This window comes from Janthinobacterium sp. BJB446 (assembly GCF_002735655.1).
Classification (GTDB): Bacteria; Pseudomonadota; Gammaproteobacteria; order Burkholderiales; family Burkholderiaceae_D; genus Janthinobacterium; species Janthinobacterium lividum.
Genome location: NZ_PDZK01000001.1, coordinates 2,168,390 through 2,282,580, shown reverse-complemented (window position 1 = coordinate 2,282,580; position 114,191 = coordinate 2,168,390). Strand labels below are relative to the sequence as shown.

At 62.1% G+C, this 114,191-nt stretch carries 103 protein-coding genes (2 of these 103 running past the window's edge); 51 read left to right on the top strand and 52 right to left on the bottom strand.

The features are described from left to right. The 12 genes from CSQ92_RS10055 to CSQ92_RS28665 all read left to right on the top strand — a co-directional run. A protein-coding gene (locus CSQ92_RS10055) for a type IV secretion system protein (RefSeq protein ID WP_070257639.1) crosses the window boundary here: on the top strand, positions 1-640 show its 3' portion. Its footprint begins 53 nt before the window's first position; only the last 640 of its 693 coding nucleotides appear in the window; the start codon falls outside the window, past its left edge; its stop codon occupies positions 638-640. Then, positions 637-1,473, top strand: coding sequence for a TrbG/VirB9 family P-type conjugative transfer protein (locus tag CSQ92_RS10050; protein ID WP_070257638.1), 837 nt, complete (start codon positions 637-639; stop codon positions 1,471-1,473). Before CSQ92_RS10055 ends, CSQ92_RS10050 begins: the two co-directional genes overlap by 4 nt. 2 nt (positions 1,474-1,475) lie before the next feature. After that, complete coding sequence (locus CSQ92_RS10045; protein ID WP_092605592.1) at positions 1,476-2,870, top strand: TrbI/VirB10 family protein; 1,395 nt, start codon at positions 1,476-1,478, stop codon at positions 2,868-2,870. A gap of 223 nt (positions 2,871-3,093) precedes the next feature. After that, on the top strand, positions 3,094-3,819 hold the full coding sequence (locus tag CSQ92_RS10040; RefSeq protein WP_092605590.1) for a TcpQ domain-containing protein: 726 nt from the start codon (positions 3,094-3,096) through the stop codon (positions 3,817-3,819). Positions 3,820-3,837: 18 nt separating this feature from the next. Then, positions 3,838-5,595 carry a type II secretion system protein GspD gene (locus CSQ92_RS10035; RefSeq protein ID WP_099394034.1) on the top strand — a complete coding sequence of 586 codons (1,758 nt, stop codon included), beginning with the start codon at positions 3,838-3,840 and terminating at the stop codon, positions 5,593-5,595. Next, positions 5,564-6,898, top strand: a complete 1,335-nt coding sequence (locus CSQ92_RS10030) for a type 4b pilus protein PilO2 (RefSeq protein ID WP_143450331.1) — start codon at positions 5,564-5,566, stop codon at positions 6,896-6,898. The genes CSQ92_RS10035 and CSQ92_RS10030 overlap by 32 nt, the downstream gene beginning before the upstream one ends. Further along, entirely contained in the window at positions 6,888-7,562 is a 675-nt protein-coding gene (locus CSQ92_RS28670) for a hypothetical protein (RefSeq protein ID WP_143450330.1), read from the top strand. Before CSQ92_RS10030 ends, CSQ92_RS28670 begins: the two co-directional genes overlap by 11 nt. Positions 7,563-7,571: 9 nt before the next feature. Beyond that, positions 7,572-9,401, top strand: coding sequence for an ATPase, T2SS/T4P/T4SS family (locus CSQ92_RS10020; RefSeq protein ID WP_099394031.1), 1,830 nt, complete (start codon positions 7,572-7,574; stop codon positions 9,399-9,401). A 2-nt stretch (positions 9,402-9,403) separates the two neighbouring features. Next, positions 9,404-10,603: a hypothetical protein gene (locus CSQ92_RS10015; protein ID WP_099394030.1), complete on the top strand. Its 1,200-nt coding sequence runs from the start codon at positions 9,404-9,406 to the stop codon at positions 10,601-10,603. Between the two features lie 9 nt (positions 10,604-10,612). Beyond that, positions 10,613-11,194, top strand: coding sequence for a type 4 pilus major pilin (locus CSQ92_RS10010; protein WP_070257630.1), 582 nt, complete (start codon positions 10,613-10,615; stop codon positions 11,192-11,194). A gap of 57 nt (positions 11,195-11,251) precedes the next feature. Further along, positions 11,252-12,841, top strand: a complete 1,590-nt coding sequence (locus CSQ92_RS10005) for a type IV pilus modification PilV family protein (RefSeq protein WP_143450329.1) — start codon at positions 11,252-11,254, stop codon at positions 12,839-12,841. A gap of 13 nt (positions 12,842-12,854) precedes the next feature. Beyond that, entirely contained in the window at positions 12,855-13,328 is a 474-nt protein-coding gene (locus CSQ92_RS28665) for a hypothetical protein (protein ID WP_143450328.1), read from the top strand. 95 nt (positions 13,329-13,423) lie between these two features. On the opposite strand, the gene CSQ92_RS28660 is transcribed toward CSQ92_RS28665, so the two are convergent. Continuing rightward, the gene (locus CSQ92_RS28660; protein WP_180276984.1) at positions 13,424-14,515 is read right to left on the bottom strand and encodes a CAP domain-containing protein; all 1,092 of its coding nucleotides are present in this window, start codon (positions 14,513-14,515) and stop codon (positions 13,424-13,426) included. 707 nt (positions 14,516-15,222) lie between these two features. Between CSQ92_RS28660 and CSQ92_RS09995 the strand changes: the two genes are divergently transcribed. Next, the gene (locus tag CSQ92_RS09995; protein ID WP_099394028.1) at positions 15,223-15,666 is read left to right on the top strand and encodes a lytic transglycosylase domain-containing protein; all 444 of its coding nucleotides are present in this window, start codon (positions 15,223-15,225) and stop codon (positions 15,664-15,666) included. Between the two features lie 168 nt (positions 15,667-15,834). Here CSQ92_RS09995 and CSQ92_RS09990 read toward each other — a convergent pair whose 3' ends face one another. Next, a complete protein-coding gene (locus CSQ92_RS09990; protein ID WP_099394027.1) occupies positions 15,835-16,536 on the bottom strand; it encodes an EAL domain-containing protein in 702 nt (233 codons plus the stop codon). Positions 16,537-16,617: 81 nt separating this feature from the next. On the opposite strand from CSQ92_RS09990, the gene rnc reads away from it, so the two are divergent. Beyond that, complete coding sequence (gene rnc / locus CSQ92_RS09985) at positions 16,618-17,376, top strand: ribonuclease III (RefSeq protein ID WP_099394026.1); 759 nt, start codon at positions 16,618-16,620, stop codon at positions 17,374-17,376. Beyond that, positions 17,361-17,948 carry a YcbK family protein gene (locus CSQ92_RS09980; RefSeq protein ID WP_099394025.1) on the top strand — a complete coding sequence of 196 codons (588 nt, stop codon included), beginning with the start codon at positions 17,361-17,363 and terminating at the stop codon, positions 17,946-17,948. Before rnc ends, CSQ92_RS09980 begins: the two co-directional genes overlap by 16 nt. A gap of 134 nt (positions 17,949-18,082) precedes the next feature. Here the strand turns inward: CSQ92_RS09980 and CSQ92_RS09975 are convergent, their stop codons facing one another. Then, positions 18,083-18,667 (bottom strand): hypothetical protein, encoded by a 585-nt coding sequence (locus CSQ92_RS09975; RefSeq protein WP_143450326.1) that lies wholly within the window; start codon positions 18,665-18,667, stop codon positions 18,083-18,085. 548 nt (positions 18,668-19,215) lie between these two features. Between CSQ92_RS09975 and CSQ92_RS28655 the strand changes: the two genes are divergently transcribed. Continuing rightward, complete coding sequence (locus tag CSQ92_RS28655; protein ID WP_139144189.1) at positions 19,216-19,431, top strand: hypothetical protein; 216 nt, start codon at positions 19,216-19,218, stop codon at positions 19,429-19,431. 247 nt (positions 19,432-19,678) lie between these two features. Here CSQ92_RS28655 and CSQ92_RS09970 read toward each other — a convergent pair whose 3' ends face one another. The 6 genes from CSQ92_RS09970 to CSQ92_RS09945 form a co-directional block, all read right to left on the bottom strand. Then, entirely contained in the window at positions 19,679-21,982 is a 2,304-nt protein-coding gene (locus tag CSQ92_RS09970; protein WP_034778992.1) for a TonB-dependent receptor, read from the bottom strand. Positions 21,983-22,423: 441 nt separating this feature from the next. After that, positions 22,424-24,148, bottom strand: a complete 1,725-nt coding sequence (locus CSQ92_RS29560; protein ID WP_099394024.1) for a methyl-accepting chemotaxis protein — start codon at positions 24,146-24,148, stop codon at positions 22,424-22,426. Between the two features lie 313 nt (positions 24,149-24,461). Beyond that, positions 24,462-24,857, bottom strand: a complete 396-nt coding sequence (locus CSQ92_RS09960) for a nuclear transport factor 2 family protein (protein ID WP_099394023.1) — start codon at positions 24,855-24,857, stop codon at positions 24,462-24,464. Positions 24,858-24,868: 11 nt separating this feature from the next. Next, complete coding sequence (locus CSQ92_RS09955; RefSeq protein ID WP_092605562.1) at positions 24,869-25,081, bottom strand: hypothetical protein; 213 nt, start codon at positions 25,079-25,081, stop codon at positions 24,869-24,871. Between the two features lie 79 nt (positions 25,082-25,160). Continuing rightward, positions 25,161-25,664: a DUF2939 domain-containing protein gene (locus tag CSQ92_RS09950; protein ID WP_180276983.1), complete on the bottom strand. Its 504-nt coding sequence runs from the start codon at positions 25,662-25,664 to the stop codon at positions 25,161-25,163. A 125-nt stretch (positions 25,665-25,789) separates the two neighbouring features. Further along, the gene (locus tag CSQ92_RS09945; RefSeq protein WP_070281947.1) at positions 25,790-26,236 is read right to left on the bottom strand and encodes a DUF2939 domain-containing protein; all 447 of its coding nucleotides are present in this window, start codon (positions 26,234-26,236) and stop codon (positions 25,790-25,792) included. Between the two features lie 112 nt (positions 26,237-26,348). On the opposite strand from CSQ92_RS09945, the gene CSQ92_RS09940 reads away from it, so the two are divergent. Next, positions 26,349-27,188 carry a hypothetical protein gene (locus CSQ92_RS09940; protein ID WP_099394021.1) on the top strand — a complete coding sequence of 280 codons (840 nt, stop codon included), beginning with the start codon at positions 26,349-26,351 and terminating at the stop codon, positions 27,186-27,188. Between the two features lie 26 nt (positions 27,189-27,214). Then, positions 27,215-29,428: a penicillin acylase family protein gene (locus CSQ92_RS09935; protein WP_099394020.1), complete on the top strand. Its 2,214-nt coding sequence runs from the start codon at positions 27,215-27,217 to the stop codon at positions 29,426-29,428. Between the two features lie 83 nt (positions 29,429-29,511). Here CSQ92_RS09935 and CSQ92_RS09930 read toward each other — a convergent pair whose 3' ends face one another. Then, entirely contained in the window at positions 29,512-30,693 is a 1,182-nt protein-coding gene (locus tag CSQ92_RS09930) for a trans-sulfuration enzyme family protein (protein WP_099394019.1), read from the bottom strand. Next, positions 30,690-32,081 (bottom strand): pyridoxal-phosphate dependent enzyme, encoded by a 1,392-nt coding sequence (locus CSQ92_RS09925; RefSeq protein ID WP_373606025.1) that lies wholly within the window; start codon positions 32,079-32,081, stop codon positions 30,690-30,692. Before CSQ92_RS09925 ends, CSQ92_RS09930 begins: the two co-directional genes overlap by 4 nt. A gap of 304 nt (positions 32,082-32,385) precedes the next feature. Here CSQ92_RS09925 and CSQ92_RS09920 point away from each other — a divergent pair, with 304 nt between their 5' ends. Next, positions 32,386-32,934, top strand: coding sequence for a thymidine kinase (locus tag CSQ92_RS09920; RefSeq protein ID WP_034778598.1), 549 nt, complete (start codon positions 32,386-32,388; stop codon positions 32,932-32,934). 13 nt (positions 32,935-32,947) lie between these two features. Here CSQ92_RS09920 and CSQ92_RS09915 read toward each other — a convergent pair whose 3' ends face one another. Beyond that, positions 32,948-33,220 carry a putative signal transducing protein gene (locus CSQ92_RS09915; protein WP_099394017.1) on the bottom strand — a complete coding sequence of 91 codons (273 nt, stop codon included), beginning with the start codon at positions 33,218-33,220 and terminating at the stop codon, positions 32,948-32,950. A gap of 49 nt (positions 33,221-33,269) precedes the next feature. Further along, positions 33,270-35,240: a methyl-accepting chemotaxis protein gene (locus CSQ92_RS09910; RefSeq protein WP_180276982.1), complete on the bottom strand. Its 1,971-nt coding sequence runs from the start codon at positions 35,238-35,240 to the stop codon at positions 33,270-33,272. A 520-nt stretch (positions 35,241-35,760) separates the two neighbouring features. Between CSQ92_RS09910 and CSQ92_RS09905 the strand changes: the two genes are divergently transcribed. Next, the gene (locus CSQ92_RS09905) at positions 35,761-38,028 is read left to right on the top strand and encodes a carboxy terminal-processing peptidase (RefSeq protein WP_099394016.1); all 2,268 of its coding nucleotides are present in this window, start codon (positions 35,761-35,763) and stop codon (positions 38,026-38,028) included. Between the two features lie 200 nt (positions 38,029-38,228). Here the strand turns inward: CSQ92_RS09905 and CSQ92_RS09900 are convergent, their stop codons facing one another. After that, a complete protein-coding gene (locus CSQ92_RS09900; protein ID WP_099394015.1) occupies positions 38,229-39,155 on the bottom strand; it encodes a LysR family transcriptional regulator in 927 nt (308 codons plus the stop codon). A gap of 114 nt (positions 39,156-39,269) precedes the next feature. Here CSQ92_RS09900 and CSQ92_RS09895 point away from each other — a divergent pair, with 114 nt between their 5' ends. Further along, complete coding sequence (locus tag CSQ92_RS09895) at positions 39,270-40,484, top strand: MFS transporter (RefSeq protein WP_099394014.1); 1,215 nt, start codon at positions 39,270-39,272, stop codon at positions 40,482-40,484. Between the two features lie 164 nt (positions 40,485-40,648). On the opposite strand, the gene CSQ92_RS09890 is transcribed toward CSQ92_RS09895, so the two are convergent. Continuing rightward, positions 40,649-41,332, bottom strand: coding sequence for a pentapeptide repeat-containing protein (locus tag CSQ92_RS09890; RefSeq protein ID WP_373606024.1), 684 nt, complete (start codon positions 41,330-41,332; stop codon positions 40,649-40,651). A gap of 310 nt (positions 41,333-41,642) precedes the next feature. Here CSQ92_RS09890 and alaC point away from each other — a divergent pair, with 310 nt between their 5' ends. Continuing rightward, positions 41,643-42,860: an alanine transaminase gene (gene alaC / locus CSQ92_RS09885; protein WP_034778578.1), complete on the top strand. Its 1,218-nt coding sequence runs from the start codon at positions 41,643-41,645 to the stop codon at positions 42,858-42,860. A gap of 181 nt (positions 42,861-43,041) precedes the next feature. Here alaC and glpK read toward each other — a convergent pair whose 3' ends face one another. The 15 genes from glpK to araD all read right to left on the bottom strand — a co-directional run bounded on the left by glpK (position 43,042) and on the right by araD (position 61,351). Beyond that, entirely contained in the window at positions 43,042-44,532 is a 1,491-nt protein-coding gene (glpK, locus tag CSQ92_RS09880) for a glycerol kinase GlpK (protein ID WP_099394012.1), read from the bottom strand. After that, entirely contained in the window at positions 44,529-46,088 is a 1,560-nt protein-coding gene (gene glpD / locus CSQ92_RS09875; protein ID WP_099394011.1) for a glycerol-3-phosphate dehydrogenase, read from the bottom strand. The genes glpK and glpD overlap by 4 nt, the downstream gene beginning before the upstream one ends. Positions 46,089-46,130: 42 nt before the next feature. Then, entirely contained in the window at positions 46,131-46,892 is a 762-nt protein-coding gene (locus CSQ92_RS09870) for a TSUP family transporter (protein ID WP_099394010.1), read from the bottom strand. 7 nt (positions 46,893-46,899) lie between these two features. Further along, positions 46,900-48,921: an alpha-glucosidase gene (locus tag CSQ92_RS09865; RefSeq protein ID WP_099394009.1), complete on the bottom strand. Its 2,022-nt coding sequence runs from the start codon at positions 48,919-48,921 to the stop codon at positions 46,900-46,902. Between the two features lie 81 nt (positions 48,922-49,002). Beyond that, positions 49,003-50,388 carry a porin gene (locus CSQ92_RS09860; protein WP_099394008.1) on the bottom strand — a complete coding sequence of 462 codons (1,386 nt, stop codon included), beginning with the start codon at positions 50,386-50,388 and terminating at the stop codon, positions 49,003-49,005. Between the two features lie 65 nt (positions 50,389-50,453). Beyond that, positions 50,454-51,908 carry an NAD-dependent succinate-semialdehyde dehydrogenase gene (locus CSQ92_RS09855; protein ID WP_099394007.1) on the bottom strand — a complete coding sequence of 485 codons (1,455 nt, stop codon included), beginning with the start codon at positions 51,906-51,908 and terminating at the stop codon, positions 50,454-50,456. A gap of 23 nt (positions 51,909-51,931) precedes the next feature. Beyond that, on the bottom strand, positions 51,932-52,720 hold the full coding sequence (locus CSQ92_RS09850; protein WP_034778564.1) for an SDR family NAD(P)-dependent oxidoreductase: 789 nt from the start codon (positions 52,718-52,720) through the stop codon (positions 51,932-51,934). Positions 52,721-52,747: 27 nt separating this feature from the next. Next, complete coding sequence (locus tag CSQ92_RS09845; RefSeq protein WP_099394006.1) at positions 52,748-53,656, bottom strand: SMP-30/gluconolactonase/LRE family protein; 909 nt, start codon at positions 53,654-53,656, stop codon at positions 52,748-52,750. Continuing rightward, on the bottom strand, positions 53,649-54,536 hold the full coding sequence (locus CSQ92_RS09840) for an aldose 1-epimerase (RefSeq protein WP_180276981.1): 888 nt from the start codon (positions 54,534-54,536) through the stop codon (positions 53,649-53,651). The genes CSQ92_RS09845 and CSQ92_RS09840 overlap by 8 nt, the downstream gene beginning before the upstream one ends. Before the next feature lie 2 nt (positions 54,537-54,538). Continuing rightward, positions 54,539-55,369 (bottom strand): carbohydrate ABC transporter permease, encoded by an 831-nt coding sequence (locus CSQ92_RS09835; RefSeq protein WP_099394004.1) that lies wholly within the window; start codon positions 55,367-55,369, stop codon positions 54,539-54,541. Further along, entirely contained in the window at positions 55,366-56,280 is a 915-nt protein-coding gene (locus CSQ92_RS09830; RefSeq protein WP_034755235.1) for a carbohydrate ABC transporter permease, read from the bottom strand. Before CSQ92_RS09830 ends, CSQ92_RS09835 begins: the two co-directional genes overlap by 4 nt. 76 nt (positions 56,281-56,356) lie before the next feature. Next, entirely contained in the window at positions 56,357-57,607 is a 1,251-nt protein-coding gene (locus CSQ92_RS09825; RefSeq protein ID WP_099394003.1) for an ABC transporter substrate-binding protein, read from the bottom strand. Positions 57,608-57,653: 46 nt separating this feature from the next. Next, positions 57,654-58,757, bottom strand: a complete 1,104-nt coding sequence (locus tag CSQ92_RS09820; RefSeq protein ID WP_099394002.1) for an ABC transporter ATP-binding protein — start codon at positions 58,755-58,757, stop codon at positions 57,654-57,656. A 75-nt stretch (positions 58,758-58,832) separates the two neighbouring features. Beyond that, a complete protein-coding gene (locus CSQ92_RS09815; RefSeq protein ID WP_034778555.1) occupies positions 58,833-59,645 on the bottom strand; it encodes an HpcH/HpaI aldolase family protein in 813 nt (270 codons plus the stop codon). Positions 59,646-59,683: 38 nt separating this feature from the next. Next, a complete protein-coding gene (gene araD / locus CSQ92_RS09810; RefSeq protein ID WP_373606042.1) occupies positions 59,684-61,351 on the bottom strand; it encodes an L-arabinonate dehydratase in 1,668 nt (555 codons plus the stop codon). 408 nt (positions 61,352-61,759) lie between these two features. Between araD and CSQ92_RS09805 the strand changes: the two genes are divergently transcribed. Beyond that, positions 61,760-62,794: a LacI family DNA-binding transcriptional regulator gene (locus tag CSQ92_RS09805; RefSeq protein ID WP_099394000.1), complete on the top strand. Its 1,035-nt coding sequence runs from the start codon at positions 61,760-61,762 to the stop codon at positions 62,792-62,794. 123 nt (positions 62,795-62,917) lie between these two features. Here the strand turns inward: CSQ92_RS09805 and CSQ92_RS09800 are convergent, their stop codons facing one another. Continuing rightward, a complete protein-coding gene (locus CSQ92_RS09800) occupies positions 62,918-63,241 on the bottom strand; it encodes a hypothetical protein (RefSeq protein WP_143450325.1) in 324 nt (107 codons plus the stop codon). A gap of 120 nt (positions 63,242-63,361) precedes the next feature. Here CSQ92_RS09800 and CSQ92_RS09795 point away from each other — a divergent pair, with 120 nt between their 5' ends. Together CSQ92_RS09795 and CSQ92_RS09790 are read left to right on the top strand one after the other, a co-directional pair. Next, entirely contained in the window at positions 63,362-64,291 is a 930-nt protein-coding gene (locus tag CSQ92_RS09795) for a hypothetical protein (RefSeq protein WP_143450324.1), read from the top strand. Positions 64,292-64,315: 24 nt separating this feature from the next. Continuing rightward, a complete protein-coding gene (locus tag CSQ92_RS09790; protein ID WP_099393997.1) occupies positions 64,316-64,678 on the top strand; it encodes a hypothetical protein in 363 nt (120 codons plus the stop codon). Between the two features lie 52 nt (positions 64,679-64,730). On the opposite strand, the gene CSQ92_RS29025 is transcribed toward CSQ92_RS09790, so the two are convergent. Continuing rightward, entirely contained in the window at positions 64,731-64,871 is a 141-nt protein-coding gene (locus CSQ92_RS29025) for a hypothetical protein (protein WP_176375939.1), read from the bottom strand. 105 nt (positions 64,872-64,976) lie between these two features. Here CSQ92_RS29025 and metE point away from each other — a divergent pair, with 105 nt between their 5' ends. Continuing rightward, positions 64,977-67,265, top strand: a complete 2,289-nt coding sequence (metE, locus tag CSQ92_RS09785; RefSeq protein ID WP_099393996.1) for a 5-methyltetrahydropteroyltriglutamate--homocysteine S-methyltransferase — start codon at positions 64,977-64,979, stop codon at positions 67,263-67,265. Between the two features lie 251 nt (positions 67,266-67,516). Continuing rightward, a complete protein-coding gene (locus CSQ92_RS09780; RefSeq protein WP_099394657.1) occupies positions 67,517-68,017 on the top strand; it encodes a hypothetical protein in 501 nt (166 codons plus the stop codon). Positions 68,018-68,178: 161 nt separating this feature from the next. Here the strand turns inward: CSQ92_RS09780 and CSQ92_RS09775 are convergent, their stop codons facing one another. Then, positions 68,179-68,367, bottom strand: a complete 189-nt coding sequence (locus CSQ92_RS09775) for a hypothetical protein (protein WP_034781057.1) — start codon at positions 68,365-68,367, stop codon at positions 68,179-68,181. A gap of 137 nt (positions 68,368-68,504) precedes the next feature. On the opposite strand from CSQ92_RS09775, the gene CSQ92_RS09770 reads away from it, so the two are divergent. Beyond that, positions 68,505-69,611 carry a transketolase-like TK C-terminal-containing protein gene (locus CSQ92_RS09770; protein ID WP_099393995.1) on the top strand — a complete coding sequence of 369 codons (1,107 nt, stop codon included), beginning with the start codon at positions 68,505-68,507 and terminating at the stop codon, positions 69,609-69,611. On the opposite strand, the gene CSQ92_RS09765 is transcribed toward CSQ92_RS09770, so the two are convergent. Continuing rightward, positions 69,596-70,087 carry a MarR family winged helix-turn-helix transcriptional regulator gene (locus tag CSQ92_RS09765; RefSeq protein ID WP_099393994.1) on the bottom strand — a complete coding sequence of 164 codons (492 nt, stop codon included), beginning with the start codon at positions 70,085-70,087 and terminating at the stop codon, positions 69,596-69,598. The two genes, CSQ92_RS09770 and CSQ92_RS09765, sit on opposite strands and share 16 nt — an antisense overlap. Before the next feature lie 134 nt (positions 70,088-70,221). Between CSQ92_RS09765 and aceE the strand changes: the two genes are divergently transcribed. The 3 genes from aceE to CSQ92_RS09750 all read left to right on the top strand — a co-directional run bounded on the left by aceE (position 70,222) and on the right by CSQ92_RS09750 (position 75,356). After that, positions 70,222-72,897: a pyruvate dehydrogenase (acetyl-transferring), homodimeric type gene (gene aceE / locus CSQ92_RS09760; protein WP_099394656.1), complete on the top strand. Its 2,676-nt coding sequence runs from the start codon at positions 70,222-70,224 to the stop codon at positions 72,895-72,897. 17 nt (positions 72,898-72,914) lie between these two features. Then, complete coding sequence (gstA, locus tag CSQ92_RS09755) at positions 72,915-73,535, top strand: glutathione transferase GstA (protein WP_099393993.1); 621 nt, start codon at positions 72,915-72,917, stop codon at positions 73,533-73,535. 231 nt (positions 73,536-73,766) lie between these two features. Then, a complete protein-coding gene (locus CSQ92_RS09750) occupies positions 73,767-75,356 on the top strand; it encodes an aspartate:alanine exchanger family transporter (RefSeq protein ID WP_099393992.1) in 1,590 nt (529 codons plus the stop codon). A 12-nt stretch (positions 75,357-75,368) separates the two neighbouring features. Here the strand turns inward: CSQ92_RS09750 and CSQ92_RS09745 are convergent, their stop codons facing one another. After that, positions 75,369-76,577: an MFS transporter gene (locus CSQ92_RS09745; protein ID WP_099393991.1), complete on the bottom strand. Its 1,209-nt coding sequence runs from the start codon at positions 76,575-76,577 to the stop codon at positions 75,369-75,371. A 156-nt stretch (positions 76,578-76,733) separates the two neighbouring features. Here CSQ92_RS09745 and CSQ92_RS09740 point away from each other — a divergent pair, with 156 nt between their 5' ends. From CSQ92_RS09740 to CSQ92_RS09715, 6 genes are all read left to right on the top strand, one after another. Beyond that, a complete protein-coding gene (locus CSQ92_RS09740) occupies positions 76,734-77,321 on the top strand; it encodes a TetR/AcrR family transcriptional regulator (protein WP_034781153.1) in 588 nt (195 codons plus the stop codon). Between the two features lie 97 nt (positions 77,322-77,418). Next, entirely contained in the window at positions 77,419-77,769 is a 351-nt protein-coding gene (locus tag CSQ92_RS09735) for a VOC family protein (protein ID WP_034781067.1), read from the top strand. A 182-nt stretch (positions 77,770-77,951) separates the two neighbouring features. Continuing rightward, a complete protein-coding gene (locus tag CSQ92_RS09730; protein WP_099393990.1) occupies positions 77,952-79,142 on the top strand; it encodes an acyl-CoA dehydrogenase family protein in 1,191 nt (396 codons plus the stop codon). Positions 79,143-79,158: 16 nt separating this feature from the next. Beyond that, the gene (locus tag CSQ92_RS09725; protein WP_099393989.1) at positions 79,159-80,304 is read left to right on the top strand and encodes an acyl-CoA dehydrogenase family protein; all 1,146 of its coding nucleotides are present in this window, start codon (positions 79,159-79,161) and stop codon (positions 80,302-80,304) included. Next, the gene (locus CSQ92_RS09720; RefSeq protein WP_034781070.1) at positions 80,301-80,789 is read left to right on the top strand and encodes a MaoC family dehydratase; all 489 of its coding nucleotides are present in this window, start codon (positions 80,301-80,303) and stop codon (positions 80,787-80,789) included. The genes CSQ92_RS09725 and CSQ92_RS09720 overlap by 4 nt, the downstream gene beginning before the upstream one ends. Beyond that, the gene (locus CSQ92_RS09715; protein WP_070256766.1) at positions 80,782-81,237 is read left to right on the top strand and encodes a MaoC family dehydratase; all 456 of its coding nucleotides are present in this window, start codon (positions 80,782-80,784) and stop codon (positions 81,235-81,237) included. The genes CSQ92_RS09720 and CSQ92_RS09715 overlap by 8 nt, the downstream gene beginning before the upstream one ends. Here the strand turns inward: CSQ92_RS09715 and CSQ92_RS09710 are convergent, their stop codons facing one another. From CSQ92_RS09710 to CSQ92_RS09630, 17 genes are all read right to left on the bottom strand, one after another. Continuing rightward, a complete protein-coding gene (locus CSQ92_RS09710) occupies positions 81,238-82,161 on the bottom strand; it encodes a diguanylate cyclase domain-containing protein (RefSeq protein WP_034781074.1) in 924 nt (307 codons plus the stop codon). Continuing rightward, positions 82,158-86,672: a PAS domain-containing protein gene (locus CSQ92_RS09705; protein ID WP_143450323.1), complete on the bottom strand. Its 4,515-nt coding sequence runs from the start codon at positions 86,670-86,672 to the stop codon at positions 82,158-82,160. Before CSQ92_RS09705 ends, CSQ92_RS09710 begins: the two co-directional genes overlap by 4 nt. Before the next feature lie 191 nt (positions 86,673-86,863). Next, positions 86,864-87,229, bottom strand: coding sequence for a YgiW/YdeI family stress tolerance OB fold protein (locus CSQ92_RS09700; protein ID WP_099388089.1), 366 nt, complete (start codon positions 87,227-87,229; stop codon positions 86,864-86,866). A gap of 27 nt (positions 87,230-87,256) precedes the next feature. Continuing rightward, positions 87,257-87,829 carry a prepilin-type N-terminal cleavage/methylation domain-containing protein gene (locus tag CSQ92_RS09695; RefSeq protein WP_034781076.1) on the bottom strand — a complete coding sequence of 191 codons (573 nt, stop codon included), beginning with the start codon at positions 87,827-87,829 and terminating at the stop codon, positions 87,257-87,259. Between the two features lie 87 nt (positions 87,830-87,916). After that, positions 87,917-88,642: a hypothetical protein gene (locus tag CSQ92_RS09690; RefSeq protein WP_099393987.1), complete on the bottom strand. Its 726-nt coding sequence runs from the start codon at positions 88,640-88,642 to the stop codon at positions 87,917-87,919. Beyond that, on the bottom strand, positions 88,642-89,415 hold the full coding sequence (locus CSQ92_RS09685) for an ABC transporter permease (RefSeq protein ID WP_180276980.1): 774 nt from the start codon (positions 89,413-89,415) through the stop codon (positions 88,642-88,644). The genes CSQ92_RS09690 and CSQ92_RS09685 overlap by 1 nt, the downstream gene beginning before the upstream one ends. Beyond that, positions 89,415-90,125 carry a type II secretion system protein gene (locus CSQ92_RS09680; RefSeq protein ID WP_099393986.1) on the bottom strand — a complete coding sequence of 237 codons (711 nt, stop codon included), beginning with the start codon at positions 90,123-90,125 and terminating at the stop codon, positions 89,415-89,417. The genes CSQ92_RS09685 and CSQ92_RS09680 overlap by 1 nt, the downstream gene beginning before the upstream one ends. Next, positions 90,122-90,856, bottom strand: a complete 735-nt coding sequence (locus CSQ92_RS09675; RefSeq protein ID WP_099393985.1) for a hypothetical protein — start codon at positions 90,854-90,856, stop codon at positions 90,122-90,124. The genes CSQ92_RS09680 and CSQ92_RS09675 overlap by 4 nt, the downstream gene beginning before the upstream one ends. After that, positions 90,853-91,266, bottom strand: a complete 414-nt coding sequence (locus tag CSQ92_RS09670; protein ID WP_099393984.1) for a hypothetical protein — start codon at positions 91,264-91,266, stop codon at positions 90,853-90,855. The genes CSQ92_RS09675 and CSQ92_RS09670 overlap by 4 nt, the downstream gene beginning before the upstream one ends. Then, positions 91,263-91,934: a hypothetical protein gene (locus CSQ92_RS09665; RefSeq protein WP_257219182.1), complete on the bottom strand. Its 672-nt coding sequence runs from the start codon at positions 91,932-91,934 to the stop codon at positions 91,263-91,265. The genes CSQ92_RS09670 and CSQ92_RS09665 overlap by 4 nt, the downstream gene beginning before the upstream one ends. Then, on the bottom strand, positions 91,931-93,493 hold the full coding sequence (locus CSQ92_RS09660; RefSeq protein WP_099393983.1) for a hypothetical protein: 1,563 nt from the start codon (positions 93,491-93,493) through the stop codon (positions 91,931-91,933). Before CSQ92_RS09660 ends, CSQ92_RS09665 begins: the two co-directional genes overlap by 4 nt. Positions 93,494-93,514: 21 nt before the next feature. Then, positions 93,515-94,720, bottom strand: coding sequence for a type II secretion system F family protein (locus CSQ92_RS09655; RefSeq protein WP_070256783.1), 1,206 nt, complete (start codon positions 94,718-94,720; stop codon positions 93,515-93,517). Then, positions 94,720-96,423 carry a GspE/PulE family protein gene (locus CSQ92_RS09650; RefSeq protein WP_099393982.1) on the bottom strand — a complete coding sequence of 568 codons (1,704 nt, stop codon included), beginning with the start codon at positions 96,421-96,423 and terminating at the stop codon, positions 94,720-94,722. Before CSQ92_RS09650 ends, CSQ92_RS09655 begins: the two co-directional genes overlap by 1 nt. Before the next feature lie 7 nt (positions 96,424-96,430). Beyond that, a complete protein-coding gene (locus CSQ92_RS09645) occupies positions 96,431-97,837 on the bottom strand; it encodes a tetratricopeptide repeat protein (protein WP_099393981.1) in 1,407 nt (468 codons plus the stop codon). After that, a complete protein-coding gene (locus tag CSQ92_RS09640) occupies positions 97,834-99,798 on the bottom strand; it encodes a secretin N-terminal domain-containing protein (protein ID WP_099394653.1) in 1,965 nt (654 codons plus the stop codon). The genes CSQ92_RS09645 and CSQ92_RS09640 overlap by 4 nt, the downstream gene beginning before the upstream one ends. A 106-nt stretch (positions 99,799-99,904) precedes the next feature. Further along, positions 99,905-101,326 (bottom strand): ExeA family protein, encoded by a 1,422-nt coding sequence (locus tag CSQ92_RS09635; RefSeq protein ID WP_257219181.1) that lies wholly within the window; start codon positions 101,324-101,326, stop codon positions 99,905-99,907. Continuing rightward, positions 101,323-102,051, bottom strand: a complete 729-nt coding sequence (locus CSQ92_RS09630; protein ID WP_099393979.1) for an ABC transporter ATP-binding protein — start codon at positions 102,049-102,051, stop codon at positions 101,323-101,325. Before CSQ92_RS09630 ends, CSQ92_RS09635 begins: the two co-directional genes overlap by 4 nt. A gap of 207 nt (positions 102,052-102,258) precedes the next feature. On the opposite strand from CSQ92_RS09630, the gene CSQ92_RS09625 reads away from it, so the two are divergent. The 14 genes from CSQ92_RS09625 to CSQ92_RS09560 all read left to right on the top strand — a co-directional run. After that, positions 102,259-103,962, top strand: a complete 1,704-nt coding sequence (locus CSQ92_RS09625; RefSeq protein ID WP_034781098.1) for a GspE/PulE family protein — start codon at positions 102,259-102,261, stop codon at positions 103,960-103,962. 1 nt (position 103,963) lies between these two features. Continuing rightward, positions 103,964-105,199 carry a type II secretion system F family protein gene (locus tag CSQ92_RS09620; protein WP_034781100.1) on the top strand — a complete coding sequence of 412 codons (1,236 nt, stop codon included), beginning with the start codon at positions 103,964-103,966 and terminating at the stop codon, positions 105,197-105,199. Then, positions 105,199-105,705, top strand: a complete 507-nt coding sequence (locus CSQ92_RS09615) for a type II secretion system protein (RefSeq protein ID WP_099393978.1) — start codon at positions 105,199-105,201, stop codon at positions 105,703-105,705. Before CSQ92_RS09620 ends, CSQ92_RS09615 begins: the two co-directional genes overlap by 1 nt. Before the next feature lie 32 nt (positions 105,706-105,737). Then, positions 105,738-106,265, top strand: a complete 528-nt coding sequence (locus CSQ92_RS29555; protein ID WP_306532419.1) for a type IV pilin protein — start codon at positions 105,738-105,740, stop codon at positions 106,263-106,265. 166 nt (positions 106,266-106,431) lie between these two features. Continuing rightward, a complete protein-coding gene (locus tag CSQ92_RS09605) occupies positions 106,432-106,971 on the top strand; it encodes a type II secretion system protein (protein WP_099394652.1) in 540 nt (179 codons plus the stop codon). Continuing rightward, positions 106,961-107,518 carry a type IV pilus modification PilV family protein gene (locus tag CSQ92_RS09600; RefSeq protein ID WP_099393976.1) on the top strand — a complete coding sequence of 186 codons (558 nt, stop codon included), beginning with the start codon at positions 106,961-106,963 and terminating at the stop codon, positions 107,516-107,518. The genes CSQ92_RS09605 and CSQ92_RS09600 overlap by 11 nt, the downstream gene beginning before the upstream one ends. Continuing rightward, on the top strand, positions 107,515-108,393 hold the full coding sequence (locus CSQ92_RS09595; protein WP_099393975.1) for a prepilin-type N-terminal cleavage/methylation domain-containing protein: 879 nt from the start codon (positions 107,515-107,517) through the stop codon (positions 108,391-108,393). The genes CSQ92_RS09600 and CSQ92_RS09595 overlap by 4 nt, the downstream gene beginning before the upstream one ends. Continuing rightward, positions 108,390-108,842: an agglutinin biogenesis protein MshP gene (locus CSQ92_RS09590; RefSeq protein WP_099393974.1), complete on the top strand. Its 453-nt coding sequence runs from the start codon at positions 108,390-108,392 to the stop codon at positions 108,840-108,842. Before CSQ92_RS09595 ends, CSQ92_RS09590 begins: the two co-directional genes overlap by 4 nt. A 131-nt stretch (positions 108,843-108,973) precedes the next feature. Next, positions 108,974-109,933 (top strand): agglutinin biogenesis protein MshI, encoded by a 960-nt coding sequence (locus CSQ92_RS09585; protein WP_099393973.1) that lies wholly within the window; start codon positions 108,974-108,976, stop codon positions 109,931-109,933. Next, positions 109,930-110,592 (top strand): MSHA biogenesis protein MshA, encoded by a 663-nt coding sequence (locus CSQ92_RS09580; RefSeq protein WP_099393972.1) that lies wholly within the window; start codon positions 109,930-109,932, stop codon positions 110,590-110,592. The genes CSQ92_RS09585 and CSQ92_RS09580 overlap by 4 nt, the downstream gene beginning before the upstream one ends. Beyond that, positions 110,592-111,275, top strand: a complete 684-nt coding sequence (gene gspM, locus CSQ92_RS09575; RefSeq protein ID WP_099393971.1) for a type II secretion system protein GspM — start codon at positions 110,592-110,594, stop codon at positions 111,273-111,275. The genes CSQ92_RS09580 and gspM overlap by 1 nt, the downstream gene beginning before the upstream one ends. Continuing rightward, positions 111,260-111,649, top strand: a complete 390-nt coding sequence (locus CSQ92_RS09570) for an MSHA biogenesis protein MshK (RefSeq protein WP_099393970.1) — start codon at positions 111,260-111,262, stop codon at positions 111,647-111,649. The genes gspM and CSQ92_RS09570 overlap by 16 nt, the downstream gene beginning before the upstream one ends. Before the next feature lie 38 nt (positions 111,650-111,687). After that, a complete protein-coding gene (gene mshL / locus CSQ92_RS09565; RefSeq protein ID WP_099394651.1) occupies positions 111,688-113,475 on the top strand; it encodes a pilus (MSHA type) biogenesis protein MshL in 1,788 nt (595 codons plus the stop codon). Then, positions 113,476-114,191, top strand: partial view of an ExeA family protein gene (locus tag CSQ92_RS09560; protein ID WP_034781117.1) — the 5' portion only. It continues 190 nt past the right edge of the window; 716 of the gene's 906 nt are visible here — the first part of the coding sequence; it begins with the start codon at positions 113,476-113,478; the stop codon falls past the right edge of the window.

Here is a 114,191-nt window from a genome sequence, read left to right as displayed (position 1 = left end):
CCAGATTGCCGACGACACTGCCCGACAACATTTTGAGTCTGGCGCCCGCGCGACTATTGAGCGAAATCGCTGGTTTCTTGTGTCATGTGGCCTGACCGTCGCATTGGTAGTGCAGGGAGCGCTCTTCAACTATCTATTCCCGATGAAGTCTGTAGAAACCATCCAGGTGACCAAGGAAGCTGGCGGGCGTTTGGTGGCGGATGGTGTGGCAGTCGGCAATTGGACGCCGGACAAGGATTCCATCGGATTCTTCCTCAACCGTTGGGCCAACTCTGTATATGACGTCAATCGCGCCACTATCGATGGCACGACCCGCGAGGCGTCCGAACTGGTCGTTGGTACCGCACAGGCCCAGCTGAAGGAGCTTCGCATCAAGGACAACCCGTTTCTGGCGCTTAAAAACAATGCAAACTACTCTCGCACCTACGAATACAAGTCGATCAATTTCATTGAAAACGATGTTGCTTTCCTGCGGTTTAAGACCATCACGCGCAGCAATGACCAGGTTACTGAAATGACATATGCCATGAGTATTACCTTTACGCGCGTAAAGCCGACCACGCGGGAACAGCTCATGCGCAATCCGGCTGGCCTGTTCATTACCAGTTTTAACATCAGCGAAGAAGCGCTCTCGAAATGAAACTTTCCTCCCACATTGTGAGCGTCGCGCTCCTTTCCGCTATTTTTATGACGCCGCACGTGCAAAGTGCATCGGTTCAAAAATCCATCACAGCCCGAAAACCAGTGCTGATCGACGCCGCGGCAGAGGCCATTCCCGTACCGATGGAAAACCGAATTGTCCGCTATACCTATTCTCCCGATATCATTTTCCGGGTGTTTACGCAGCCCAACCGGCACACCTTTATTGAGCTGGGCGAGGATGAAGGCCTGACGGAGGAGCCAAAGACGGGAGATTCCATCCAGTGGCGCGTTTCGGGTGGGCCTCGGAACATCTATGTCAAGCCGAATCGGGAAGGCATCGAAACCTCGCTCACGATCGTCACGAACAAGCGTTCGTACATATTTCAGCTGATTTCCGGAAAGCGCGAATCAAAACTTTATCAAAAAGTGAGTTTTGACTACCCCGACCGGATTGCCGAAATTCGCCTTCGCCAAGACAACGCCGCAGCGGTGCGCGTCGCGGAAGACGACCGGCTGAGGGAGCAAGTTTTGGCTGCGAATGTAAGCCCAGCTGAACTCAGCTTCGAGTTCGATATCAGCGGCGATGCCACTTTCAAGCCGACCGCTGCCTACACGGATGGAAAGGCCACCTACCTCAGGATGCCGAACAGCCAGGATAGTCCGGCAGTCTTTTTGATTGAGGACGATGGGAGTCCTTCTTTGATCAATTACAAGGTGAAGGGCGAATTGATCGTCGTCGAAAGAGTCGCGCAACATTTGCTTCTGAAATTAGGCAAGGCAGAAGTGAAAATATCCAAGCGCAAACCGAATCACAGCACATTCTGGCGGTAATCATGGCGAAAGACCCATTTAGCAATATCCCCGAACTGGATGAAGGGGATGGTTTTCCACCATCCGGGGCTCCCAATCATGTTCTGGAGAACAATAAGCTCAATCAGGGAAAACCACCGAGGAATATGCTGAGCAGTATCAGCAAGATCCTGATGCCAGTCGCCATCATTGGTATCCTGGTATGGATGTTTGCGCCAGGCGATCATGCGACAGCAAAAAAAGTAGCCGCCCAGCCTGATGTGGTCGTCAATCAGGCGACTCAAGCCAACAATACAAATACTTTGCTCGATAGCCTGAAGGATCAGGCATCCAAGGCGCCTGGGCCACAGATGCCAGCGCAAGCTGCAGCTCAAAACAATCCGTCCGGACAAAGTCGGGGAGCGGCTCAAGCCAGCGTGAACACGCGTGTTTCCCGCGACTATGCCGAACCTGCCAATATGGCATATCCCTTGCCGGCGGCATTTAATTCGACTTCCGGAATGAGTCCACAGGAGGCGGCGCAAGCCGCTGCCCTTGGGCGTCAACAGCGGGAACAGGAGATACGCTCGGCACCAATCGAAGTGTCCGGGCAATTCAAGCTCGCCACTGATGTTGCAAACGCGGGTCAGCCTGTAAGTCAGCTACAGCAACTGGAAGCCGAAATTGCCGCGACCAATAGTAAACGCGACAGCGCCGCTCAGGCGCAAGCCGATGCGACTTTACGCGCATTAGCCGGAAACCCGGCGCCGGTTGCCAGCAGGGCCAAGGGCCGGAATGAGGAGTTTCTATCGGCCGCCGCAGGAACTGGTCCCACGCCACTGCTCCACCAGCAGTCCGCACCGACGCACACGCTGATTCAGGAAGGAACGGCCATTCGTGCCGTTTTATTGACCGGCGTGAATAGCGATTTGCCTGGCAAAATTGTCGCCCGAGTCACATCAGATGTCTACGACAGTATTCATCAACGCTTTGTCCTCATTCCGAAAGGAAGCAAGCTAATTGGCGTCTACAGCAGCGAAGTAGTGATCGGGCAAGAAAGCTTGTTATTCGCCATGACGCGATTAATCTTGCCCAATGGTAGTTACATTTCCCTCGCCGGCGCGCCGGCGACGAACATGATCGGGCAAAGTGGAATTAAGGCCGACGTGAACAATCATTTCATGAAAATGTTTTCGACCAGTTTCATTCTGGGGGCCACCTCGCTCATGCTTCCTAGTAGCCAGAATACCGTGTCGACAACCTCAAACGGCGGGGGCAATGTGACGACTGGCTCCGTAGCAGGGCTGGCTCTGAACGATGCCTTGAATACGATGATGGCGAGAAACAAGAGCCTGTCGCCAACGCTTAGCACTTCTTTCGGCAGCCCATTCATGTTCATGGTCGCGCAAGACATGGCGGTCATGCCTTATCACGATTAAAAATCGCACAGTCTGCCACAAGGCGACTTTCCCTAAGTTGCTGATCAGGCGTGCAATTTGCGCCGGTCAGCACTTCATTCAGCGCTGACTTCCGTTGTGATCAGGCGCGTTCGCTTGGGCCAAAAACTGCCAATAAAGATGGGCATCTCGGCAAGGAAAATGATGCGCTCTGGCTCAAAATCGAATATAGGCATCGACTATCCACCAGGACATTACTACCCCCATGAACTCTTTTAAAACTATTTCCCTCGTTGCGTTAATGCTTGCCGCGAGCTCGGCGGCGGCCATCGACAGTCAATATTACCTGGCGGACGCGATGATGAGCCAACAAGTTCGGACATACAGTGATGGAAAGAATACGTACATCGACGCCATTCCCGGCTTGATTGTGCGTGGCGCAACGGCCGATGGCGATTCCTACGTGATGCCAGGGGTGCCGCGAGAAATCAAAATTCAGCTGAATGGACGGCAGACATCGTTGATCCATGGCCAACGCCAGACCATGCCTGCTGGCCCGTCAGCGCGCAATGCTGCCACTGCTGACATTGTGAACAAGATCGAGCGCCTTGAATTAAAACTTAAGCAAGCTGAAGGTGCCAGAAGCAGCAATGACGGCGTCGCTTATCTCAGCGATGACGAGACGGTTCAAGGGCGAGGCGATCCCGTCCAGCAATGGGATGTTCGACCGGAAGACATTCGTTTGGCAAATACCTTCGAACGGTGGGCCAAAACCGCAGGGTGGCGCATCCAGTGGGATGCGAACAAGCATTTGCTTATCGAGAGTACGTCAACGTTCACTGGTTCTTTTGAGGATGCCGTGAAGGCGGCATTGATGACCCCAGGTATCCGCTATGGGGCGTATCCGCTCGAGGCTTGCGTGTACGCGAATTCTCCGCCACTGGTGCGCATTACGCGCCAAGGCGAGCAGTCGCAAGAGTGCCCCGACTAACTCCTTAAATTTGAAATCATGAAGAAAATTATACCGCTGGGTCTATTCCTGCTTTCCGCCTGCACGTCGCCTCAACTGCAGCGCGCCGCCAGCGATGATGTCAGCAACGCGCTTAACAAAGCCTCGATGGGAACGGGAGGCATTGCGCCCAAAGGCGGCGCCGCCACGCGAGGATCATCCGATTACGCGGACAAGCTGGCCGCAGAGCAGTCAAACATGCCCGTTCTGCGCCGCTCCAAAAAGGCCTGGCTGGGTTCCCAAATGGTTCCTGTTACAAACGATGACAAATTGCCGTCGGTCTTTAAAACCAAGTACTGGCTCGAATTCAATGACAAGAAGGAGAATCGTTTTGTATCGCTGACCACGGTGGCCACACGATTGACCGAGTTGACCGGCGTTGCCGTGCGCGTACAACCGGATGCACTGGAAGGGTGGGCCCGCAACGGCGAGGCGGGCGTGCAACGTGGCACCGCGCCTGCGCCATTTAATCCACAAGCTCTTGGACAGCTGTCGCCAAGCCCTTTGCCGCTCATTCAAAATACCTTTGCACCTCAGTCAGCGGCACCGCAGGTGCTTGTTGATTCGCTGGAGATGAAGTGGAACGGCACCTTGGTGGGCTTTCTGAATCACTTGACTGATCGCCTTGGCCTGGCCTGGGAATTTCGCGACAACACGGTGGTGATCATGAAGTACGTCACTGAATTCCATGAGGTTGCGGCTTTTTCTGGCCAGACCAATTATTCGATGTCAACCGGGGGGGCGTCGAATGGTTCCAGTGGAACTGCTGGCGCTGGCGCATCTCAAACTGCTTCGACACAGCTGGAAGTGAAGGAAAGTGAAAAAGAGGCCGATGCCGTCAATTCAATCATGGTGGCGGTCAAGCAAATGATTTCCTCGGTGCCTGGCTCAACGGTGACCCGCTCTGAAGGTTCTGGACGCATGGTCGTGAAAACGTCGCGTGAAATGCAGAGTCAGGTCCGTGATTTCCTCAAATCGGAAAATACTTCCATGCTCCGGCAGGCGCAGATCCAATTCGATATCTATTCCGTGCGAACGGCAGACAACGACGAGCGTGGCTTGAACTGGTCCGCTGTGTTTAATACCCTCTCCGGTATTTACGGTGCCAATATCACCTCGCCATCCACCCTGACTGGCGCCACAAGCGGCAGCATTGGTCTGAATATCCTGAATACTGGTGATGGAAACAACTCGAACACCAGTGCGCGTTTCGGCAATTCGTCCGTGATCGTGAACCTGCTGAAGCAATACGGCACAAGCGTGCAATATCGCCCGGTTTCTCTATTGGCCCTGAATCGGACCTGGGCGAAGAAATCCCGCTTGTCCACGGAAGGCTACTTGGCTGAGACGACTCCGGGACCGGCAAGCTCGACTGGAGTGGGTGCCCCTGGCTTGAAAACCGACAAGATCACGACAGGCGACCAGTATGTCGCTCTTCCGCAAATTCTGGACAACAACACCGTGCTGTTGAAATTCGGTGTTTCCTTGTCGGATCTGCTCGGCCTGTTTGACGTTACCGTTGGCAGCGGTTTGACTATTCAGAAGGTCCAGACACCCCGGGTCAGCAGTGTCAACGACCAATACACCGTGGCATTGAAACCAGGTGAAGTGATTGCGATTTCCGGCCTGTCGCGCCTGGTTACGACCACGGATCAGCGGTCACTGGCGGAAGGTGCATCGATCGGTTGGGGGGGGAGCCGCAAGATAGAAATGCAGCGGGAGAACTTTGTCATTTTCGTTCGCCCAGTCATTCTTTAAAGTTCAAATTGATATGACTCAGCTTATCTTTAAAGAAAAGAAGCGCGTAATGATTGCTGGCCTGGACTGGAGTGTTCTTCAGCATTACCGGTCCGGCAACACGATCACAAGGGAAGTGCGAACCATTGCGGGCGATCACGGTGCTGACCGTATTATTATCCATGCGGCGAACGTCGCGGGGATGGTGTCAGCCACCATCGGCACGGCCAACCTGGCCGAAATTGAGGGGCCCACCGGGCGGGAACAGCACTCATTGGCCGCCGTGTTTGCGCGCGCGCATCCAGAGAACGCCAATATGGTCCTGGCATGGCGTCTTGACTCGGCCGTGGCAATTGTCGTGGTACAAGACGGCTTACCCGTTGTCGACATGCTCAAGGCCGACACGGACGCGCTGGCCTTTCTTGAGGCGGTCATCAATGGCAGTTTTGGTTGCCTTGGGCATACCATTTATAGCAATGAAACAGAGATACACCCATTCGCCGAGCTGATAAGCGAAAGCCAGCTTTGGACTTGTGCAAGCAAATCCACGCGCTTGACAAAAATTCCGCTTAAAAGGTCGGTTGCCATGCTGGGTACGCTGGCCGCAGTCCTCATGGCAGCCAGCGTTTATTACTATGATCAGGAACAGTCCAGCAGGAGGCTGGCCGCGGCCCAGGCTGCATTGGATGCGGAAAACCCCATGCCTTCCTATCAAGCTGCATTGACTGACAATATCGGTGCGTTGGGCTTTGAGCGTGCCTCGATCAAGGCGACGTTAGCCCAACTGCAAAATTACCCCGTATGGTCTCAGGGCTGGATGCTCCGGAAAATTGAGTGCGACCGTTCGCGCTGCGTCTCATTCTGGGACCGCATGGGCGGAACGACGAATACGCTAATTGCGGCACGTCAGCAGGAAACCTATCTGGCAGAAAGCAACGAAGAGGTCTCGCTGTTTGCCTGGAAGTCGAAGCTCAAATCGTCTGGTCTTTCTTCATTGAGCCAATTTGAAACAGAGTCTCAAGCAACGATAGGCAACATCAATACGTTCCAGCTGTGGCGCAATGCGGGCATTGCGATCGACGAACCGGTGAAAGATTTTGTGACATGGCCCAAGCCCCCAATTGGCGATGGGAGCCGTCTTCCAAGGGGTAGCGCGGTAATCGCTCGGCCGATCTCGGTAACAGCGCCATTCCCATTTGCCGAAGACATCATTAATGGAACTCCCGCATCCGTGTGGTGGCAAAGCATTGCCATTACCTTTTCTCCTGGCGGGAAATCCGAGCAACTCAAAATCACCCTAAAAGGCACCACATATGTTCGCTAAACTGCTACCTACATTGGCGGCTGTTGCTCTGGCAACTTCCGCGATCGCACAACAGATGCCAGTACCAGAGGGCAGTGGCAAAACGAATTCGTCCCTCGTCGCCAGCCCGCCATCAACCGTACGGGCCCCCATATTGCCGGCGAAGGCCGAGCCGTCCAAAACGGATCAGGCAAAGGCGGGCCAGGCGGCGCCATCCGTTTCTGCATCCGCAAAAACTGCGCATGTTCCAGCCGCGCCGGCAATTGCGCAGGCAATACAAACGCCGCCCACTGGCGTACTATCCATCCAGCAGGTGGCCGATGCGCAGCGCCAACAACTCACTGCCGAAGCTTTTCAAAAGTTAGGATTGATGAGCACAGCGCCATCTGCCGCTGCGCCTCCGGCTGAATTTCCTAAACTGTATCGTGCTCCAAAAATCTACCCGAAAATCGAATACGTTGCTGGTGCCGCCGGTGACGAAAAGGCTGGATTCCGCATGCCCGACGGCGAACTTCTGCAACTGGCAGCCGGTGACACCATCAAGCAATGGCAAATCAAGAATATTGCCAATGGCAAGGTATATCTTGAAATGCCGACCAACGCTTCATCGTTGAAAGGTGCACAAAAAAAGAAAGTCAAAGCGCCTGCCTCCAGGTTGATGGCTGTTGGCCAATCGTTGAAGTAGGCGGTAGGCATGCTCACACTTTTCCGAGGAAATAACCATCCCGAGCACCCCATTGGCCCTGGCACGATGGTCACCGTGAGGCCTGCGGGACAGCGCCTTGAACATGCTTCAGGCGGCGCTGATTCAGCGGGCCAGCTGCATACTGGGCGCACCTTAAAGGTTGAGCATCTTGACCAATTGGGTGATGGCAAGATTCTGCTGGTTAGTGGTGGCGATCAACTGGGACAGTACAAGATTCCCAAAGGTCAGGAGTATGCCGTTGCAGCAATCACGCGGAGCAAGGGAAGGGCAACGATAATTGTTGATCCAGAGTATGCCGGCAACCTCAGCGCGACGTTGACCAACCTGCGTACCAAGCTGGTTAGTCATGGCTACCATGTCGAGAGTGGACAGATTCCGTGCTCGCCGGCGGTCATCAAGTCTCTGGTTGATGATTATCAACATCGCATTTCTCAATTCGGTGGCGAGGAAGCCTCGTCTTCCTCAGAGTGGAAGACGCTTTTCGAGTCGATCGGCGACATCGCTGTGCGTGCCGGCGCCTCCGACATTCATTGTGTTTGCGAGAATGAACGCGGAACGGTACAGATCCGTATCGATGGAGAGCTTGAGCCGCTTCCAGGCAAAGATAAAGGTATTTTCACGGCCACCCAATTGCGCGGTGCCGTGAGCTGGGCCTATACCAACAATGTACAAACCGGATCCAATACCGAATCGCAGTTTCAAGACGACGTCAATGCGAGCGCGATGATTAAAAGCCGGGTGATTGACGGTAAAAAAATAGCGATGCGCTATCAATCCTTTCGAAGCCCAACGGGACCGAAGATCGTTTGCCGGCTGCTTAATACGGATAGCGATGCGCCATCACGAACGTTCGAGGAGTTGGGATATGCATCCGAACACATCGATTTGTTCCAGGAGGTTCCCTATGGGCCGCCGAAAATAAATATCCTCGCGGGCATCACCGGCTCGGGAAAGACGACCACCGCGCAATCATTTTGGGAAAGCCATCCGGGTAACGGAAGGCAGGCATTTTTTTCCATTGAAGACCCGATCGAATTGCGGCTGAAGGGTGTGCATCAGATCAGCTTTCAACGCAATCTGCAAGATCGTGCCGGAAGCGAGCGGGAATTCAATGGAATCGTGATGGATCTTCTGCGTGGCGACCTGGATGCCGCATTTATTGGCGAAATACGAGACCGGTCGAGCGGGGCAGCTGCGCAAGAAATTGTCTTTACTGGCCACATGGCAATGGGAACGCTTCACGCCCAGTTTATCTCCGGTATCGTTCCGCGCCTAACCGATCAAAGCATAGGCCTGAACCGGAGCGTCCTGACAGCACCCAACGTACTCGGCCTTCTGTCCTACCAGGCGTTGGTGCCGCTGTTATGTCCGACTTGCAAGATCGCAATACAGGATGTGGGAGAAACCAGATTCGCCCATGGTATCGCGGGAACGCGTTACGGCGCCGACATGGAATTGCATCGGATTCACCATGATATGGCGATTTTCGAAACACGCTTTGATCTCCCGCGAGACAACTTCTTCTTGCGAAGAGATGGCGGCTGCAATTGCTGCCGTGGCCGTGGCATCAAGGGTCAAACGGTTGTGGCCGAAATGATGATTCCAGACGAGCGCTGGCTTCAACTGACACGGGAAGGCCGAGACATTGAAGCGTATTGGCATTTCCGCTCAGATTCGGACAAGCGATTTGATACATCGGACATGCGTGGAAAAACGGTATTTGAACATACGTTGTTCAAGGCGATATGCGGTCTCACGGATCCCCGGAATGTGGCGCCGTTTGGATCATTCGCCCGCTTTGCAATACCTGGGAAATAAATATGCTGCGACGTTTAAAAACAATCAAAAATACATTCCAACTCTTTGACTTCCGTGTCGGACGAAGTGACTTCTACCGTGAGTTGGCAAAATCCGTGGAAAAGACCGAGCCGCTGCGCGACTTCGTGGAAGCGGAGTTGAAACTCGCCAGAAATCCCATAACACGCTCCCGTTCCAAGGCATATGCCATGCGGCATGTACTACGCTTGCTCACCTCCGGCAGCAACCACTCGATCAGGGCGACCATTGGGGAAATCATGCCGGCAGAGGATAGGCTGATGCTGAGCGCAGTTGACCGTTCGAAGGACCAGCCAACAACCCTGAGGGTTTTGGCAAATGCGATCGACGATCAAATGGAGGCCAAGAAAGCCATCGCCATGGCAGCGGTGAAGCCGATGCTGATACTGCCGGGTGCCGCAGCCCTGGGCTACATGATCAGTTCCAAAGCGATTCCCGCTATCGAGAAGACCGCTCCGCAAGAGGTTTGGACGCCATTTAACAATGCTGTTCGCATCACTGCAAACGTCATCAATAACCACGGGCTTTCAATCTGTCTGATTACGCTGGTCCTTGTATTGTTCTTTCTGTCCCGCCTTCCCACATGGCGCGGCCCGCTGCGGCTGAAAATGGAAAAATGCAATCCTACCCTGGCGATGTGGCTGACCCCAGTCGCACCCTGGTTAATACCGTTGTCGATGTATCGGGACTTCCAGGCTGGACTGGTTTTCTCTGCCTTGGCAGTCTGGCTAGGAACCGGTCGCAACTTGAAGGAGTCGCTTGAAGCGATCCATAAAGATGCATCGCCCTGGCTGCGGCTGCACATACGGCGCATTTTGAATCATTTGAACGCCAGGCCGACCGAGTATGTCGAGGCTTTTTCCAAAGGTCTTGTTTCCCAAAAACTGCTGGCCAGACTCGGCAGCTCCATACGAAACACGCCAAGTTTTAGTGACGTCATTATTGAAGTCGGCTCGAAAGGTAATACAGAGGCGAGGGAGCAGGTTACGAAAAATGCTGCCGTCCTGAACTTCACTTACATCGCAATCGTTGTCGGGCTGGTCATGTTCCTATACCTCGGGCTGATGAACATAAGCAACTCCATGGAGCAGGAAATGGATCCGATCCGCCAAATACAAAGGGAGATGGAGAAGAAAGCATCTAAGCAACCAGGCAACACTCTTGCAACTCAAAACCAAAACTGAAAGGTATCTATGCAGTTCGAACATGAAAACAATCTCGTCAAGACTTCCCTCTACAAGCATCGCCAGCAGGCGGGCGACTTTATGCTCACATTGGTGATCGCATTAATCGTGGTTGCCGTCATCGTCGGCAAGGCTTTTCTGAACTATCGCGATACGTCGCGCAAGGAAGAGAATAACGCTGTTGCCAGCGCGATTACCATCATCGCGGGCGACCTTCGCAAGAACTTTGGCATGAACAATGAGTATGGCTCCCTGACGACCGCGATCGCCGTCAAGTCCGGCGCGATCCCGCGCAACTTTCGTGACGGCACAGCCGATACCGCATCGAATATGTGGGGCGGGACGGTGACCGTGGCGCCAGCTACCATCACTGTCGATAATGACGTGGCGAACCTGGCCTTCACGAAGGTGCCGTCCGCTCAATGCTACGACATTGTCAGCGCGACACAATCGCTCGCGCGCCGGATTACCGTGGGCAGCTCGACCGCCAAAGCCGCCGACGCCACGTTGAACGCCGCAACCTTGGCGACCGCATGCGAATCGGCCACCGATGTCACCATCACCTGGGCAATTGGCCGTTCCGGCACCTAACCCGCTGGAGCGCAGGCTATCTGACGAACGCCTGCTCCAGTATCAAATGTTTTTCATATGACACGAACCAATCCCCATCAACGAGAATCGCAGGCTGGTTTCGCCATGATCGAGGTAACGCTTGCGTTGCTCGTATCCGCAGTCGTGGCGCTCGGCGCGATGCAGGCATCCGCGCTGGCGCGCAAGCTGAATTTCGCTTCCGCGCAGGGGGGCGCATTGGCTATTGCGCGCACCGCGGGCGAGACATACGCGCAGGAAAATTATCTGGCCCTTCAGCGAGGCGCGGCGGTCACAAAAAACGGGTTCACGCTCAGTGCGGGTAATGCCGAAGGTCAAACCATGCGGCCGACTATTGGCAACCTGATACAGCTGGGTTACCTGCAAAGCGGTTTCTCGGCCGTATCCTTTTTCAGCAACGGACAGGCACCCGGCAAGTTTCGGTTCGAAGTTGAGCGGACACCTGACCGGTGCTGGGAAACTGGCGCTGGCGAGCAGTGCGATGTTAGCGGCCGGGTCTATATCGATAAGCCGATCCAGAGCGCCGGAACGAACGAAGCGGATGGGCCTGCCATATCCGCAATGGCCGAGAAAGTCGGGGTGAATGCCGGTTTTTCCATCCTGCCCGACCCATCCCGAGTGATGTATCTGGGCGGCGCCGGATCAACGCCAAATCCTGTCGCCGGCAATCCGGCCGGTGTTGTCGTGGCGCGTTTCGGCTATGGGGCTTCGGGCCTGAGCCAGTTTGTCCGCATCAACGATAACCGTGATCCGAGCTTGCGCGGAGACTTCAGCGTGGCCGGAAAAGGGGCGTTCGGCAAGGAAGTTTCTTCAAGCGAGTCGATCAGTGCCTCGGATATCGAGGCCTGCCTCAGGGCAGCGCTGTACAAGAACGGCGAGATCGTATCCCGCGCAACCAACTGCCTGGTGCGGGCCTACCTCGATCCCAATACGGCGAGTATCGGCGTGACAGACAACGGGGGAAGCCCGAGTGCGACACTGGATGGCAACTCGGGACGCGTCTCTGGCGCACTGCTGAATGCCGCAACGCAGGCCTTTCCAGGGGGCGGCTGCGCCAAAGAAAATGACATTGCCAATACCCAGTCATCGAATGCCGCTGCCGGTATCCTGGTTTGCCGAGGCGGAAGCTGGCGGAATCCAGCGCTCGTCACGAGCAGCTCCGGTGCACCTTGTTCCGTGGAGGGGGGGATAGCCGTCAACAGCGGCAATCAAGAAACGCTGGTGTGCCAGTCCGGCGTGTTCGTGCCGCTAAAAAACTTCACAAGAACGTCAATCGCCGGATCTGCATGTAGCCCGGAAACCGCCATCTCCCAAACCTCTGGTGGCTCGTCATTGATTTGCCAGGGAGGCGTGTGGGTTGATCTGGTGGGGCGCATGGGCAAATTCGCTTTTCAAGCGGCGACGATGGTTACGGTCTCTAGCACAACTCAGGGGGCATTCGTTCCTGCGCCAAGCTGTTTGGCCAATGGCGTTCCAAAAATTTATCTGGTGCCGCGCAGCGAAGAGCAAATTGGTTATATCAACCACTTTGCAACGGGGTCCGGGCCTTGGAATGTTTATGTCCAGGATGGCGAAGGTAATCCGGTTAAAGGAATTATGATCGCACAGACTTATTGTTACTACTTATGATTATAAAAGGAGTATGAAATTGAAAAAAATTATTAATTTTTCCTTGATGTCTGCATTGTTGCTTTCATCGTTGGCAGCCTACGCTCAAGCGGTAGATTCCACTGGCCAAGATAAATTAACTGGGATCAGTACACGCGTGGAGAATTTTATTCCTCCCGCGATTCCTGGCCCGGCAGGTGCTACTGGCGCTACTGGCGCAACCGGTGCTACTGGCGCTGCAGGCACATCCGGGGGCGACCGTCAGGGCGCCATGTGCGGCATTGCCACGGGTACTTATAACGCAAACTCAGTCAATGCAAAATTTGCCGTTACTTCCACTTGTCAGGGATATCGAGTGAAATATGTTGTCGGGAAGAATGTTTACGACGAATGCCCGCCCGGTTATATTGTTGGGGAGGTGTCAAATTGGTTGTCGAATAATTCTTCTGGTGAGGGTAATAGCTGGGTTAATTTCACCATTTATACTTATTCGTGTTTTAAAACATAAATTTATAAAGAAAAACACCCAAAGCAAATGCTTTGGGTGAAATTTAATACATAATTGAAAATCTATTTTATGTTATTTTATTCGGCGATTGTGTTTTAGTAATTTCCTGTTGTGAAGGTGATAGAAATTGATATTGAAGCTCCGGAATTTTTGCCTGTTGAGGTGAATGCATATAATGTATTTCGCTCAAGAGGAACTAAAGGCATCAGAATTGCGACCGATGCATCCGTAATAAGTCCGTTCGCATCATTCTCCTTGTTGAGTAATTGAAGTGGAATTTCAGTATTGGTTCCATCTTTTCTTAAAACGTACCCGCTCAACACCAAAGAATTCCCATCGCGTACTTTGACATAGATTGGATGGCCAATTGGATTGTCCAGCAAATCACGGCCAGCGATCGGTGATGGAATTTCATTGGTATATGTCTTCGAAAGAATTCCACTTGTGCCAGCACATGGAAATGTCACTACCTGATCAGCTGCAAGTTGTTGACGTGGACGTTCTGACGTGGATCCCATATTGATAACAACGCGTCTCCAATATGTATCCGTAACGCCATAGCCGACGCCTACATCACGCTCACCTTGCAGCATGCCATTGCCATGATACGGACTTGCAAGCAGATCCATTACCGCGGATTGACCATAGGAAAATCCATAAGACTGGTAATAGGTATCTGCATATGGTGCTGTCAGCACTTCCGCGCCAGAGACTGCGGCATAACTTGCTGCAGAAAAACGATCAGCAAGTGTTTTACCAGTAAAACCATTTGGATAGGCTATTTTGTCTTGGTAGTGGCTCATCAAATGATTTGCCGACAAATAACTTGCGTGACCTTGTGCAACAACATCAAGATTGGCATCCTGCTGCAGTTGTCCAAATCCGCACGCCAGACGCTGCGCGTTCAGATAATTATAGGCATTTCTTTGCTCCGTATTGGCAGCATAGGTAGCGGTGAGTACTTCCTTTTGAATTGTTGATTCCGGGACAGGAGGTGTTATGGGAGGATTGACCGGTGGAAGAATAGGTGGAGTTACAGGCGGCGTTATTGGAGGCGATACTGGCGGAATTACAGGTGGCGTTACACCGATTCCGGTGTTATTGCCACTGTCGCTACCACCGCCACCGCACGCAACCAACAGAGTTGCAAGGGCCGTCACGTACACGCTAGTTTTAATTGATTTCATTTTGTTTCCTATTGGTTTGAAGGTTTATTGAATTGCTGTGGATGCAACTGTTGAAAAATGTCGAAACAAGTTTTTGTGCAGAAAGTTAAGGTCGTGGTGGAAAATTAAGTCATGCGAAGTTCTTTTATGGAGTTTTTAAGGCTTCCATGAAAGATGCGATGACGTCAGAAACAGTTTTTGAAAAGCGGATTGCTGAAGGTGAAAAGAGTAAATGGGTGAAGTGTGTAGAAGGAGATGTGCTATTTCCTTGCCGCGGTGCGGCTGTGAGAAATAGGAGAGACTTGAGGATGCCTCATCAATAATTGAATATTGATGAAATATGGGAGATTGGAGTATGAAAGGGTGGTCTTGCCGTGCCGCAGTTGCGACAGTGAAACTTTAACGCATTTTCTTTATTTTGCCAAGGTGGAATTGCACTAATTTGATTCAATCCATAAATAAGGGGTTTATGCCAGAAAAAGGAGCAGCCATTGGCCATAGAATTGATGTGCCGTGGAAGCCTCCAGGCCCTTTCGGATTGGTGAGATACATGGAAAGCATTCTGATTGGCAGGCCTGGCTTGAAAAGAATTTCATGGCCGGTACGAGATCCATCGAGAACGGCCTATTTTTCTGACGATTTTGATGGCGTTGAGTTAGGCTGGCCATCTTTATTCACTGCCCGTGTGTTTTTCTGTGAAAGATTTAATTTTTTTGGAATTAACTGGAATGCTCAAAAAGTTAGCATTTGCCGTGCTGTTGGCCGGCTCCATTCAAGCTGCAAGAGCGGACTGTTTTGATGACGCGGCTCTTTTTCACCAAGTTAATCCTTGGATACTGCGTGGCATTGCGTCGGTCGAATCTGATTTCAGGCCGAGAACGATTGTGTCGAACAACAATGGATCGGTTGATCGTGGCATGACAGGCATCAATAGCGTTCATTTGCCTGAGCTTGCCAAGTACGGCATCGGCGCCGCTGACATGTTTGACGCGTGCAAGTCAATTTATGTGGCTGCCTGGCTGCTGAAGAAGAAAATGAGCAAGCATGGGAACAACTACACGGCCGTTGGCGCCTATCACAGCGAAACACCGGCTAAGCGCGATCTCTATGCCGCCAAAGTCCGCAGGCGTATAGAAGAGTGGAGCGCTCGCGGCTGGATTCGGGGACAGTGAGCAAGCGGGGAGGTTTTGTATTGCACTTGCCTGTGCTTGCTCACTGGTCTGCAAAGACCGTGCGGCGGCATGCGCAGGAGGGGAGCAATTGAAGTTGTTCAACTCGGAGGCAAGCGTGCGGTAATATCGTTTGTTGCGCCTTGCTTCAGCTAGCAGCCAGAACGCCATCTATGCCCACGATGGTGGCCACAGGCTTGGCAGCTGGATCGGGGGATGCATCGTATCGACATGCCATCCTTGCACCCGTTCAACCCCGATCAAGGTCGCAAACGCCAGCAGTTCAGCCGTTTCCACGCATTCGGCGATGATGGCAATGCCATTCTGCTTCCATTGCGCGATCAACGCGCACAGCACCCGGGCTGCATCCGGCCGCCGGATACTCCGCGCCAGAAATGCGCCGTCGATTTTTACCGATTCGACTCGATCCAATGAGTACAGGCGTAATAAACCATCTTGCCCGCTACCGAAATCATCCACCGAAAAGCGCACACCACGTTGTGCCAGTAAATTCACCTTGTCAGCCACGAGGCCAAAATCAGTGGCGCTGCCAAGAGTTTCGCTCACTTCGAAGACGACTGAATTCAATTGCGTGGCCCGGGAAAAAACCTCGGAGGATACCTCCAGCAGGGTTTCATTTGTCAGGTTGACATAGATGTCGATGGACGTAAAACACTGGCTTGAAAGATGCAGCAGGACGGCTCTGTCCACGTCGACCCACGGCATTTTGCGGTCCCCGCGAAAGAGGAGTTCGTACGCGACGATGCGATTTTCAGCAATACTCACAATCGGCTGAAGTTCGAAGGGGATCTGCGCACCACCGGGAAATGAAGATACTGGAGAAGTTTCGAATGCTTGACGGTGGCTTGACATGAGATTGCGGCATCGGGCATGCCGCCTGGAGGCAGTTAAGGCACACACTGTATCAAGCGCCGTCTGGCTGAACGTACGGAAATGCACGAGGATTTAAAGACGATTCTTAACGGAATTGTACGCCTTTTCTGCTGTGGCCTGGAATTGATCATTGTTATCCTGAGGCAATACTTAGGGGGTGATGTGGTCGAGCTTCAAAACAGATTTGGTCATGTATTCATGAATCAGGATTTACTTCAGCAGGCGCTGAGTCACCGCAGTTGCGGCCCCATGAACAATGAACGCCTGGAGTTTATCGGCGACGCTTTGCTTAATTGCGAAACCGCACTTTGGCTATTCGAACAATTTCCCCGTATGACTGAAGGAAATATGTCGCGCATCCGGGCTGCCCTGGTGCGTCAGGACAGTCTGGCGCAGATCGCCAAGCGCATTGACGTGGCCACCTATCTTCGTGTGGAACATAGCGACAGCCGCACACAAACTGGCCCATCGATGCTTGCTGACGCGGTAGAGGCGCTCATTGGCGCCGCTTATATAGACCAAGGTTTTAATGCGACAAGAAAAGTGATCCGGCACCACCTGCAGGCTCTGCTTGTCAGCGGTGCGATCAATCTTGACAAGGATCCTAAAACCGCGCTGCAGGAACACCTGCAGGGAAATGGGATCGCACTTCCAAAATACGCTATTTTGCGCGAGTCGAAGGACTCCGTTGAGCAAAGAATTGAGGTCACCTGCACAATCCAGAAACTCGGCATTACCACCTCCGGCGTCGGAGCAAGCCGTAAAATGGCTGAAGGTAAAGCCGCCGCGGAAGCGCTGCAAAAATGCCGGATACGATAATCCTTCCACCCCCGGAGGGGATCGATTGCATCGCGCAGCCTGGCCGGCGCAGATTGCTGCTTGCCGCAGCCGGCGCCGTCGCATCGATAGCAACGCCGGCATTAGCCCAGCAGGCTGGCTTTTGGGACCTGCCGCGGGAATTGTGGCTGCGGCGTCCGGATTCCGGGGAAGAAGTGCGCGCTGTGTATTGGGCAGACGGAAAAATTGTGCCTGAAGGGTATATCGCAATATGCCAGCTGTTGCGGGACATCCACGTCAACAGAGCTGTCCAGTTTGATTTGGTCACGCTGGATATTGCGCGGGGCGTCTACGGATGGATTCGTAGTTTCGGTGTGGACCGGCCATTAATTATCACGTCCGGATACCGGGACCCTCGCACCAATGCCTCGGAAGGAGGAGTACGCAATAGCCTGCATACCAGAGCGCAGGCACTCGACTTGCGGATACAGGGAGTCAGTCCCGAAGCGATCGCCCGCTTTGGGCTATATTTGGCGGGCGGAGGAGTTGGCTTTTATCCAGGAAAGCGGTTTACACATCTGGACCGCGGCCGCATAAGATATTGGCGAGGTTAGTTTGTCAGCGCAATATTCGGAACCTGGAAATGTCGGAGAGTGCATTATTCACTAGTAAAATCAACAATGTAGCGTAATTACAGTACACACACGGTGTGCCATGCCTGCGGCCGTTGTCGCTATGTGCCGATCCTTTAGGAGATACCCGCCTGCTCGCCCAAGGCCTGGGCAGTCTCCTTTGAGGTATTAATGCCTAGCAAGAACATTTTCAAGTTACGATAAGCAGCCAGGAAAGGAAAGGCCATGTCATTGGCCGCTATTCTGTCAAGCTTACCTGAACTGGCAGCCAGGTTTAGATAAGCGATTGGCTTGTCGGCATCCTGGAACGCACGTAATAACAAGCCTGCTTCAGGGCAAACGATACGTAATGGGAAGTGCATTGGCTCGGGAAGGGCGCCATCAAAAAATGGCAAGGCATCTGCTTTCAGAAACTCTCCTTCAGTGACCATCTCAAGCAGCAGTTCCCGTACCTGCGCCAGAAAACGCTTATCCTGGCCGCGGGTAAATATTTTGCAGCTTAATAAATTAAAGTCACGCCTGATTTCACGGCTTGCCTGCCAGGAGTACAGGCTCACGGTCATGCGGCTATCCATCCGGGTTCGAATGCATTCAATCTTGTCAACATTTTTCAAGACAAAACCATCTTCCGTGATTGAGGTGTTGACAGGCACAGATACGGATATTTCCAAGGAGTTATCAGCAAAGTCAGGAGAAGTCATGTTGGTATTGGATATAAATTGAACAGTTGGCAGAATACTCACTGTGGCAGGCACAAGGATATTGTGTACACATTCCAGTCTCGGCGCAAGATGAAGGGCATAATGAATAATATTTGCACAGAGAGTTTCTTTTGAGAAACGTTTGATGTCACTTTATGTTATTATCCGAATGCCGTCAAACGGCATTGATCATATTATTTCGACATCAAATCAATTCCTTGAGCTTGCCACTGGCATATTCAAGTGATCAGTTTATTTAATCGCCTACGCGGAAAAAATTTCATTCTTATCGTGACGGAAACCTGGTGCAATGGTTAGTTATCCTTGGATGCTATCTGATTGTCTGTGGCTGAAAAAATTGAAGATTGCTTGCTACGAACGTATTTTCTAAGGCGAGCATGAAATAAAATTGACCGCAAGATTTTTTTGCCGGCAATACCTGTTGTATATTCAAGAATTCTAGATTTGGACAGGGCTGTCTCCCATGCGGATGTTGATAGCGTATTCATGGGGGACAGTCTTGTCCGTTACCTTTTCAGGAGATCTAGATGACCGTAACTGCTCAACCTACAAAATTAAATTCCTTGCAATGGATGAGAAACGTGGGTATTACAGAAAAAGACATCGCATGGCTTGAAAGCGTCAGAGAGAGTGAAGAAATTTACAATCCCACCGTTTTGGAGCAATTCGAAGCCTTGTACCAAAAAGCTGTGACCGGTTTGTTGAACAGCCCATCACCGGTCCAGACCTTTTTGACCCTCTAGCCCTCAGCCACGTAGAGCGGCCAAGCTAAGCCCTTGGCCGCTTTTCTTTATATGCAGAGACCAGATGGCAGCCCGCTTGTACAGGCCATCGAGGAGAGCGCCTGTGGTTCGTCTCATGCGCACAGGCTTTCCACGGACGCATGCGCGTAAATGCAGGCGCACGCGAGAGCGCATAAAAAAACCGCCCGGTTTTCACCGGACGGCTGCTCCCACCGACATGCTTTGGCGTTGCCGCCAGCAATAAAAATCAGAACGTCGCCTTGAACTGCACCCCATATGTGCGTGGTTCGTTGATGATGCCCGTCAGGTTGTCGAAATCGATGGCGCCCAGCGACTGGATCTGGTTGGTGATGTTGCGCCCGTACGCGGACAGTTCATAGCGATCCCATTTGTAGCCGACGCGCAAGCCGCCTTCGAGCAGTTCCTTGGCCTTGTATTCTTTCGCTTCATACAGGAAGAAGTTATAGCTGGTGCGGTAGGCCCAGTCCGTGTAGGCGTAGAACTCGCCATTGGCGAGGGGAATGCTGTATTTCAGGGTGAAGTTGGTTTGCCATTCCGGCGCGCGCGGCAGCGGGTTGCCGTCGATGTAGGCCGTGCCTTTGAACGGGCCCAGCGGGTCGGTGACGGTACAGCCGCTGGCCGGGTTGTTTTGCGCGTTGCCGCAGCTTTGTACGAACAGCTTCTTGTCCTGGATTTCCGTGTGGTTATAGCTGCCGCCCAGGGTCATGCTGAGCGAGTCGCTGAGGTTTGCCTGGAAATCGAGTTCCACGCCACTGCCCGTGGCCTTGTCGGCGTTGATCAGCTGGTTCATGTTGACGGCGCCACTGCCAGCCGTCAGCTGCTTGTCTTTTACACGATACTGGAACACGGCCACGCTCAGGCGCGCGCGCTTGTCGAACAGGTCCTGCTTGATGCCGGCCTCGACGGACAGCGCTTTCTCGGCGCCGGCAAACGAGGGGCGGTCGGCCAGGCCGTTCAGGCGTCCCTGCATCGACGGCGCGCGGTAGCCGGTGGCGATGCGCGCGTAGGCATTGGTTTCCGGCGTCAGCACATAGGTACCGCTCACGTCCCAGCTGATGTTGTGCGAGGTGTCGTTCAGGTTGAAGGGGCCAGCCGTGGTCGCTTCCACCCGCTTGGCGGAGAAATCCTTCTTGTCGGTCGTGTAGCGCAGGCCTGCGCGCAGTTTCAGGGCGTCCGAGACCGTGTAGTTGAGCGAGCCGAAGGCCGCGTACGACTTCGAACTCTGGTTTTGCGTGGCGTAGGCACTGTTTTGCGGATTGCCGGGCGCCAGGCTGTCAAAGCTGATGCTGTCGATCTGGATATCTTCCTTGAAGTAGAACAAGCCGGCTATCCATTGCAGCGGGCCGCGGGCAGACGATTCGGCGCGGAATTCCTGCGAAATCTGCTTGTGGTTGGGGATCACGTCGGCCGTTTCCACGACGAAGGGGATGAAGCCCGGGCCCATCGGCGGGGCATACACGGCGCCATAGCCGCCGTCGACGTCGGCGCGGCTGAAGAAATCGAGTTTTTCGTAGCCGGTGATCGAATGCAGGGTGACGCCGGGCAAGTCCCATTTCAGGCGCATGCTGCCGCCCTTGGTTTTCAGGTGCTGGCGGTTGATGCCGTCGGTCGGGTAGTTATCGTAATCAAAGCCGTCGACCAGGTCGTTGGTGCCTTGCTTGAGGATATTGGCGCGGAATAGCGTGGCCGTGCCGTCGAGGTTGCGCGCGTGCACGTTGAACAGGGCGCTGAAGTCGCGCGTGGGCTTGACCAGTACCTGCAGGCGGCCTGCGCTGTCTTCATAGCCTTCGAAGTCGCGCGTGCCGGTCGGGCGCGGGTTGTGTACGCGGTCGTCGCGGCGCTGTGTCTGGCCGGAAAAGCGCAGGGCCACCGTGTCGCTGACCGGCACGTTGAAGGCGCCTTCCAGGTTCTTCATGCCATCCTTGCCGAAGCCGCCGCTCAGGTAGCCCTCGGTCTTGAAGACGGGCTTGGCGGAATCGAACTTGATCACACCGGCCGGCGAGTTGCGGCCGAACAAGGTGCCTTGCGGGCCGCGCAACACTTCGACCTGGTCGACGTCAAACACGGGAAAACCTTTCAGCATGGCATTTTCCTGCACCACGTCATCCATCACCAGGCCCACAGGCTGCGAGGCATTCAGGTCGAAGTCGGTATTGCCCAGGCCGCGAATGTAGAAGCGGGGAAAGGTGCGGCCGTAATCCGATTCGACGGACACGCTGGGCGATCGGCTGTTGAGGAAGCGGATGTCGGCGCCGCCGGCCGTCAAGGTGTCGAGCTTGTCGCCTTTCAGGGTGGCGATGGACATGGGCACGTCCTTGATGTTTTCCGCGCGCCGCTGCGCCGTCACGATCACCGTTTCCAGCTGGCCAGGGCCGGCCTGTGCCGCCGGAGCCGCAGGCGCGTCGGCGGCTGGCGCCGGGATGCTGTCCTGTGCCTGCGCCATCGCCTGCAGGGGGAAGGCGGCAGTGATTGCCAGGGCAATCAGGGTGTGGCGTATTGTGCTGGCGCGTGTGCTGGCATGCGGTGTCATCATGAAACGGCTCCTGTCGGTGAAGGTTGTTGGGGCGCTGCAAGCTGGCGCTGGCCAGCTGGACGAAAAATCATGCTAGCACGGAAAGTTTTGGTATTCATGCCATTTTCCAGCGACGGCTATTCATATCCGTTTCGACTGAATACACGAATAAAATCGTATTTGTCGTCAATATCTGGCGGGTGCATAGTGGAGTGCCGCCAGGCTTGCGCGAGCGCAAAAGTGGCCTGGCATGGGGATGGGGTTTCCTGCGGGAGCGCAAAAAGAGGGATGGCTTTTGCCGTGCTGCCCATGTCCGGACAGTGGAAATACAACAGCTGCCGCGGATTTTTTCGGCAGGGGCGTGTTGTTGCTGCGCGACAGGGGATGGTGCCGGTGGCGGCTATCTCCTGCGCGCGTCACGGGGGCACGCGTGGCGGCATGCCCATATCGGTTTAACGCTTAAAACTCTTCCCAATCGCCGGCCGTCATGGTTTCCGCTTGCGCCGCACGGTGTTTTGCCGGCGCTGCCTGGCGCTTGACGGTGCTGTTGGCCGGGGCCGGTACCAGGCGCAGCGGCTTGCGGCTGGCGCGCGCTGATGCTGGCGTGGGCGCCGCCACATGGTCGTCGTGCGTCTTGAAGATGCTCACCGTCTGCACCAGGTGGCTGGCCTGGTCGCGCAGGGATTCGGCTGCCGCCGCCGCTTCTTCCACCAGCGACGCGTTTTGTTGCGTGACGCTATCCATCTGGGCCACCGCCTGATTGATCTGCTCGATGCCGGTGGTCTGTTCCTGGCTGGCCATCGTGATGTCAGCGATGATGTTGCTGACGCGGGCGACACTGGCGACCACCTCGGACATCGTCGTACCCGCTTGCGCCGCCAGCCTGGCGCCCGCATCGACGCGGCTCACGGAATCGTCGATCAGCGTCTTGATTTCCTTGGCCGCGCTGGCGCTGCGCTGGGCCAGGCCGCGCACTTCGGTGGCCACGACGGCGAAGCCGCGGCCCTGTTCACCGGCACGCGCCGCCTCCACGGCGGCATTCAGGGCCAGGATATTGGTCTGGAAGGCGATGCCGTCAATGACGCTGATGATGTCGACAATCTTGCGCGACGATTCGCTGATCAGGTCCATGGTGCCCATCACTTGTCCCACCACGGCGCCGCCCTTGCTGGCGACGTCCGATGCGGTCGTGGCCAGCACATTGGCTTCGCGGGCATTTTCCGCATTCTTGCGCACGGTGCTGGTAAGTTCTTCCATCGAGGAAGCGGTTTCTTCCAGTGAACTGGCTTGCTGTTCCGTGCGCAGCGACAGGTCGCTATTGCCGGTGGAAATTTCCGTGGCGGCAAGGGCTACCGTGTCGGAATCCTGGCGGACGGAGGACACAACCGAAGTCAGCGATACCTGCATGCGCTGCAGCGCGGACAGCACGCTGACGCTATCGTTCGGAGCGACGCTGAGTTTTCCTGTCAGGTCGCCGGCGGCAAGCAGGCTGACGGCGTCGCACAGCTGTTTCGGTTCGGCGCCCAGCGCCTTGAGCAGGTGACGCGTGATGAGCCAACCCGCCAGGGCCGCCAGCACGATGGACAGCAAGCTGGCGCCGATCAGGATATTCCTGTTGAGAATGTAGTGTTCGTTGTCTTCCTGCAGGATGAGAGCGGAGCGCTGGTCCGTCAGGGCGAAATATTCATTGCTGGCGGCGACGAGGGCGGCCAGCAGCGGGCGGCATTCCTCGTTCATCTTGACGATGGCTTGTTCGGTTTTCTTTTGCAGCGCCAGGTCCACGATGCCTAGCGCCACGGGAGCATAGCGTTTTTCGATACTGTCGATCTTGTTGATGATGGCGCGCACCTCGTCCGATACCTCCGGCTGCTGTGCCAGCTGCAGCAGCTGCTGCATGTTCTTGACGACATCGGCGTGCGCCTGCAAGACCTGCCTGCGTTCGATTTCCAGGTCTTCCGGCTTGGTGACGAGTACCAGGTTCCTGGCCGCCACGGCACGCATGTCGATCGCGTCACGCACGCGGTGCGCCGTATTGGCGCGGGCCGTGATGCCGTTGACATACTGGTCAAAGCCGGTGTTGAAGGTGGAAAAACTGCGCACGGACAAGATCGAGATGCCGATGAGGAAAAAGACCAGCAGGCCGAAAGCCAGAGTGAGCTGGGTGCGTACGGTGAATTTATCCATGATGTCTCTCCCAAAAATACGTGGTGACGATTAGAAATGGGGCTTGCGCGGGACGAGGGCAGGCGATTGCCTGGCAACGAATCGTGGCCTGCGCAGTGCTTCTCTATCCAGAACACGGATTCGTGGTGTGAGGATCGCGTTACTTGAAAACTGATTTAAATAATTAATTTGTTTTATTTATTAAAATCATTTTTACATAAAAAATTCAGTAAATCAATGAGATTTTACGGACCAAAAAACAACTTTTCGACATGCGCGGCTTGTTCCCGCGCCTGTGGAGCGGGCATAGGAGACGCGTCCGAAGGGAGGCGGATCAGCCGGGAATCGGCGTGCCCTGGTGAAACGCCATTTGCCAGCGGCCATCGCGCCACTTCCACAGCGAACTGCGCAAGCTGGCGCTCGCGGGTAGGGCGCTGCTGGCGTGCCGCTGCGAGCGGTAGGTAACGAAGGCAACATCCTCGGCCAGCAAGCGCGCCTGGAAATCGCTGATGCTGCGCAGGCAAAAATCTTCTGCCGGCAGATCTGCCAAGGTCGCCGCGCGCGTCCAGAGATTGCCCGAGCTGCCGAATTCGAAGAACTCGTCGGCCAGCAGAGCTGCCAGCCTGGTGCTGTCAGCCCGCACCGCCTGGCTTTGCAGCGCCGCTTCCAGCGCCTGCAACTGCGCCGCCAGGCGTGCGCTGTCCTGCGTCTTGTCCTGCGTGTGGTCCATAGCCAGGGTCTTCAGATGGGAAACGCGCCGGCGCCCGATACATTCAGGCAGGCGACCTTGTCGCTGGAAAAATACTTGATTTGTCCCAGGCCGATGGCATAGCAGCCGTCACTGAGCGGGGAAATGGGGCCGGTGAGTTTCTCACCGCTGGTCAGGGTCACCACCCACGGCGTGGTGGCCGGTTTGCCCGCGTGGGTCAGGGCGTGTTGTACGAGGTCTGACATGTTGCCTCCGTTGGAAATCAAAACCCGATGATAGCAGTGTCGCGCCGCCGCTGGTTTGCCGCTACGCGGGCCTGGTGCCTTACGTGTCGGCCAGCAGGTTTTTCGGCAGGGCCACCGACACCAGCTTCCAGTGCCACAGGCCGTCGCGCGCCAGGGTCAGCTCGCCGATATGGCTTTTGCTGTGCGCGCGCTGCACCACGACGCTATCCCAGGAGGTGTAGCGCAGTTTGTAGTCGGGTTTGGTAGTACGCTTGCGGCCGCTGATATCGCTGACCTTGGCGATCGGTTTTTCATAGCGGTCATTGAGCTTCATCAAGGCGACGATGCCCTCGGGCATCAGCATGGTATCGAGCAAAGGGTCGATGACGTCGGGGCTGATATCGTCGGCCACTTCCGGCGCCGAGAACAGGGCATGCAGTTGCTGCCCCAGGCTGCCGCGCAGCTGGGGCAGGTCGATATGCGCGGCCAGGGCCTGCGTATCCTCGTCCATCGTGGCCGCGCGTATCTTGTTCATGGTGAAATACGGGCTGCCATAGAAGACGCCGGCCAGCGCGACCAGTGCCACTACAGCAAGAAGCATCATTCTTTTCATTGTGCAATCTTTTGGATGCCTGGCGACCCGGTGCGCCTGAAGTGTTGGCATTCTACATAATATTTCCCAAAATCAATATGGTAGTTTAGGTAAGTGTTGTTTTAGATCAAGTTTCGTCAGAGTAATTCTGGCGGCAAGGTAATGTCCGTCAGTTTCCAGTCCCAGATGCCATGGCGGCGCAGCAAAAATTGGCTGGCGGCGGGGCCAGCGCCGCTGCGCCGCAGCACCACTTCGTTCCACGAGCGGTATGCCATGCCAAAGTCGTGGCGCTTGCCGTCCGCCCCCTGCTTGCCGTGCAGGATCAATACCGTAATGCCGGGCGGCGAGACGATGGTGTCGAGCATTTCCTTGAAGTCCTCTTCGTTGGCCGTTTCGCCGGCCGCCCGCAACTGGCGCGCCACGCTGGCACGCACGGCGGGCAGGTCGGCCTGCTGCGCCAGGTTTTCCAGGCGCACGGATTTCGCCGCGATGCTGATGCGGTACATGGCGATGTAGGGGCTGACCCAGGTGAAGCCGATGGCGGCAACGGTAAAAATGATCGCGGTGGCGTACTTTCTTTTCATGGTCCGTGTTTTTGTATGAGCTGTGCCGCCGTGATTTTACCCGGCCAGGGGTGGCGGATGGTGTAGCATTCGTGCCGGCGCGGACCATCGCGCCGCAATATTGAGGACAACCATGAATATCACTATCAATCAGGTGCTGCAGTCGTATATCGATCCGCTCACCGCCAGCGAATACGCGGCGCTCGAACGCAGCCTGCTGGCCGAAGGCTGCCGCGACGCGCTGGTGCTGTGGAACGACGTGCTGATCGACGGGCATAACCGCTACGCCATCTGCCGCCAGCACGGCATCGAATTCAAGACCATCCAGAACACCAGCTTTACCTCGCTCGACGACGTCATGCTGTGGATGATCGACAATCACCTGGCGCGCCGCAGCGTGTCGGACTTCCAGCGCGGCGTGCTGGCCCTGCGCAAGAAGGAAATCGTCGCCGCGCGCAGTCCGGCGCCCGTCAGTGCCCAGGATGCGCCGGACGGCGAAAACGCGCCGAAGCCGGCCATGAGCACGCGCGAAGAGGTGGCCAAGGCGGCCCGCTTGAGCAGCAACCAGATCAGCCAGATCGAGAAGATCCAGAAGGCGGCGTCGCCGGAACTGGTGGAAGCCGTCCGCTCGGGCACGATCTCCATCAATGCGGCGGCCACCGTGGCGTCCCTGCCGCCGGAAGAACAGGTCGCGGCCGTCGCCGGCGGCAAGAAATTATTACGCCAGGCGGCCAAGGAAATCCGCGAACAGCGCGCCGCCACGCGCACGCCGCGCGAGCCGAAGGCACCCCACGTGCCGCAGGATACGCCGGAAACGGGCAACGAGCCGTGGGCGGAAAACGCGGCGCAGGCGCCGTCCGAAGCGGAACGCCTGCGCGGCGAGATCGCCAGCCTGAAACAGAAAGTGGCGCAGCTGCAGGCGGAAAATACCGAATTGAACCAGCGCATCGCCGCGCTGATCGATGCATCCTGATTGCCGACTTGATTCTGGAGTAGTGCATGCTGCATAGCCGTACCCTGTTCGCCGCCATCGCCTGCGGCATCGTTGCCGCTACGCCCGCGCTGACCGCCGCTGCCAGTGCCGTTTCTGTCGCGGACATGGCCCGCTGGCAGGCGCAAGCCGCCAATGTCAGCATCGCGCGCGACACGTGGGGCGTGCCCCATGTGACGGGCAAGAGCGATGCGGATGCCGTCTTTGGCCTGATGTATGCGCAGGCCGAAGACGATTTCCCCCGCGTGGAACTCAATTACATCAACGCCATGGGGCGCCTGGCGGAAGTGGAGGGCGAGCGGGAGTTGTACCGCGACCTGCGCATGAAGCTCTTCATCGATCCGGCCGACTTGCAGGCGCAGTACCGCGCCAGCCCGCCGTGGCTGCGCAAGCTGATGGACGCCTTTGCCGATGGCCTGAATTTTTACCTGGCCACGCATCCGCAGGTGAAACCGCGGCTGATCGCGCATTTCGAGCCGTGGATGGCCTTGAGCTTCAGCGAGGGCAGCATCGGCGGCGATATCGAATCGGTCAACCTGGCGCAGCTCGAAGCGTTCTATGGCCAGCAAGCCAGGCCTGCCGCCGTGGCGCTGGCCAGCGTGGAGACCGGGTTGGATCCTGAACCCAGCGGCTCGAACGGCTTCGCCATCGCGCCCGCCATCACGAAAAACGGCCATGCGCTGCTGATGATCAATCCGCACACCTCGTTCTACTTCCGCCCCGAAGTGCAAGTCACCAGCGGCGAAGGCTTGAACGCGTATGGCGCCGTCACCTGGGGCCAGTTCTTTGTCTACCAGGGTTTTAACGACCGTCTCGGCTGGATGCATACCTCGGGCGGCGGCGATGTCATCGACGAATACCTGGAAAGTATCGTCGACCGGGATGGCGCATGGTTCTACCGTTATGACGGCGGGCTGCGTCCCTTGAAGGCCGTGCCCATCACCTTGCCATATAGGCTGGCCGATGGCGGCATGGGCGCCAAAACCATCACCGTCTACTACAGCCACCACGGCCCCATCGTGCGCGCGCTGGACGGTAAATGGGTGGCCGTGCGCCTGATGAACGAGCCGTTGAAGGCGCTCATGCAGTCGTACACGCGCACCAAGGCGCGCGATTACGCGGCGTTCTACAAGACGATGGAGCTGCGCACGAATTCGTCGAACAACACGGTGTATGCGGATGCGGATGGCAATATCGCCTATTTTCACGGCAATTTCATCCCCGTGCGCGACCCGCGCTTCAACTGGAAGCAACCCGTCGATGGCAGCGACCCCGCCACGGAATGGCAAGGGCTGCACACGGTGGCGCAAACCATCACCCTGTTCAATCCGAAGAATGGCTGGATCCAGAACACGAACAACTGGCCGTATTCGGCGGCCGGCGCCAACAGCCCGCGCCAGCACGACTATCCCGCCTACATGTCCGTGTATGGCGAAAACGCGCGCGGCCTGCATGCCGTCAAGGTTTTCCAGAACAGGACGGGTTTTACCCTGGACAGCCTGATCGCCGCCTCCTACGACAGCGAACTGACGGCGTTCGAATCCTTGCTGCCGCCGTTGTTCGCGGCGTACGATGCGCTACCTGAGAATTCGCCGCAAAAGCTGGCGCTGGCCGACAAGGTGGCTTTGCTGCGTGCCTGGGACTGGCGCTATTCGCTGACGTCCACCGCCACCTCGCTGGCCGTGTTCTGGGGCCAGGAGCTGGCCGAGCAGGCAGGCAAGCAGGCGCGCGAGCAGGGCATGCCCGTGGTCGATTTTCTGGCGACGGACAGGGTCCCGGCCGACCAGCGGCTGGCGGCACTGGCCAGTGCCGCCGATAAGCTGCGGCGCGATTTCGGCAACTGGCAAACGCCGTGGGGCGAGATCAACCGCTACCAGCGTCTGACAGGCGACGTGGTGCAGCCGTTCGACGATGCGCAAGCCAGCCTGCCCGTGCCTTACGCGTCGGGCAACTGGGGCGCGCTGGCCGCATATGGGCAGAGCAGCAAGAGCACCACGCGGAGGATCTACGGCGAGCGCGGCAACAGCTTTGTGGCGGCCGTGGAATTCGGCCCCCGCATCAAGGCGAAAAGCATCCTCGCCGGCGGCCAGAGCGGCGACCCGAAGTCGCCCCACTTCCGGGACCAGGCGGCCATGTATGCGCGCGGTGAATTCAAGGACGTGCTGTTTTATCCCGAAGACGTGGCTCGGCACCTGGAGCGCAGGTACCGGCCGGGGGAGTGAACGTTGCTGTTCATGGCAACAATGTGTCGGATTACGCTTCGCTAATCCGACCTACGGTGCTGGTCCTGGGTTGATCTGAAATATCAAATCGCGTCGAGCGCCGTGCGCAGGTCATGCCGCAGGTCTTCGATGTCTTCGATGCCCACCGACAGGCGGATCAAGCCGTCGCCTATGCCCAGTTTTGCCCGCTGTTCGGGAGGGATGCTCGCATGCGTCATCAGGGCGGGGTGTTCGATCAGGCTTTCCACGCCGCCCAGGCTTTCGGCCAGGGCGAAAACCTCGCAGTGTTCGAGGAAGCGCCGCGCGCCGGCCAGATCCGTATTGAGGTCGATCGAGATGATGCCGCCGAAACCATCCATCTGGCGCTGCGCCAGCGCGTGCTGCGGATGCGAGGCCAGTCCCGGATAAAACACCTTGCGCACTTCCTTTTGCTGCTCCAGCCACTGCGCCAGCGCCAGGGCGCTTTCGCAATGGCGCTGCATGCGGATGGCCAGGGTCTTCACGCCGCGCAGGGCGAGGAAGCTGTCGAACGGCCCGGCAATCGCGCCCACCGAGTTTTGCAAAAAGCCCAGCTGCTCGCGCCACTCCGCCTGGCGCTCTTCCGCGCCGACGATGGCGATGCCGCCGATGATGTCCGAATGGCCGTTCAAATACTTGGTGGTCGAGTGCACGACGATGTCGAAGCCATGTTCCAGCGGGCGCTGCACCAGCGGGCTGGCGAAGGTGTTATCCGCCACGGCGATGATGCCCCGTTCACGGCAGATGTCGGCAATCGCCCGCAAATCCGCCAGTTTCAGCATCGGGTTGGTGGGCGTCTCCACCCACACCATCTTCGTTTCCGGGCGCAGCGCGGCCAGCAGGTTTTCCGGATTCGTCAAATCGACATACGTGAACTCATGGCCGGCCGAGCGGCGGCGCACCCGCTCGAACAATCGATACGTGCCGCCGTACATATCGTCGCCGGCGACGATATGGCTGCCCGCATCCAGCAATTCCAGCACGGACGAGATGGCGGCCAGGCCCGAGGCAAACGCGAAGGCGGCGCTGCCGCCTTCCAGGTCGGCCACGCAGCGCTCGAGCGCCCAGCGCGTGGGGTTGTGCGAGCGGCCGTAGTCGAGTCCCTTGTGCACGCCGGGGCTGTCCTGCACGAAGGTGGAGGTGGCGTAAATGGGCGGCATGATGGCGCCCGTCGACGGGTCGGGCGACTGGCCTGCGTGGATGACGCGCGTGGCGAGGCGGCTCTTGCGGGGAATGTGCTGGCTCAAGATAGTGTCCTGCGTAAGTGGTTGAGAAGGTCGAAGCGGGTGATCAGGCCATAGAAGGCAGTATCGTCGGCGACGACGGCCGTCAAGCCCCGGTCCAGGGTGGCGCGCAGGGCGGGCAAGCCGCTTGAGGGCGCGAGGGTTTCGATCTGCGTCGTCATGGTGGCGCCCACCAGACCCGCGAAATGGGCGGCGTCGCCCGAGACGTGCAGCAGCAAGTCCGATTCGTCGATAATGCCGACCAGCTGGCCGCCATCGATGACGGGCAGCTGTGCCAGGTCGCTGGCACGCATGCGGTTGAAGGCCGTCAGCAGGGTGTCGCCCGGCGCCACGCTGACGACGTCGCCCTCGTCGTAGCGGCGCCCGATCAGGTCGCGCAAGTCGCCCGACACGGCCCGCTGCAACAAGCCCTGGTCGCGCATCCAGCCATCGTTATAGACTTTGGATAGATAGCGCGTTCCCGTGTCGCAGACAAAGGTGACGACGCGCTTCGGCGTGGTCTGTTCGCGGCAGTATTTGAGGGCGGCGGCCAGCAGCGTGCCGGTGGACGAGCCGCCGAGGATGCCTTCGGCGCGCAAGAGGGCGCGCGCGGAATCAAAACTTTCCTGGTCGCTGATGGTGTAGGCCTTGGTGACGCTGTCCATGTCGGCGATCGAGGGGATGAAGTCTTCGCCGATGCCTTCGACGGCCCACGAGCCGCTCGTGTCCGATACCTTGCCCGTGTCGATGTATTCGGTGAGGATGGAGCCTTGCGGGTCGGCCAGCACGAATTCCAGCTTCGGCTGCGCCATGCGGAAGTAGCGCGTCAGGCCCGTCAGGGTGCCGGATGAGCCGACGCCGACGACGATGGCGTCCACGTCATGGCCGCTTTGCTCCCAGATTTCGGGCGCCGTCGTCGTTTCGTGGGCCAGCGGATTGGCGGGATTGTTGAACTGGTCGGCGAAGAAGGCGCCCGGCAGTTCGCGCGCCAGGCGCGCCGCGTAATCCTGGTAGTACTCGGGATGACCCTTGCCCACGTCCGAGCGCGTGGTGTGCACTTCAGCGCCCAGGGCTTTCAGGTGCAGCACTTTTTCCGTCGACATCTTGTCGGGCACGACGAGAATCACGCGGTAGCCCTTGATGCGGCCGACCAGCGCCAGGCCGATGCCCGTGTTGCCGGCCGTTGCCTCGACGATGGTGCCGCCCGGCTGCAGGCGGCCGTCGGCTTCGGCCGCTTCGATGATGGACAGGCCGATGCGGTCCTTGATGGAACCGCCGGGATTTTGCGATTCCAGTTTCAGGAACAGCTGGCACAGGCCCGTGTCGAGCCTGGTCACTTCGACCAGCGGGGTATTGCCGATCAGCTTGTATAGCGCTGGCGGCTGGGGTGGGGATGGCATTCGATCATTCATGGTGGCTCCTGTCAGAGAAACAGCCGCCCGGGATTGTGTCCCGAGCCGCCTTCCGTGCCGCGCAGTGTAGGCGGGTGGACGAGTGCGGCGAACGAATGTTTGCATGCTTGCATATGCGCTTTGCGCATATCGGCTGCAGCGCGGCAACAGCGTGCGCGCTTCGAGTATGCGCCGTTTTTTTCCCGCTTGCCGCACCAATGACACGACTATTAAGCTGCCGCAAGCCCGCCATTGCGATTTATAATCACGCCTCGAAAAGGAACTAAACAGTATCCTGAAAACCAGACAAACAGGGCAGGCGGCAGTGGCAAAACTTTATTTCCGGTATTCCGCAATGAACGCGGGCAAGTCGACGGCCTTGTTGCAGGTCGCGCACAACTATGAAGAGCAGGGCCAGCAGGTACGCCTGTACACGGCCGCCATCGACAGCCGCTACGGCGTGGGCAGAGTGACTTCGCGCCTGGGTCCGCAGCGCCAGGTCGATATCTTCCATGCCGACACGAATTTCCTCAACGATATCCCCCAGGTCGCCTGTTTGCTGGTGGATGAAGCGCAATTTCTCAGCACGGCCCAGGTGCAGCAGCTGCACCAGTTGGCGCAAGTGAAGGGCGTGCCCGTCATCTGCTACGGCTTGCGCACGGATTTCAAGGGCGAACCGTTCCCCGGCTCGGCCTATCTGCTGGCGCTGGCCGACGATATCGAGGAATTGAAGAATATCTGTACTTGCGGCAAGAAGGCCACGATGAACATCCGCGTGGATGAGCAGGGCCGCCGCATCAAGGAAGGCGAACAGATCAGCATTGGCGGCAACGAGAGTTACCGCCAGGCATGCGGGCGTTGTTTCTACTCGTAAATCTACTCGTAAATTATTCGGCGACGGGCGCGCCCACGTCGGCATCGTCCGACAGCGCCAGATCGCCCCGCTCGAAGGCGGCGAGGATGTCATTCGCGCGCGCCACGTCGTGTTCGCGCACCAGCACGCGGGCGCCGCCGATGGCGGCTGCCAGCAGCATGTCGGCCTGCATGTGCTGGTCGTCCGTCAGCAGCACGTCGATGCCGGCCGCTGCCAGGCAGCCGCGGATGACGTGCGCATCCGTGGGGATCATCAGCCGGGCAATTAAAACGTAGTCGTCGTGCATGGTCTCTCCTGGCGCGGTGGTATGCGCCATCTTAGCACCGGACCCGCTTTTACAGCTTGAACACGCCCACCACCTGGTTCAGCTCCTGCGCCTGCTCCTGCAAGGCGTCGGCGGCTGCGGCCGCTTCTTCCACCAGGGCCGCATTCTGCTGGGTTACCTGGTCCATCTGGGCGATGGCCTGGTTGACTTGCTCGATGCCGCTGCGCTGCTCTTCGCTTGCCTGCGCGATTTCGGCCATGATGGTGCTCACTTGCTGCACGCTGGCCACCACGGTGTCCATGGTGGCGCTGGCCTGGCTCACTTGCGCGTGGCCCAGGTCCACCGTGCTGGCGGATGCCTGGATCAAATCCTTGATATCTTTCGCCGCTGCCGTCGAGCGCTGCGCCAGGGTGCGCACTTCCGTGGCGACGACGGCAAAGCCGCGTCCCTGCTCACCGGCGCGCGCCGCTTCCACGGCCGCGTTCAAGGCCAGGATATTCGTCTGGAAGGCGATGCCGTCGATGACGCCGATGATGTCGGCGATCTTGCCTGAGGAACTGCGGATGGCATCCATGGTGCTGGCCACCTGCGCCACGGCGGCGCCGCCTTCTGCTGCCAGGCTGGAGGAGTCGTGCGCGAGCCGGCTTGCCTGCTGGGCATGGTCGACGTTCTGGCGCACGGTGGAACTGAGTTCTTCCATTGACGCGGCTGTTTCTTCCAGCGAACTGGCTTGCTGTTCCGTGCGGCTCGACAAGTCCAGGTTGCCGCTGGCGATTTCACCGGATGCCGTGGCGATTTGCCCGGCGCTGCCGCGCACATTGCTGACCACTTGCGACAAGTTGTCGCTGATGCGGTTCATGGCGAGCAGCAGGCGGCCGATTTCGTCCAGGCTGCTGGTATCGAGGTGCACCGTCAGGTCGCCGGCGGCAATCTGCGCGGCGGCCGTTTCGGCGGCGGCCAGCGGGCGCGACACGAGGGTGCGCACCAGCCAGTACAGCAGCAGGGCGAAGACGAGCAGGGCGATGAAGCCGGAAATGGCCAGCTGGTTGCGCATCTGGCGCGCTTCCAGGGTGATCTCGTCCGTGAACGTGCCGCCCGCGATGATCCATTGCCAATCCTTGAATTGACGGTAAAACAGCTGCTTTTCGCGCGCGAGGGCAGCCGTTTCGCCCGGCGCCGTCCACGTGTAGCGCATGGCGCCATCCTTTTGCGCCAGCATTTCCTGGATGAACAGGCGGCCGTCGCTGGCCTTGAACTCGAGCGCGCTCTTGCCTTCGCTGTTCGGGTGCAGCACCAGGTGGCCGTAGTTGGCGCCGGGGGCCGTGTCGACGATATAGATGTAGCCCGTCTGGCCGATCTTGACCTGGCGAATCTTCTCTTTGAGCATGGCCAGATTCTTGCTGATGTCCAGGCCGATGAACAGCACGCCGACTACCTTGCCAGCCGCATCGCGCACGGGATCATATTGCGTGATGTATTGCTTGCCAAATAAGGTGGCCATGCCAACGAAGCGCTGGCCGGCGCGCAGCGGCGCATAGCTGGGGTGGTTGTGGTCGAGCTGCGTGCCGATGGCCCGTTCGCCATCCTGCTTTTTCAGCGAGGTGCTGATGCGCACGAATTCATCGCCATTGGCGGCAAAAATGGTGGCGATCACGCCCGTTTGCGCCGTGTAGCGGTCGACCACGGCCATGTCGAGGTTGAGCACCTTGCCGCCGTTGGCCAGGGCGGGCGTGGCTTTGCCGGCCACGGCCACCATCGCACCCGCGTCGACCGTGAACGGGCCGGGAAATTCGGCCGCGAACAGGCGCGCAAAGCTGGCCGCCTCGTTGACCATGGCCGTGTGAAACACTTCCGTGGTGGTCATGACGCTATTGAGTTCGCTGGTGACGGCCGCTTCGGCGCGCTGTTCCAGCGCAGCCGAGGTGCGGATGCTGATCAAGGTCGTCAGGCTGGCGAGGATCAGGCTGACCAGGGCAAAGGTAAAAATGGTGATCTTGCCGCCGACACTCCAGTGGCGGGGGGAGAATGATTTTGTAGGCATAGTGTGAGTCTGGCAAAGGGTAATCAGCTCGGCCATTCCTGGTCATGACATGACACGCGGGGAGGGGATCTGGTGGGGAATACTGTTGAAACTGAGGCGCGCCGGCGTTGGGAGCCGCGCGCAGGCAAGCTGGATTTCAGGGCGCGATGATAGCATGTTGCTTGCGTTTTGTTACTAAGTGTTTCCCGCAGGAATCAATTTTTTGCGTAAAAACATCATCCGTATCAAGGATTGTAAAAACGGCCTATTGACTTTTTCGATTTCAATGACGCGTTTGATCTTTGGCGCCGAGGGGCGATGTAATTTTTCTCACGAATGTTTCACTTTGTAATGAATGAGACACCGCCTTTAATTCGCGTTTAAGCTTCCAGGAAGAAACTGATATTCCATGGGAGACTGCCAGGCCGTATCCTGTAGAATAATATGCAGACCAGTCGTGTATTCCCCTTACTGTCTTGCTGGCTGGCGCATGCATGGCTGCGCCGCCTGGAATTGATTCAACTAATTTTCGGAGAAGCCGATGAAGAAGCAAATGATGCTGGTCACCCTGGTGCTTGCCCTGTCAGCCCACGCTGGCGCAGCCCAGACGGACAAGAGCGCCGCTCCTCCGCTACCCATGAAGCCGCTGGCCCAGCAAACGCAGGCCGCCTTGTGGGCATCGCGCGTATTGACGCGCGTCCATTACAAGGCCATGCCGCTCGACGACGCCATGTCGGAGAAGATCTTCGACCGCTATTTCAAGTCCCTGGACGCGGAAAAGCTGTTTTTCGTGCAGGCCGACATCGACCGTTTCGCGCCCTTGCGCACCAAGCTCGATGACGCCATCATCAATGAAGACCTGACGGCGCCGTTTGCCATCTATAACCTGTACCAGCAGCGTTTCGACGAGCGCATGGCGTATGCGCGTGAATTGCTGAAAACCAAGTTCGACTTTACGGCCGATGAGAGCTACCAGATCGACCGCGAAAAGGCCGCCTGGCCGAAGAACGACGAGGAAGTGCGGGACCTGTGGCGCAAGCGCGTCAAGAACGACTGGCTGCGCCTGAAACTGGCGGGCAAGGAAGACAAGGCCATCCGCGAGACGCTGGACAAGCGCTATGAGAGCTACACGACCCGTGCGCGCAAGCTCAACAGCGAAGACGTGTTCCAGATCTTTATGAACTCCTACGCCATGTCGATCGAACCGCATACCAATTACCTGGGTCCGCGCGCTTCGGACAATTTCGACATCGCCATGCGGCTGTCGCTCGAAGGCATCGGCGCCGTGCTGCAGACGCGCGACGAATACACGGTGGTGCGCGAAGTCGTGCCGGGCAGCCCGGCCGGCTTGTCGGGCAAGCTGAAAGTGGGCGACCGCATCGTCGGCGTGGGGCAGGGCGAAAGCGGCCCCATCACCGAAGTGCTGGGCATGCGCATCGACGACGTGGTGCAGCTGATCCGCGGCGCCAAGGATTCCGTGGTGCGCCTCGACATCCTGCCGGCCGACGCCGGCCCGGACGCCAAGCACGTGGTCTTGCCGCTGGTGCGCAAGAAAATCAGCATGGAAGAGCAGGCGGCGAAGAAATCGATCATCGAAGTGCGCGAGAACGGCGTCAAGCGCCGCATCGGCGTCATTTCCCTGCCGACGTTCTACCAGGACTTCGAAGCGCGCCGCCGCGGCGACAAGGACTTCAAAAGCGCCACGCGCGACGTCAGCCGCTTGCTGGCCGAGTTGAAGAAGGACAAGGTCGACAACGTCCTGATCGACTTGCGCAACAATGGCGGCGGATCGCTGAATGAAGCCGTCGAACTGACGGGCCTGTTCATCGACAAGGGCCCTGTCGTGATGCAGCGCAATGCCGAAGGCAAGGTCGAAGTGGAAAGCGATACGAATGCCGGCCTGGCCTGGGATGGCCCGATGGGCGTGCTGATCAACCGCGGCTCGGCATCGGCTTCCGAGATTTTCGCCGCCGCCGTGCAGGACTACGGCCGCGGCGTGATCATCGGCGAAGGCAGCTTTGGCAAGGGCACGGTGCAGACCTTGTTCAACCTCGACCGTTTCGGCGGCAGCGAGAAAGCCCGTTTCGGCGAGCTGAAAATGACCATCGCCCAGTTCTTCCGCATCAATGGCGGCACCACGCAGTTGCGCGGCGTCACGCCTGACATCAAGCTGCCAGCCATGTCGGACGCGGAAAACTTCGGCGAATCGAGCTATGACAATGCCCTGCCATGGGTAGCCATCAAGCCGGCGCCCTACATGCCGACGGGCGACTTGAAGGACATCGTGCCGCTGCTGGACAAGAAGCATGATGCGCGCGTGGCCAAGGACAAGGATTTCCAGTACTTGCTCGATGACATCGCCCTCGTCGTCAAGCAGCGCAAGGAAAACCAGATTTCGCTCAATGAAACCGTGCGCCGCAAGGAGCGCGATGCCCAGGAAGCGCGCGCCAAGGCCCGTGAAAAACGCCTGATCGCGCAGATTTCGAATCCTGCCGACGACCTGGTGGTCATTCCCGATCCGAAAGACGTGCTGAAGGGCGCGAAAGCGGCCAACAAGACGGCCAAGCAGATTGCCGCCGTGAAGGGCGCCTTGCGCACCGACGACGGCTTGCAGGGCGACGAACGGGCCCTGAGCGCGGAACTGGACGCTGAAACGGCCGCGAAGAGCGCCAAGGACGTGCTGCTCAACGAAGCGGCGCGCATCCTGGCCGACGAAGTGGCGCTGATCAAGGCCGATACCCGCCTGGCGTCCAAGGTCTTGCCGTATGGCGCGGACACCAAGGCAACACCGGTGACGGCGGCAAAGTAAGGCTTTTCACGCAGTAAAAAACCGGTTCCTTGCGGAGCCGGTTTTTTTTCGCCCCTGTCAGTTATCTGTCTGGTGTATTTCTATCATTCCAACAATCAATTGGATTGATATGCTGCGATGCAGCATAATTCACTTGTCTCCTCTATTCTCCTCCAAGAAAATAGATTCAGCCCGCTCTTTGTAGCGGGCTTTTTTTTGTCTCAGATTTTGTGCGTGGGCAGTTGCACGTCGGGCTGGGCAGCCAGCAGGGCCGTGATCCAGCCGGCAAACGCTTGCAGCTTGGGCGTGGCCAATCGGCCTTGCGGCGTCAACAGGGACATGGGCATCGGCGTCGGCGAACAGCCGGGCAGCACGGCCACCAGGGCACCGCTGTCGAGGTGCGCGCGCACCTGGTACACGGCCGCCTGCGCCAGGCCCAACCCTTGCAGCGCGCAATCGACGCTGGCGTCCGCGTCGTTGACGGCGATGGGGCCGGCCATCTGTACGCGCACGACCTCCTTGCCTTGAAGAAAATCCCAATCGAAGGCGCGTCCCGTACGGCCCGAGTAATGCATGATGCCCTGGTGCGCGGAAAGGTCCGACAGGGTGTGCGGCGTGCCGTGCCGCGCCAGGTAAGCAGGTGACGCGCAGGTGACGAAGCGCATCAGGCCGACCTGCTTGCCGATGAAGGCGGAATCTTGCAAGGTACCCACGCGCAAGGCGCAATCGATGCCTTCCTGCGTCAGGTCGACCAGGCGGTCTGTCAGGCTCAGCTGCAATTGCACGTCCGGCCAGGCGGCGTGGAATTGCGCGATATGGGTAATGATCAGGCGCCGGCCCACCGTGTTGGGCAAGTTGATGCGCAGCAAGCCACGCGGTTTTTTCGCGTCAGGGCCACGGAAGGCCAGTTCCGCCGTGTCGACGGCTTTCAGGATATCGATGCAATGGCGAAAGTATTCGGCACCTTCCGGCGTCAGCGATAGGCGGCGCGTGGTGCGCTGCAGCAGTTGCGTGCCCAGGTAGGCTTCCAGCTTTTGCAGGGTGGCCGTCAGCGCTGCGCGCGGCAAATTCAAGGTTTCGGCCGCCTTGGAAAAGCTGTTGGCTTCGACGATGCGCACGAAGGTCTGCATGGCCTTGATCTTGTCCATGGGATAGCTTTCATTGTTCATATTATGTGAAAAGTGTAGGGCGATTATGCCCTAATTATCTTTGCCCCGGCTTTGCCTAGAATAGCGACATCCCTATCGAACCGAGGAAACAACATGAACAAGGCCTCACCTTCTGCTCCCCACGACATTGCGCCCGCCATGGTGCTGCTGCTGGCCATCGCTTCCGGCCTGATCGTCGCCAATCTGTATTACGCACAAACCCTCGTCGGGCCGATCAGCGCTTCGACTGGCCTGTCGGCCAAGGCGGCCGGGCTGATCGTCACCCTGACGCAGGTCGGCTATACCCTGGGCCTGCTGTTTGTCGTGCCCCTGGGCGACTTGCTGGAAAACCGCCGCCTGATCATCACGGCCCTGCTGGTGACGGCCACGGCCCTCGTCGTGGCGGCCCTTTCCACGGGCGCCATCGTGTTTCTCGCTGCCGCGCTGGCCATCGGCCTCGGTTCCGTGGCGGCGCAAGTGATCGTGCCGTTTGCCGCCCACCTGTCGCAGGAAGCGACGCGTGGGCAGACGGTGGGCAAGGTGGTCAGCGGCTTGTTGCTGGGCATTATGCTGGCCCGTCCCGTGGCCTCGCTGGTGGCGGCCCATGCCAGCTGGCATGTGGTGTTTGGCGGCGCCGCCGTGCTGATGATGCTGCTGGCGCTCGTGCTGCGCCGCGCCTTGCCCGTGCGCCAGCCCGTGTCGAACATGCGCTATCCGGCCTTGATGGCGTCCTTGTGGCATTTGCTGCTGGGCACGCCCGTGCTGCGCCGCCGCGCCGCCTATCACGCTGGCTTGTTTGGCGCCTTCAGCCTGTTCTGGACCGTCACGCCACTGGTGCTGTCCAGCCCCGCGTTCGGCCTGTCGCAAACGGGTATCGCCATCTTTGCCCTGGTGGGCATGGCTGGCGCCGTTGCCTCGCCCATCGCCGGCCGTCTGGCCGATGCGGGCCACACCTTGCCGGCCACGGCCGCTGCGCTGGCGCTGGGCATCGTCGCCTTTGCCTTGCCGATGCTGGCGCCGGAGTCAAAACATGTGGCGCTGGGGCTGCTGGTCGTCGCTTCCATCGTGCTCGACATGGGCGTGGCCGCGAATCTGGTGCTGGGCCAGCGCGCCATCTTCAGCCTGGGTGCGGAAGTGCGGGGCCGCCTGAACGGCCTGTATTTCGCCCTGTTCTTTGCCGGCGGCGCGGCCGGCTCGGCCATCGGTGCCTGGGTGTACGCCAGTTATGGCTGGCAAGCGACCTTGCTGACAGGCATGGCGTTTCCGGGCCTGGCCCTGCTGGTGTGGCTGGGAGAATTTTTACCGCAAGCCACGCGCCGCACGGCGTGAAACCCTGATGTCCGCTCATTATCACTGACAGGTATTTCTATCATCATGAAGATAAAGTGGCGTGATATGCCGCGATGCCGCAAGATGCACTTGTCTCCTCTATCTCCTCCAAGGAAATAGATTCAGCCCGCTCCCGCAGCGGGCTTTTTTTTTGCCTGTTCAGATCAAATCACCACCAGATCGAGCGCGCGCATGAAGTTGGCCGCTTGCGCATGCGTGATGACGGCGCCCTTCAGCAGCGCCGCGTCGCTCAATTTGAAACCGTCGATATCGGCGCCGCGCAAGTCCGCGCCCTGGAACTTCGCCAGCTTGATCGTGGCGTTGCGCAGGCTGCCGCCTTCGAAGACGGCGTCGCGGAAATCGCAGCCGGCCAGGTAGGCGTCGGAAAAATCCAGCTGTTTGAGTATCGCCTTGCGGAACGAAAAGCCGCGCAGGTCTGCACCCACCAGCAGGCTGTCCTCGAAGGTGAGGCCCAGGTGGGCCACTTCCTCGAACGAGGCGCCCGTCAGCTTGCAGCCGCGGTAGGTGGCCGAAGCCAGCTTGGCGCGCCGCCATTTTGTGTTGTTCAGGTCGCAGCCTTCGAAGCTGGCGTCGACGGCATCGACGGATTCGAAATCGGCGCTGCCCGCGCGGCAGCGGCGCCACGTGCTGCGCGCCAGCTTGCTGGCGAATAAGTTGGTGTCGGCAAAGGTGCAGCGCTCGAAGGTGCAGCCCTGCAAATCGAGGCGCGACAAGTCTTCGCCGTCGAACGCGCAATCGATGAAGTGGCGCACGGGCAGGGCCAGCTGCTGCTCGATGCCGGTCCGGTCCAGGGTCATGCCAGTTACTGCGGTGTCGTGTGTTGCCATCCGTCTCATTCCTAAAATAGAAAGCAGGGGAGGGATGGCGCGGCGGAAAGATGCACGAACCAGAACACCTCCCCGGCTGGTGTAACAGCCAAGGGTCAGCGCCGTGGGTCCGCGAGGGCGGGAGCATGCTGGAAGGGGCCAGGCACTTACCGGGTTACCAACCGGTGCGCTCATTTTCGATCAGCGCGTATTGTAGCTTGTCCGAATCGGCCTTGCCAGTTCTTGCGAAGCCGGGTTAGTATCGTTGCAGGCGCAGCCACTGCGCCAACGTCGCTCGGACGGATCCGGGCGCTTACGTACAGAGATAACCATGACCGACAGCCAAGCTCCGCGCAGCTTTTCGCGCATCAATCGCCTTCCCCCCTACGTTTTCAATATCACCGCCGAACTGAAGATGGCCGCGCGCCGCCGTGGCGAGGACATCATCGACATGTCGATGGGCAATCCCGATGGCGCCACGCCGGCCCACATCGTGGACAAGCTGGTCGAGACGGTGAAACGTCCCGACACGCACGGCTATTCCGCATCAAAAGGTATTCCCCGTTTGCGCCGCGCCATTGCACACTGGTACAAGAAGCGCTACGAGGTCGACATCGACCCGGACAGCGAAGCCATCGTCACCATCGGCTCGAAAGAGGGCCTGGCGCACCTGATGCTGGCGACGCTCGACCGTGGCGACACGGTGCTGGTGCCCAATCCCAGCTACCCGATCCACATCTGGGGCGCCGTCATCGCGGGTGCCGACATCCGCTCCGTGCGCATGGGGCCAGGCGTGGATTTTTTTGCCGAGCTGGAACGGGCGATCCGCGAAAGCTACCCGAAGCCGAAGATGATGGTGCTGGGCTTCCCGTCCAACCCGACCGCGCAATGCGTGGAGCTGGAATTCTTTGAACGGGTGGTCGCGCTGGCGAAACAGCACAATATTCTGGTGGTGCATGACCTGGCGTATGCCGACATCACGTTCGATGGCTGGAAGGCGCCGTCCATCATGCAGGTGCCCGGCGCGCGCGACGTGGCCGTGGAATTTTTCACCATGTCGAAAAGCTACAACATGGCGGGCTGGCGCATCGGTTTCATGGTGGGCAATGCGGAACTGGTGGCGGCTTTGGCGCGCATCAAGAGCTACCACGACTACGGCAGTTTTACTCCAGTGCAAGTGGCGGCGATTGCCGCGCTGGAAGGCGACCAGAGCTGCGTGACGGAAATCTGCGCCCAATACCAGCGCCGCCGCGACGTGCTGGTGAAAGGCTTGCATGAAGCGGGCTGGATGGTGGAAAAACCGAAGGCCTCGATGTATATCTGGGCGCATATCCCGCAAGCGTACCGCCACCTGGGATCGCTGGAGTTCGCCAAGCTGCTGCTGCAAAAAGCCAAGGTCAGCGTGTCGCCCGGCATCGGCTTCGGCGAATACGGCGACGAATACGTGCGCTTCGCCCTGATCGAAAACGAGGCGAGGGTACGGCAAGCGTTGCGAGGCATCAAGAATATGTTGCGTTCTGGCGACGGGAAAACGGAAGCGGCAGCATAAAAGTTGCCGCATGGAATTCTTCGTTGCCCTTAATATCACCGTTGCGTATTTCTGACATCACGAATATAAAGTGGTTTTATATGCTGCAACGCGGCATCATTCATCTGTCTCCTCTATCTTCCTCCAAGGAAATAGATTCAGCCCGCTCCCGCAGCGGGCTTTTTTTTGCTTGTTATATTGGCTATCCCTCCCCATTTCCCGTAAACCGCCGCACCGCCACCTCCCACTGCTGCATCAGGCTGCCCGCCTGGTCGCGGCCGATGGTGGGTAAAAACGTCCTGTCGGCGCGCCAGTGCGACGCCAGCTCTTCCACGCCACGGTATTGGCCGATGGCCAGGCCCGCCAGATAGGCCGCGCCCAGGGCGGTCGTTTCAATCACTTGCGGGCGCACCACGGGGATGCCCAGCAGGTCGGCCTGGAATTGCAGCAGCAGGTTGTTGGCGCAGGCGCCGCCGTCCACGCGCAGCTCGGTGATGGGCGCTTGCGCGTCGCGCGTCATGGCATCCAGCAGAGCGGCGCTCTGGAAGGCGATCGCTTCGAGCGCCGCGCGGGCGATGTGGCCCACCGTGCTGCCCCGGCTCAGGCCCAGGATGGCGCCCTTGGCCGATGGCACCCAGTACGGCGCACCCAGGCCTGTAAACGAGGGCACGAAGACCACGCCGCCCGAATCGGGCACGGAGGCGGCCAGGCCTTCCGCTTCGCCCGCGTGGCCGATGGCGCCCAGGCCGTCGCGCAGCCACTGCACCACGGCGCCGCCGATGAAGACGCTGCCTTCGAGCGCATACGCGGGCTGCGCGCTCACCTGGCAGGCGGCCGTGCTGATCAAACCATGCTGCGATTGCGCGCACTGCTCGCCCGTGTTGAGCAGCAAGAAGCAGCCCGTGCCATAGGTATTCTTGGCCATGCCCGGCGTGAAACAGGTCTGGCCGAACAGCGCCGCCTGCTGGTCGCCGGCGATGCCGCCGATGATGACGGGGCTGCCCAGCACCTCCGCATCCGTTTCGCCATACACGTGGCTCGATGGATGGACGGACGGCAGCAGGCTGGCGGGAATGCCCAGCCAGTCGAGCAGCTGGGCATCCCAGCAGCCTTCATGCAGGTTCCACAGCATGGTGCGCGAAGCGTTGGTGACGTCGCTCACGTGCAGGCGGCCGCCCGTCATCTGCCACGCCAGCCACGTGTCGATGGTGCCGAAGGCCAGTTCGCCGCGCATGGCCCGCGCGCGGGCACCGGGCACGGCGTCGAGTATCCAGCGCAGCTTGGTACCGGAAAAATACGGGTCGAGCACCAGGCCCGTTTTCGCGTGGATGGCGCCGGCCAGGCCCCGCGCGCGCAAGTCCTCGCACAGCGCTTCCGTGCGGCGGTCTTGCCAGACGATGGCGTTGTAGACGGGTTCGCCCGTGGCGCGGTCCCACACCACCGTTGTCTCGCGCTGGTTGGTGATGCCCAGCGCGCCGAGGGCATCTGCCTTCAGGCCTGTCTTGGCCAGTACTTCGCGGCAGGTCGCCAGCTGGCTGTGCCAGATTTCCATCGGGTCGTGTTCGATCCAGCCCGGTTGCGGGAAGAGCTGGCGAAATTCGCGCTGCGCCACGGCGACGATGGCGCCCGTTTCATCGAACACCATGCTGCGCGAACTGGAGGTGCCCTGGTCGAGGGCCAGCAAATACGTCATGCCGCCACCTCTTGCGCCAGATGGGCCGCCAGCCACTGCTGCAGGCGCGCCACGTCGGCCGGCGCGCAGCGCAAACCCAGTTTACTGCGCCGCCACAGGATGTCGTCGCTGCTTCTGGCCCATTCCACTTCGATCAGATAGCACGCCTCGGCCTCATACAGGCCAGGCGCCAGCTGCGCGCCCAGGTCGGCCATCGAAGCGGCGCCCGTCAGCAGGCGCGTGGCGCGGCTGCCGTACGCGCGCGCATAGCGGCGCGCCAGCGCGGGCGGCATCCAGGCGTGATCGCGCTGGAAGCGGGCGAGGAAAGCGTCGAAATCATGGCTGTCCACCAGTCGATTCTCCTGCTGCAGGTCGCCGCCGGGCAGGGGCGCGTGGGCCGTCCAGGCCGGGGCGCCATTCTCCAGCAGGGGCGCCAGCAAGCCCAATGCTTCCTCGGCCAGCTTGCGGTAGGTGGTGATCTTGCCGCCCCAGATATTGAGCAGGGGCGCTCCCGTCGCCGCGTCGCCGCGCGCCACTTCCAGCAGGTAGTCGCGCGTGACAGCCGACGCGTTCTGCGCGCTGTCGTCGAGCAGGGGGCGCACGCCGGAATACGTCCACACGACGTCGGCGGGGCCGATCTCGCGCTTGAAATAGCGGTTCGCAGCCTGGCACAGGTAATCGATCTCCGCCTGGCTGATCTTCACCTGGCTCACTTCCCCCTTGTATTCCTCGTCCGTGGTGCCGATCAGGGTAAAGTCGTCCTGGTAGGGAATGGCGAAGATGATGCGCTGGTCCGGGTTCTGGAAGATATAGGCGTTCGGATGCTCGAACAGGCGCGGCACGATGATGTGGCTGCCCTTGATCAGGCGCAGTCCCTGCGTCTTGCCGCCGCCGGCCGCACCGGCAAATTGCGCCGTCCACGGTCCCGCCGCGTTGACGATGGCGCGTGCACGCAGTGTCTTGCGCTGGCCATCCTCGGCTTGCAGGGTGGCGTGCCAGGCACCGCCATCGCGGCGCGCATCGACGCAGGCCGTGCGCGTGAGGATGTGCGCGCCGTGCTCCTGCGCATCGAGCGCGTTGAGCACCACCAGGCGCGCATCGTCGACCCAGCCGTCCGAGTACACGAAGCCCTTGCGGTAGCCGGCCTTCAGCGGCGCGCCTGCCGCGTGCTTGTCCAGCGCGATGCCTTGCGAGGCGGGCAGGAAGGCCCGCTTGGCCAGGTGGTCGTACAGGAACAGACCCGCGCGTATCATCCAGGCGGGGCGCTGGGCGGCGTCGTGCGGCATGACGAAGCGCATCGGCCACATGATGTGGGGCGCGGCGCGCAGCAGCACTTCGCGTTCCTGCAGCGCCTTGCGTACCAGTTTGAATTCATAGTATTCGAGGTAGCGCAGGCCGCCGTGTATCAGCTTGGTGGATGCGGACGAGGTGTGCTGCGCCAGGTCGTGCTGTTCGCACAGCACCACGCGCAAGCCGCGGCCGGCCGCGTCGCGCGCGATGCCGGCGCCATTGATGCCGCCGCCGACGACCAGCAGGTCGCAGTCGGCGGGCAGGGAGGAAAAGCGGGAAGCGGACATGGAAGGTTCGTCTTGTAAAAGTAAAAGGAAAAAAGCGCCGCCTCAGGCAAGCAGCGACAGCACGGGCGGCAGCACCAGGGCCAGGCCGGCGACCAGCAGCAGCACGAAGACGGCGCGGCGCACGTGCTCGATGGGCAGGCGCGAAGGGTGGCGGCGCGCCAGCCAGGTCAGCCCCGTCACCAGCGGCAAGGCCTCGAGGGTCAGCCACAGGGCCGTCATGCTGAACTGGCCATGCGCCAGCACGAGGGCCAGGCGCAGCACGGCATTCGCGGCGAACAGCACGATCAGCGAATGGCGGATCATGTCGGCCGGCCATGGCTGGCGGTACAGGTGGTACACCATGGGCGGGCCGGCGCTGGCGAACAGGCCGCCCATCACGCCAGACACTCCGCCGAAGAACAGGAAGGCGGGCAGGCCGGATTGCCGTGCACGCGCGCTGGCGCGCAGCACCAGCATGCACGCGCAGACGACGATGGCGCAACCGAGCAGGAAGCGCAGCAGGGTCACTTGCTGCGCGCTGAACCAGCCCAGCAGGGCCACGCCCGCGCCCACGCCCAGCTGGCTGACGGCCAGTGCAGGGCCGAACACGGGCCAGGCCAGCTGCGGGCGCGTGCGGCCAAACGTGATGGCGGCATTCACCAGCACCAGCACGCTGACCACGTTGGCGACATCGCCCAGGCTGGCCAGGTGCAGCACGGCCGTCAGGCCCAGCAGGATCAGGCCGAAGGCAAAGCCCGTCAAGTTCTGCGCGTAACTGGCCAGCGCCACGCAGGCCAGGAACAGCAGATGCGCCGCCACGCTCATGCCAGGCTCATTTCGCCAGCGACAGGAAAAAGTCCTGCTGTGCGCAGCCGCGCCGCACGAACACGGGCGGCTGGCCCAACGGCGCATCGACTTCCACGCGCTGGCCGCCTTCGAAGGCGGCGCCGCTCCACAGGTGGATCCAGGCGTCGCCCTGCGGCAGGTAGGCGCTCCAGCGCGCAGCACCCGCCGCATGCACGGGCGCCACCAGCAGGTCGGGGCCGAACAGATACTGGTCCTGGATGGCGTAGGTGGCGCGGTCGTGCTCATAGTGCAGGAACAGGGGGCGTTGCAGCGGCAGGCCGCGCGCCACGGCATCCTCGGCCAGGGCGCGGATGGTCGGCGCCAGCGCCACGTGCAGCCGCGTCATGCGGGCGAAGTGGCGGAATACCTGTTCATCCTGGTAGAACTGGAAGTTTTCGTCCGGGCGGTTGCCTTCGTGCGTGCGCATCATCGACGTAAACACGGCCATCTCCGTCCAGCGCTGGAACAGTTCGGCCGTGCGCAGGTTGCCGAACAGGCTCGTGTAGCCGCCGATATCGCTGTGGTGGTAGGCGTTGCCCAGGAGGCCGGACGACAGGGCGCCGCAGATCACCGTCTGCAAGCCATCGTGGCGGCTGAAGTCGACCGACTGGTCGCCCGCCCACAGCAGCGGGCAGTGCGCCTGCACGCCCGTGTAGCCGGCGCGCATGAAGAAGGTGGCGTCGCCCGTCTTGCCGGCTGTTTCGATGGCGCGCGCATTGACTTCGGCCCACAGGGTCGGCCAGGCGTTGTGCATCAGGCGCGCATCGACGCCATTGTGCAGGCGCAGGTCGATCGGCAGGTATTCGCCGAAATCGGCCATCCAGCCGGACAGGCCGAAGTCGAGCATTTCCTGGCGCAGGATGCGTTCCTCGAACCACAGCGCAGCGGCCGGGTTGGTGAAGTCGACGACGCCGCAATCGAATTCGCCGAAATCGACCAGGTAGGCGCCGCCATCCATGGCCGTGGCCAGAAAGCCCTGCTGCAGCGCTTCCTGGTACAGGGTGCCGTCGTTGCACAGGTAGGGATTGACGTAGCCGAGGAAGCGGATGTCCTGCCTGGCCAGGTCGGCGATCCAGTTTTTCAGGTCCGGATAGCGCTGCGGCTGCCAGCGCCAGTCCCAGAACAGGCGTTTGCCGAACGAGGTCTGGCGCAAGCCCACCCAGTCTTCGCACCACAGGGCGCTGACGGGCAAGCCGTGCTCCTGCGCTTGCGCGAGGATGGCGCGCGCGTGATCTTCGCCGCCTTTCAGGCCCAGCATGGCGCCATTTTGCAGCCAGGCGGGCAGCTGTGGCTGGCGGCCGAAGCGCTGCGAGACGACGCCGACCAGGTCGACGAAGGTCTCGGCCAGCATGAATTCCAGGCGCTCGGGCATGGCCCAGAATTGCAGTTCGTGGAAATCCGGCTGGCGGAAATCGAAGTCCGCATACGCCGTCGTCTCCGCATGCAGGCAGTAGCGCTGCGAGGAGATAAAGCTCGGCTGCGGATAATTCGTGTGATAGTAGTCGCCGCCCGACTTGGATGTGACGTCCGCCTGCCACGTCAAATGCGTCGACTTGTCGCGGCCCACGCCCGGCTCGGACGTCCACAGGGGGAAGTGGCGGCCGCGCAGGTCGAAGTACGACATCTGCTCTCCGCAGCCCCAGACATGCTCGTCCTGTTCCGCGGGCAGGCGCAGCCACAGGCGGTTCCAGCCCGGCGCCGCGTAGCGCACCACCAGGTGCACGCCATGCGGCTGTGATTGGACGGCCAGCACCAGTTGCGGAGAATCGCCCGCATGGCGCGCAAAGCTCAGGGTGGCGCCGTCGCCATCCTGTGTGACGGCCAGCGCGCGCAGGGCGCTGCGCTCCTCGACGTAATCCTCGATGGCGAAGTTACCTCGGTACATTTCCATGCTTTCGCGGCCCTGGCCGACGAACACGCATGGCGCATCGGCGCCGTGGCGTAGCAGCAAGCGGCCGGCGCAGCGCAGGGCGACGCTGTCATTTTCCTGGTGTAGTGTGTACTGCATGACAATCAACTCCTGTGAAAACCGGCCGCCCGCATGGTGGCGTGGGGCGGGCCGGCGGTGCATCAACAAATAAGCACTAAATTAAAAGACGAGGAACATGCCGGCGGTCAGCTCGACGGGGCTGTAGCCGAAGTAGTTATTGTCCCCCCGGAACTGCAATACGCCCAGCTTGGCATGGCTGTTGTTGGCGATGCGCGTGGCATACGCGTAGAACGACAGGGTCGGCTGGAAGTTGTACAGGTAGCCCAGCGAGTAGGCTGTCGACGTGGGCTTGCCTACGCCATCGCCCGTGTTCGTGCCGAAAGCGCCCCTGGCATTGGCGCCGTCATAGCTGATGTGCGCCAGGCTGCCCTCGATGCGGTGCTTGCCGAGGTCGTAGGCGCCCGAGACGCCGAAGGCATCGGCCGCATAGCCGCCCGCGTTCGACACGCGGTAGGAGGTGTAGGAGCCGCCCAAGGTAAAATCGTGCCACTTGTAGCGCGCGCCGACGATGTCCGTGACCTGGTTGCGCTTGAGGAAGTTCGGCGTGCCCCCCGTGCTGATGTCGTTGCTCTGCTGGTAATCCATGTGCGCATAGCCGAGGAACAGGTCGCCCTTCTTGTACAGCACGTTGGCGGCCCAGCTGCGGCCATCGTTTTCCAGGTCGGTGGCGGAAGACGCCTGCTGGCCGGCCGAATACGACACTTCCGCCGAGATGTTGTTCCAGGTGGGGCTGCGGTAGCGCAGCGCATTGCCGTAGAACAAGGCCGTGCCCGAGTTGTTGCCGGCCAAACTCGTCGTCTTGCTGGCGTTGCCCGTGACGGGATCCTTCAGGTAGCGGCCCAGGGATTCGGGACGCGTGAGCGAGAACAGGGCGCTGAAGTCGTTGGCGCCGTAATTGTGCGCCGAGGCCAGGTCGGCGCCCAGCGAGACCCAGAACGGCGCCATGTACATGGTGCCGCCTTCGATCGAACCCCAGGTGGTCGAGGCAAAGCCGACGGTGGAACCGCGGTTGAACAGCACGGACGAGGTGGTGTTGTTTTGCGTGCCGCCGCCCGCATTGCCGTTGAACAGGTTCAAGCCCGTCTCGACGCCGAAGATGGCCTTGTATTCATCGCTGAAGACCCAGGCGCCCGTGAGGCCCAGGCGGCTGGCCATCTCGCCCTGGTTCAGGCGGTGGTTGGTCAGCTGGCGCCCGCTGGCATCCTTGCCGCGCGAAACTGTATAGCCGATGTCGCCACGGCCGTACAGTTTCCAGTTGAAGCCGGTGACCGGTTTCACGGGCGCCGCTGCCGGTGCGGCAGCCATCGCTGCTGCTGGCTGGGCCGCTTTCGCTTCCATCTGCGCCACCCGGTCCTGCAACTGGGCCAGCATGGCTTTCATGTCGCTCAGTTCGTCGGCGCGCGCGTTAGCGCTAACAAATGGTGCCGAGAGAAGCACGCCGGTGATGGCCGCAGCCAATGTGGTTTTGCGTAAAGTCGTTTGCATGATCCTGTCTCCTGTGTTTTTTATGAGTATGGTTGCTGATCCCTGCCTTGCCTACCTTGAAATAATCAAATCCCTCCCATGCACAAATATTTGATATCGAGGAAGTCGTCCATGCCGTAATGCGAGCCTTCGCGACCCATGCCCGAATGCTTGACGCCGCCGAACGGCGCCATTTCATTGGCGATCATGCCGGTGTTGATGCCGACCATGCCCACTTCCAGTTCTTCCGCCACGCGCCAGACTCTGCCCAGGTCGCGGCTGTAGAAATAGCCGGCCAGGCCGAACTGCGTGGCGTTGGCCATGGCGACGACTTCCTCTTCGCTGCCGAAGCGGAACAGGGGTGCCAGCGGGGCGAAGGTTTCCTCGGTGGCGACCAGCATGTCGCTGTTCGCTTCCAGCACCACGCTGGGCTCGAAGAAGCTGCCGCCCAGCGCGTGGCGCTTGCCGCCGATGGCCAGCTTGCCGCCCTTGGCCAGCGCGTCGGCGATGTGCTGTTCGATCTTGCGCACGGCGTTTTCATCGATCAGCGGGCCTTGCGTGACGCCTGCTTCGGTGCCGGCCCCCAGTTTCAGCTCGGCCACCTTGGCCACCAGGCGGGCGGCGAAGTCGTCGTAGATGCCGTCCTGCACGTAGATGCGGTTGGCGCAGACGCAGGTCTGGCCGCTGTTGCGGTATTTCGACATCAGCACGCCTTCGACGGCCGCGTCGATGTCGGCATCCTCGAAGACGATGAAGGGGGCGTTGCCGCCCAGTTCCAGCGACAGCTTCTTGATCGTGCCGGCCGCCTCGCGCGATAGCCAGGCGCCCACTTCCGTCGATCCCGTAAACGTGATCTTGCGCACCAGGTCGTTATGGCACAGTTCCGTGCCGATGGCCTGCGCCGCGCCCGTCACCACATTGAACACGCCGGGCGGCACGCCGGCGCGCAGCGCCAGTTCGGCCAGGGCCAGGGCCGACAGCGGCGTTTGCGACGCCGGTTTCAGGACCATGCTGCAGCCGGCGGCCAGGGCAGGGCCGGCCTTGCGCGTGATCATGCCGTTCGGGAAATTCCACGGCGTGATGGCCGCGCACACGCCGATCGGCTGCTTGATGACGACGATGCGCTTGTCGTTCGACGGCGGCGCGATCACGTCGCCATACGCGCGCTTGCCTTCCTCGGCAAACCATTCCAGGTAGGCCGCGTTCGAGACGATCTCGCCCTTGGCTTCCGCCAGCGACTTGCCCTGTTCAGTAGTCAATATCAGCGCCAGGTCGTCCGCGTGCTGCAGGATCAGCGCATGCCAGGCGCGCAGCACCGTGGCGCGCGCCTTGACGGTCTGCTTGCGCCACAGCCGGAAGGCCGCGTGCGCGCTGGCGATGGCGCGCCGCGTCTCGGCGGCGCCCATGCGCGGCACGGTGGCGATGACGGCGCCGGTAGCCGGGTTGGTGACATCGATGGTGGCGCCGTCATCGGCGTCGCACCAGGCGCCGTCGATCAGGCATTGCTGTTTCAACAGGTTTGCGTCTTGCAGGTTCAACATGAGGGTTCTCCTTGAATGGGGGCTTAGCCAGCTACAGATACTTGCGCGAGGCCGGCATCGACGATGATGTTCTGGCCCGTGATGCCGTCCGAGTCGTCGGCCGCCAGGAACAGGGCCGTGCGCGCCACGTGGCCCGCGTCGAGCCGGTATTTCAGGCATTGCAGTTCGATGAAGCGGCGGTCTTCTTCCGGATCGCGCCACAGCGCGGCCTGGCGGTCCGTGGCGATGGCGCCCGGCGCGATGGCGTTGACGCGGATATTCTGTTCGCCCAGCTCGCGCGCCAGGGTGCGCGACAGGCCCGCGATACCCGCCTTGGAGGTGGTGTAGCCGACCAGGTTGGGGCGCCCGCGCATCCACGAGATCGAGCCGAGGTTGATGATGGAACCGCCGCCGGCGGCCGCCATGCCTGGCGCCACCTGCTGGATGGCGAACACGTGATGTTTCAAGTTCAGCGCCAGGCAGTTGTCCCAGTATTCGGGCGTCAGTTCGGCCAGCGAATGGCGGTCGTCGCGGCCCGCGTTATTGAGCAGCACGCGGATGGCGCCGAAGCGCGCTTCGACGTCGGCCAGGCTGGCCTGGTAGGCGGCGATGTCGCGGATGTCGCTGTAGACAAAATAGGGCGCGTGCCGGCACAGGGGTGCCAGGCGCGCGGCCAGGGCGGCGCTGGCGTCGCGGTCGATGTCGCAAAAAGCCACTTGCGCGCCTTGCAGGGCGAAGTGCTCGACCAGCGCGGCGCCGATGCCGGAGCCGCCGCCGGAGACGAAGACCACGCGGTCCTGCAGGCTGGGGTAGAGAGTGATGTTGGCGTTCATGCTGTCCTCAGGGTGAAGATCCGGATATCAATCCCGGTAAAGGGGTTCGGGGCGGCCGGCCACGTCCAGGCGCACGGCAAAAAGGCCGCCGGCCTGCGGCTGGCGCGCCAGTTCGTCGTCGCTTGCGCCTTCGCGCGCGCTGGTGATGTACAGGGTGCGCAGGTCGGCGCCGCCAAAGGCGATCATGGTGGGGCGCGTGACGGGCACGCGCACGATGCCGATGATCTCGCCCTGCGGCGAAAAGCGCAGCACCCGGCCGCCTTCGTATTGCGCGCTCCAGTAGCAGCCTTCGGTATCGAGCGCCGCGCCATCGGGGCGGCCGCCGTACACGGCGTCCTCTCCCTTGGCGGGCAGGCGGGCAAACACCTTGCGTTCGCCCATCTGGCCGCTGGCCGCGTCAAAGGCGAAACGGTAGATCACGTGGTTCGGCGTGTCGGACTGGAACAGGGACTGGCCATCGGCCGCGAAGGCGAGGCCATTGCTGACTTTCACGCCAAGATCCTGCTGCGGCCCCCAGCCCAGGCGCGTGGCGCCCCGTTCCAGGCAAAACATGGCAGCCAGTTCCGCCGTGCGCGGCTCGTACATGGCGCCGGCCCAGAAACGCCCGGCGCTGTCGCAGCGGCCATCGTTGAAACGCATGTCGCGGCTGTCGTAGGGGGCGTCGGCCAGCTTGTCGAGCAAGCCTTCCTGCGGATAGAAGCGGTAGAAACCGTCGCGCAGGGCCGCCACCAGGCCGCCCTTTTCAGCCAGGGCGATGCAGCCCGGCTCGCACGGCACCCACCAGACGCGGTCGAGGCTTGTGGCCGGATCGTAGCGGTGCAGGCGGCGCCCGGCGATATCGATCCAGTACAAACACTGCTCGGCCACGCTCCACAGCGGGCATTCACCCAACTGGGCGCGCGCGTCGAGCACGAGTTCGGCTTGCCATTCACGCATGCTGGCTCTCCTCGATGGCCAGGCGCATGGCGATGTGCAGACTCTCGCCGGGCGCCAGCAAGCGCATGCCCGTGTCACGCGCGCCGCGCGCGGCCAGCGCAAACGCGTTATTCGCGTGCGTGACGGGTTCGATGGCGATGAAGCTGCGCTCGTCATTGGGCGCGAAGCACACGAGGTGGCGGCAATTCTCGCTGGCTGACAGCTGCACGCTGTAGTCGCCGTAATCGAGGCTGGCGCGGCCCGTCCAGCCGCTGTAGCAATGGTCGCTGCGCCAACCGGCCACCGGCTGTGGCGTGGCGAATGGCGACGCTTGCGCCACGGGCACGAGGCCGGCCGGCAAGTGGTCATCGCCCATGCTCCACACGCCATCCCATTGCGCCTGCAGGCGCAGGCCGGGCGCCAGCGGAAAGTAGGGGTGAAAACCCAGGCCGGCGGGCATGGCGCGCGTATCGTCATTGCGCACGGATAAAGTCAGGCGCAGGCCGGCAGCGTCGAGCAGCACGGTTTGCCGCGCTTCGCAGGCGAACGGCCAGTCGGCGTCGCCGCCGTGCACCAGCAGCAGTTCGGCGCTGTCGTCCGCACGCGCCGCAACGTGCCAGGCGCGCTGCCAGCCGAAGCCGTGGATGCTGTGCGGCTCGGGCGGGAAGTTGGCGCGCAGCGCATGCGTCTGTTCCTGCGCCTGCAGCACGGCGTTGCCGATGCGGTTCGAATACGGCGCCAAAGGGTAGCAGGCCATCTGCCGCACGTCGGCAGCGGCTGGCGCGGCGCGCAGGATGTCGCGCCCGCGCCAGCGGAAAGCCGCCAGCGCGCCACCCGTGGCCGGGTGGACGTCGGCGCGGCAGTCGCCGTGCGCCAGGGTGAAGGGAGACTGGTGGTCCATTCTCAGCCCTTCAAGCCGCCCGAGGTCAGGCCGCTGACGACCTTTTCCTGGAAGATCACGATCAGCACGACGATGGGCACGATGGCCACCACCAGTGCCGCCGAAATGATCGGCCATGGGAAGGCGAACTCGCCCTGGTACAACTGGATGCCGACGGGCAGGGTGCGGTAGGCCACGGCCGAATTCATCGACAGCGCCAGCAGGAACTCGTCCCAGGAATTTACAAACGCGAGGATGGCGGCCGTCGCCACGCCAGGGGCGGCCAGCGGCAGCACGATGCGCCACAGGGCGCTCAGGCGGGTGCAGCCGTCGAGCATGGCCGCGTTCTCGATGTCGCGCGGGATATCCTGGAAAAAGCTCACCATCATCAGGGTGCAGATGGGCAGGTTCAGCACCGTGTACGGCAGCACCAGCGCCCAGTAGGAGTTCAGCAAGCCCAGGCTGCGCATGATTTCAAACAGCGGCACCATCAGGGTCACCAGCGGGAACATCGACACGCCGATGATGGCAGTGAGGATCAGGCCGCGGAAGCGCAGGCGCAAGCGGGCAATCGCATACGCGGCCAGCGCGCTGATGAACAGGCTGAGCAGGGTCGACAGGCCGGCCACGATCAGGCTGTTGGTCAGGAACGTCAGCAGCGGCTGGTCCTGGAAGGCTGAGATGAAATTGCCGATGGTCGGTTCGTGCGGCCAGTAGGTGATCGGCTTTTGCGTCAGTTCGCTTTCGGTCTTGAGCGAGGTAAACAGGATCCACAGGGCGGGGAAGACGCCGTTGAGGAGGATGATCGCGGCGGCGAACCAGCGCAGGCGCTTCGATGAAAACAGGCCGCTCATTCTTTGTCTCCTCTTACATATTTCAGATACACAAACGTGGTGGCCATCGACAGCAGGAACATGAAGACCGCCAGGGTCGAGCCGTAGCCCACGTCGAGGTAGTCGACGGTATTGGACTGGATGTACATGGCCAGGGTCTTGGTTTCGTCGCCAGGGCCGGGCATGTTGTAGGGAATATCGAAGGACTGGATGGCCGTCAGTGTGCGGAAGATCAGCGCCACCAGCATCGATGGCACCAGCAGGGGCAGGGTCACTTCCGTGAATTGCTTCCATTTGCTGGCGCCGTCCACTTCGGCCGCTTCATACAGCGAGGCGGGGATGGTCTGCAGGCCGGCCAGCAAAATGAGCGCCATGAACGACGAGGTTTTCCAGATGGTCGTGATGCAGATGGCGGCCATGGTCAGCGCGGGCGAATTGAACCAGATCTGCGGTTCCCAGCCCAGGCCGGGGATCAAGAGGTCGATGCGGCGGATGATGTCGTTCACCAGGCCGTATTCGCTGTGGAAGAACCAGGCGAAGATCAGGCCGACGAAGGCCAGCGGCAAGGCCCACGGCAGCAGCAGCGCCAGGCGCACGGGCCAGCGGTATTTGAACGGCATGTTGGCCAGCATGGCCAGGCCCAGGCCCGCCACCAGCGCGCCCGGCACGGTGACGACGGTGATGATGACGGTGTTTTTCAAGGACTTCCAGAACAGGCTGTCTTCCAGCGCCATCTTGTAGTTGTCCAGGCCCACGAAACTGGGCAGGCTGCCGCCGGACAGGCGGATGTCGAAAAAGCTGTTGTAGATCAATTTGCTGACCGGGTAGGCCACGATCAGCAGTAAAAAGAGAATCGCCGGCGTCAGCAGGACCCAGGCCAGCGTTGTTTCGCTGGGGTCCGTGATGCGGCTTTTCAGGGTGCGTTGCCTCATGATTTCCTCGTCTGTTGCGGTGTGCGTATGCGTGTGCCGCCCGCGCCGCCGTCGTGGCGGCACGGGTTCGGTCTCCTTAGCGCAGGATGCGCTTGACCCGGTTTTCGATCTCGGCCACGCCCGCCGCCGGCGTTTTCACGCCCGCCATCACGGCATTCGTGTTGACGCGCACGGCTTCGGACACTTCGCTGTAGCGCGGCGTGACGGGACGCGAACGGGCGCTTTGCACCACCGGCAAGGCATCGGCGAACCAGCCATTGACGGCCAGCACTTCCTTGTCCTGGTAGACGGACGGGTAGACGGGCAGGTTGGATGCCTTGATGGCCAGCTGCTTCGACACTTCCGGGCTCGACAGCCAACGCACCAGCTTGGCCGATGCTTCCTTGTTTTTCGAGAATGAAGACACGGCCCACTGCCAGCCGCCGATGCACGAGGCAGGTTTGCCGCCCGCCATGGCCGGCAGGCTGACAACGCCGACTTTATCCTTCACGCTGCTGTCGGCGCCATCCTGGAAGTGATTCCAGGCATAGCCCCAGTTGACGGCAAACAACACGTTGCCGGCCTGGAATTCCTTGCGCGTATCGTCGGTGGCCACTTCGGCGATATTCTTTTTCGCCACGCCCTGGTCGACCAGCTTGCGCCACATGGCCAGGCCCGCTTCCGCCTTGGGCTTGTCCAGGGTCAGCTTGCCATTGGTGACCAGTTCGCCGCCCTGGCTCCAGTACGGCAACAAAAAGGTGCAGACGGCGCCTTCGATGGCCTTGCCCTGGAAGCTGATGCCTTGCAGTTCCGGATTCTTTTCGCCGGCCTGGATGGTGCGTGCCACGCTGGCCAGCTCATCCCAGGTTTTTGGCGCCGCCAGCTTGTACTTGGCCAGCAAGTCCTTGCGGTAGTAGAGAAACATGGCGTCGGCAAAGGCGGGCAGGGCCACGACCTTGTTGTCGACCATATTGGCTTGCTTGTAGGCGGGCAAGTACTGGCCCATGATCTTGTCGCGGTCGGCGCCCAGGTATTTGTCCAGGCTTTCGATCCAGCCGGCCGACGCGTACTGGGCCGGGCGGATGATGTCGATCAGGAATACGTCCAGGGTGGTGTCGCCGGCCGACAATACCGTGTTCAGGTATTTCTGCTGCAGTTCGGACGTGGCGCCGCCCGTTTCCAGGTCGATCTTGACGCCGGGATTGGCGGCCATGAACTTGGCGAACAGTTCGCGCATGACTTCGGGGCGCTCCTGGCCGCCGACGAACACCTTGACGGTTTGCGCGTGCGCGCCGATGGCAAGGACGAAAGTGGCGCCGAGCGCCAGGACGAGGGATTTGATACGCATGATGTTGTCTCCTGTTTTTGGAATGGGTATGCCGGTCGTTCGCGGCTTATCTGGAGGGCAGTACCGCGCCCCCTTGCGGATCGAACAGATGGAATTTCTCCATGTCCAGCTGTACCGTGACTTGCTGTCCCGGCGCCAGGGCAAACGTAGGCGGCAGGCGCGCCGTCAATTCGCCGCCTTCGCACTGGAAGATGACCAGGGTTTCCGCACCCAGCGGCTCGACCACCACCACCGTCGCGGCCAGGGCGGCGCTGGCGGGAGTGGCCGCTTCCAGCGTGATGTCTTCCGGGCGGATGCCGAATTCCACTGCGCGGCCGTCGAGCTTGCCGCATGCGGCCTGGCGCTCGAGCGGCAGGGCCAGGCGCGCAGCGCCCAGAACGATCTCGGCCTGGCCGGCGCCGTTACGCGCCACCTTGGCGCCGAGGAAGTTCATCGGCGGCGAGCCCGTGAAACCGGCGACGAATTTCGACACGGGCTCGTTGTAGATCTGGTCCGGCGTGCCGACCTGCATGATGTTGCCGCCGGACAGCACGACGATGCGCTCGGCCAGGGTCATCGCCTCGACCTGGTCATGCGTGACGTAAATGGTGGTGGCGCCGATGCGCTGGTGCAGCTTCTTGATTTCCGTGCGCATTTCCGAGCGCAGCAGGGCGTCCAGGTTCGACAGCGGCTCATCGAACAGGAACAGCTTGGCCTGGCGCACGATGGCGCGGCCCATGGCCACGCGCTGGCGCTGGCCGCCGGACAGGGCGCGCGGCTTGCGGTCGAGCAAGTGGTCGATTTTCAGGATGGCGGCGGCGGCGCGCACGCGCTGTTCGATTTCCGCCTTGGGGAACTTGCGCAGTTTCAAGCCAAAGCCCAGGTTGTCGAACACGGACTTGTGCGGATACAGCGCATAGTCCTGGAACACCATGGCGATGTCGCGTTCGCGCGGCGGCAAGTCGTTGACGACCTGTCCCTCGATGGAGATGGTGCCGCCCGTGATGGATTCGAGCCCCGCGACCATGCGCATCAGTGTTGATTTTCCGCAACCCGAAGGGCCCACGAAGACGACGAACTCGCCTTGCTTGATTTCCAGGTCGATGCCATGAATGACTTCGACGCCGTTGTCGTACTTCTTGACGACCTTTTCCAGTTTTACACCTGACATGCTTGTCTCCAAAAGATGCGAATGACGCGTCTGAGCGCGCTACGTGCGTTGCAACAGTGTGTTGCAACAGAATAATTAGTAGGCTCCCGTGTCGAGGGCTTTCGCCAGCGACGGTTTCAGGGCCGTGATAAAGGCATTGGCCTGGCGCATCATCATGCCCATGTCCGAAGCGATGGCCACGTAGTCATAGCCGTAACTGATGAAAGTGTGCACCATTTCCGGCGAGGGGCCGACAATGCCGATGGGTTTGCCGATGGCGCGCGCGCGGCGGGCCGCGTCGGCAATGGCCGCCTGCACGTCCGGGTGGCCGATATTGCCGATGTGGCCCATGGCGGCCGACAGGTCGCCCGGTCCCACGAACAGGGCGTCGACGCCATCGACGGCGGCGATTTCTTCCAGCTGCGCCAGGGCGGCCGGGGTTTCCAGCTGGATAATCGAGAAGACGGCGCCGTTGGCGCGCGTGGCGTAGTCGGGCACGGTGCCATAGCGGCTGGCGCGGTGCATGGCGGCAAAACCGCGCGTGCCGGGAATGGCCTGGCCGGGCTGCGGATAGCGGGTGGCGGCCACGGCGCTGCGCGCCTCGCCGGCATTTTCCACGAACGGGAACATCAAGGTTTGCGCGCCGATGTCGAGCGCGCGCTTGATCTGCACCAGGTCGTTCCAGGCCAGGCGCACGACGGGGCAGGCCGGCGTGCCGCCGACTGCCTGCAGGATCTGGTACGCATCCTGGTAGTCGATGGGCACGTGTTCCATGTCCAGCACCAGCCAGTCGAAGCCGGCGCAGCCCATGGCTTCGGCCGTCACGGGCGTGCCGGCCATCAGCCAGCTGCCCAGCGGTACTGCTTTGTCCGCCAGCAAGGCGCGGAAACGGTTGTCCAGGATATCCATAGTTGTGCTCTCTAATATAGGTAGGGAAGGCGGCGGCGTCAGAAAATCGGCGGCTCCGGCGTGGCGGCGTTGCCCAGCAAGAAGTCCAGGTCGCAGCCCTGGTCCGCCTGCGTCACGTGTTCCATGTACAGCTTGGTGTAGCCGCGCGCATATTTTTGCGCCGGCGCCTGCCACTCGGCGCGGCGGTGCGCCAGTTCCTCGTCCGTTACCTCCATGTTCAAGGTGCGCGCGGCGATGTCGAGCACTATCATGTCGCCGTTGCGTACCAACGCCAGCGGACCGCCGACGGCCGCTTCGGGCGTCACGTGCAGCACGCAGGTGCCGTAGTGGGTGCCGCTCATGCGCGCGTCGGAGATGCGCACCATGTCGCGGATGCCCTGCTGCAGCAGCTTTTTCGGCACGGGCAGATTGCCCCATTCCGGCATGCCTGGCGCGCCGATGGGTCCGCCATTGCGCAGGATCAAGACCGTGTTTTCATCGATATCGAGGTCGGGTGCGTGGATTTGCGCCAGCATTTCCGCGTTCGAGTCGAACACGAGGGCGCGTCCGCGGTGTTTGGCGAACTTCGGATTGGCGGCCGATGGTTTGATGACGGCGCCGCCAGGACACAGGTTGCCGCGCAGCACGGCCAGCGCCGCGCCGTCGGCCACCGGCTGCGACACCTTGCGGATAACGCTGTCGTCCAGGCAGACGGCGTCGGCGATATTCTCGCCCAAGGTACGGCCCGTCACCGTCAAGGCCGTCAAGTCCAGCTGCGGCATGATTTCCTTGAGCAGGGCCGGCATGCCGCCCGCATAGAAGAAATCTTCCATCAGCTTGTCGCCGGAAGGGAACAGGTTGGCGATGACCGGTACTTTTTGCGCCATCGCATCCATTTCATCGAGCGACAGGGCCAGGCCGGCGCGCCCGGCAATGGCCACCAGGTGGATGGCCGCGTTGGTCGAGCCGCCGAGCGCCATGTAGGCCGCCACGCCGTTCGACAGCGCGGCGCGGGTGAAGAAGCGCGACGGCTTCAAGTCTTCCCACACCATGCCGACGATGCGCTCGCCGCATTGCGAGGCCATGCGCACGTGGTTGGCATCCATGGCGGGGATGCTGGTGGCGCCCGGCAACGTGAAGCCCATCGCTTCGACGATGGACGTCATGGTGGACGCCGTGCCCATGGTGTTGCAGGTGCCGGGCGAGCGCGTCATCTTCGCTTCCAGCTTGATCCACTCGGGCTTGGCGATGTCGCCGGCCACGTAGTCGTCCCAGAATTTCTTGGTATGCGTGCCCGCGCCCACGCTCTGGCCGCGGTAGCGGTCGTTGAGCATGGGGCCGGCAGGACAGAAGATGGCGGGGATGTCCATGCTGATGGCGCCCATCAGCATGCCTGGCGTCGTCTTGTCGCAGCCACCGAGCAGCACGGCGCCGTCGATGGGCAGCGAGCGCAGCAGCTCCTCCGTTTCCATGGCGAGGAAGTTGCGGTAGATCATGGTGGTGGGCTTGACCATCACTTCGCCCAGCGACAGGGCCGGCAGCTCGACGGGGAAGCCGCCGGCCAGCAGGATGCCCCGTTTGACGGCTTCGGCCCGCTCACGCAGGTGCGAGTGGCACGGCGACAGGTCGCTCCAGGTATTGATGATGGCGATGACGGGGCGGTCGAGGAATTCCTCGCGGCGCAAGCCCATCTGCTGCAAGCGCTGGCGGTGGGCGAACGAGCGCATGTCGTCTGGGGCCAGCCAGCGCTGGCTGCGCAGGGATTCCAGCGTGCGGCGGGAGGTAGCGGAGCTCAATGTGTGTCCTTTTTGGTTGCCTGGCGCGCTGCGTATGGCGTTCCAGTGCGGCTGTCTCGGGTCTTGCTGTTAGTCTTTGTTAGCGCTAACATTGCAAGTACAGCGAAATATAATTTGAATCGCCGGGGGCTGTCAACAGATTTAATGCAGGGGGAATGCGCGCAGCCATTACACTATCGGCATGATTTCATTTGCGCCAATTTCCAGGGTGGAATTTCTGCGGCCCGGCCTGCCAGTATCGCGGCACGCCGTGGCGCACCGGCGCCACTCTGGCATCCCCTGTGCAGCCGGCCATGGCATGATGCGTGGTGATCACCGATTTTTGAGAAGGCAGTACCCATGAACGACCCAGTACGCAAGCGGCGCGGCCTCGGCCGCAGCACCGTGTTCGATGTGGCCAAATTGGCACAGACCTCGGCCATTTCCGTGTCGCGCTATTTCAAGGAGCCGGACCGCGTGTCGCAGGAAACGCGCGAGCGCATCAAGAGCGCCATCGACCAGCTCGGCTATATCCGCAACGAGGCGGCCGGCGGCCTCGCGTCGACCCAGGGCCGCATCGTGGGCGCCATCGTGCCCAGCGTGTCGAATTCCATCTTTGCGGAAACCATCCAGGGCTTGTCGACTACCTTGTCGCAGCATAATTACCAGTTGCTGCTGGCCACCCACGATTACTCGATCGAGACGGAAGAAAAGGTGGTGCGCGCCTTTCTCGGCTGGTCGCCGCGCGCGCTGGTGCTGACGGGCGCCGACCACAGCGCCGCCACGGAAACCTTGCTGGCGGGCTTGCAGATTCCCGTCATCGAAACGTGGGATATCCGCCCCGAGCGTCCGTATCCGCAAATCGGCTTTTCGCATATCGCCACGGGGCGCGACATGACCTTGTACCTGCACGCGCAAGGCTACCGGCGCATCGTGTATGTGGACAGTGGCATCGGCAGCGATTTCCGCGCGCGCAAGCGGGCCCAGGGGTATGAGGAAACCATGCGGCAGCTGGGTTTGCGTCCGGAAATCGTGCAAGCTTTGGTGACGGTGCCGCTCGACGCGGGCGGGCAAGTGTTCAGCGAGCAAATGGCGCGCGCCGAGCGTCCCGACGCCCTGTTTTTTGCCAACGACAACATGGCGGCAGGCGCCATCTACGAAGCGGCGCGCCTGGGCATCCGCATTCCCGAGCAATGCGCGGTGGCGGGCTTTGGCGACTTCCCGTTCTCGGAAAAACTCATGCCCGCGCTGACGACGATCCGCGTACCGCGCTATGACATCGGCCGCCTGGCTGCACAGGCGATCCTGCAGCGCCTGGGCGAAGTGGACGAGGGCGCCGCGCCGCCAGCCTTGGCGCCGCTGGCCTACCAGCTGATCGCGCGGGCCAGCGCCTGAGATGCCCTGGCTGCGACAGATATTGATGAATCATATTTCCATCATCACAACATGCAATTGGCTTGATATGCTGCGATGCGGCATCATTCATCTGTCTCCTCTACTTCCTCACAGGAATTAGATTCAGCCCGCTCCCGCAGCGGGCTTTTTTTTTGCCCAGACGCGGCACCAGTTGAGCATGACTGCATTTTTGTGACTATTGGTGATTTTTCTACAGCTTTTTTCGATTAAAGTAAAAATACTAGCCGGAAAGGCAAGGAAGTTCGAATTGTATTGCTCTGATTTTTGATCTTCATCAAAAAGTGCGGCGATTCCATGCTGGGCGCTGTTCCATCTCAAGTACAAGCCATCGTCCGTGTGCAGCATGCGCATGCAAGGAGAGCATCGATGTTTTGCCTTTTCAATGAGCCTCGCTTGAGCGCTTCCAGCGCCACGGACGATGGCCATGGCCTTCTCCGTTCCCGCCACATCCTTCTTCTCCTGTTATGTTGCATGACGGCTTGTACTACGGCTCCCCAGGCGGAACTGCAGTCGTATCGGGATGCCTTTGCCCAATCGAAGAGCGTCATGCAGGAGGTGTGGCTCGATCACCAGCAGGCACGCGACGAGCTGGCACGGCGCAAGGCGCAACGCGAGAAGTCTGCGCCGGCAGCGGAGCAGGTGCCGTTTCCGCCCGCCTTGGTCAAGCCGGCACCAGCCTCGATCGAGCATGGGAGTCAGATGGGCAAGGCGCTGGAGACGATCGATTCCTATAACGAGTTGCTGTTTGCGCTTGCCGAAGGCAAGAGCGTGAAGCAGGTGCAGGACAGCGCGCGCAGCTTTACCGATGTGCTGAGCAGCGCGGTGACGCTCCTGCCAGGCGCCGGGGTGTTGATCAACGATGTGGTGGGGATGCTGGAACAGGCCCGGTCGCAGGAAGAATTTCGCAAGGCCGTCCGTCTTGGCGCGCCCGTGATCGTCAAGATCATCGATCTGTTCATCGACAATGCGAGCGACTATTACACTTTGCGCGCGGCGCTCGCGGAGATGGATATGGCGCGTCTCAAGAGTCAAATGGCAGTCAGGGTCGGGGTGCTGGAAAAGCGCGTGAAATTGACCCGCCCGGGAAGCGGTCCCTGGCTGCTGACGGCGCAGAAGGTCAACGCCACGCTGGAACATGCCGGTGGATTGGCTGCCAGGAAAACGGGTATTGTGCTGGACGGCAAGTGTGTGGAGAGCAAGCTACAGGCTTGCGCCGTGCTGATTCCCGAGGATCTGACGGAAACCGTCCTGGGGATCGAACAGGACGTGGTCAAGTATCAGCACGCAGTGGAGCAGATGAATGCCTATCATGTGCTGATGCAGAACTATGTGAGCTTGTTGCAGCAGGCCAGGCAGGCCACGAGCGATCTCAGCATGGCGGTTGACCGCCCGCACGCGCTGACGTCCCAGTTTCAGAGCCTGTTTTCGGCAGCACTTCTGGTGCGCAAGGATCTGCTTAGAATTCGTTCCACCTGAAGTCGATTGCCGAGGAGTTTCGCCATGCCTGTCACCGTCAAGCAAGTCAGTAATCAATACAGCCGATCGATCGATTTGTTGCGCGTCATACTCGAGGATCCCGATACGGAAGCGGCGCAACGCGGCCAGGCCCAGGATGCCATCGATGACCTGTTTCTCCAATTGGGCACGAACGCCATCGGGCGCATCGATGGCAGGAGCGCACTGCTTGCGGCACTGATTGCCGAGTTGACCGCGGTACGCGACAGCATCCAGCTGAATCCTGTCGGTGCCGCGCTGGATAAATTGAGCGCATTGATCACGGATAGCCGAAATCTGTACTATGCGTCCAAGCAGGATCTTATCCAGGAAGATGCCGTGGGCGAGCCGCTTGCCGCCGTTGGGTAGTGCATCGCCGCCGCCTTGCTGCGTTGCGGCAAAGCGGCGCGGCTGGCGTGCGCTAGAGGGAATAACTGTGCGTCTGGATGCCTGCCACACTTGGGCGCAGGGGGCGTCCTGCGCGCAGCCACATGGTCGAGGCCGCCAGCGAAGCGAGACGGTCGATTTCGCGCATGAAGGCCCGGTGGATACGTTCGAGCATACGCTCACATGAGTATTAATAATGGATTTATGAGATTAAACCATTATTTTTCATGGATGAAAGCCACTATGATGTATTCATACTTCACCAGGAGGCACTACCGCCATGACCGTCACGACACACAATCTGGGCTACCCGCGCATCGGCGCCAAACGCGAACTGAAATTCGCCCTGGAAGATTACTGGAAGGGCGGCAGCACCTTGGCCGCGCTGGAAGGGCAAGGTGCCGAATTGCGCCAGCGCCACTGGCAAGACCAGGACGGGCTGGACCTGGCGCCCGTGGGCGACTTTTCCTTCTATGATCAGGTGCTGGACCTGAGCTTTACCCTGGGTAATTTGCCGCAGCGCGTGCGCCACCTGACTGGCGCAGCGCTCGACAACTATTTCCGCGTCGCCCGTGGCCGCTCGGCCAGCGACAGCGATTGCAGCTGCGTCCACGCCGGCGAAATGACGAAATGGTTCGATACCAATTATCACTACATCGTGCCGGAATTTTCGGCCGGCACGCAATTCAAGCTCGACAGCAGCCGCCTGCTGCAGCAACTGGCGCAGGCGCGCCAGCTGAATGTAAAGGCCAAGCCCGTGCTGATCGGGCCCGTCACCTATTTGTGGCTGGGCAAGGCCAAGGACGACTCCGACAAGCTGGCGCTGCTGGAAGGCTTGCTGCCCGTCTACGTGCAACTGTTGCAGGAACTGGCCGCCCAAGGCGTGGAGTGGGTGCAGATCGACGAACCGGTACTCGTCACGGAACTGGGCAGCGCCTGGCAACAGGCGCTGGTCACGGCCTACGCTGCCTTGAGCAAGGTCAACAACGTCAAACTGCTGCTGGCCACGTATTTCGGCAAGCTGCAAGATAACTTGGCACTGGCGTGCAAGCTGCCCGTGCAAGGCTTGCACCTGGATGCCGTCAACGCCCGCGAGGAAGTGGCGCAAGTGATCGCGCAATTGCCTGCCGCCAGCGTGCTGTCGCTGGGCTTGGTGAATGGCCGCAATATCTGGAAGACGGATTTGACGCAAGTGCTGGCGTGGCTGGAACCCGTGCACGCCAGCCTGCAGTCGCGCCTGTGGATCGCCCCGTCGTGCTCCCTGCTGCACGTGCCCGTCGACCTGGACAGCGAGCAAAAGCTGGATACGGATATCCGGTCGTGGCTGGCCTTCGCCCGTCAAAAGCTCGATGAGGTGCGCACCCTGGCCGGCGCGCTGAATAATGGACGCGCTTCCGTGCAAGCGGTGCTGGACGCCAATCAGGCCGCCGTGCAAGCGCGCCGCCAGTCGCCGCGCGTGCACAATCCCGCAGTGAAGGCGGCCGTGGCCCGCATCGACGCAAGCCTGGGCCAGCGCGCCGGCAGCTATGCCGAGCGGGCCGCCAAGCAAGCCGCGCTGCTGCAACTGCCGCTGTATCCGACGACGACCATCGGCTCGTTTCCGCAGACGGCGGAAATCCGCCAGGCCCGCAGCCAGTTTCGCAGCGGCCAGCTGGATGCGGCCAGCTACAAGAAACTGATGCAGGCGGAAATCGCGCATTGCGTCAAGGAACAGGAAACCCTGGGCCTGGACGTCTTCGTGCACGGCGAAGCGGAACGCAACGACATGGTGGAATATTTCGGCGAACAGCTCGACGGCTACGCCTTCAGCCAGTTCGGCTGGGTGCAATCGTACGGTTCGCGCTGCGTCAAGCCGCCCATCCTGTTCGGCGACATCAGCCGCCCGCGCGCCATGACGGTCGAGTGGAGCACCTACGCCCAGTCGCTGACGGATAAACCGATGAAAGGCATGCTGACGGGCCCCGTCACCATCCTGAACTGGTCTTTCGTGCGCGACGACCAGCCCCGTTCCGTGTCGTGTCACCAGCTGGCGCTGGCCATGCGCGCCGAAGTGCAGGACCTGGAGCAGGCCGGCATCCGCGTGATCCAGATCGACGAAGCGGCATTGCGCGAAGGCTTGCCACTGCGTAAAGCCCAGTGGGCCGAGTACCTGCGCTGGGCCGTGGAATCGTTCCGTATCACGGCCAATGGCGTGGCCGACGAGACGCAGATCCACACGCACATGTGCTATTCGGAATTCAACGACATCATCGCGCAGATCGCCGACATGGATGCGGACGTCATCACCATTGAAACGTCGCGCTCCGACATGGAGTTGCTGGATGCCTTCGATGACTTTAACTATCCGAACGCAATCGGCCCTGGCGTCTACGACATCCACTCGCCGAATATTCCTGGCCAGGAACAGATGGTCAAACTGATGCGCAAGGCGGCCGAGCGCATTCCCGCCCAGCGCCTGTGGGTCAACCCCGATTGCGGCCTGAAGACGCGCGGCTGGAAAGAGGTGATCCCCGCGCTGGCCAACATGGTGGCGGCGGCGAAAACCTTGCGTAGCGACAACGTGGCATAAGGATCGCAGGGGCAGGGGAGGCTGCTATGGCTGAGATATAGAACAATCGTATTTCTGTCATCACAACATGCAATTGGATAATGATGCTGCAATGCGGCATCATTCATCTGTCTCCTCTACTTCCTCACAGGAATTAGATTCAGCCCGCTCCCGTAGCGGGCTTTTTTTTGCCCTTGCGCATTATCGTGCAGGCCTCCACCGCTTCATCGCTTAAGATACCGTTGCCTGACCATGCACAAGGAGACAAGTTGATGATGCCTTTGTTTCGCGCCGCCGGAATGCTGGCGCTGATGGCGCTCGGGGCCTGTTCGGGGAACAAGCACCCGCTTGAGCACCACCTGGCCCAATTGCGACCGGTCACGGTCGCAGCGTTGCCTGATATGGGCTGGCCAGCCGGCACGATGCTGTGCCCGATGGGTGTTTATGAGAGCGGGATCAGCGACTCGGCGCCTCATGCGGATCGCGTTAACGCATTCCTGAAGCACAAGCAATTCCTGGGCGATGAGGGCCTTTGGTCCCTCATCGTTGTCAAGCCGATGCCCGAAGGGGGCGCCGGAATCGAGCAGTTGCTTTTCAAGCGCGCAGATTATGACGTGATCAATGATCCGCAACGCATCGAGCGCGATGCGGAGACAGTGCCAGCGGGGTTTGCGCCGCACGCTTGCGTAAGCGTCGAGCAAGCCCGCGTGCTGGTGACGCGCGAACAACGGTCGCATCGAAAGCTCGTCATTTTTGGAACGGCCCGGACGTGATATTGATAAAACATATTTCTATCATCACAACATGCAATTGGATAGCTATGCTGCGATGCGGCATCATGCATCTGTCTCCTCTACTTCCTCACAGGAATTAGATTCAGCCCGCTTCCATAGCGGGCTTTTTTTTGCCCGCGTCATGCGTCATGCGTGATGGGCTACAGCACATTCGCCGCCACGGCGGAACTGTAGTTGCGCGCCAGCGCCGCGATGATGGCGGCCATCGCCTGCGGGTTGTCCGTGGCGCCGAAATGCGCGGCATACAGGCGCTTGGCCGCTTCGACTTGCGCATTCGTCAGTTTCACGGCGTAGGCCATGCGCACGGTTTCAGAATTGTTCAGCGTCATTTTTCACCTTGAAGGCAGGAACTCCGGTTGGCTCTCGTGTCCCTTGCTCGCGCAAAGGATTGCAACTACAATAATTGCATTTGCAATCGTATAGGCAATGTCTGCCTTGCGCAAGTGATACGGAAACAGGAGCCGCCATGCAGTCACCCGATTTATTTCCCCATTCGCCACTGCCAGGCGGCGAAACGGGCCGTGCCGCCCATGCCTGCATGACCGCGCTGGCGCCAGCGTCGGGCTTGCCACTGGCACATGCTTCGCCGCGCCGCGCGCTGGGCGCCATGGCGGGCAGCCTGAAGCAGGGCGGCGCCGTGGTGGCGCGGATGCGCAAGGTGGGCAAGCACGCGCCGCCGTTCTCGGACGGCGACGCATGGGAAGTGGGAGCGTCCGCGGGTGCCTGGACTGTGCGCTACCGGCATGGCGCGACGCCGGCGGAAAAGCCGCTGCTCTACCTGTGCAGCCCCGCCTCGCTGCCGGCCTTGCGCGCGGTGCTGGCCGAGTCGGGTGAGCGTGGCATCGTCTGTAATGATGCGGAAACGCAAGCCTCGCACTGGCCGAAAGGCGTGCCCCCCGCGCTGCCCGCCTGGCTGGCCGCGCAGCACAATTGCATGCCGTTCGACCCGGCGACGGGCGAGGAAGTGCGCGCCATCCTGCGCTCGGCACTGGCAACGCTGTACCTGGAACAGCAGCCTGGCTATTACTACCTGGCCACACATGATGAAGATGAAGATGCGGTGGCGGCGCCCTTGTCGGCCGCCGATGCGGCAGCGGCCAGCCTGGGCATGTACCGCGTGTCGCCGCCGGGCCCTGCACCAGGCCGGGTGCGCCTGTGCGGGGCGGGGAAGATGCTGGCCGTCGTTGCCGATGCCGCCCGCCTGCTGAAGGAGGACTGGGATATTGCCACGCAAGTGTGGAGTTGCCCCAGCTATACGCGCCTGGCGCGCGATGCGCAGGCGGCGGAACAGTGGAACCTGCTCCACCCGCGCGCCACGCCAAGGTTGGCCCATGTGCGGCGATGCCTCGATGACAGTGCCGCGCCCGTCATCGCCGTCACCGGCTATGGGCAGCATATCGCGGGCCAGATCGGCGGCTGCGTGCGCGGGCGTTTTATCGCCGTCGGTGCCGATACCCGGATGGAAACGAGTGCGCCATGGCTGGCCGTCACCGCGCTGAAAGCCCTGGCCGACGATGGCGCGCTGCCGGTGCAGTTCGTCGATTACGCGCTGCGGCGCTACGCCTTGCTCTGAACCTTGCTCTGGCCTGCGCCGCGGGCCGCCTCGGCGGCGCGCGCGAGGGCGGCGCTGAAGTCCTGCTGCTCGCCGCTGTCAAATTGCGCCAGGAACAGGTCGGCCACCGTGGCCTGGTACACGGCCCACATTTGCCTGCGCAGGATCTTTCCATCTTCCGTGATGGAGACAAAGGCGGCGCGCCCGTCTTCCATCGAGCGCGTGCGCGTCACCAGCCGATCCGTTTCCAGCTTGTCCACCAGGCGCGTGAGGTTGTAGCGTTCGATGGCCAGCGCGTCGGCCAGTTCGTGCATGCGGCGCGAACCGTCCGGGCCGCTTTCGAGTCCCCACAGCACGTCATACCACGCGTACACGGGCAGCTTGGCCGCCGCCAGACGGCGTTCGATCTCGCGGATCATCAAACGGTGCGTGCGCACGAATGAAAACCACAGGTCGGGCGCGGTTGCGGACTTGCTTGCAGGCTCAGTTGCAGACATCGGTATTCCTCCAGATCGATCACAGTTGCAAATGCAATTATAGCGCGATACAATGGCCTGCATAACGATTGCAACTGCAATGATTGCAATGGCAATCGATCATGACGATGAATGCCCACCCCCAGGAGACTGCCATGACCCCATCCCTCGCTGTACCCGATATCGATCCGCAGGAAACCAAAGAATGGCTGGAGGCGATGCAAGCCGTCGTCGCCGTGGAAGGGCGTCCGCGCGCCCACTACCTGCTCGACCAACTCGTCGATCATGACGCCGCGCAGCACGGCGGCATGCCCGGCCGCGTCACCACCGCCTACACCAACAGCATCGCCACGGCGCGCCAGCCCGCTTATCCGGGCGACCTGGCCATCGAGCGCCGCCTGAATGCCTACATCCGCTGGAACGCCATGGTGATGGTGCTGCGCGCGGCCAGGCACTCGAACGTGGGCGGCCACATCGCCACCTACCAGTCGGCGGCCGTGCTGTACGACGTCGGCTTCAGCCATTTCTTCCGCGGCCATACGGACCAGTTTGCCGGCGACCTGGTCTACATCCAGGGCCATTCCGCGCCCGGCATCTATGGCCGCGCCTATCTGGAAGGCCGCATCACGGAAGCGCAGCTGGACAATTACCGCCGCGAAGCGGGCCGCGAGGGCTTGTCGTCGTATCCGCATCCCCGTCTGATGCCGGATTTCTGGCAATTCCCCACGGTATCGATGGGACTGGGACCGCTGACGGCCGCCTACCAGGCCCGTTTCATGCGGTACCTCGAGTACCGCGGCTTGAAGGAGCACCAGGGGCGCAAGGTGTGGGCTTTCCTCGGCGATGGCGAGATGGACCAGCCAGAGTCCCTGGCCGCCATTTCCCTGGGCGGCCGCGAGCGCCTGGATAACCTGATCTTTGTCGTCAACTGCAACTTGCAGCGCCTGGACGGCCCCGTGCGCGGCAACAGCAAGGTGATCCAGGAACTGGAAGGCACCTTCCACGCGGCGGGCTGGCATGTCATCAAGGTCATCTGGGGCGGCGGCTGGGATGCTTTATTGCAGAGCGACACGAGCGGCTTGTTACGTCAGCGCATGATGGAATGCGTGGACGGCGATTACCAGACCTTCAAATCGCAGAACGGCGCGTATGTGCGCGAGCATTTCTTTGGCAAGTATCCGGAACTGCTGGCGCTGGTGGCGCACATGACGGATGACGAAATCTGGCAGCTGACGCGCGGCGGCCACGATCCCGAAAAAGTCCACGCGGCCTACGCGGAAGCCATGCGCACGACTGGCCGGCCCACCGTGATCCTGGCCAAGACCGTCAAGGGCTTCGGCATGGGCGAGGCGGGCGAAGGACAGAATATCAACCATCAGCTGAAAAAGATGAGCGCCGACGCCGTGCGCGCGTTCCGCGACCGCTTCGCGCTGCCCGTCAGCGATGCGCAGCTGGAAGACATGCCGTATCTGAAACCGGCGCCGGACAGCGAGGAAGCGCGCTATTTCGCCGCGCGCCGGGCACAGCTGGGCGGCTACATCCCGGCCCGCATCAGCAAGGTGGCGCCCCTGCCCATACCGCCGCTGTCAGCGTTCGCCACCCAGCTCAAGGAGAGCGGCGAGCGGGGCGCGTCCACCACCATGGCCTTCGTGCGCATCCTCGGCACCCTGCTGAAAGATCCTGCCTTGGGCAAGATCATCGTGCCCATCGTGCCCGACGAATCGCGCACCTTCGGCATGGAAGGCCTGTTCCGCCAGATCGGCATCCATTCCTACCTGGGCCAGCTGTACACGCCGCAGGATGCGGGCCAGCTCAGCTATTACAAGGAAGCCAAGGATGGACAGATATTGCAGGAAGGCATCAACGAATCGGGTGCGATTTCCTCCTGGATCGCCGCCGGCACGTCCTACAGCAACCATGGCCTGGCCACCATCCCGTTCTACATCTTCTATTCGATGTTCGGCTTGCAGCGCGTGGGCGACCTGGCCTGGGCGGCCGCCGATGCCCGCACGCGCGGCTTCTTGCTGGGCGCGACCTCGGGACGCACGACACTGATGGGGGAGGGACTCCAGCACGACGATGGCCACAGCCACGTGCTGTCGTCCGTGATTCCCAACTGCATCTCTTACGATCCCACCTATGCCTACGAGCTGGCCGTGATCATCCACGACGGCATGCGCCGCATGTTTGCCGAGCAAGAGGATATTTTCTATTACATCACCTTGCTCAACGAAAACTATCCGCACCCGGCTATGCCGGAAGGAGCCGAGGCGGGCATCCTGCAGGGGCTGTATCTGCTGCAGGAAAGCCCGGCTGCACCCACGGCAACCACGCCGCGCGTGCAGCTGATGGGCAGCGGCTCCATCCTGCGCGAGGTGCTGGCCGCCAGCGTGCTGCTGCAGCAGGATTTTGGCGTGGCGGCCGACGTGTGGAGCGCCACCAGCCTGACGCAAGTGCGGCGCGACGGCCTGGCCGTGCAGCGCTGGAACATGCTGCACCCGGACACCGCGCCCCGCGTGCCATATATCGCGCAATGCCTGGCCGGCCGGCAAGGCCCGCTGGTGATCGCCACCGATTACATGAAGATCGTGGCGGACCAGGTGCGCCCCTTCGTGCACGACCGGCGCTTCGTTGCCCTGGGCACGGATGGCTTCGGCCGCTCCGATACGCGCGAATCCTTGCGCAGCTTCTTTGAAGTGGACCGCCATTTCATCGTGCTGGCCGCCCTGACGGCGCTGGCTGACGGGGGCCAGCTGCCGCGCAACAAGATTGGCGTAGCCATCGCCAAGTACGGCATCGACGTGGAAAAACTTGATCCCGCGTCCGTGTAACTTTTCGAGGAGTAATCATGAAACTGTATTACGCAACGGGCACGTGTTCCCTGTCGCCGCACATCGTGGCCATCGAGGCGGGCATCGCGCTGGAACTGGAAAGAGTCGATATTCGCAAGATTCCACGCGTCACGGAAACGGGCGCCGACTACGCGCAGGTGAATCCGAACCTGTATGTGCCGGCGCTGGTGCTGGACGATGGCACCGTCTTGCTGGAGGGCACGGCCATCGTGCAATATCTGGCTGATCTGTCGCCGGACAGCGGCCTGGCGCCGCCGCCGGGTTCCCTGGCACGCGTGCAGCTGCAATCGTGGCTGGGGTTTATTGCCACCGAGCTGCACAAGGTGTTCAGCCCCTGGCTATTCCACCCGGAATACGGCACGCAGGCGCAGGACGTGGCCCGCTCGCGCCTGGCCGCACGCCTCGATTACGTCGAGCGGCAACTGGCGGCCGGCGGGCCGTATCTGCTGGGCGAGCGCTATTCCATCGCGGATGCCTATCTGTACACCATCCTCGGCTGGTCGGCACATACGCAGGTGGATCTGTCGGCCTTCCCGCAAGTGAGGCGCTTGATCGAGCGCGTCGGCGAGCGTCCCGCCGTGCGCCAGGCGCTGCGCGAGGAGGCGAGCAGATATTGATAAATCATATTTCCATCATCACAACATGCAATTGGAATGATATGCTGCGATGCGGCATCATTCACCTGTCTCCTCTACTTCCTCACAGGAATTAGATTCAGCCCGCTTCCATAGCGGGCTTTTTTTTGCCCGTTTTTCAGGTACAAACCTGCGCACGCTTGCTTGTCATCATCGCCATCGTGTTGCTTTTGTGCATGCTAAACTGGGCCTTCCCCAGACCAAGGTTGCCTGATGCTTCAATTATTTCGCCACACGCTGGAGTCCACGCCCATTCTCGCCCTGTTTCTCGTCATCGGCGCCGGTTATGCGCTGGGGCGCATCAGCGTGTTCGGCTTTTCTCTGGGCGTGGGCGGCGTGCTGTTCGCGGGGCTGGCGCTGGGTGCGTTTGCTCCCGGCTCCGTGCCGCCGCCGATGGTCGGCTCCATCGGCCTGCTGCTGTTTCTATATGGCATAGGCGTGCAGTACGGCGTGCAGTTTTTCGCCGGCTTGCGCGGTGCGGGGCAGAAACACAATCTGATCGCTTTTATTGCCGTCATGGGCGGCCTGGCCGTGTCTGTCTGGGGCGGGCAGTGGATTGACATTTCTCTGCGCATGGCCAGCGGCGTGTTTGCCGGCGCCATGACCAGCACGGCTGCCTTGCAGGCGGCGCTGGAAGCGTCGCACGGCAATGGCGACGCGGCCGTCGGCTATGCCGTCGCGTATCCGTTCGGCGTCGTCGGCCCCATGCTGGGCCTGTACCTGGCGGGACGCATATTAAAACCCGTGCTGACGCCGCCGCCGGCGCCTATCGTCGTGTCCGAAATTACCATCGATGCAGCAACATTGGCGGGCGCGGCCCTGTCCGAACTGGCCGACGGCCCCTTGGCTGGCGTGCAAGTGATCGGCGTGCGCCAGGGGCACCAGAACCGCTTGCCCGATCCGGGCCTCGTGCTCGGCGTCGGGGACGCGCTGATGGTGTCGGGCACGGTGGCGGGGGTGGAAGCGGCGCGCACGGCGCTGGGCCACCTGGACCCGGGCCGGCTGATGAAGGACCGCAGCGCGTTCGACGGCACGGAAGTGTTCGTGTCTGACGCGGAAATCGTCGGCGTGCCCCTGGGCGAATTGAACCTGGCGAAAGACTTCCCCCTGCAGATTGCGTTCATACGCCGTGGCGACGCCATGATCCTGCCGCATCCGTTCCTGACCCTGGAATTCGGCGACAGGGTGATGGCCATTGCGCCGGCGAAACATGCGGCTGATGTGCGCAAGCTGTTCGGCAATTCCATCACGGCCACGGCCGAGTTCAGCTATGTCTCGCTGGGCATGGGCATGGTGCTGGGCGTGCTGCTGGGCCTGGTACCGATCCCCTTGCCGTGGATCGGTTCGTTCAGCCTGGGCCTGGCCGGCGGGCCGCTGGTGATGGCGCTGATCCTGGGCCGCCTGGGCAGGGTGGGCCGGATCAGCTTGCGCTTGCCGCTGTCGGCCAACCTGGTGATGCGCAACTATGGCTTGACGATTTTCCTCGCTTCAGTCGGCATGGCGTCCGGCTTGCCCTTCGTGCAGCAGGTGGGCGCCGATGGCTTGCCCATGCTGGCGCTGGGCGCCGTGACGGTGCTGGTGGTGGTGGCCCTTGTCGTGATCCTGGGCAAGGTCTTCCTGCGCCTGCCGTTTCCTGAATTGCTGGGCATCGCGGCAGGCGCCACGGGCAACCCGGCCGTGCTGGTGTTCGCCAACCGCCTGGCCAAGTCGGACCGTCCGAACCTCGGTTACGCGATGATTTTCCCCAGCATGACCATCGTCAAGATCGTTGCCGTGCAGGTGCTGCTGCATCTGTACGGCTGATTGCGGCCACAGTCAGTCTCTTGCAGGGCTAGGCTGCTTGTTGGCGTCAACCAAGCGGATGCCAAAAGACAGCAGCAAGGCGGCAGCGGCGCATCCTGCGGCAAGCCACAGGTTGGCCGAGAGGCCCAGCCTGTCCACGGCCTGGCCGCCGGTCCACGCCCCGAGCGCAATGCCGATATTGAAGACACCGACATACAGCGCGGCGACGATCTCCACGGCCCCGGGCGCCGCCTTCATCATCAAGGTCATCAGGCCGACCGATACGCCACCGTAGGCCAGTCCCCAGGCCAGCAACACCACGCCGCCGCCGATGCCGGAGTCGCCGACAGCCAGGAACAGCAGCGGCGTGAGCAGCAGGCCGCCCGAGATGGCGACGATGGTAGTCGCCGTGCGCCGCGCCGCCACGACACCGGCCAGGAAGTTTCCAATGATGCCCGCGCAGCCATAGGCAAACAGCAGCGCGCCCAGCCATTGCGTATCAAACCCCGACATGGACAGCAGTAGCGGGCGCACGAAGGTAAAGGCCATGAAATGGCTGGTCACCAGCAACAGGGTCAGAAGCAGCCCCGCTTGCAACTGCCTGTTGCGCAGCTGTTTGCCGAATTGGCGCAAGGTCGCCGCACCGGCAGCGGGCAGTGCGGGAATGACGGCCAGATGCAGCGCCAGTACCAGGCTGCTGAACAGCGCCATGACGCCGAAGGCCCAGCGCCATCCTGCAACGTCGCCGATTTGTGCGCCTAGCGGCACGCCCAGCACGGAAGCGGCCGCCACGCCACCGAAGATGATCGACGTTGCCAGGCCGGTCGAGCGCGCAGGAACCAGGCGGGAAGCGAGGCCGCCGGCGATGGCCCAGATGCCGCCCATGCAAAAACCGACGAGAACACGGGCAGCCAGCATCCACGCCATGTTCTGCGCCAGGGCCGAGGCAATGTTCGCGAGCACCAATAGTGTCAGCAAACCACAGAGAATCTTGCGCCTGTCCAGGCTGCCCGATGCGACCACGACCAGCGGCGCGAACATGGCCGCCAGCAATGCTGGCAGCGAGATCATCAGGCCGGCGGTTCCCGTGGAGGTGCCCAGGGTGTCAGCAATCGGCGTCAGCAGGCCGACGGGGAGCATTTCCGTCGTCACGACCGAAAAGGTGGCCATGCCGACGGCGCAGACCGCCAGCCAAGGGTGGCGGACACGGGGTTGTGCGGCAGCGCAGGCGGACGTACTCATGGTTCATATCCTTCATGTGATCATTCGATAAACGGCGCATGCCCTGCTTGCAATGGAGATACGTCGCAGTGATAATACATACATCGCGTATGAATAGTATATATTCATACGCACTGTATGTAAACAATCATGCGCTACGTATGCAAGGAGGAAGCAATGGTTCGCCGCACCCGTGTGGAAATGGAAGAAACCCGAGCATCGTTGCTGGCCACGGCCCGCAAAGTGTTCAGCGAGCGCGGTTATGCCGACACGTCAATGGACGACCTTACCGCGCAGGCAGGCCTGACGCGTGGCGCCCTGTATCATCACTTCGGTGACAAGAAGGGCTTGCTGCTGGCGGTGGTCGAACAGATCGACGCGGAAATGGATGGCCGCCTGCAAGCCATCTCCGACAGCGCCGAAGACTTGTGGGAAGGCTTTCGCAGCCGCTGCCGTGCCTATCTGGAGATGGCCCTGGAACCGGAAATTCAGCGCATCGTCTTGCGCGATGCGAGGGCGGTCCTCGGTGGCGCTTCACCGGACTCGCAGCGCCATTGCCTCGAGTCGATGCAAAAGCTTATCCAGCAGCTGATTCACCGAGGCATCGTGGCCGACGCTTGCCCAGAAGCACTGGCTTCGATGATCTACGGCAGTCTGGCAGAAGCGGCGTTTTGGATCGCAGAAGGTGAGGAAGGCAATGCGCGTCTGATAAAAGGAGTGGCCGCATTGGAATTGCTGTTACGGGGGATGTTGCTTGACAGGTAATCGCGTCAAGTGGCCATCCCGCCAGAAGCGGACACGTCTGGAGACGTGGAGGGCGATATTAAGCAGGGTTGGACTTATATAGACATGGAGGAAAAATATGCAAGTCAAGCGTATCGTTGCAAATTTCCCTGCGTCGGATCCGGGCCTGGCGCGGACGTTTTACCAGGACGTGCTGGGTCTGAGCCTGTTGATGGACCACGGCTGGATCATGACGTATGGTTCGCAAAGCGAGATGAGCGTGCAAGTGAGCTTCGCGACGGAAGGCGGCTCGAATACCGCTGTGCCCGACCTTTCCATTGAAGTCGATGACGTGGATGCCGCATTGGCACGCATGCGTGGAGCAGGGTTTCCCATTGAATATGGTCCTGCCGATGAACCTTGGGGTGTCAGGCGGTTTTTCGTGCGCGACCCTTTCGGCAAGCTCATTAATATCCTGTCGCACACCTAGACGCGGTCCCAAGGCCAGCAGTCAGCCAATTCCACCCGCTTCCCTTGCGCGCCAGCCTGTGTAAAAGGCCTGGCGCGCCTCCCAATCTGTTGTACAATCCTTGAGAACGGTCGTGCTTTTTTGTGCGCTGAGCTTCCTTGCGTGCAGTCATCACGGCAACCGATAAGAACAAGGAGACAGACATGGACCTGCATTACACGGCCGAGGAGAGCGCCTTCCGCGACACGGTGCGCGCCTTCCTCGACACCCATTTGCCGGCGGACTTGCAGCGCAAGGTGCGCCAGCATCTGCGCCTGAACCGCGACGATTACGTGCGCTGGCACAAGATTGTCGCGCAACAAGGCTGGGCCGCGCCGGCCTGGCCCGTCGAACATGGCGGCACGGGTTGGACGTCCGTGCAGCGCCACATCTGGGAAGACGAGTGCGCGCGCGCCGCCACGCCGCCGATCCTGCCGTTCGGCATCAACATGGTGGCGCCCGTCATCATGGCCTTCGCCAACGCCGAGCAAAAAGCCTATTATCTGCCGCGCATCCTGAACTGCGACGACTGGTGGTGCCAAGGTTATTCGGAACCGGGCGCCGGGTCCGACCTCGCTTCCCTGAAAACCACGGCCCAGCGCGACGGCGACCACTACATCGTGAATGGCCAGAAAACCTGGACGACGCTGGGCCAGCACGCGGACATGATCTTTTGTCTGGTGCGCACGGATAGCACGGTGCGCAAGCAGGAAGGCATCAGTTTCTTGCTGATCGACATGAAAACACCGGGCGTCACCGTGCGCCCCATCATCATGCTCGATGAAGAACATGAAGTGAACGAAGTCTTCTTCGACAATGTGCGCGTGCCCGTCAGCAACCTGGTCGGCCAGGAAAACAAGGGCTGGACCTACGCCAAGTATCTGCTGGGGCACGAGCGCACGGGCATCGCCGCCGTGGGCCGCTCCAAGCGCGAGCTGACTTTCCTCAAGCAGTTGGCCATGCAGCAGAGCAAGCGCGGCGCCCCGCTGCTGCACGATCCCGTCTTTGCGGCCAAGGTGGCTACCCTGGAAATCGAATTGATGGCGCTGGAAATGACAGTCTTGCGCGTCATCAGCGAAGAAGGCAAGGGACCGGGGCCGCAGGCATCGATGCTGAAGGTGCGCGGTTCGGAACTGCAGCAACAACTGACGGAACTGATGGTCGAAGCCATCGGCCCGCAAGCCTTGCCGTTCGACCCGGCATTCCTTGACGGCAGCGCGCTGCACGGCGCTGGCGGCGACGACCTGGCCGCGCCGCTGGCCGCGTACTACTTCAATTACCGCAAGACATCGATCTATGGCGGCTCGAATGAAATCCAGAAAAACATCATCACGCAGATGATCCTGGGCCTGTAAGCCAGAAGGAGACGACATGGACTTCCATTTTAATCAGGAACAGCAGCAATTTGCCGACGCGCTCAGGCGTTGGGTCGACAAGGATTACCCGTTTGAGACGCGGCAAAAGATCATCCATTCCGCCACCGGCACGTCCGATGCCGCCTGGACCACCCTGTCCGAGCTGGGCATGACGGCCTTGCCGCTGCCGGCCGGCGCGGGCGGCTTCGACGGCACGGCCGTGGACATGCTGCTGGTGATGCAGGAACTGGGCCGCGGCCTGGTGGTCGAGCCCTACCTGGCCACCGTGCTGGGTGCGCGCTTTTTGACCCTGGCCGGTGGCCACGATGCTGTGCTGGAGCAGGTTGCCAGCGGCAGCCTGAAATTGGCTTGCGCGCTGGGCGAACGGCAGTCGCGCCACGATATGCATGATATCGCCACCACGGCGACCGCCAGCGGCGACGGCTTCGTGCTCGACGGCGAGAAAAGCGTCGTCATCCATGGCGCACAGGCCGGCGCGCTGATCGTCTCGGCGCGCAGCAGTGGCAGCCAGATGGACACGGATGGCATTTCGCTGTTCCTCGTGCCCGCCGACGCGCCGGGCGTCTCCGTGCGCGACTACCGCACCATCGACGGCCAGCGGGCCGCCACCGTCACCCTCGTGCAAGTGGTACTGGGCCACGCGGCCCTGATCGGCCAGGCGGGGCAGGGCTGGGCCGTGCTGGACGCGGCCGTGGATTACGGCGCCGCCCTGCTGTGCGCGGAAGCCGTGGGCGCCATGGGCGCCATCTTCGCCGCCACCCTGGACTACCTGAAGACGCGCCAGCAGTTCGGCGCGCCGATCGGCAAGTTCCAGGCCTTGCAGCACCGCATGGCCGACATGTTCATCCATCTGGAGCAGGCGCGTTCGATGGCCATGCTGGCTGCCGCCAAGGTCGACAGCGAGGATGCGTCCGAGCGGCGACGCACGGTCTCGGCCGCCAAGGCGCGGATAGGGCTGGCCGCCACCTTTGTCGGCCAGCAAGCCGTGCAATTGCATGGCGGCATGGGCGTCACGGACGAATTGCCCGCCGCCCACCATTTCAAGCGCCTCTCCATGATCGCCCTGACCCTGGGCGACGTGGAGCACCATATCGAGCGCTTTATCGCCCAGCCGGGCTTCTTGCCGACGGAGACCGCATGACCGCATCGACTGCTATCGCACCGAAACACTGGTATTTCGAAGACTTTACGCAAGGCCTGGAAATCGACCTGGGCCAGCGCCATGTGACGGAAAAAGAAATCATCGCCTTCGCCACGGATTTCGATCCGCAGCCGTTTCACGTCGACCATGCGGCCGCCGAAAAGACCATCTTCAAGGGCGTCATCGCCAGCGGCTGGCACACCTGCGGCATGATGATGCGCCTGGTGGTGGATAACCTGCTCAAGCATTCGTCCAGCATGGGTTCGCCCGGCCTGGACAGCATCCGCTGGCTCAAACCCGTGCGCGCGGGCGACACCCTGCAGCTGACCTACCAGGTCAAGGAAGTGCGTCCATCCACGTCGAAGCCGGACCGCGGCATCGTCATTTCCGTGTGGAGCGTGCGCAACCAGCATGGCGAAGTGGTGACCACCGTCGAAGGCATGGGCATGTTCGGCCGCCGTCCCGCAGGAGAAAATCATGCGTGATATCGCCGGCATCGCCGGTTTCCAGGCCCTGGCGGGGCAGCACGTGGCCGTTTCCGACTGGCTGACCATCACCCAGCAGCGCATCGACACCTTTGCCGACGCCACGGACGACCACCAGTGGATCCACGTCGATGTGGAGCGCTGCGCGCGCGAGTCGCCGTACGGCTGCACCGTGGCGCACGGCTTCCTGACCTTATCCCTGCTGCCCGCCATGTTGCAGGGCGCCTTGCACATGGCCGGCATCCGCATGGCCATCAACTATGGCCTGAATAAAGTGCGCTTTCCCGCCCCCGTGCCTGTCGGCAGCCGTTTGCGCGCGCGGCTCGACATCCTCTCCGTCGACGACTTGCCGGAAGGGGCGCAAGTAAACTGGGCCGTCACCATGGAGCGGGAAGGCGACACGAAACCCGTGTGCGTGGCGGAGTTTTTGATGCGCTGCTATCCCTGATCACTCCCCCTCCGACGCGCAATACCTGTCCCGTCCCGTATGCTTGGCCCGGTACAGCAGGGCGTCGGCGGCGCGGATCAGGGCGCTGGGGTCCATGCCTTCCGTGGGCATGACGCTGGCCATACCCAGGCTGACGGTGACGTGCGGGCCGACGCCTGATCTGGCGTGGGGGATTTGCAGCGCGCGCACTTCGTCGAGGATGCGCTGTGCCACCACTTCGGCCCCGTCGCGCGTTTCCTGCGGCAGCAGGATGATGAATTCCTCGCCGCCGTAGCGCGCCAGCAGGTCGGGCGGGCGCACGGCGCAGCGGCGCAGGGCGGCGCTTACCTGCTGCAGGCACAGGTCGCCCGCCTGGTGGCCATACGTATCATTGTAATCCTTGAAGTGGTCGATATCGGCCATGATGATGGCCATCGGCACGCCGTCGCGCGCGCAGCGCCGCCATTCGCTGTCCATCGTGTCGTTGAAGCTGCGCCGGTTGGCCACGCCTGTCAGCGAGTCCGTCAGCGACAGTTCGCGCATGGCGTCGGCCTGCCGCTTGATGGTCAGCTGGCTGCGCACGCGGGCACGCACGACGGCCGCGTTGAACGGTTTCGTGATGAAATCGACGGCGCCCGCTTCCAGCGCCCGCGTCTCGTCTTCGGGCTGGTTCAGGGCCGTGACGAAGATGACGGGAATGGCGCTCAGGAGCGCCGATTCGCGCAGCGCGCTGCAGACGGCATAACCATCCATGCCGGGCATGACGGCGTCGAGCAGGATCAGGTCCGGCTGTTGATTATGCGCAATTTCCAGCGCCTTTTCACCGCTCAGGGCGAACAGCACGTCGTGTTCCTCGCGCAGCAGCTGGTGCAGGATCTGGATGTTTTCCATGGCGTCATCGACGATGAGGATGCGCCCGTTCATGGCAAGGTTGGTCCAGCTCACTTGTTTTCCTCTCGTTTCAGCTGATCGAGCACGAGTTTTTCCGCCTCGGCAAAATTCAGCGTTTCAATCGCATGTGCCATCGCCAGTGCCGCTTCCCGGTCTGACTGTTGTATGGCGGGGTGCAGGGCGTGGAATTGCGCCAGCGCTTTCAGGTTGTTGTTGCGGATCAAGACCAGCAGTTCGGCCAGGCCGGCGCGCAGGTCGAGCGGCCCGCTGCCGGGCGCGGCCGCTGCCGGCTGGCTGCGCCGCAGGGGCGAGGGCAGGGTGCGCGCCGCTTCGATGACTTCGGCCATCGCTTGTTCCAGGCGGCCCAGCAAGGCGGCCGTGGCGTGCGATCGCCCCGTTTTCAGCGTTTTTTCCGTCTCGGCGGCCAGGCTGGCGATCTGCGTGGCGCCCAGGTTGGCCGCCACGCCGCAGACGCGGTGCAGCAGTTGCGCCGCCTGCGGCGCCTGGCCGGCGGCCAGCAGGCGCCGGGTTTCCTCGACGGCGTCGCCTTGCGAATTTTCAAAGCGCTTGAGCAGGGCCAGGAAGGCGCCGTAGTCGCCGCCGAAGCGGTGCAGGGCCGCTGCCAGGTCGATGCCGGGCACCGCGGCCGGCAGGTCTAGCGTCTGCGTGGCGGCATTGCCTGCCTGGGCAGCGCCGTCGCCGCTGCTCAGGGGCGCGCGCACCAGCCGGGTCAGGGTCTGGATCATTTCGTCGACATCGATGGGCTTGGCCACATGCGCGTTCATGCCGCTGGCGATGGCGCGCAGACGGTCTTCGTCCATGGCATTGGCCGTCATGGCGATGATGGGCAAGTCCGGCAAGCCCAGGGCGCGGATGGCCAGGGTAGCGTCGTAGCCATTCATGACGGGCATCTGCAAATCCATCAGCACCACGTCCCAGGCGTCCGGCGTGCTGGTGAGCAAGTCGACGGCCAGCCGGCCGTTGGCGGCCACGGCCACGCGCGCGCCCGAGTGCAGCAAAATGTACTGCGCCACTTCCTGGTTGATTTCATTGTCTTCCACCAGCAGCACGCGCATGCCTGTGAGCAAACCCGACAAGGGCGTGGACACGGGCAGCGCGGAAGGGGAGCTGCGGCCTTCGCGCACGGCCGTCACGGCCGCCAGCAGGCGCGCCGGGGTGGCCGGCTTCGAGACGATGCCGGCCAGCATCAGGCTGTCGGCCAGGCGTTCCAGGTTTTCGCTATCCTGGTCGGCCACCAGCATGATCACGGGCGGCAGCGCCAGGAGCGCATCGGCGCGCGCCTCGGTGAGCATGGAAATGCCATCCATGCCGGGCATGGCCGCGTCGAGCAACACAAGATCGTGCGCCGGCCCGCCGCTGGCGTGGGCGCGCAGCAGCGCCAGGCCGGCTGCGCCGCTGTCGGCGCTGCGGCTGTGCCAGCCCTGCGCCGCGCACCAGTCTTCCAGCATGGCGCGCACGCTGGCGTTGTCGTCGATGATCAGCAGCGACAGGGCCTTGGGCACGCCCTTGCCGGGCGGCTCGGGCGGCGGCGCCACCTTGTCGAAGCGGCAGCTGAAGCGGAAGTCGGAGCCCTTGCCCAGCGCGCTTGTCACGCTGAGGGTGCCTCCCATCAATTCCACCATGCGCCGGCAGATGGCCAGCCCCAGTCCCGTCCCGCCGTATTTGCGGCTGGTGCCGCTGTCGCCCTGGGAAAACGCGTCGAAGATGCGTTCCTGCTCGGCCGCGCCGATGCCGATGCCCGTGTCGCGCACGGAAAACTCGAGGGTGGCGCTGGCAGCATCCTCGGCCACCTTGCCGATGGCCAGCACCACTTCGCCATGCGAGGTGAACTTGACGGCGTTGCCCACCAGGTTGATGAGTATCTGTTCCACGCGCAGGGCGTCGCCGATCAGTTCGTCCGGCACGCCGGGGGCGAGCACGAAGACGGGTTCCACGCCGCGCGCCCAGGCGCTGCTGGCCAGCAAGACGCCTACGCTGTCGAGCATGCGTTCGAGCTGGAAACGGCGCTGTTCCAGCACCATCTGTCCCGCCTCGATCTTGGAAAAATCGAGCACGTCGTTGACGATATTGAGCAGTGATTGCGTGGCCATCTGGATCTTGCCGACATAGCTGCGCTCGCGCCGTTCCAGCGGCGACTCTTCCAGCAGCCGCGCCAAGCCGATGATGGCGTTCATCGGCGTGCGGATTTCATGGCTCATGTTGGCGACGAATTCGCTCTTCGCGATGCTGGCCGCCTCGGCCTTGTCGCGCGCGCGCACCATCTGTTCATTGAGTTCGTGCAGGCGCAATTCCGTGCGCTTGAGTTCGGAGACGTCCGAGGCCAGCACGAAGAAGCCCCGCACGCGGCCGCTGTCGTCGAAATCGGGGATGTAATTGGTCCACGTGTGGCACACCTGGCCGCCGGGATCGAGCAGGTCGCGCTCGAAGCTTTGCGGCCGGCCCGCCAGCACGCCCTCGACGTGGGGCGCATACACGTCGAATAGTTCCTGCCCCAGCAATTCGCTCATGTGGATGCCGGCCAGCTCGGCGCTGCTGCGGCCAAACCATTCGTTGTAGAATTTATTTGCAAATAGGCAACGCAAATCGGCGCCCCAGTACGACACCATGCCGGGCAGGTTGTCGGTGACGGTGCGGATGAAGCGCTCGTTCTGTTCCAGGCGCCAGGTGGCGGCGTGCAGCACCTCGGTGGCGCGCTTGCGTTCCGTGATATCGATCGACACCCCCAGCACATGGCTGGCGCGCCCGGCATCGTCGCGCAAGACCACCTTGCGCGTGGTGAAGTGGCGCGTCGTGCCATCGGCCGTATTGATCGCTTCCTGTTCGATTTCCACCATCTGCCCCGTGGCCAGCAGCTTGCGGTCGGCGCTGACGAAGGCGGACGCCTGCTGCGGCGGGAAGAAATCGTGGTCCGTCTTGCCCAGCAATTGCTCGCGCGAGCGTCCCAGCGTCAGCTCCGCGTGGCGGTTGATCATTTCAAAGCTCAGCTTGTCGGCGCGCTTGACGAAGACCATGGCCGGGATGTTTTCGATGATGGTGCCAAACAGGTGTTTTGAACGGCGAAATTCCGCTTCGCTGCGCTTGCGCTCGGTAATGTCCAGCCACAGGCCCGATACGCCCAGCAACTGCTGTTCCGGGCCGAAAATCGGGTGATACGAGACGATCCAGTGACTCAGCTGTTCGCGCTGCTGGCCGCTATGGCCTTTCAATTCGATGTCGACAATGGGCTGTCCCGTCTCCAGCACCTGGCGCACGCAACGTTCCACCTCCGCGCGCACGGCGTCGTCGAACAGCATGGCACCCACGGGACGGCCCAGGTGCTGCGCCACGCTGACGCCGTTGATGGCGGCCAGGTAGTGGTTGATCATGACGATGCGCAAGTCCAGGTCCACGAACAGCATGCCGATCGGCGCCGTCGCGTACACGGTTTCCAGCAGCCGCGTGGATTTTTCCAGGGCCAGCGTGCGTTCGGCCACCAGGCTTTCCAGTTGCGTGCGGTGGCGCCGCAGGTCGCGTTCCAGCGCGCCCAGGGCGCTGGCCATGTCGGCCGATTCGCGGTCCGTGTGCTTGTTCGAAAGCAAGGGTTTGCCTTGCGCCAGCGCGTGGATCTGCTGCGTCAGTTCCTGCAGGGTGCGGGCCAGGCGGCCGCCCACGCGCCAGGCCAGGGCAAAGCCGGCGGCCAGCAGCAGCGCCAGGATGACGGATCCCGTGACTACCGAGCGCAGCAGCGCTTCTGCCACCGTGCTGGTGCGCATGGTGACGGCCACCGTCCAGGCGGCGTCGGGGGCGCGGCGAAAGCCCGTATACACATCGATGCCTTCCAGGGTGGCATGGCGCAGCACGCCTTCGCGCGCCTGGCTTATCTGTTCCAGCAGGGGCGCAGCAGTGCGCTGGCCCACATAGCGCTGCGGCGCCAGGGTGCGCGCCACGTTGATGCCATCGGCATTGATGATGGCCGCGCCCAGGTAGGCTGGCAGGTGCAGCTCGCGCAGCAGCACGGACAGGTAGTCGGGCGGGTACAGGGCTGTCAGCACGTAGGCGCTTCCCTGCTTGCGCGGCAGCGGCAGATTCAGGGCCAGCTGCGGCATGCTGTCGGGCGTCTTGGCCAGGCTGGTCAGCCGCGGCTTGCCGTAGTCGCGCGTGCGCTCCATGCTGGCGGCCCATTTTTGCGGCAAGGGCGGCGGCGCCTGGCTGGCGGGCAGGGCCGTATTGATCAGCTGGCGGCCCTTGGCGTCGGAGACGATGAAGCCGCTGACGGCCATGCCCGGCTGCAGCAGGCTGGCGGCCATGGCCCGCAGGGCGTCGATGTCGCCGGCTTGCAGGGCGGGCGAATCGGCCAGGATGCGCGCGGCCATCTGGGCGCCGTTCAGGTCGCGTTCGACGGCTGCCGCGACAGCCCGCGCCGCCTGCGCCGTTTCGCTGACGACATGGTCGCGTTCACGCGTGTAGCTTTGCGCCACGAGCAGCAGAAATACCAGCGCCGTCGGAATGACCCAGGCGAGCACCAGCCATGAAATTCTTGAGCGTATCGAAGGCAAATCTTGCACCCGGAAAGCTCCCAGAATGGATGAATCGACAGGCAGGCTCACGCTGGCGCTGGCTGACGTTGAATGAAAAGATGCTAGACGAATTTGATTGTTCTGACAAGCCTAGTTTCCGGCATGGAAAAAAGGTTGCGCAAGGCATACAGAAGAGGGGTAATGCCCATCCCGCCGTGGCGGCGGGATGGCAAGGCGGCTTACTGGACCAGGGTCAGCACGTCGACATCGATTTCCGGGCTTTCCATGAAGTCTTTTTCCACTTCACCGCGGATTTCCACCCGGGTCTTGGCATCGATCTTGCGGTTCATGAAGACCTTGTCGTCGATGTCCACGCGGATTTCCGCCGTACCATCGGAGAAGGTGTATTTCTCGTTGCCCACTTTGCGCAGCAAATGGCCGCGCAGCACGACGGCCTGGTCGTCGACGGGATTTTTCAGGATGGCCGCCACATTGCCGGGCGCGGCCGGGCCGGTCGTCGGTCCCACGTATTGGGCTTGCGCGCCACCGGCCAGCAAGGCGCAGGCGGCGGCCAGGGAAACGATGAGTTTGCGGTGCAGTGACATGGTATTCCTTTGATAGTGACTGGAGGCTCAGAAAAAGACGGCGGTGCGGGGAATGATAGCACCGGCATTACCGTAGGGCATGTTCGCCCGGACGCTGCCGGTGCTGGCCACACCATCGTCGAGTTTGCTGTCGATCTGCTCCGCGTAGCTCTCCGGCAGGTTGTCAAAGCGGATGCCGTTGCCGGCGCGGCCGCCCACTTCGTCGTTGTACAGGTAGACGGCGCCGCCCTGGGCGCTGGTCATGAATTGCGAAGTGCCGTTGAACGAGCCGGTAATGAAGCCGCCCAGCGCCAGGTGCTGCGGCGCGAGGGTGAATTCGCGCGGCTGGCCATCGCCGATCTGGCCGTCGCCATTGCCATTGCCGGCCGAATTGGGCACGTGCACGGTGCCCTGGATATCGTCGCCGGGCAGGGCGCGGAACTTGTCCTGGTAGGCGTTGACGGCGGCTGTCAGCGCATTCGATTGCTGGATGATGTTTTTCACCTTGGCGCTGTCGATCAAGCCTTGCCCCTTGAGCACGCCACCGAGCAGCAAGCCGATGATGACCAGGACGATGGCGATTTCTACGAGCGTAAAGCCGTGCTGGCGGCGTGGGGGCATGGGGTTTCCTTGAAAAAAAGTACGACAGCTTGAGATGGCAGTTTACTGCAATTGATGCCGGATGCGCATGGCCTTTCGGACAGCGGCTCATGGCGCCGCCCTTGCTTTCTTCTTGGTAAGCTCGTCGAGCCGGCGCGCGAGGAACGCCAGTTCGTGCGGGTCGCTGATCTGGCCGCTGGCGATCAGGCCGCCGATCACCAGGCGGGCGCCGTCGAGCTGGTCCATGTCTTCCAGGATGAACGCTTCCATTTCGCGCACCCACGCCGGCACATGCGGCCCCGTCGCCTGCTGGCGCAGCGCGCGCGCATAGCCGAGCGCCAGCGGCAAATCGTGCAACTGGTGTTTTGCCACCAGCACCGCCTGCGCCATGGCGGGCCAGCGGCGCTGCGGGTCGGCCGCAAAGCTGGCGGCGACAAAATTGAGCATGCGCCGCGCGCGCTGCGGGTCGGCTACCCCGGCATACACTTCGCTGGCGGCCACCAGCGCATACCGGCTGCGCGGATCGAGCGTTTGCGCCGTCTCCAGCCAGCCGGCCAGGCGGTTATAGTCGAGTTCGCGCCACGGCAGGCTGACGCCGGCCTGGTCTTCGAACGACTGCAGGTACAGCAGCATGGCCTTAGCCATGGCCAGCGGCTCGCCCAGGCTGGCCAGGCGCGCCACGCCAGCCGGCGGCGCGGCGGGCAGCGGACGCGCCTGGGCGGGAGCATGCTGCTGCGCCAGGCGCCAGCCCAGCTGCAGCAGCAGGCATGCCGCCAGCAGCCAGCACAGGGGGCGCGGCACCTTGGACCAGGGACGCTGGGTGGTCGCCGCCATCAGATGTTCCTGCGGTAAAAGTCGCACAGCGCGCAGCTGGCCAGCAAGGCCACATAAATGCAGGTTTGCGCCGCTACATTGGCCAGGGCTTGCCAGTCGCCCGTCGCGTACAGCAACCACTCCGTGCGTGTAAAGGCGTCGAGGCGGGGCAGCAACAGGGCCAGCACATCGATGGCGCCGGTCATGGCGCGCTGCGGCCAGGAGTCGCCCGCTTGCGGGCCGTGGGCTAGCAGTTGCAGGCTGCCCAGCATGCGCGCCAGCAGATAGAAGCCGCCGGTGGCGGCCAGCGCAGGCAGGGCCTGCTGCAGGCTGGCCGCGCACAGCAGGCTGAAGGCGGCGACGATCCACAGTTCGCCCAGCAGCGACAGCGCCCACAGCGCGCATTGCCCGGGCGCGGCGAACAGCGCCATCAACAGGCCGAAGAGTATGGCGGGCACGGCCGCCAGCGCTCCGTAGCCCAGCAGCTTGCCCAGCAGGTAGGCGGCGCGCGGCATGGGTAGCGCGAGCAGCAATTCCAGGCCCCGGTCGGCCGCTTCGCGCGCCATGCTGGTAATAATGAAGGTGGCCAGCAGGAAAATGCTGGCCAGGCGCAGGGTGGCCGCCAGCAGGGCCGCCTGCACGGCGCCGCTTTCCGTCAGCGCCAGTTGCTGCAGGAAGCCGGCCAGGGCGGCGGCGCCGCAGGCGGCCAGCAGGAACAGCCACGGCAGGCGGCTGCGCAGCGCTTCGAGCAGCGTGTAGCGGGCGATGGTGAGGGCGGGCAAGAGCATCGGCATCAGCGGGGCAGCCTTTGCGCCGCCACCATGCGGTTGAACAGGATGTTCGGCGACACCCAGGCGACGAGATCGTCGAACTCGCCGCCCGGCTGCTGCGGGCCGCTGGCGGCGCGGCTGATGAAGGTGGTGGCGTTCGATGCATTGTTGCGCTCGTCGACATTGTTGCCGAAAGGCACAGCCTGGCGCTGGCCCTGCACGCCCGTGGCGCCAAAACCGTTCTTGCCATGCGACATGATCATGGCGGGGATGTCGTTCAAGGCCGTCGCCTGCAGCAGGGCGCCGCCATTGCGCGTGATGATGCTGATGTCGCGCGGTGTGGTCAGGTTGAAAAGCTGGCCGCTGTCGCTGAAGGCCGGCGTCACGCTGTAGCGGAACAGATGGTTCCAGCTGTCGCCCTGGCGCAGCCCCAGGGTGGCCCATGGCAGGAACCCGGCGCGTTTTTCGCCCGTGCAGCGCGTGCCGCGCCGGTCTTCCAGGCCACTCATGGCGGAGGCGGCGGGGCACGGCAGGTAGCCGTAGCGCAGCGCGTAGCCCGTCAGCGCTTCCTTCGCCTCATTCAGTGCCAGTTGCGTCTCGGCCACCTTGCGCTGCTCCAGCTGCACCGTCAATGGCGTGACCAGGCCGCCTATCATCAGGCCGACGATGACGAGCACGATGGCGATCTCGATCAGGGAAAAGCCGCTTTGGCGGCGCGCATGGAGGACGCTCATGGCAGGTTGCGCGCGGCGCGCATGCGTTGGTACAGGGCGGGCAAGGTAATCCAGGTCAGCATGTCGTCGAAGGCGCCGCCGGGCAGCGCGGCATTGCCGGTGGCGGGGCGGGCAATGAAACTGCGGCTGTCGCTGTCGTTGGCCGCTTCGTCGATATTGCCGCGCGCCGTATTGATCTGCGTCACGCCGCTGGCGGACGTGCCGTGATGCTCCTTGCCTTGCGAGAATAGTACGACGGGCAGGCATTGGGCGCTGACGTTGCATTGTGCCTGGCCCGCCACGAAGGCGAATTCGCCGCGCGCGTCGCGTTCGAGCACGACCCTGTTGGCGATAGCGGAAAACGAGACGATGGGCGCGCGCGCCATTTCCGGCGTGACGCTGTAGCGCAGCAGCTTGCCCCAGGCATCAACACCGTCCACGCCCAGCGCGACCCACGGCAAAAAGCCGCTGCATGCGGCATCGTCGGCACAGTCGGCGGCCCGTTCGCGCCCGTCGAGGGCGGAGGCGGCCGGACGTGGCAGCCGGCCTTGCGTGGCGGCAAAACCCAGCAAGGCTTCGCGTGCTTGCGCCAGGGTGGCCAGGGTGCGCTGCTGGCGTTCGGCCTCGCCCGTGCCGCGGCCGAAGGCGCTGATCAGCAGGCTGGCCGCGCCCAGGCCCAGCACGGCCACCAGCAGCAACAGGGCGGCGCCGCGCTGGCGACGAGGGTGGCAACGAGTTTGGCGTGGCGTCATGGCGGCGTCTCCTGCACCTCGGTGACCGTGCCGCTGGCCGGATCGTAGCGCTGGCCGGGTTTGAGCAGCACCACCTGGCCGTTCGACAGGCGCAGGGTCAATGTGCCGGGCTTGCCGTCGGCAAGGCGATTGTGCGGTTCGTTCTGCACTTCCTGGTTCAGCCAGACGGTGGAGTGGCCGCTGCTGCGCTGCACCACGCCATTCAATTCCACGGGCGGGGCGGGCGGTGGCGGCGGTGGTGGCGCCGCCGCAGCCAGGGCGGGATCGGATGGCGGCGGCCCGTAGCGCTGCGCGTCGAGCTGGGTGCGCTGCTCGGGCGACAGGAACAAGCGCCCCAGCTGCTGTGCCTGTGCATGGACAGTGAGCGCGGCGCCGGCCAGCAGCGCGCCAAGGATCAGGGTGCGCTTCATGGCCGCTCCGGTACGGGCACGCTGTTGACGGTCAGCCATAGCAGCTCGCATTCGGCGCCGAGGGCGGGCGCTGCCTGGCTGCCGGCCGCTCCGTGGCGCTTGAGCGTGCAATCCTGTACGGCGAAATAGCCGGCCTGGCGCAAATCGTCAAACAGGTTCAGCAAATCCATCTCATGCAGCAAATCCATCTGCAGGCGCATGCGGCTGCCGTGCAAATGATATTGCCCCATCTCCATGGGCAGCGGCACCTTCAGCGCTTGCTGCGGACTGATGTCATAGCTGATCGGCAGCAGTTTGCGCTGTTCCTGGCTGCGCCGGATGGCATCGATCCAGGCCAGGCGGTTTTCTTCGCCGATCAGGCCGCGCTGGCGCAGGGCCAGGAATTGCGGTTCGTAGGCGCGGATTTCCTGCTTTTCCGCTTCCACGTGGTTGAACAGGGTCGCCGCCGCCGCGCGCGTGTGCTGGGCCAGGTACAGCCGTTGCGCTTCGCGCGTGCGGTAGGCGGCGCTCAGGCTGAGCAGCACTACGCTGGCCAGCAAGGTCAGGGCAAAGCACAGCAGGGCGCGGCGCACCAGGCGCAGTTCGCCCAGCCACGCGGGCAGGGTGCGCGTGGGCGTGGCAGCGCGCTGCATGCCGGGCAGGGGCGGCTGCTTGACGGGGCCGCTCATGGCTGCCACTCCAGCAAGAGGGTAAACCGGGCCTGGCTGTCCGGCGCCGGCGCGGCGCTCTTGCCGGACAGGGCCGCGCTGGGACGCAGGTCGAGCGGCGTTTCCTCGATCGTCACCTGCATGCGCGGCTGGCGCGCCAGGGTTTGCGCGAAGGCCGTGATGGCAGCCAGCGCGGCGCGGTAGTCATTGTTCGGCATGGCCACGTCCGCTTCCAGGCGCAGCGCCTGCGGCGGCGCGACCGGAATGCCGGCCATGGCGCTGCCGGGCGGCGAACTCGCAGCCTGCTGCTGCGGTGGCTGGCCGCCGGCCGCGCGCGCGGGCGCCCCGCCCGCATGCCAGTGCAGCTGGCCGAGCGCAACCTGCGGCGCCTGGTCCAGCGCGGCGCTCAGCATGCCCAGCAGGCGGCCCGGTTCCGGCGCCTGGCTGGCGATCATCTGGCCCAGGGTCACGGCCACTTTCATGTTCTGCGTCTTGGCCGGCGCCGGCGGCTGCGTCGACATGACGCTGCGGTAGCGTTCCTGGTAGGACGCCGTTTCCTGCGCCAGGCGCTGCGTGCCGGCCCCGTCGGCTATGCCGCCAAGCAGATTGATCACGCACCACAGGGCTGCTGACGCGCCGATCAGCGCGCTGGCGCCATACAGCGCCTTGCGCGCGCGCTGGAAGTGGTAGTAGCGGGCCAGCGCGCCGGGCGGATAGTGGCTGGATGGCGGATGCTTGCCCAGCAAGGTCAGCAGCAATTCGTCGGCCAGCGTCGGCGTCTGGCGCAAGCCGACACGCCCGGCGGCCAGTTGCAGGTCGATGAAGTGGTAAGCCACTTCCACGCCGTTGTCGCACAATAATTCGAGCTTGGCGATCTGCGCGGCCGGCGCCAGGATGACGGTATTCAAGACGTCGCCGCGCGCCAGCATGCGTATGCTGGTGAGAAATTGCCGCGTTTTTTCCGTTTCCAGCGCGATATTCACGGCCACGCCGTCGAGCGCGATGGTGGCCGTCTGGCGTGAAAAGCGCAGCTGGCCTTTTTCATAATAACTTTGCCGCAAGCCGCCCGACTGCTGCGTCACCAGCAGCAGGTGTTCGTGCGCGATCGACAGCTTTTTTACCAGCGCGATACTGAGCAGACTGGTCGAATAGATGCCGGCCACGGGCACGCGCAAGTGCTCGAGCGCCTCCGTCCACGGCTGCAGCAAGCTTGGGTTGGTCAGGGCGAAAAACAGTACCTGGTCATCGTGGCGGCCCGTGCTTTCGCGGCCCAGCAGGGTGCTGCCCCGGTAGGGCGTGTCACGGTGCAATTGCTGCTTGCGCCGCTCGAGCAGGGCACGGCCCGCCTTGCCACGCACGTGGGGCAGCAGATGGCGCTGGAAATCTTCCTCGATCAAGTCCGTCAGCAGGTAGGCGGGCACGTCTTGCCGCTGTGCCTGCGGATCTTCCAGCCACGCGGCGAAACCGTCCAGCCCGGCCGCGCTGGCGGGGAAGGCCTGGCCCGGGCCCAGCACGCCGTGGTTCCAGTCGTAGGCGTACAGGGTGTCGCTGGTGATGTAAAGTAATTGTTTGCGGAACACGGCGGCCTCAGGTCTCGAATCTCAAGTTTTGATCGTGCTGATGGTGTCGTAGATCGGCCCCAGTACCGACAGCATGATCCAGCCCAGCAGCAAGCCCAGGATGACCGTCATGGCCGGCTCGATCATGGCTTGCACTTTTTCAATCAATTCCTTCACTTCGCGGTTGTAAAAGTAGCTGACATTGCGCAAGGCCGTGTCCAGCGAACCCGTTGCCTCGCCCACCTTCAGCATGCGGATCACCAGCGGCGGGAAGATCCCCGTGTGCTGGAAGGCGGCGGTCACGCCGTAACCCTCGCCGATCAGCTGCGCGGCGCGGCGCAGGCCGGCCGCCACCACCTGGTTGCCGGCGATGCCTTCGGACAGGCGGATGCATTCGAGTATCGTGATGCCGGAGGCATACATCAGGGCAAAAAACGTGGCGAAGCGGGCCAGGATGATCTTGTGCAGCACGGGGCCGACCAGCCACAGCCGTAGCTTCAAGCCATCCCACGCATAACGGGCCGCCTCGCTGCGGCGGATGAGCGCGCGCAGGCCGAAAAACAGCAGCACGGGCAAGGCCAGCAGCAGATACCAGTAATCGATGAACACATTCGAGACAAAGATCAGCACGCGCGTATGCAGCGGCAGCTCGCCGCCCATGTTGCGGATGAACGCCGTCAGCTGTGGCACCAGATAGATCATCAGGAAAAACGTCACGGCCGCCACGACGATGGCCACGATGACGGGGTACATGACGATCTTGCGCGTCTGCGAGGCCAGCTCGTCCTGCCATTTCAAACTTTCCGACAGGTTCTTGAACACGTCGGCGATCCTGCCGCTCTGTTCGCCCGCCAGGATCAGGCTGGTGAATGTGGCGTCGAAGATGTCGCCATGCTGGGCCAGTGCGCCCGACAGGGGCAAGCCGCCCTCGATGCTTTCGATCAGATCCGTGACGACTTCGCGCAGGCGCGGGTGGTCCGTGCTTTCGCGCAAGTCGTTCAAGCCTTCCAGGATGGGCACGCCCGCGCCCGTCAATTGCTCCATGTGGAAGCAGAAATTGATCAGGTCGCGGCGGTGGATGATCCGCTTGCCCAGCAACACCAGGTACTGGCCCGTGATCTTGCAGTCGATCAAGTCGAGCTGCATGCGGTGCAGGCGCGCTTCCAGGTCCGGCACGTTGGCCGCCTCCATGCTGCCGGGAATCAATGCGCCGCTGGCATCCATGGCGCGGTAGACATATTGCGCCATCAGGCCAGCCTTTCCGTCAGGTCGACCACGCGGCCCACTTCTTCCAGTGTGGTGACGCCTTCGAGTACGCGGCGCATGCCGTCGTCGACGATGCCCTTGAAGCCGGCCGCGCGCGCTGCGTTCTTCAGTTCGCGGCTGCTGGCGCGGCGCGCCGTCAACTCATCGAGTTCGGCCGTCATCTTGAGGATTTCCATGATCGCCAGGCGGCCCTTGTAGCCCTGATGCGCGCAGCGCTCGCAGCCCACGGCGCGGCAGATGGAGACGGGCGCCTCATCCGTGGCCAGGCCCAGCAGGCGGCGCTCGACGTTGTCAGCAATGACGGTTTCCTTGCAATGCGGACACAAACGCCGCACCAGGCGCTGCGCCACGATGCCGATGATGTTGCCGGCCATGATGTCGGGCAGGATGCCGATGTCGAGCAGGCGCGCGACGGAACCGATGGCCGAGCTCGTATGAAGGGTGGAATATACCTGGTGGCCCGTCATGGCGGCCGCAAAGGCCATTTCCGCCGTTTCGCGGTCGCGGATCTCGCCCACCAGGATGATGTCCGGGTCTTGCCGCATCATCGAGCGGATGCCGTCGGCAAAGCCCAGCTTGACGGATTCGTTGACGGAGGTCTGGCGTATCATGTTCATCGGATACTCGACCGGGTCCTCCAGGGTCATGATGTTGACGCTTTCCGTATTGATATGGTTGAGTATCGAATACAGGGTGGTGGTCTTGCCGCTGCCCGTCGGGCCCGTCACGAGGATCACGCCGTCGGGGCGCGCAATCATCAGTTTCAGCAAGTTCAGTTCCGCGTCGGCCAGGCCCAGGGCGTCCAGCGGGACGATGCCTTTTTGCCGGTCCAGCACGCGCAGCACGACGTTTTCGCCATGCGTGGTGGGCTGCGCCGAGGCGCGGAAGTCGATTTGCCGCCCGGAAAACTTGATGCTGATGCGGCCATCCTGCGGCGCGCGCGCCTCGGCGATATTCATGTTCGACATCACCTTCAGGCGCACGGCCATGGCCGGCCAGTACGATTTGTGCAGGCTGCGGATTTGCCGCAGGATGCCGTCGATGCGGTAGCGGATGCGCAGGAACGACTGTTCCGGCTCGAAATGGATGTCCGAGGCGCCGTTCTGCACGGCATCGGCCAGCAGCGCATCGATCAGGCGCACCATGGGCTGGCTGTACTCGTCCGATGGCGAGGCCATGCTTTGATAGCTGACTTCGCCCGTTTCGATTTCGTGCAGGATGCCGTCGATCGACAGCTCGAAACCATAGTACTGGTCGATGGCGCGCGAAATGTCCGATTCGTTGACGAGCACGGTGGAAATCGTGATGCCCTTGACCAGCATGGCGCTGATCTGGTCGAGCGCCACGATGTTGCTCGTGTCGGCCATGGCCAGGATCAGGTTGTCCGCCTGCCGTTCATACACGATGGGAAACACGCGGTAGCGCTTGGCCACGTCCTTCGGGATCAGTTTCAGGGCGATGGCGTCGACCACCAGGCTGGACAGATCCGCGCTGACCTGTTTCAGGTTTTCGCTGAGGGCCTCGCGCACGGTGGCTTCCGTCACAAAACCCAGGGTGATCAGCAGCTTGCCCAGCGGTTCGCTGCTGCGCCGCTGCTCGATCAGGGCGATGCGCAGCTGGTCTTCGCTGATCACGCCTTTCTGGATCAGCAGCTTGCCGAGGGGAAGTTTTGCCTGTTCTGCCATGTGATGCTTATTCCTGACGGGGTGTGATGATGGCCGGCTCGGCCGCTGCCGCGGGGGACGCCAGTTCGCGCAAACGCGTTTGCACGACGGCCTGGTCGAAGGCGGCGGGCGTCGTTTGCGCCAGGGTCAGGGCGCGCTGGTAATACGTGGCGGCCAGCCGGGGCTGGTTCAGCCGGTCCAGGCCCACGGCCAGGTTGAACGCATAATCGGGATTGCCGGGCGCGGCTCCGTAGGCGCGGAAAAATTGCTGTTGCGCTTCGTTCCAGCGGCGCTGCTTGGCGTACACATTGCCCAATGCAAACAGCACGGGGGCGCTGTCGGGGCTGCGCGCCAGGATAGCTTTCAATTTTGCCTCGCTGAGCGCCACGTCGCCCTTGCGCAGCCCGATCAGGCCGGCCAGCGCCTCGCCATCGTCGGGATTGATTTCCAGCAAACGCACGTACAGCGCCGCCGCCTGCGCGCCCTGGTGCTCGCGCAAGGCCACGGCAGCCAGGCCCAGCAGCGCGTCGCGGTTGGTGGCATCCTGCTGCAACACGGTTTCATATTGCTGACGAGCAGAACCCAGCTGGCCCCCGTTGAAGGCTTGGTAGGCTTGCTGCACGCCGGGGTTGATTTGCGGCGCGGCGACACTGCGCTGCACCTGGATCTGGCTATTGTCGGGCGCCGCCACGGGCGGCAGGCTGGGCGGTGCGGGCGGTGCCATCTGCGCCAGCTGCGCCGCCACGGCGGCCTGGGCCGCCGCCTGTATCATCGCCTGCTGCTCCGCAGCACCTGTTTGCTGGCGCGTGTCGCGCGGATAGTCGGGCGGCAGTGCGGCGGGCGTCATGGCGTCGGGCGGCGCGGCACCCGTTGCCGGCAGCACCAGCACGGGGCCGGCAACGCCGGTTGTGCCCGGAGCGTCCGTCAGCGGCATGGGCACGCCGGGCAGGTTGGCGCCCGCGCCGGGGCTGGTGCTGGCGCGCCAGTACCAATATCCCATGGAACCTGCCACCACCAGCAATATCGCCAGCAGCACGGCCAGGCGCACGGTGGCCGGATCGACGCTGATGGGCCCCGTGGGGCCTTTCGGCGGCGGATTGCTGCGGCTGGCGCGTGGCCTGGCCTGCGGCGGTTCGGGGCGAGTGGGCTGCTGCGGACTTGGCTGCGCGCCTTGCTGTGCAGCTGGCTGTGGATCTGGCTGGGCTGCATTCTGCGCCGGTTGCGGCACGGGCGCGTCCGCCAGCGGTTCCAGGCGCAAGGTGCTTGGCGGCTGCACGGTCGCTGGCGCTGGCGCGGGACGGGGCGGCAGGGCGTCGGCCGGCGCCAGTTCCAGTACCTGGTCGTAGGCTTCGGACGGCTTTTCCAGCTCCTCGTCGGAAAGGCTGTTCTGTTTGGCGCGCTCGGCCTTCTTGAGCGCCTGCATCAGCAAACTCATGGGAAGTCTCCCTGCAGGCGCGCCTGCGGCCGGACGGCCGGCGCTGGCGGGCCATCCGTGTATGGCTGGCTGTTGAGCGGCGCCTGGCCGGGCAGCAGGTAGCGGTAGTCGCGGTAATCGCCCTCGACGCTGGCATCCTTGACCACGACGGGGCGCATGAAGATCACCAGCTCCGTCTTGCTGCTTGCCTCATTGCGGTAGGTAAACAGATTACCCACGATTGGCAGGCTGGACAGGCCAGGCACGCCATCCTTGGCGTTGTCGACGGAATCCTGCATCAGGCCGCCCATCACGGCGATCTGGCCATTGCCCACTTTCATGATCGATTCCAGCTCGCGCGCCTGGATCACGGGCACGCGGCTGATCACGCTGGCGAGGGCCGGATTCGGGTCTTGCACGTAGCCCACGATGCGCGTGATGGTGGGACGCACGTTCAGGGTGACTTCATCGCTGTCGGAAATCTGCGGCGTGACGCTCATGACGAAGCCGACGGGCACCGTTTCCAGTTTCGACTCATAGGTGGCCGGCGTGGTGATGGTGCCTGTCGAGCTGATCACGGCAGGCGTCACCTTGATGGTAAAGAAGACATTGTTGTCGACCACTTTCAGCATGGCCGTTTGATTGTTCAGCACGCTGATCTTCGGACTGGACAGCACTTTCACCTTGCCGAACGATTCGAGCAGCTGGATGGTGGTGGAAAAACTGTCTTTCAGATAATTGAGCAGGAAGATGCCGGGCGTGGCGTTCGGCGTGACGCCGCTGGACAGGGCCGCCGTGCCCACTTGTCCCTGGCGCAGCTGCAGGCTGCCCGTCAGGCGCGCCCAGTTGATGCCTTGCTGGTATTCATTGCTCAGGCGCACTTCAATGATGGTTGCCTCGATCAGCACTTGCCGCTTGGCGCTGTGCAACACGGCGTCGAGGAATTCCGCGATCTTTTCATGCTGGCGCCCCGTGGCCCGCACGGCGATCAAGCCGCCTTCCACATTCACGACGACGGACGAGGGGCTGCCCTTGTTGGCCAGTTTTAACAGCGGCATGCCGTTCGCGTCCAGCGGCTGGCCAGGCGTGGCGTTCTGGCTGGTCCCCTGCTGGCTCGGCGCAGATTGACCTCCATTCGGATTGCCATTCTGGTTGCCATACTGCATCGGCGGCTGGGCGCCGTACTGGCCAGTCGCACCGGCGGCAGGGACGTTGCCGGCCTGGTTCTGCTGCTGTCCTTGCTGCCCCTGCTGGCCGGGCATGGTCGTCAATTGCTGGTTCAGCTGCGCCAGCGGGTCCACCTGCACGTCGTTGAGCGTGGTTTCGCGCAGCAGGTCGCGGATATTCTTTTCCAGGCTGTACCAGAAATTATTTTCCGAACGATTCACGACCAGGGTGGTCGAATTGTTATTGCCGCTGCTGCCACTGCCCTGCGTGTTGCCAACGGGATTGCTGGCATTGTTCGACCCGCCGCCTGCCGTGGAAATTTGCGTGGCGATATTCACGCTGCTGTTGGTGCTGCGCGCCATGTTGACGTAATCGACCTTGTAATTGCGCCATACGGGCGCGTCGGGCAACACCGTCAGGTTCTTGCCATCGATTTCGTAGCGCATGTCGACTTGCTTGCCGATGCGCGCCAGCAGTTGCGGCAGGGTCTGGTTCAGCGCATTCAGGGTGACGCTGCCTTCGATCTGCGGGTGGATATCGATATTCATGCCCGCGTCGCGCGCCAGGGCAAACAGCAGCGATTGCACGGGCACCTTGTGCACGGTGACGCTGTAGGTTTCCATTTTTGGCGCCGGCAGGGGCGCGGCCAGTGCGCTGCTTTGCTGCACAGGTTCGGGAATGACGCCGGCCGGGAGGGGCGCGGCATTGATGTGGACAGGCGACAGCGGCGTTTGATGCGTGGCGCAGCCGGACAGCATGGTGCTGCAGGCGAGGGCGACCCAGGAGGCCAGCACAGGAATAGGGTGTTGATTCATGAAAAGTTCGCCCTTGAAGTCGTGTTGTGCTTTTGTAATTTTACCCAGCATGATCGCCTAAAAGCAATCGCTGTGCGTGCCCGGGAGGCAATATACCGAAATAAAGTCAGGGGGCGCCACGCCTTGTTTGTGGCGGCGCTGCGGCTTTCATTTCCGTGCGGATACTATCTATGTCGCTCAGCAATATTTTCTGTGGCGACGTGGGCGCCAGCCTGGCCGAAACGGCTTCGGCGCTGGCCCGGTCGGCGAAGCTGCCATAGACGATGACCAGGCGCGCGGCGGCGTTTGAGGGGGCTGCGCCAGACAGGCGAAACACGTGGAGGTCGTGCAGGCCGATGGCTTGCTGCGCCTGCTGCAGGAAGCTTTCCGCCGCGGCCTTTTCGGTGGCGGGCAGGCTGGCAATTTGCAGCACCAGTTGCTGCGGTCTTTGCTTTGCCAGCCAGTCGCGCGATTCGGCCAGCTTGCTGTCGAGCAGCGTGGGCTGCAATGGCAGCGGCGTGCGCGCAACGGTTGCCTGGAGCGCGCTTGCGGCTGCGTCGGCGGGCGCGGTGCGGCGCATCTGACCCTGGTTGCTCGTCAGCCATTGCCACAGCAGAGCAAAGGCCAGCAGCAGCATCAGCGCGCTCAAGACGCCCGCCAGCAGCTTGCCCGCATGCCAGGGCGGACGGTGGAAGGGGCTGTCGGCAATGGCCAGGCGCACGTGGCGCGCGCTGATGTCCTGCGCATCGTCCGCAAACGCGGCCAGCAAGGACTTGTCGGCCAGGATATTGACCCTGCGCACGATGCCCTGCGCGGCGCGCGCCAGCTGGCGCAGCGCGGCTGGCGTGAAGAGCAGCGGCGCCGTGCGGCCGGCGGCGGCCAGGCGGCATGCCAGGTAGTCGTCCAGCAAGGACTTCGGCAGGCGCGGCACGGTGAAACTGTGGGTGATGCGTTCCTTCAATTGGCGGTACTGGGGCAAGTCCAGCGTCTGCTGCAATTCCGGCTGGCCAAACAGGACGATCTGCAGCAGCTTGTGGCTGGCCGTTTCCAAATTCGTCAGCAGGCGCAGCGCTTCCAGGGTGGCGCCCGGCATGGCTTGCGCTTCCTCTGCCAGCAGCACCACCTGGCGTCCCGCCGCATGCCGGGCGATCAGCTCGCCGTGCAGGGCGTGCAGCACGGCATCGGCGCGGCATCCGTCCAGCGCCAGGCCCAGCTCGGCGGCGATGGCGTGCAGGACGTCATCCGGTTCCAGGCGGGGATTGAGCAGATACAGCACGTCGACCTGGGGCGGCAGGCGTTCGGCCAGCATTCGGCACAGCATGGTTTTGCCGCTGCCCACTTCGCCCGTCAGCTTGATGATGCCTTCGCCTTGCGTGACGGCATACAGCAGCGCATCGAGCAGTTCGCCCCGGGTATTGCCCGCGTAAAAGAAGGCCGGGTCCGGCGTGATGCCGAACGGCGCCGTGCGCAAGCCGAAATGGCGCAGATACATGCCGTGCGGGGAGGGGGCGTAAGGCCGTCCGGGCGGCGCGGAGAGCGGGGCGTTCATGCCGCGATGCAATTGAGGAAAGCCTGTTCCAGGCTGGCATCGGTCGCGCCGCCATGCCGCGCGCGGCATTCGGCTGGCGTGCCCGTAAATACGATGCGGCCCGCATGCAGGATGGCCATGCGGTCGCACAATTCTTCCACGTCGGCCAGCGCATGCGAGGTGAGCAGCGCGCCGCGGCCCTGCGCGCGCGCTTGCCGCAGCACTTGCTTGAACTGTGCGCGCGCCTTTGGATCGAGTCCGCTCATCGGTTCGTCCAGCACCAGTTGCGGCTTGCCCGACAGCAAGCAGGCGGCCAGCCCCAGTTTCTGCATCATGCCTTTCGAATAGTCGCGCGCGGGGCGCAGCAAGGCGTCCGGCGCCAGGTCCAGCGCGTCCAGGGCTTGCTGCTCGGCGTGCGCATCGGGGCGCACATTATGCAGGCGCGCCAGGTAGCGCAGGAAGTCGCCACCCGTCAGGTAATACGGCGCCTGAAAACGTTCAGGCAGAAAACACAGGGGCTGGCGCGCCGCGCCGTGGCGGTGCGCCTGGCCGAAAATGGCGATCTCGCCCCGCTCCGGCATGCAAAAGTCGAGCAGGCATTTCAGCAGGGAAGTCTTGCCCGCGCCATTCACGCCGACCAGGCCGAACAGTTCCCCCGCGCGCACCTGCAGATTGACGCCGCGCAGCACGGCGCCGCCCGCCAGTTGCAGATGCACGTTGTGGAACTCGATGGCGTAGGCGTTCATAGGGGTAATAGTCGGCAGCAAGACGGGGAATGACCCCCATTATTGCCATGGGCGCAGGTGGGCGGCAAGTGTTTCCTTGCAGAGTGTTGAAATGCGCAAAAATCAAACGATGGAATATATTTTCTTTAAGAAACAAGAGGTTCTGGAATAAAATACTCCCGCGCGCCGCTGGCGTGCAGCGTCTGAAGAATTTGTCGAGGAGCAAGCATGGCAAGGCCAGAGAAAGTCCGGCTCGGTGAAATTTTGGTGCAGCAGAAATTGCTGACGGAAGAACAGTTGGGCCAAGCCTTGACGGAACAGAAGCGTTCGGGACGCAAGCTGGGCCGCGTTTTTGTCGAGCACGGCTTCGTCACGGAAGAGCAGATTTCTGGCGCGCTGGCGCGCCAGCTCGACATTCCCTACATCAATCTGAAGTTTTTCAACATCAATCCCGAACTGGTGCGGCTGCTGCCGGAAACCCAGGCGAGGCGCTTCCGCGCGCTGGTGCTGGAAGACCGCCGCGAGGGCTTGCTGGTCGGCATGTCCGATCCGACCGACCTGTTTGCGTACGATGAAATCTCGCGCCTGGTCAAGCGCCATATCGAGCTCGCTGTCGTCAATGAAACGGAAGTGCTGGCCGCCATCGACCGCATCTATCGCCGTACGGAGGATATCTCCACCCTGACGCGCGAGCTGGAGCAGGACCTGGGCGACGTTTCCGTCGACTTCGGCGCACTGGCCGCCAATCCGGGCCTGGAAGAGGCGCCCATCGTCAAGCTGCTGCAATCCGTGTTCGAGGATGCCACCCAGGTGCGCGCCTCGGACATCCACATCGAGCCGCAGGAAGGCCGGCTGCAGATCCGCTTCCGCATCGACGGCGTGCTGCACCTGCAGACGGAAGCGGACAGCAAGATCGCCAGTTCCCTGGCGCTGCGCCTGAAGCTGATGTCGGACCTCGACATTTCCGAAAAACGCCTGCCGCAGGATGGCCGTTTCGCCATCCGCGTGAAAAACCAGCGCATCGACGTGCGTATTTCCACCATGCCGACGCAGTACGGCGAATCGGTGGTGATGCGCTTGCTGAACCAGGGCGGCACGACCTTGCGCCTGGACGCCATCGGCATGCCGCCCGCGCTGGTGGCGCAGTTCCGCGCCATCGTCAGCCGTCCGAACGGCCTCGTGCTGGTGACGGGGCCGACCGGCAGCGGCAAGACGACGACCCTGTACTGTGCCTTGTCCGAGCTCAATTCCGTGGAAAAAAAGCTCATCACGGTGGAAGACCCCGTCGAGTACCGCTTGCCCGGCATTAACCAGGTGCAAGTCAACGACAAGATCGAGCTGAACTTTGCGCGCGTGCTGCGCTCGGCCTTGCGGCAGGATCCCGACATCGTGCTGGTGGGCGAGATGCGCGACCAGGAAACGGCGCAAATCGGCCTGCGCGCCGCCATGACGGGCCACTTGGTGCTGTCGACCCTGCATACGAACGACGCCATCAGCACGCCGCTGCGCCTGATGGACATGGGCGTGCCGCGCTACATGGTGGGCAGCTCGCTGCAAGCCGTGCTGGCGCAGCGCCTGGTGCGCGTGATCTGCGAAAGCTGCAGTACGCCGTACGCGCCCACGCCGAACGAATACGAATGGCTGCGCCTGGAACTGGGCGAGCTGGTCGAGCGCAACCAGTATTTCCACGGCAAGGGCTGTTCGCATTGCAACGGCATGGGGTACCGGGGCCGCACGGGCGTGTACGAATTGCTGGAAATCACGCGCGCCGTGGCCGACGCCGCCAACCATGCCGATCCTTCCCACTTCATGAAGGTGGCGACGGCGCAGATGGCGGGCGAAACCCTGCGCCGCCACGCCGTGCAGCTGGTGGTGCAGGGCCGTACGACGGTGATGGAAGCGATGCGCATCAGCAACCAGAGCGAGGATTGAGGTGCCGTTTTTCTCCTACAAGGCGCGCAGCGCCAGTGGCGAACTGCTGACCGGCGTGATGGAAGGCGCCGACAGCGGCGCCGTGGCCGACCAGTTGATGGCGGGCGGCAGCACGCCCGTCGACATCAGCGCCACCAGGCAGACGGTGACGAAGGCCGGCGCCAACCAGCTGGGCTGGTGGGCCAGGCTGACCGAGAAAAAAGTCACGCCCATGGATGTGCAGCTGTTCAGCCGCCAGCTGTACACCCTGCTCAAGGCGGGTGTGCCCATCATGCGTGGCCTGGCCGGCTTGCAGGAGTCCGCCATCAGTCCCGCGTTCGGGCGCATCATCAAGGATGTGCGCGAGTCGCTCGACGCGGGCCGCGAACTGTCGGCCGCCATGGCGCGCCATCCCGCCATCTTCACGCCGTTTTATCTGTCGATGGTACGCGTGGGTGAAATGACGGGGCGCCTCGACGAAGTATTCCTGCGCCTGTTCGACCACCTGGAATTCGACCGCGACATGCGCGCGCGCGTGAAAACGGCGACGCGCTACCCGACCTTCGTCGTCTTCGCCATGCTCGCTGCCATGGTGGTGGTGAATATCTTCGTCATTCCCCAGTTCGAGAAGGTGTTTGCCAGTTTCCATGCGGAACTGCCCTTGATGACGCGCATCCTGATCGGCACCTCGCGCTTTACGGTGACGTACTGGCCCATCTTGCTGATGCTGGGCGTGGGCGGCTTTTTCGGCTGGCGCGCCTGGCTGCGCACGAAAGAGGGTCTGTATAAATGGGACCGCGCCAAGCTGCGCCTGCCGATCGCCGGCAAGATCATCCTGAAGGGCACGATGGCCCGCTTCGCGCGCAGTTTTGCCCTGTCGAGCACTAGCGGCGTGCCTATCGTGCAGGCCCTGACGGTGGTGTCGCAAACGGTCGACAACACGTATCTGAGCGCGCGCGTGGAGCAGATGCGCGACGGCGTCGAGCGGGGCGAAAGCATCCTGCGCACCTCGGTGGCGGCCGGCGTGTTTACGCCCGTGGTGCTGCAGATGATCGCCGTGGGCGAGGAATCCGGTTCGCTCGACGACCTGATGGACGAGATCGCCGACATGTACGAGCGCGAGGTCGATTACGAGCTGAAGACCCTGTCGGCGCAGATCGAGCCGATTTTGATCGTCTTCCTCGGCGCCATGGTGCTGGTGCTGGCGCTGGGTATCTTCCTGCCGATCTGGGACCTGGGCCGGGCGGCCCTGCACTGATGAGAAAACCGCTCCGCCAGCGCGGTTTCACCCTGTTCGAACTGGCGGTGGTGGCGGGCGTGTTTGCCATTCTGATGGCCGTGTTCCTGAACCGGGTCAGCTATTACCAGCAGCAGGCGCAGCAGGTGGCCGTGGCGCAGATGCTGGGCGTCTTGCGCACCAGTTTGCGGGTGCAGGTGCTGCACTTGTACCTGGCGGACCGGCGCGACAGGATGCCGGCGCTGGCGCGGCAAAACCCGTTCGACTGGCTGATGGATAAGCCAGCCAACTACCTGGGCGAGTTCGCGCAGGCGGACCTTGCGAAATTACCAACAGGGAATTGGTTGTACGACAAAAAAGAACAAAAAATCATCTATTTGTTTAGTAAAGGCAATATTTTTCCCACTACAGGGGTTGATGCAGTGAAATTTAAGGTAACCTTGCCGGGTGCAGACGCCGATCTTGACAAGCTCGCCCAGGAGCCCGATATCGTGGTGTGGAAAGCGCCGGAATCGGCAGCAAACTGACGCGCTTCCTGGTCCGGTGCAGCGACAGTTTCATGGCGTTGGTTTTGAAGTTTTTTTATTTGATTTTGGAGAAAGCAAGAATGAACAAGTCTTTACGTAGTATGAAAAGCGGCGCCCAGGCAGGTTTTACCCTGATCGAATTGATCGTCGTCATCGTCATCCTCGGCATCCTGGCCGCCACGGCGATTCCTAAATTCATCGACATGTCGACCGATGCACGCGTGGCCAAGATGCAGGCGGCTGCTGGCGCGATCAAGGCAGGTGCGGCGCTGTACCATGCCCAGTATCTGGTGAGTGGTGGCGCAGCTGATGATATCGCCATGGAAGGTGTGACTGTCGTCGGGAAGTTCGGCTATCCGACTGCGGAAGGTATCAAGGCCGCTGCAGGTCTTTCAGACAAAGATTATGGCCTGGCTATCGCTGGTACGGCCTTGACCGTGACTGTGGATGTGACCGCGAATGCCGCGCGCAAGGACTGCTCGGTGGTCTATACGGCCCCTGCCGCTGCAGGCGGTGCCCTGACTGTCGATCTCAAGGCAAGTACCTTGACCTGCAAGTAAGCCATTCGCCATCGGCAAGAAGGTTCAGGCCAGATCCTGGCTCTTCTTGCGCACCACCAGCCCAACCCCAGGCGCCAGCCCGTTGGGCTTTTTTACGGGTCATCCATTGCAGCAGCCACCGACAGACTTTCCGCATCCGCATCGCCAAGCAGGGCCGCCAGGCTCCCTGCGGCGTACGGCTGCGCGCGGCTTCACCTTGATCGAGCTGGTGGCCGTGCTGGTGCTGGCGGGCTTGCTGGCGACGTTTGCCGTCAACCGGTTTTTCCAGCGCGACACTTTTGACGCGCGCAGTTTTGCCGACCAGGTGACGAATATCGTGCGCTACGGGCAAAAGCTGGCGGTGGCGCAAAACCGTGCCGTGTTTGTGCACATCGATGCCAACAGCGTGGCGCTGTGCTTCGATGCCGGATGCAGCGATGAGCAGAAGGTGGTGCCGCCCACGGGCAAGAACAGCGGCAGCAAGGAGACGCAGCAGTATTGCCCGGGGAACAATTGGCTGTGCGAAGGCCGTCCGTCCGGCGTTGCCCTGTCCACCGATGTGACAGGCGAGCCCAGCTTTTATTTCGATGCGCTGGGCCAGCCATATGCGCAGGGCGATGTGTTCCCGGCGCCATCGGCTTTCCCTGCGCGGCTGAAGATCAGCATCCGGGGCGAGGGCACGCCGCGCGTCGTCACGGTCGAGGGGGAGACGGGCTATGTCCATTAGCCAGCGGCGCCGGCGTGAACGCGGCGTGACCCTGATCGAACTGGTGCTGTTCATCGTCATCGTCGGCCTGGCCTCGTCCGCCATCCTCGGCGTGATGAGCCTGACGACAAAGCACAGCGCCGACCCGCAGCTGCGCAAGCAGGCGCTGGCGATTGCCGAAGGCATGCTGGAAGAAATCCAGCTGGCGCGTTTCACGTATTGCGATCCGCAAGACCCTGCCGCGCAAACGGCCACCAGCCCGGCCGGCTGCGCCATCCCGGAAGTGGCCGGACAAGAGGCGGACGGCGTGACGCGGCCTTTCGACAACGTCAACGATTACGTGAGCGCGTATGGCACGGCCACGAATTACAAGACGGATGCGCAGGGCGCCGTCTGGGCTGCAGGTTCCCCCCAGGAATACGTTGCCTCTGTGGTGATCACCCAGGCAGCCCTGAACGGCTTGCCCGCCACGGAAGGTCTGCGTATCCAGGTGACGGTGCCGTATGCGGACCAGCAGATCGTGCTCGACGGCTATCGCGTGCGCTATGCGCCGAACAGTATCCCATGAAAAATTTCCTTAACGCCAGGCGCCGTCCGCGCGGCTTTACCCTCGTCGAGATGGTCATCGTGATCGTCATCACGGGCATCATCGGCGCCATGGTCGCCGTCTTCATCCGCGTGCCCGTGCAGGGCTATATGGATGTCGCGGCGCGCGCGGCATTGGCCGACACGGCCGATACGGCGGCGCGCCGCCTGACGCGCGATGTGCGCCTGGCCCTGCCCAACAGCGTGCGCGTCTCGAACAACGGCCTGTTCCTGGAATTGCTGCTGACCAAGACGGGCGGACGCTACCTGAGCGACAGCGACCCGTCGGGACTGGGCAGTGTGCTGAGCTTTGAGACCACCCCCGCCTCACCAGCTTTTAGCGTCGTCGGCGCCATGCCCGCCAATGCGCTGGGCGCGCGCCAGGCGATCAGCGTGGGCGACCAGATCGTCGTCTACAACCTGGGGGGAGCTTACACGCCGAACGACGCCTATTCCTGCAGCGCGGCGACCGGCTGCAACCGCGCGGCAGTGACGGGCGTGGCCGGCAATGTCGTCACGCTTGGCAGCTATCCTTTCGCGACGGCGCCGGCGCCGCTGCCGTCGCCGTCGAACCGTTTCCAGGTGGTGTCGACGCCCGTGACCTATGCGTGCGATCTGGCGACCGGCACCTTGACCCGTTACGCGGGCTATGCCATCCAGGCCACCCAGCCGGTTGCGGCGGACTTGAAGGATGGCGCACTGCTGGCGCGCCAGGTAACGGGGTGCGCCTTCAGCTACACCGTGCTGGCCAATGTGCAGCGGGGCCTGGTGAATATCAGCCTGAGCCTGGGCGCGGCGAACAGCAATACGGGCGTGCTGCGCCTGGTGCAACAGGTGCAGGCGAGGAATACGCCATGACGCATTTGCTGCGCCACCGCGCGCGCCGCATGCGCGGTTTCAGCCTCGTCACGGCCATTTTCCTGCTGGTGGTGCTGGCCGCGCTGGCGGCCGTGATGGTGAATATCTCCACCTTCCAGCAGACGGAATCGGCGATGGACGTGCAGGGCGTGCGCGCCGAACAGGCTGCCCGTGCCGGCCTCGAATGGGGGCTGCAGAAACAGATCAGCGCTGGCCTGACCACTGGCGCGGCATGTCTCGGCGCCAGCACGTTCAGCTTGCCGGCCGGCACGACGCTGTCGGCGTTCAGCGTCACCGTGCAATGCAGCACGGCCACGGGGCCCGGCACCTTGACCAGCTGGACCATCACGGCCACGGCTTGCAACCAGCCAGGAGCCGGCGGCTGTCCGAATGCGGGCAATAACGCGGATTATGTCCAGCGCCGCCTGCAAGCCGTGTTGTCGCAGTAAGGTCAACTAGGTGAAAAAAAGATCGCTAATTTATTGTTTTTACACAATAAAGTTGGCTTCATGAATTAAAATTGGCTGGATGCATTATCTGCGCGACAAGATCGGGCAGGCACTTACACTGGATAGTTCGCATGGGTTTATTCGCAAGAGCAAAGAAGTACGATGGCTGGCTGGCCACGGCGTTTGGCCGCGAAGGCGTCAGCGCTGTCGTTGTCGAACGTCCCGCCGGCGGCATGCCGCGCGTGCGGGGCGCCAGTTACCAGGCGGCCGCGCGGCCTGCTCCGGCCGAGGTGCTGGAAAAACTGGGCAAGGAGCTGCAGGCGTCAGCGCGCCACTGCACCAGCGTGCTGGCCGGTGGCGAGTACCAGCTGCTGTCGCTGGAAGCGCCGGCCGTGCCGCGCGAGGAGCTGAAGACGGCCGTGGGCTGGCGTTTGAAAGACATGCTGGACTTTCCCCTGGCCGAGGCCACCATCGACGTGTTCGACATCCCCGGCGACCCGAACGGCACCCAGCGGGGCAGCAGCGTGTTTGCCGTCGCCGCGCGCAACAGCGCCGTGTCGCGCCGCCAGGCGCTATACGCGGAATGCAAGATCGGCCTGTCCGTGATCGATATCCCCGAGATGGCGCAGCGTAATATCGCCACCTTGCTGGAAACGCCGGGACGCGGCATCGCCGTGCTGTCTTTCGATGGCGACGGCGGCTTGCTGACCATGAGTTTCAATGGCGAACTGTACCAGGCGCGCCGCATCGACGTGACTGTGACGCAATTGCAGTCGCCCGACGCCAGCCAGTACTACGACCGCGTCACCCTGGAACTGCAGCGCTCCTTCGACCACTTCGACCGCCAGTTCCATTTCATTTCGCTGTCCCGATTGATGCTGATGACGGGCGCGGCCGACGGCTTGCACGCATACCTGGCCGACAATCTCTATATGCCCGTCGAGCAGCTGGACCTGGCCACGGTGCTGGACTTGTCGCAGGCCCCCGAGCTGCGCGACCCCGCCATGCAGGCGCGCTACTTCCTGGCCATCGGCGCAGGCTTGCGCGAGGTTGGCTTGCACCCGGGCAAGCACGAAGGGAAGGGCGCATGAGCCAGCAGATCAATCTGTTCAATCCCCAGTTTGAACTGAAAAAACACCATATGTCGGCGCGCACGGCCAGCCTGGGCCTGGGCGGCCTGGCGCTGGCGCTGCTGGCCGTGGGCGTGCTGGCCCAGCAAGCTTTGACCAGCCTGGAACAGCGCGAAGCGGGCGTCAAGGCGGCGCTGGCGCAAGGCGAGGCGAAGCGCGACCAGATTCTGCGCGATTTTCCTCCACGCAAGAAAGACCCGGCCCTGGCGCAGGAACTGGCGGCCGTCGAGGCGCAGCGCCAGTTGCTGCAGGATGCGTCAAACGTGCTGGAAAGCGGCAAGCTGGGCAATACCCGCGGCTATGCCGGCTATTTCCGCGCGCTGGCGCAGGCCAGGGTCGAGGGCGTATGGCTGACGGGCGTGGATATCGCCGGCGCCGGCAATGATTTCGGCTTGCAGGGCCGCGCCTTGCATGCGTCGCTGCTGCCCGCCTACATCACGCGTCTGGGCCAGCAGGAGGTACTGAAAGGCAAGACCTTCGCCAGCCTCGACATCGGCCAGCCCGAGCAGCCGGCCGTGGCCGAGGGCAAGACGCCTGGCCTGCCTTATATCGCGTTCAGCCTGCAATCTGCAGATCGTGCCGCCACGCCGGCAAAACCTGTTGCTGGAGGAACACGCTGATGCTGCCCTTGCTGAAGAAATGGGCCACCGCCTTCGACGCCCTCAGCCTGCGCGAGCGGCTGATGGTGTTTGGCGCCGCTGCGGCCGCCGTCCTGTTCGTGTTTTATTTCATGAGCTTCAATCCCCTGTTGGCGAAACGCGCCGCGCTGGAAGCGAGCATTGCGCAAAAACAAAGCCTGTTGACCGCGACGAACAAGGAAATCGAGCTGACCATGCTCGCCCACGCCACCGATCCCGACCAGGAAGCGCGCACGCGCCTGGTGGCTTTGCAGGCGGAAACGGCGTCGCTGGCGCAGGCGCTGCGCGAGCAGCAGCATGGCCTGGTGGCGCCCGAGCGCATGGTCACCTTGCTCGAGCACTTGCTGCGCCGGCATGCCGAATTGCGCGTGGTGTCGCTGAAAACCTTGCCCGCCAGCGCCGTGGGTGTGCGCCAGGCCGATGCCGCGAACGTCGATGCCGCTGCCAAGGCACCGAGCCCGGCACCCTTGCTGCACCAGCATGGCGTGGAAGTGGTGCTGCAAGGCAGCTATGCCGACATGGTGCAATACATGCAGGCGCTGCAAGCGATGCCGACGCGCGTCTTCTGGGGCGCCGCCCACCTCGATTCTGCCAGCTACCCGGGCGCCACCCTGACCCTGACCTTACATACCCTCAGCATGGACGATACATGGATCGCACTTTGACCTTCGGTCCCGCGCTGCTGGCGCCTTTCCTGGCACTGAGCCTGGCATGGCCGGGCGTGCAGGCACAGACGCTGGACGACCCGACGCGCCCGCCGGCGGCCCTGTGGGCGCCGGCCAGTGCCGCGCCCGTCGTCGCGGCCCGGCCGCAGCTGCAATCGGTGCTCATCTCCACCCAGCCGGGCGGACGCCGCCTGGCCGTCATCGATGGCCAGACAGTCAAGGTCGGCAGCAAGGTGGGCGATGCCGTGGTGACGGAAATCCACGACACGGCTGTCGTGTTGCGGCGTGGAAAATCACTGGAAACCTTCAAGCTGTATCCGAGCAGCAAGACCGACAATAAGACCGGTCGCAAGACCGACCGCAAGCAGGAGTAGAAGAAGTGGCCAAGCAACTCAATCAACACAAGGCGAGCATGTTCAAGATCAGTACGATGGCGGCTGTCATCAGCGTCAGCCTGGGCCTGGGCGGCTGCAACGTCGCGCCCGTCAAGCGTGACACCTACAATGCGATCACCGATGCCGTCAAGGGCGCGGCGGCCACCACGGCGCCCACGGCCCAGCCGGACGCCGTGGAAGCGGCGCTGCTGCCGCCCGTGGCGGCCCTGGCCCAGCAATTGCCGAAGGCCCGCGCGGCGCTCGACGAGCGCTTCAACGTGGCTTTCAACAATGTGCCGGCACGCCAGTTCTTCACCTCCATCGTGGCCGGCACGCGCTACAACATGCTGGTCCATCCCGACATCGGCGGCACGATTTCCGCCAATCTGAAGGACGTGACCCTGTTCCAGGCGCTCGACGCCGTGCGCGAACTGTATGGCTACGATTACAAGGTCGAGGGCACGCAGATCTACATCAAGCCCCTGACCATGCAGACGCGTTTGTTCCACGTCAATTACCTGACGGGCGCGCGCCGCGGCAGCTCCAACCTGCGCGTCTCGTCGACGTCGGTGGGTTCCGTGGGCTCGACCAACTCGGGCGGCTCGGGCAATAGCGGGAATGGCGGCAATAACAATCAGGGCAACAACAACGAGCAGAGCCAGCAAACGAATGGCGGCCAGGGCGGCCGTACGCTGGACAGCAGCAACCTGACGACTTCGTCCACGGCGGATTTCTGGCCGGAGTTGAAGGCGGCGCTGGAAGCCATCGTCGGCAGCGCCGAAGGCGGGCGGCAAGTGGTGCTCAGCCCGCAGTCGGGCGTGATCGTCATCCGCGCCATGCCGGAAGAGCTGCGCAATGTCGACATGTATTTGAAGGCCACGCAACTGTCCGTCGACCGCCAGGTGATCCTGGAAGCGAAAATCCTCGAAGTCGAACTCAACGACAACACGCAGACGGGCATCAACTGGGCCTCGTTTGCCTCGATCAAGAGCGGCCACACGAACCGCATTTCGACGGGCTTCATCCAGCCGGGCGGCACCCTGGCGCCGCTGCCGTTCAATGGCGGCCAGCCGCCCAACATGACGAATGGCAGCGGCTTGACGGCCAGCAGCGGCTTTGGCCTCAGTTCGGCGGCGAATTCGGCCGGTTCCATGTTTGGCCTGGCTTTCCAGACGGCCAATTTTGCGGCCATGATTTCCTTCCTGGAATCGCAAGGCTCCGTGCACGTGCTGTCGAGCCCGCGCATCGCCACCATGAATAACCAGAAGGCCGTGCTGAAGATCGGCACGGACGAGTTTTACGTGACGGGCGTGTCGACCACCACGAATACGACGGCCAGCGGCGCTACCACCAGCCCCAATGTGACCTTGCAACCGTTCTTTTCCGGCGTGGTGCTTGACGTGACGCCGCAGATCGATGCGGATGGCAACATCATCCTGCACGTGCACCCATCCGTCAGCCAGGTGTCGACCATCAGCAAGGAAATCGACCTGGGCAGCGCCGGTTCGCTGAAACTGCCGCTGGCCGCATCGAGCACGTCCGAGATGGACAGCATGGTGCGCAGCCAGGATGGCCGCATCGTCGCCATCGGCGGCCTGATGCGCCAGGCCACCACGGCGGACCGCTCGCAAGTGCCGGGCGCGGGCGATATTCCCGTGCTGGGCGCGCTGTTCCGCAACACGGGACAGGTGATTCAGAAGCGCGAACTGGTGGTGCTGATCAAGCCGACCATCGTCGATGGCGCCAATAGCTGGAACGAGGACTTGCTCGATTCGGGCAAGCGCATCGAGGCGCTCGACCCGCGCCGTCCGTCGGAGCGGCGCTAAATGTACCAGGCCCATTTCGGCTTGCGCGAGGCGCCGTTCGGCCTCACGCCCGATACCAGTTTCTTTTTCAACGGCCCGCAGTCGCAAAAGGCGCTCAACACCCTGCTGGTGGCGGCGCGCAATGGCGAGGGCTTTATCAAGATCACTGGCGAAGTGGGCACCGGCAAGACTTTTCTTTGCCGCAAGTTCATGCAATCGCTGGGGCCGGACTTCGTCACGGCCTACATCCCGAATCCGAACTTGCCGCCCCGTTCGCTGATCCTGGCGCTGGCTGACGACCTCGATGTATTGCTGGAGAAAGATGCTGATCAGCATCAATTGCTCAAATCCCTCAACTTGCGCTTGCTCAACCTGGCGGCGCAAGGCAAGCGCGTGCTGCTGTGCCTGGACGAAGCGCAGGCGATACCCGTCGACAGCCTCGAAGCGCTGCGATTGCTGACGAATTTGGAAACGGAAAAGCGCAAGCTGCTGCAGATCGTGCTGTTCGGCCAGCCGGAGCTGGACGTCAAGCTGGCCCTGCCGGAAATCCGCCAGCTGGCGCAGCGCATCACCTTTCACTACCACCTGGGTCCGTTGTCGCGCGACGACGTGGATTTCTATGTGGCGCACCGCCTGCGCGTGGCCGGTTTCGATGGCGCGCGCCTGTTCAGCCGTGGCGGCGTGGGCAAGCTGTACCAGGCGTCCGGGGGTATCCCGCGCCTGATCAACATCATGGC

Bases quoted from the DNA above. Each gene is read 5' to 3' on its own strand.
- CSQ92_RS10050 (WP_070257638.1), top strand. From the start codon at position 637: ATGAAACTTTCCTCCCACATTGTGAGCGTCGCGCTCCTTTCCGCTATT.
- CSQ92_RS10045 (WP_092605592.1), top strand. From the start codon at position 1,476: ATGGCGAAAGACCCATTTAGCAATATCCCCGAACTGGATGAAGGGGAT.
- CSQ92_RS10040 (WP_092605590.1), top strand. From the start codon at position 3,094: ATGAACTCTTTTAAAACTATTTCCCTCGTTGCGTTAATGCTTGCCGCG.
- CSQ92_RS10035 (WP_099394034.1), top strand. From the start codon at position 3,838: ATGAAGAAAATTATACCGCTGGGTCTATTCCTGCTTTCCGCCTGCACG.
- CSQ92_RS28670 (WP_143450330.1), top strand. From the start codon at position 6,888: ATGTTCGCTAAACTGCTACCTACATTGGCGGCTGTTGCTCTGGCAACT.
- CSQ92_RS10020 (WP_099394031.1), top strand. From the start codon at position 7,572: ATGCTCACACTTTTCCGAGGAAATAACCATCCCGAGCACCCCATTGGC.
- CSQ92_RS10015 (WP_099394030.1), top strand. From the start codon at position 9,404: ATGCTGCGACGTTTAAAAACAATCAAAAATACATTCCAACTCTTTGAC.
- CSQ92_RS10010 (WP_070257630.1), top strand. From the start codon at position 10,613: ATGCAGTTCGAACATGAAAACAATCTCGTCAAGACTTCCCTCTACAAG.
- CSQ92_RS10005 (WP_143450329.1), top strand. From the start codon at position 11,252: ATGACACGAACCAATCCCCATCAACGAGAATCGCAGGCTGGTTTCGCC.
- CSQ92_RS28665 (WP_143450328.1), top strand. From the start codon at position 12,855: ATGAAATTGAAAAAAATTATTAATTTTTCCTTGATGTCTGCATTGTTG.
- CSQ92_RS28660 (WP_180276984.1), bottom strand. From the start codon at position 14,515: ATGAAATCAATTAAAACTAGCGTGTACGTGACGGCCCTTGCAACTCTG.
- CSQ92_RS09995 (WP_099394028.1), top strand. From the start codon at position 15,223: ATGCTCAAAAAGTTAGCATTTGCCGTGCTGTTGGCCGGCTCCATTCAA.
- CSQ92_RS09990 (WP_099394027.1), bottom strand. From the start codon at position 16,536: ATGTCAAGCCACCGTCAAGCATTCGAAACTTCTCCAGTATCTTCATTT.
- rnc (WP_099394026.1), top strand. From the start codon at position 16,618: ATGCACGAGGATTTAAAGACGATTCTTAACGGAATTGTACGCCTTTTC.
- CSQ92_RS09980 (WP_099394025.1), top strand. From the start codon at position 17,361: ATGCCGGATACGATAATCCTTCCACCCCCGGAGGGGATCGATTGCATC.
- CSQ92_RS09975 (WP_143450326.1), bottom strand. From the start codon at position 18,667: ATGACTTCTCCTGACTTTGCTGATAACTCCTTGGAAATATCCGTATCT.
- CSQ92_RS28655 (WP_139144189.1), top strand. From the start codon at position 19,216: ATGACCGTAACTGCTCAACCTACAAAATTAAATTCCTTGCAATGGATG.
- CSQ92_RS09970 (WP_034778992.1), bottom strand. From the start codon at position 21,982: ATGACACCGCATGCCAGCACACGCGCCAGCACAATACGCCACACCCTG.
- CSQ92_RS29560 (WP_099394024.1), bottom strand. From the start codon at position 24,148: ATGGATAAATTCACCGTACGCACCCAGCTCACTCTGGCTTTCGGCCTG.
- CSQ92_RS09960 (WP_099394023.1), bottom strand. From the start codon at position 24,857: ATGGACCACACGCAGGACAAGACGCAGGACAGCGCACGCCTGGCGGCG.
- CSQ92_RS09955 (WP_092605562.1), bottom strand. From the start codon at position 25,081: ATGTCAGACCTCGTACAACACGCCCTGACCCACGCGGGCAAACCGGCC.
- CSQ92_RS09950 (WP_180276983.1), bottom strand. From the start codon at position 25,664: ATGATGCTTCTTGCTGTAGTGGCACTGGTCGCGCTGGCCGGCGTCTTC.
- CSQ92_RS09945 (WP_070281947.1), bottom strand. From the start codon at position 26,236: ATGAAAAGAAAGTACGCCACCGCGATCATTTTTACCGTTGCCGCCATC.
- CSQ92_RS09940 (WP_099394021.1), top strand. From the start codon at position 26,349: ATGAATATCACTATCAATCAGGTGCTGCAGTCGTATATCGATCCGCTC.
- CSQ92_RS09935 (WP_099394020.1), top strand. From the start codon at position 27,215: ATGCTGCATAGCCGTACCCTGTTCGCCGCCATCGCCTGCGGCATCGTT.
- CSQ92_RS09925 (WP_373606025.1), bottom strand. From the start codon at position 32,081: ATGAATGATCGAATGCCATCCCCACCCCAGCCGCCAGCGCTATACAAG.
- CSQ92_RS09915 (WP_099394017.1), bottom strand. From the start codon at position 33,220: ATGCACGACGACTACGTTTTAATTGCCCGGCTGATGATCCCCACGGAT.
- CSQ92_RS09910 (WP_180276982.1), bottom strand. From the start codon at position 35,240: ATGCCTACAAAATCATTCTCCCCCCGCCACTGGAGTGTCGGCGGCAAG.
- CSQ92_RS09905 (WP_099394016.1), top strand. From the start codon at position 35,761: ATGAAGAAGCAAATGATGCTGGTCACCCTGGTGCTTGCCCTGTCAGCC.
- CSQ92_RS09900 (WP_099394015.1), bottom strand. From the start codon at position 39,155: ATGGACAAGATCAAGGCCATGCAGACCTTCGTGCGCATCGTCGAAGCC.
- CSQ92_RS09895 (WP_099394014.1), top strand. From the start codon at position 39,270: ATGAACAAGGCCTCACCTTCTGCTCCCCACGACATTGCGCCCGCCATG.
- CSQ92_RS09890 (WP_373606024.1), bottom strand. From the start codon at position 41,332: ATGGCAACACACGACACCGCAGTAACTGGCATGACCCTGGACCGGACC.
- alaC (WP_034778578.1), top strand. From the start codon at position 41,643: ATGACCGACAGCCAAGCTCCGCGCAGCTTTTCGCGCATCAATCGCCTT.
- glpK (WP_099394012.1), bottom strand. From the start codon at position 44,532: ATGACGTATTTGCTGGCCCTCGACCAGGGCACCTCCAGTTCGCGCAGC.
- glpD (WP_099394011.1), bottom strand. From the start codon at position 46,088: ATGTCCGCTTCCCGCTTTTCCTCCCTGCCCGCCGACTGCGACCTGCTG.
- CSQ92_RS09870 (WP_099394010.1), bottom strand. From the start codon at position 46,892: ATGAGCGTGGCGGCGCATCTGCTGTTCCTGGCCTGCGTGGCGCTGGCC.
- CSQ92_RS09865 (WP_099394009.1), bottom strand. From the start codon at position 48,921: ATGCAGTACACACTACACCAGGAAAATGACAGCGTCGCCCTGCGCTGC.
- CSQ92_RS09860 (WP_099394008.1), bottom strand. From the start codon at position 50,388: ATGCAAACGACTTTACGCAAAACCACATTGGCTGCGGCCATCACCGGC.
- CSQ92_RS09855 (WP_099394007.1), bottom strand. From the start codon at position 51,908: ATGTTGAACCTGCAAGACGCAAACCTGTTGAAACAGCAATGCCTGATC.
- CSQ92_RS09850 (WP_034778564.1), bottom strand. From the start codon at position 52,720: ATGAACGCCAACATCACTCTCTACCCCAGCCTGCAGGACCGCGTGGTC.
- CSQ92_RS09845 (WP_099394006.1), bottom strand. From the start codon at position 53,656: ATGCGTGAATGGCAAGCCGAACTCGTGCTCGACGCGCGCGCCCAGTTG.
- CSQ92_RS09840 (WP_180276981.1), bottom strand. From the start codon at position 54,536: ATGGACCACCAGTCTCCCTTCACCCTGGCGCACGGCGACTGCCGCGCC.
- CSQ92_RS09835 (WP_099394004.1), bottom strand. From the start codon at position 55,369: ATGAGCGGCCTGTTTTCATCGAAGCGCCTGCGCTGGTTCGCCGCCGCG.
- CSQ92_RS09830 (WP_034755235.1), bottom strand. From the start codon at position 56,280: ATGAGGCAACGCACCCTGAAAAGCCGCATCACGGACCCCAGCGAAACA.
- CSQ92_RS09825 (WP_099394003.1), bottom strand. From the start codon at position 57,607: ATGCGTATCAAATCCCTCGTCCTGGCGCTCGGCGCCACTTTCGTCCTT.
- CSQ92_RS09820 (WP_099394002.1), bottom strand. From the start codon at position 58,757: ATGTCAGGTGTAAAACTGGAAAAGGTCGTCAAGAAGTACGACAACGGC.
- CSQ92_RS09815 (WP_034778555.1), bottom strand. From the start codon at position 59,645: ATGGATATCCTGGACAACCGTTTCCGCGCCTTGCTGGCGGACAAAGCA.
- araD (WP_373606042.1), bottom strand. From the start codon at position 61,351: ATGCGCTCGTTCGCCCACCGCCAGCGCTTGCAGCAGATGGGCTTGCGC.
- CSQ92_RS09805 (WP_099394000.1), top strand. From the start codon at position 61,760: ATGAACGACCCAGTACGCAAGCGGCGCGGCCTCGGCCGCAGCACCGTG.
- CSQ92_RS09800 (WP_143450325.1), bottom strand. From the start codon at position 63,241: ATGGCCATCGTCCGTGGCGCTGGAAGCGCTCAAGCGAGGCTCATTGAA.
- CSQ92_RS09795 (WP_143450324.1), top strand. From the start codon at position 63,362: ATGCAGGAGGTGTGGCTCGATCACCAGCAGGCACGCGACGAGCTGGCA.
- CSQ92_RS09790 (WP_099393997.1), top strand. From the start codon at position 64,316: ATGCCTGTCACCGTCAAGCAAGTCAGTAATCAATACAGCCGATCGATC.
- CSQ92_RS29025 (WP_176375939.1), bottom strand. From the start codon at position 64,871: ATGCTCGAACGTATCCACCGGGCCTTCATGCGCGAAATCGACCGTCTC.
- metE (WP_099393996.1), top strand. From the start codon at position 64,977: ATGACCGTCACGACACACAATCTGGGCTACCCGCGCATCGGCGCCAAA.
- CSQ92_RS09780 (WP_099394657.1), top strand. From the start codon at position 67,517: ATGATGCCTTTGTTTCGCGCCGCCGGAATGCTGGCGCTGATGGCGCTC.
- CSQ92_RS09775 (WP_034781057.1), bottom strand. From the start codon at position 68,367: ATGACGCTGAACAATTCTGAAACCGTGCGCATGGCCTACGCCGTGAAA.
- CSQ92_RS09770 (WP_099393995.1), top strand. From the start codon at position 68,505: ATGCAGTCACCCGATTTATTTCCCCATTCGCCACTGCCAGGCGGCGAA.
- CSQ92_RS09765 (WP_099393994.1), bottom strand. From the start codon at position 70,087: ATGTCTGCAACTGAGCCTGCAAGCAAGTCCGCAACCGCGCCCGACCTG.
- aceE (WP_099394656.1), top strand. From the start codon at position 70,222: ATGACCCCATCCCTCGCTGTACCCGATATCGATCCGCAGGAAACCAAA.
- gstA (WP_099393993.1), top strand. From the start codon at position 72,915: ATGAAACTGTATTACGCAACGGGCACGTGTTCCCTGTCGCCGCACATC.
- CSQ92_RS09750 (WP_099393992.1), top strand. From the start codon at position 73,767: ATGCTTCAATTATTTCGCCACACGCTGGAGTCCACGCCCATTCTCGCC.
- CSQ92_RS09745 (WP_099393991.1), bottom strand. From the start codon at position 76,577: ATGAGTACGTCCGCCTGCGCTGCCGCACAACCCCGTGTCCGCCACCCT.
- CSQ92_RS09740 (WP_034781153.1), top strand. From the start codon at position 76,734: ATGGTTCGCCGCACCCGTGTGGAAATGGAAGAAACCCGAGCATCGTTG.
- CSQ92_RS09735 (WP_034781067.1), top strand. From the start codon at position 77,419: ATGCAAGTCAAGCGTATCGTTGCAAATTTCCCTGCGTCGGATCCGGGC.
- CSQ92_RS09730 (WP_099393990.1), top strand. From the start codon at position 77,952: ATGGACCTGCATTACACGGCCGAGGAGAGCGCCTTCCGCGACACGGTG.
- CSQ92_RS09725 (WP_099393989.1), top strand. From the start codon at position 79,159: ATGGACTTCCATTTTAATCAGGAACAGCAGCAATTTGCCGACGCGCTC.
- CSQ92_RS09720 (WP_034781070.1), top strand. From the start codon at position 80,301: ATGACCGCATCGACTGCTATCGCACCGAAACACTGGTATTTCGAAGAC.
- CSQ92_RS09715 (WP_070256766.1), top strand. From the start codon at position 80,782: ATGCGTGATATCGCCGGCATCGCCGGTTTCCAGGCCCTGGCGGGGCAG.
- CSQ92_RS09700 (WP_099388089.1), bottom strand. From the start codon at position 87,229: ATGTCACTGCACCGCAAACTCATCGTTTCCCTGGCCGCCGCCTGCGCC.
- CSQ92_RS09695 (WP_034781076.1), bottom strand. From the start codon at position 87,829: ATGCCCCCACGCCGCCAGCACGGCTTTACGCTCGTAGAAATCGCCATC.
- CSQ92_RS09690 (WP_099393987.1), bottom strand. From the start codon at position 88,642: ATGGCGGCGACCACCCAGCGTCCCTGGTCCAAGGTGCCGCGCCCCCTG.
- CSQ92_RS09685 (WP_180276980.1), bottom strand. From the start codon at position 89,415: ATGCCGATGCTCTTGCCCGCCCTCACCATCGCCCGCTACACGCTGCTC.
- CSQ92_RS09680 (WP_099393986.1), bottom strand. From the start codon at position 90,125: ATGAGCGTCCTCCATGCGCGCCGCCAAAGCGGCTTTTCCCTGATCGAG.
- CSQ92_RS09675 (WP_099393985.1), bottom strand. From the start codon at position 90,856: ATGACGCCACGCCAAACTCGTTGCCACCCTCGTCGCCAGCGCGGCGCC.
- CSQ92_RS09670 (WP_099393984.1), bottom strand. From the start codon at position 91,266: ATGAAGCGCACCCTGATCCTTGGCGCGCTGCTGGCCGGCGCCGCGCTC.
- CSQ92_RS09665 (WP_257219182.1), bottom strand. From the start codon at position 91,934: ATGAGCGGCCCCGTCAAGCAGCCGCCCCTGCCCGGCATGCAGCGCGCT.
- CSQ92_RS09655 (WP_070256783.1), bottom strand. From the start codon at position 94,720: ATGGCGCAATATGTCTACCGCGCCATGGATGCCAGCGGCGCATTGATT.
- CSQ92_RS09650 (WP_099393982.1), bottom strand. From the start codon at position 96,423: ATGGCAGAACAGGCAAAACTTCCCCTCGGCAAGCTGCTGATCCAGAAA.
- CSQ92_RS09645 (WP_099393981.1), bottom strand. From the start codon at position 97,837: ATGAGTTTGCTGATGCAGGCGCTCAAGAAGGCCGAGCGCGCCAAACAG.
- CSQ92_RS09640 (WP_099394653.1), bottom strand. From the start codon at position 99,798: ATGAATCAACACCCTATTCCTGTGCTGGCCTCCTGGGTCGCCCTCGCC.
- CSQ92_RS09635 (WP_257219181.1), bottom strand. From the start codon at position 101,326: ATGAACGCCCCGCTCTCCGCGCCGCCCGGACGGCCTTACGCCCCCTCC.
- CSQ92_RS09630 (WP_099393979.1), bottom strand. From the start codon at position 102,051: ATGAACGCCTACGCCATCGAGTTCCACAACGTGCATCTGCAACTGGCG.
- CSQ92_RS09625 (WP_034781098.1), top strand. From the start codon at position 102,259: ATGGCAAGGCCAGAGAAAGTCCGGCTCGGTGAAATTTTGGTGCAGCAG.
- CSQ92_RS09615 (WP_099393978.1), top strand. From the start codon at position 105,199: ATGAGAAAACCGCTCCGCCAGCGCGGTTTCACCCTGTTCGAACTGGCG.
- CSQ92_RS29555 (WP_306532419.1), top strand. From the start codon at position 105,738: ATGGCGTTGGTTTTGAAGTTTTTTTATTTGATTTTGGAGAAAGCAAGA.
- CSQ92_RS09600 (WP_099393976.1), top strand. From the start codon at position 106,961: ATGTCCATTAGCCAGCGGCGCCGGCGTGAACGCGGCGTGACCCTGATC.
- CSQ92_RS09595 (WP_099393975.1), top strand. From the start codon at position 107,515: ATGAAAAATTTCCTTAACGCCAGGCGCCGTCCGCGCGGCTTTACCCTC.
- CSQ92_RS09590 (WP_099393974.1), top strand. From the start codon at position 108,390: ATGACGCATTTGCTGCGCCACCGCGCGCGCCGCATGCGCGGTTTCAGC.
- CSQ92_RS09585 (WP_099393973.1), top strand. From the start codon at position 108,974: ATGGGTTTATTCGCAAGAGCAAAGAAGTACGATGGCTGGCTGGCCACG.
- CSQ92_RS09580 (WP_099393972.1), top strand. From the start codon at position 109,930: ATGAGCCAGCAGATCAATCTGTTCAATCCCCAGTTTGAACTGAAAAAA.
- gspM (WP_099393971.1), top strand. From the start codon at position 110,592: ATGCTGCCCTTGCTGAAGAAATGGGCCACCGCCTTCGACGCCCTCAGC.
- CSQ92_RS09570 (WP_099393970.1), top strand. From the start codon at position 111,260: ATGGATCGCACTTTGACCTTCGGTCCCGCGCTGCTGGCGCCTTTCCTG.
- mshL (WP_099394651.1), top strand. From the start codon at position 111,688: ATGTTCAAGATCAGTACGATGGCGGCTGTCATCAGCGTCAGCCTGGGC.